At 33.4% G+C, this 115,343-nt stretch carries 128 protein-coding genes, 2 tRNA genes and 1 pseudogene (1 of these 131 cut by a window edge); 67 read left to right on the forward strand and 64 right to left on the reverse strand.

Going from position 1 to position 115,343, the window contains the following annotated elements; genetic code table 11:
- Positions 1-17: 17 nt before the first annotated feature.
- Positions 18-293: a hypothetical protein gene (locus K5790_RS04310; protein WP_297592708.1), complete on the forward strand. Its 276-nt coding sequence runs from the start codon at positions 18-20 to the stop codon at positions 291-293.
- A 141-nt stretch (positions 294-434) separates the two neighbouring features.
- Here K5790_RS04310 and K5790_RS04315 read toward each other — a convergent pair whose 3' ends face one another.
- From K5790_RS04315 to ilvB, 4 genes are read right to left on the reverse strand one after another with little or no spacing between them, the layout of a single operon-like run.
- Entirely contained in the window at positions 435-1,448 is a 1,014-nt protein-coding gene (locus K5790_RS04315) for an isocitrate/isopropylmalate dehydrogenase family protein (protein ID WP_297592710.1), read from the reverse strand.
- Between the two features lie 32 nt (positions 1,449-1,480).
- On the reverse strand, positions 1,481-2,995 hold the full coding sequence (locus tag K5790_RS04320) for a 2-isopropylmalate synthase (protein ID WP_297592712.1): 1,515 nt from the start codon (positions 2,993-2,995) through the stop codon (positions 1,481-1,483).
- The gene (ilvN, locus tag K5790_RS04325; RefSeq protein WP_297592714.1) at positions 2,992-3,477 is read right to left on the reverse strand and encodes an acetolactate synthase small subunit; all 486 of its coding nucleotides are present in this window, start codon (positions 3,475-3,477) and stop codon (positions 2,992-2,994) included. The genes K5790_RS04320 and ilvN overlap by 4 nt, the downstream gene beginning before the upstream one ends.
- A gap of 9 nt (positions 3,478-3,486) precedes the next feature.
- Complete coding sequence (gene ilvB, locus K5790_RS04330) at positions 3,487-5,184, reverse strand: biosynthetic-type acetolactate synthase large subunit (protein WP_297592716.1); 1,698 nt, start codon at positions 5,182-5,184, stop codon at positions 3,487-3,489.
- Between the two features lie 222 nt (positions 5,185-5,406).
- Between ilvB and K5790_RS04335 the strand changes: the two genes are divergently transcribed.
- Complete coding sequence (locus K5790_RS04335; RefSeq protein WP_297592718.1) at positions 5,407-5,805, forward strand: nuclear transport factor 2 family protein; 399 nt, start codon at positions 5,407-5,409, stop codon at positions 5,803-5,805.
- 5 nt (positions 5,806-5,810) lie between these two features.
- On the opposite strand, the pseudogene lsrF reads toward K5790_RS04335, so the two are convergent.
- The 3 genes and pseudogenes from lsrF to K5790_RS04350 form a co-directional block, all read right to left on the reverse strand.
- Positions 5,811-6,800, reverse strand: a pseudogene (lsrF, locus tag K5790_RS04340) (3-hydroxy-5-phosphonooxypentane-2,4-dione thiolase); the annotation flags it as partial.
- A gap of 36 nt (positions 6,801-6,836) precedes the next feature.
- The gene (locus K5790_RS04345) at positions 6,837-7,865 is read right to left on the reverse strand and encodes a zinc-dependent dehydrogenase (RefSeq protein WP_297592720.1); all 1,029 of its coding nucleotides are present in this window, start codon (positions 7,863-7,865) and stop codon (positions 6,837-6,839) included.
- A 41-nt stretch (positions 7,866-7,906) separates the two neighbouring features.
- A complete protein-coding gene (locus K5790_RS04350) occupies positions 7,907-8,200 on the reverse strand; it encodes a V-type ATP synthase subunit F (RefSeq protein WP_297592721.1) in 294 nt (97 codons plus the stop codon).
- An 88-nt stretch (positions 8,201-8,288) separates the two neighbouring features.
- Between K5790_RS04350 and K5790_RS04355 the strand changes: the two genes are divergently transcribed.
- Positions 8,289-8,585: a hypothetical protein gene (locus K5790_RS04355; RefSeq protein ID WP_297592723.1), complete on the forward strand. Its 297-nt coding sequence runs from the start codon at positions 8,289-8,291 to the stop codon at positions 8,583-8,585.
- Between the two features lie 3 nt (positions 8,586-8,588).
- On the opposite strand, the gene K5790_RS04360 is transcribed toward K5790_RS04355, so the two are convergent.
- Together K5790_RS04360 and K5790_RS04365 are read right to left on the reverse strand one after the other, a co-directional pair.
- Positions 8,589-8,840, reverse strand: coding sequence for a hypothetical protein (locus K5790_RS04360; RefSeq protein ID WP_297592725.1), 252 nt, complete (start codon positions 8,838-8,840; stop codon positions 8,589-8,591).
- 45 nt (positions 8,841-8,885) lie between these two features.
- A complete protein-coding gene (locus tag K5790_RS04365) occupies positions 8,886-9,188 on the reverse strand; it encodes a hypothetical protein (protein ID WP_297592727.1) in 303 nt (100 codons plus the stop codon).
- A 34-nt stretch (positions 9,189-9,222) separates the two neighbouring features.
- Between K5790_RS04365 and K5790_RS04370 the strand changes: the two genes are divergently transcribed.
- Positions 9,223-9,972, forward strand: coding sequence for a metallophosphoesterase (locus K5790_RS04370; RefSeq protein ID WP_297592731.1), 750 nt, complete (start codon positions 9,223-9,225; stop codon positions 9,970-9,972).
- Here K5790_RS04370 and K5790_RS04375 read toward each other — a convergent pair.
- The 6 genes from K5790_RS04375 to K5790_RS04400 form a co-directional block, all read right to left on the reverse strand.
- On the reverse strand, positions 9,969-10,421 hold the full coding sequence (locus K5790_RS04375) for a hypothetical protein (RefSeq protein WP_297592733.1): 453 nt from the start codon (positions 10,419-10,421) through the stop codon (positions 9,969-9,971). The two genes, K5790_RS04370 and K5790_RS04375, sit on opposite strands and share 4 nt — an antisense overlap.
- Positions 10,422-10,459: 38 nt before the next feature.
- Positions 10,460-13,702 carry a carbamoyl-phosphate synthase (glutamine-hydrolyzing) large subunit gene (carB, locus tag K5790_RS04380; protein WP_297592736.1) on the reverse strand — a complete coding sequence of 1,081 codons (3,243 nt, stop codon included), beginning with the start codon at positions 13,700-13,702 and terminating at the stop codon, positions 10,460-10,462.
- A gap of 4 nt (positions 13,703-13,706) precedes the next feature.
- Positions 13,707-14,804, reverse strand: coding sequence for a glutamine-hydrolyzing carbamoyl-phosphate synthase small subunit (carA, locus tag K5790_RS04385; protein WP_297592987.1), 1,098 nt, complete (start codon positions 14,802-14,804; stop codon positions 13,707-13,709).
- Between the two features lie 125 nt (positions 14,805-14,929).
- Complete coding sequence (locus K5790_RS04390; protein ID WP_297592738.1) at positions 14,930-16,123, reverse strand: AAA family ATPase; 1,194 nt, start codon at positions 16,121-16,123, stop codon at positions 14,930-14,932.
- Between the two features lie 9 nt (positions 16,124-16,132).
- Positions 16,133-16,633, reverse strand: coding sequence for a hypothetical protein (locus K5790_RS04395; RefSeq protein WP_297592739.1), 501 nt, complete (start codon positions 16,631-16,633; stop codon positions 16,133-16,135).
- Positions 16,633-17,178: a hypothetical protein gene (locus tag K5790_RS04400; protein WP_297592740.1), complete on the reverse strand. Its 546-nt coding sequence runs from the start codon at positions 17,176-17,178 to the stop codon at positions 16,633-16,635. Before K5790_RS04400 ends, K5790_RS04395 begins: the two co-directional genes overlap by 1 nt.
- Before the next feature lie 159 nt (positions 17,179-17,337).
- Between K5790_RS04400 and K5790_RS04405 the strand changes: the two genes are divergently transcribed.
- Positions 17,338-18,498: a TrmB family transcriptional regulator gene (locus K5790_RS04405; protein WP_297592742.1), complete on the forward strand. Its 1,161-nt coding sequence runs from the start codon at positions 17,338-17,340 to the stop codon at positions 18,496-18,498.
- Positions 18,499-18,517: 19 nt separating this feature from the next.
- On the opposite strand, the gene K5790_RS04410 is transcribed toward K5790_RS04405, so the two are convergent.
- Positions 18,518-18,658 carry a hypothetical protein gene (locus tag K5790_RS04410; RefSeq protein ID WP_297592743.1) on the reverse strand — a complete coding sequence of 47 codons (141 nt, stop codon included), beginning with the start codon at positions 18,656-18,658 and terminating at the stop codon, positions 18,518-18,520.
- Between the two features lie 261 nt (positions 18,659-18,919).
- Here K5790_RS04410 and K5790_RS04415 point away from each other — a divergent pair, with 261 nt between their 5' ends.
- The 4 genes from K5790_RS04415 (at position 18,920) to K5790_RS04430 (ending at position 21,463) form a co-directional block, all read left to right on the forward strand.
- On the forward strand, positions 18,920-19,525 hold the full coding sequence (locus K5790_RS04415) for a hypothetical protein (RefSeq protein WP_297592744.1): 606 nt from the start codon (positions 18,920-18,922) through the stop codon (positions 19,523-19,525).
- Between the two features lie 168 nt (positions 19,526-19,693).
- Positions 19,694-20,146 (forward strand): RidA family protein, encoded by a 453-nt coding sequence (locus K5790_RS04420; protein ID WP_297592745.1) that lies wholly within the window; start codon positions 19,694-19,696, stop codon positions 20,144-20,146.
- Between the two features lie 85 nt (positions 20,147-20,231).
- Positions 20,232-21,062 carry a PEFG-CTERM sorting domain-containing protein gene (locus K5790_RS04425; RefSeq protein ID WP_297592746.1) on the forward strand — a complete coding sequence of 277 codons (831 nt, stop codon included), beginning with the start codon at positions 20,232-20,234 and terminating at the stop codon, positions 21,060-21,062.
- 32 nt (positions 21,063-21,094) lie between these two features.
- Positions 21,095-21,463: a PPOX class F420-dependent oxidoreductase gene (locus K5790_RS04430; protein ID WP_297592747.1), complete on the forward strand. Its 369-nt coding sequence runs from the start codon at positions 21,095-21,097 to the stop codon at positions 21,461-21,463.
- A gap of 10 nt (positions 21,464-21,473) precedes the next feature.
- Here the strand turns inward: K5790_RS04430 and K5790_RS04435 are convergent, their stop codons facing one another.
- Together K5790_RS04435 and K5790_RS04440 are read right to left on the reverse strand one after the other, a co-directional pair.
- Positions 21,474-22,604: a DHHA1 domain-containing protein gene (locus K5790_RS04435; protein WP_297592989.1), complete on the reverse strand. Its 1,131-nt coding sequence runs from the start codon at positions 22,602-22,604 to the stop codon at positions 21,474-21,476.
- Between the two features lie 41 nt (positions 22,605-22,645).
- Positions 22,646-22,840 carry a hypothetical protein gene (locus K5790_RS04440; RefSeq protein ID WP_297592748.1) on the reverse strand — a complete coding sequence of 65 codons (195 nt, stop codon included), beginning with the start codon at positions 22,838-22,840 and terminating at the stop codon, positions 22,646-22,648.
- A 119-nt stretch (positions 22,841-22,959) separates the two neighbouring features.
- On the opposite strand from K5790_RS04440, the gene K5790_RS04445 reads away from it, so the two are divergent.
- Positions 22,960-24,123 carry a citrate synthase gene (locus K5790_RS04445; RefSeq protein ID WP_297592749.1) on the forward strand — a complete coding sequence of 388 codons (1,164 nt, stop codon included), beginning with the start codon at positions 22,960-22,962 and terminating at the stop codon, positions 24,121-24,123.
- Between the two features lie 3 nt (positions 24,124-24,126).
- On the opposite strand, the gene K5790_RS04450 is transcribed toward K5790_RS04445, so the two are convergent.
- The gene (locus K5790_RS04450; RefSeq protein ID WP_008299161.1) at positions 24,127-24,333 is read right to left on the reverse strand and encodes a hypothetical protein; all 207 of its coding nucleotides are present in this window, start codon (positions 24,331-24,333) and stop codon (positions 24,127-24,129) included.
- Between the two features lie 379 nt (positions 24,334-24,712).
- On the opposite strand from K5790_RS04450, the gene K5790_RS04455 reads away from it, so the two are divergent.
- The 7 genes from K5790_RS04455 to K5790_RS04485 all read left to right on the forward strand — a co-directional run bounded on the left by K5790_RS04455 (position 24,713) and on the right by K5790_RS04485 (position 31,672).
- Positions 24,713-25,951: an AAA family ATPase gene (locus K5790_RS04455; RefSeq protein ID WP_297592750.1), complete on the forward strand. Its 1,239-nt coding sequence runs from the start codon at positions 24,713-24,715 to the stop codon at positions 25,949-25,951.
- A gap of 16 nt (positions 25,952-25,967) precedes the next feature.
- On the forward strand, positions 25,968-26,492 hold the full coding sequence (locus tag K5790_RS04460) for a hypothetical protein (RefSeq protein ID WP_297592751.1): 525 nt from the start codon (positions 25,968-25,970) through the stop codon (positions 26,490-26,492).
- A gap of 41 nt (positions 26,493-26,533) precedes the next feature.
- The gene (locus K5790_RS04465) at positions 26,534-27,496 is read left to right on the forward strand and encodes a ParB/RepB/Spo0J family partition protein (protein ID WP_297592752.1); all 963 of its coding nucleotides are present in this window, start codon (positions 26,534-26,536) and stop codon (positions 27,494-27,496) included.
- A 79-nt stretch (positions 27,497-27,575) separates the two neighbouring features.
- Complete coding sequence (locus K5790_RS04470) at positions 27,576-28,748, forward strand: site-specific DNA-methyltransferase (RefSeq protein WP_297592753.1); 1,173 nt, start codon at positions 27,576-27,578, stop codon at positions 28,746-28,748.
- A 246-nt stretch (positions 28,749-28,994) separates the two neighbouring features.
- Positions 28,995-29,384, forward strand: coding sequence for a hypothetical protein (locus K5790_RS04475; RefSeq protein WP_297592754.1), 390 nt, complete (start codon positions 28,995-28,997; stop codon positions 29,382-29,384).
- A gap of 308 nt (positions 29,385-29,692) precedes the next feature.
- Positions 29,693-30,301 (forward strand): plastocyanin/azurin family copper-binding protein, encoded by a 609-nt coding sequence (locus K5790_RS04480; protein ID WP_297592755.1) that lies wholly within the window; start codon positions 29,693-29,695, stop codon positions 30,299-30,301.
- Positions 30,302-30,397: 96 nt separating this feature from the next.
- Positions 30,398-31,672, forward strand: coding sequence for a plastocyanin/azurin family copper-binding protein (locus tag K5790_RS04485; RefSeq protein WP_297592756.1), 1,275 nt, complete (start codon positions 30,398-30,400; stop codon positions 31,670-31,672).
- On the opposite strand, the gene uvrC is transcribed toward K5790_RS04485, so the two are convergent.
- From uvrC to K5790_RS04505, 4 genes are all read right to left on the reverse strand, one after another.
- Positions 31,669-33,279, reverse strand: a complete 1,611-nt coding sequence (gene uvrC, locus K5790_RS04490; RefSeq protein WP_297592757.1) for an excinuclease ABC subunit UvrC — start codon at positions 33,277-33,279, stop codon at positions 31,669-31,671. The two genes, K5790_RS04485 and uvrC, sit on opposite strands and share 4 nt — an antisense overlap.
- A complete protein-coding gene (gene uvrA, locus K5790_RS04495; protein ID WP_297592758.1) occupies positions 33,276-36,095 on the reverse strand; it encodes an excinuclease ABC subunit UvrA in 2,820 nt (939 codons plus the stop codon). Before uvrA ends, uvrC begins: the two co-directional genes overlap by 4 nt.
- Entirely contained in the window at positions 36,082-38,034 is a 1,953-nt protein-coding gene (gene uvrB, locus K5790_RS04500) for an excinuclease ABC subunit UvrB (protein WP_297592759.1), read from the reverse strand. The genes uvrA and uvrB overlap by 14 nt, the downstream gene beginning before the upstream one ends.
- Positions 38,035-38,285: 251 nt before the next feature.
- A complete protein-coding gene (locus K5790_RS04505) occupies positions 38,286-38,918 on the reverse strand; it encodes a pyridoxamine 5'-phosphate oxidase family protein (RefSeq protein WP_297592761.1) in 633 nt (210 codons plus the stop codon).
- A 110-nt stretch (positions 38,919-39,028) separates the two neighbouring features.
- Here K5790_RS04505 and K5790_RS04510 point away from each other — a divergent pair, with 110 nt between their 5' ends.
- Both K5790_RS04510 and K5790_RS04515 read left to right on the forward strand, forming a co-directional pair.
- A complete protein-coding gene (locus K5790_RS04510; protein WP_297592763.1) occupies positions 39,029-39,247 on the forward strand; it encodes a hypothetical protein in 219 nt (72 codons plus the stop codon).
- Positions 39,248-39,454: 207 nt separating this feature from the next.
- Complete coding sequence (locus tag K5790_RS04515) at positions 39,455-39,874, forward strand: hypothetical protein (RefSeq protein ID WP_297592765.1); 420 nt, start codon at positions 39,455-39,457, stop codon at positions 39,872-39,874.
- A 1-nt stretch (position 39,875) separates the two neighbouring features.
- On the opposite strand, the gene K5790_RS04520 is transcribed toward K5790_RS04515, so the two are convergent.
- The 4 genes from K5790_RS04520 to K5790_RS04535 form a co-directional block, all read right to left on the reverse strand.
- Positions 39,876-40,106, reverse strand: coding sequence for a hypothetical protein (locus K5790_RS04520; RefSeq protein WP_297592767.1), 231 nt, complete (start codon positions 40,104-40,106; stop codon positions 39,876-39,878).
- 59 nt (positions 40,107-40,165) lie between these two features.
- The gene (locus K5790_RS04525) at positions 40,166-41,272 is read right to left on the reverse strand and encodes an LLM class flavin-dependent oxidoreductase (protein WP_297592769.1); all 1,107 of its coding nucleotides are present in this window, start codon (positions 41,270-41,272) and stop codon (positions 40,166-40,168) included.
- Between the two features lie 93 nt (positions 41,273-41,365).
- Entirely contained in the window at positions 41,366-42,310 is a 945-nt protein-coding gene (locus K5790_RS04530; protein WP_297592771.1) for an iron-containing alcohol dehydrogenase, read from the reverse strand.
- A 56-nt stretch (positions 42,311-42,366) separates the two neighbouring features.
- Positions 42,367-43,992, reverse strand: a complete 1,626-nt coding sequence (locus tag K5790_RS04535) for a cation:proton antiporter (protein ID WP_367182842.1) — start codon at positions 43,990-43,992, stop codon at positions 42,367-42,369.
- 45 nt (positions 43,993-44,037) lie between these two features.
- Between K5790_RS04535 and K5790_RS04540 the strand changes: the two genes are divergently transcribed.
- From K5790_RS04540 to K5790_RS04550, 3 genes are all read left to right on the forward strand, one after another.
- Complete coding sequence (locus K5790_RS04540) at positions 44,038-45,315, forward strand: DUF4147 domain-containing protein (protein ID WP_297592775.1); 1,278 nt, start codon at positions 44,038-44,040, stop codon at positions 45,313-45,315.
- Between the two features lie 105 nt (positions 45,316-45,420).
- Positions 45,421-45,546: a hypothetical protein gene (locus K5790_RS04545; RefSeq protein ID WP_297592777.1), complete on the forward strand. Its 126-nt coding sequence runs from the start codon at positions 45,421-45,423 to the stop codon at positions 45,544-45,546.
- Entirely contained in the window at positions 45,509-45,745 is a 237-nt protein-coding gene (locus tag K5790_RS04550; protein WP_297592779.1) for a hypothetical protein, read from the forward strand. The genes K5790_RS04545 and K5790_RS04550 overlap by 38 nt, the downstream gene beginning before the upstream one ends.
- On the opposite strand, the gene K5790_RS04555 is transcribed toward K5790_RS04550, so the two are convergent.
- Entirely contained in the window at positions 45,738-46,700 is a 963-nt protein-coding gene (locus K5790_RS04555) for an exonuclease (protein WP_297592991.1), read from the reverse strand. The two genes, K5790_RS04550 and K5790_RS04555, sit on opposite strands and share 8 nt — an antisense overlap.
- Before the next feature lie 157 nt (positions 46,701-46,857).
- On the opposite strand from K5790_RS04555, the gene K5790_RS04560 reads away from it, so the two are divergent.
- Complete coding sequence (locus K5790_RS04560) at positions 46,858-47,805, forward strand: calcium/sodium antiporter (RefSeq protein WP_297592781.1); 948 nt, start codon at positions 46,858-46,860, stop codon at positions 47,803-47,805.
- Between the two features lie 55 nt (positions 47,806-47,860).
- A complete protein-coding gene (gene purN / locus K5790_RS04565) occupies positions 47,861-48,478 on the forward strand; it encodes a phosphoribosylglycinamide formyltransferase (RefSeq protein ID WP_297592782.1) in 618 nt (205 codons plus the stop codon).
- On the opposite strand, the gene K5790_RS04570 is transcribed toward purN, so the two are convergent.
- Together K5790_RS04570 and K5790_RS04575 are read right to left on the reverse strand one after the other, a co-directional pair.
- Positions 48,475-48,795, reverse strand: coding sequence for a cupin domain-containing protein (locus tag K5790_RS04570; protein WP_297592784.1), 321 nt, complete (start codon positions 48,793-48,795; stop codon positions 48,475-48,477). The genes purN and K5790_RS04570 overlap by 4 nt on opposite strands.
- A gap of 1 nt (position 48,796) precedes the next feature.
- Positions 48,797-49,069 carry an antibiotic biosynthesis monooxygenase gene (locus tag K5790_RS04575; protein ID WP_297592786.1) on the reverse strand — a complete coding sequence of 91 codons (273 nt, stop codon included), beginning with the start codon at positions 49,067-49,069 and terminating at the stop codon, positions 48,797-48,799.
- A gap of 104 nt (positions 49,070-49,173) precedes the next feature.
- Here K5790_RS04575 and K5790_RS04580 point away from each other — a divergent pair, with 104 nt between their 5' ends.
- Both K5790_RS04580 and K5790_RS04585 read left to right on the forward strand, forming a co-directional pair.
- Positions 49,174-50,037 (forward strand): bifunctional 5,10-methylenetetrahydrofolate dehydrogenase/5,10-methenyltetrahydrofolate cyclohydrolase, encoded by an 864-nt coding sequence (locus tag K5790_RS04580; protein WP_297592788.1) that lies wholly within the window; start codon positions 49,174-49,176, stop codon positions 50,035-50,037.
- A complete protein-coding gene (locus tag K5790_RS04585) occupies positions 50,027-50,590 on the forward strand; it encodes a 5-formyltetrahydrofolate cyclo-ligase (RefSeq protein WP_297592790.1) in 564 nt (187 codons plus the stop codon). The genes K5790_RS04580 and K5790_RS04585 overlap by 11 nt, the downstream gene beginning before the upstream one ends.
- On the opposite strand, the gene purD is transcribed toward K5790_RS04585, so the two are convergent.
- Entirely contained in the window at positions 50,581-51,843 is a 1,263-nt protein-coding gene (gene purD / locus K5790_RS04590; protein WP_297592791.1) for a phosphoribosylamine--glycine ligase, read from the reverse strand. The two genes, K5790_RS04585 and purD, sit on opposite strands and share 10 nt — an antisense overlap.
- 85 nt (positions 51,844-51,928) lie before the next feature.
- Between purD and ileS the strand changes: the two genes are divergently transcribed.
- From ileS to K5790_RS04620, 6 genes are all read left to right on the forward strand, one after another.
- Positions 51,929-55,126, forward strand: a complete 3,198-nt coding sequence (gene ileS, locus K5790_RS04595) for an isoleucine--tRNA ligase (protein ID WP_297592792.1) — start codon at positions 51,929-51,931, stop codon at positions 55,124-55,126.
- Between the two features lie 50 nt (positions 55,127-55,176).
- Positions 55,177-55,764, forward strand: coding sequence for a DNA protection during starvation protein (dps, locus tag K5790_RS04600; protein WP_297592793.1), 588 nt, complete (start codon positions 55,177-55,179; stop codon positions 55,762-55,764).
- A 112-nt stretch (positions 55,765-55,876) separates the two neighbouring features.
- Positions 55,877-56,206, forward strand: a complete 330-nt coding sequence (locus K5790_RS04605; RefSeq protein ID WP_297592794.1) for a hypothetical protein — start codon at positions 55,877-55,879, stop codon at positions 56,204-56,206.
- Between the two features lie 40 nt (positions 56,207-56,246).
- A complete protein-coding gene (locus tag K5790_RS04610) occupies positions 56,247-57,353 on the forward strand; it encodes a succinate--CoA ligase subunit beta (protein ID WP_297592795.1) in 1,107 nt (368 codons plus the stop codon).
- On the forward strand, positions 57,350-58,267 hold the full coding sequence (locus K5790_RS04615) for a CoA-binding protein (protein WP_297592796.1): 918 nt from the start codon (positions 57,350-57,352) through the stop codon (positions 58,265-58,267). The genes K5790_RS04610 and K5790_RS04615 overlap by 4 nt, the downstream gene beginning before the upstream one ends.
- Positions 58,268-58,298: 31 nt before the next feature.
- Entirely contained in the window at positions 58,299-58,466 is a 168-nt protein-coding gene (locus K5790_RS04620) for a 50S ribosomal protein L40e (protein WP_297592797.1), read from the forward strand.
- A 2-nt stretch (positions 58,467-58,468) separates the two neighbouring features.
- On the opposite strand, the gene K5790_RS04625 is transcribed toward K5790_RS04620, so the two are convergent.
- A complete protein-coding gene (locus K5790_RS04625; protein ID WP_297592798.1) occupies positions 58,469-58,717 on the reverse strand; it encodes a hypothetical protein in 249 nt (82 codons plus the stop codon).
- A gap of 94 nt (positions 58,718-58,811) precedes the next feature.
- Here K5790_RS04625 and K5790_RS04630 point away from each other — a divergent pair.
- Together K5790_RS04630 and K5790_RS04635 are read left to right on the forward strand one after the other, a co-directional pair.
- Positions 58,812-58,905, forward strand: a tRNA-Val gene (locus tag K5790_RS04630).
- A 49-nt stretch (positions 58,906-58,954) separates the two neighbouring features.
- Positions 58,955-59,515, forward strand: coding sequence for a matrixin family metalloprotease (locus K5790_RS04635; protein WP_297592799.1), 561 nt, complete (start codon positions 58,955-58,957; stop codon positions 59,513-59,515).
- A gap of 111 nt (positions 59,516-59,626) precedes the next feature.
- On the opposite strand, the gene K5790_RS04640 is transcribed toward K5790_RS04635, so the two are convergent.
- The gene (locus tag K5790_RS04640; protein WP_297592800.1) at positions 59,627-59,836 is read right to left on the reverse strand and encodes a YlcI/YnfO family protein; all 210 of its coding nucleotides are present in this window, start codon (positions 59,834-59,836) and stop codon (positions 59,627-59,629) included.
- A gap of 251 nt (positions 59,837-60,087) precedes the next feature.
- On the opposite strand from K5790_RS04640, the gene K5790_RS04645 reads away from it, so the two are divergent.
- The gene (locus K5790_RS04645; RefSeq protein ID WP_297592801.1) at positions 60,088-60,897 is read left to right on the forward strand and encodes a hypothetical protein; all 810 of its coding nucleotides are present in this window, start codon (positions 60,088-60,090) and stop codon (positions 60,895-60,897) included.
- Positions 60,898-61,246: 349 nt separating this feature from the next.
- Here K5790_RS04645 and K5790_RS04650 read toward each other — a convergent pair whose 3' ends face one another.
- Together K5790_RS04650 and K5790_RS04655 are read right to left on the reverse strand one after the other, a co-directional pair.
- Positions 61,247-62,965 (reverse strand): fibronectin type III domain-containing protein, encoded by a 1,719-nt coding sequence (locus K5790_RS04650; RefSeq protein WP_297592802.1) that lies wholly within the window; start codon positions 62,963-62,965, stop codon positions 61,247-61,249.
- Positions 62,966-63,084: 119 nt separating this feature from the next.
- Positions 63,085-64,194: a fibronectin type III domain-containing protein gene (locus K5790_RS04655; RefSeq protein WP_297592803.1), complete on the reverse strand. Its 1,110-nt coding sequence runs from the start codon at positions 64,192-64,194 to the stop codon at positions 63,085-63,087.
- A gap of 91 nt (positions 64,195-64,285) precedes the next feature.
- Here K5790_RS04655 and K5790_RS04660 point away from each other — a divergent pair, with 91 nt between their 5' ends.
- A complete protein-coding gene (locus K5790_RS04660; RefSeq protein WP_297592804.1) occupies positions 64,286-64,459 on the forward strand; it encodes a hypothetical protein in 174 nt (57 codons plus the stop codon).
- 4 nt (positions 64,460-64,463) lie between these two features.
- Here K5790_RS04660 and K5790_RS04665 read toward each other — a convergent pair whose 3' ends face one another.
- Both K5790_RS04665 and K5790_RS04670 read right to left on the reverse strand, forming a co-directional pair.
- Positions 64,464-65,306: a matrixin family metalloprotease gene (locus K5790_RS04665; RefSeq protein ID WP_297592805.1), complete on the reverse strand. Its 843-nt coding sequence runs from the start codon at positions 65,304-65,306 to the stop codon at positions 64,464-64,466.
- A 19-nt stretch (positions 65,307-65,325) separates the two neighbouring features.
- Positions 65,326-65,706, reverse strand: coding sequence for a hypothetical protein (locus tag K5790_RS04670; protein WP_297592806.1), 381 nt, complete (start codon positions 65,704-65,706; stop codon positions 65,326-65,328).
- A 251-nt stretch (positions 65,707-65,957) separates the two neighbouring features.
- Between K5790_RS04670 and K5790_RS04675 the strand changes: the two genes are divergently transcribed.
- A complete protein-coding gene (locus K5790_RS04675) occupies positions 65,958-66,140 on the forward strand; it encodes a hypothetical protein (RefSeq protein WP_297592807.1) in 183 nt (60 codons plus the stop codon).
- A gap of 226 nt (positions 66,141-66,366) precedes the next feature.
- On the forward strand, positions 66,367-66,897 hold the full coding sequence (locus K5790_RS04680) for an OsmC family protein (RefSeq protein ID WP_297592808.1): 531 nt from the start codon (positions 66,367-66,369) through the stop codon (positions 66,895-66,897).
- Positions 66,898-66,960: 63 nt separating this feature from the next.
- Here the strand turns inward: K5790_RS04680 and K5790_RS04685 are convergent, their stop codons facing one another.
- Positions 66,961-72,072, reverse strand: coding sequence for a hypothetical protein (locus K5790_RS04685; RefSeq protein ID WP_297592809.1), 5,112 nt, complete (start codon positions 72,070-72,072; stop codon positions 66,961-66,963).
- Positions 72,073-72,221: 149 nt separating this feature from the next.
- Positions 72,222-73,067, reverse strand: coding sequence for a TrmB family transcriptional regulator (locus tag K5790_RS04690; RefSeq protein ID WP_297592810.1), 846 nt, complete (start codon positions 73,065-73,067; stop codon positions 72,222-72,224).
- A 297-nt stretch (positions 73,068-73,364) separates the two neighbouring features.
- Between K5790_RS04690 and K5790_RS04695 the strand changes: the two genes are divergently transcribed.
- A complete protein-coding gene (locus K5790_RS04695) occupies positions 73,365-73,553 on the forward strand; it encodes a hypothetical protein (protein ID WP_297592811.1) in 189 nt (62 codons plus the stop codon).
- A 64-nt stretch (positions 73,554-73,617) separates the two neighbouring features.
- Here K5790_RS04695 and K5790_RS04700 read toward each other — a convergent pair whose 3' ends face one another.
- On the reverse strand, positions 73,618-74,475 hold the full coding sequence (locus K5790_RS04700) for a TrmB family transcriptional regulator (RefSeq protein ID WP_297592812.1): 858 nt from the start codon (positions 74,473-74,475) through the stop codon (positions 73,618-73,620).
- 235 nt (positions 74,476-74,710) lie between these two features.
- Here K5790_RS04700 and K5790_RS04705 point away from each other — a divergent pair, with 235 nt between their 5' ends.
- From K5790_RS04705 to K5790_RS04720, 4 genes are all read left to right on the forward strand, one after another.
- On the forward strand, positions 74,711-74,866 hold the full coding sequence (locus K5790_RS04705; RefSeq protein WP_297592813.1) for a hypothetical protein: 156 nt from the start codon (positions 74,711-74,713) through the stop codon (positions 74,864-74,866).
- Positions 74,867-74,926: 60 nt separating this feature from the next.
- On the forward strand, positions 74,927-75,346 hold the full coding sequence (locus K5790_RS04710; protein ID WP_297592814.1) for a hypothetical protein: 420 nt from the start codon (positions 74,927-74,929) through the stop codon (positions 75,344-75,346).
- 74 nt (positions 75,347-75,420) lie between these two features.
- Positions 75,421-75,960: an inorganic diphosphatase gene (locus K5790_RS04715; protein WP_297592815.1), complete on the forward strand. Its 540-nt coding sequence runs from the start codon at positions 75,421-75,423 to the stop codon at positions 75,958-75,960.
- A gap of 1 nt (position 75,961) precedes the next feature.
- Positions 75,962-76,216 (forward strand): UBP-type zinc finger domain-containing protein, encoded by a 255-nt coding sequence (locus K5790_RS04720; RefSeq protein WP_297592816.1) that lies wholly within the window; start codon positions 75,962-75,964, stop codon positions 76,214-76,216.
- A 206-nt stretch (positions 76,217-76,422) separates the two neighbouring features.
- Here the strand turns inward: K5790_RS04720 and K5790_RS04725 are convergent, their stop codons facing one another.
- The 6 genes from K5790_RS04725 to K5790_RS04750 form a co-directional block, all read right to left on the reverse strand.
- Complete coding sequence (locus tag K5790_RS04725; protein ID WP_297592817.1) at positions 76,423-77,193, reverse strand: N-formylglutamate amidohydrolase; 771 nt, start codon at positions 77,191-77,193, stop codon at positions 76,423-76,425.
- Positions 77,190-78,821: a gamma-glutamyltransferase gene (gene ggt, locus K5790_RS04730; RefSeq protein ID WP_297592818.1), complete on the reverse strand. Its 1,632-nt coding sequence runs from the start codon at positions 78,819-78,821 to the stop codon at positions 77,190-77,192. The genes K5790_RS04725 and ggt overlap by 4 nt, the downstream gene beginning before the upstream one ends.
- 201 nt (positions 78,822-79,022) lie before the next feature.
- Positions 79,023-80,657, reverse strand: a complete 1,635-nt coding sequence (corA, locus tag K5790_RS04735; protein ID WP_367182843.1) for a magnesium/cobalt transporter CorA — start codon at positions 80,655-80,657, stop codon at positions 79,023-79,025.
- Positions 80,658-80,715: 58 nt separating this feature from the next.
- Complete coding sequence (locus tag K5790_RS04740) at positions 80,716-82,032, reverse strand: hypothetical protein (protein ID WP_297592820.1); 1,317 nt, start codon at positions 82,030-82,032, stop codon at positions 80,716-80,718.
- Between the two features lie 147 nt (positions 82,033-82,179).
- Positions 82,180-82,332 (reverse strand): hypothetical protein, encoded by a 153-nt coding sequence (locus tag K5790_RS04745; protein ID WP_297592821.1) that lies wholly within the window; start codon positions 82,330-82,332, stop codon positions 82,180-82,182.
- Between the two features lie 179 nt (positions 82,333-82,511).
- Entirely contained in the window at positions 82,512-83,042 is a 531-nt protein-coding gene (locus K5790_RS04750; protein ID WP_297592822.1) for a hypothetical protein, read from the reverse strand.
- A gap of 474 nt (positions 83,043-83,516) precedes the next feature.
- Here K5790_RS04750 and K5790_RS04755 point away from each other — a divergent pair, with 474 nt between their 5' ends.
- The gene (locus tag K5790_RS04755; protein ID WP_297592824.1) at positions 83,517-84,380 is read left to right on the forward strand and encodes a hypothetical protein; all 864 of its coding nucleotides are present in this window, start codon (positions 83,517-83,519) and stop codon (positions 84,378-84,380) included.
- Here the strand turns inward: K5790_RS04755 and K5790_RS04760 are convergent.
- Positions 84,377-84,745 (reverse strand): response regulator, encoded by a 369-nt coding sequence (locus tag K5790_RS04760; protein WP_297592826.1) that lies wholly within the window; start codon positions 84,743-84,745, stop codon positions 84,377-84,379. The two genes, K5790_RS04755 and K5790_RS04760, sit on opposite strands and share 4 nt — an antisense overlap.
- A gap of 57 nt (positions 84,746-84,802) precedes the next feature.
- Positions 84,803-86,665: a sensor histidine kinase gene (locus K5790_RS04765; RefSeq protein ID WP_297592828.1), complete on the reverse strand. Its 1,863-nt coding sequence runs from the start codon at positions 86,663-86,665 to the stop codon at positions 84,803-84,805.
- Between the two features lie 148 nt (positions 86,666-86,813).
- On the opposite strand from K5790_RS04765, the gene K5790_RS04770 reads away from it, so the two are divergent.
- Both K5790_RS04770 and K5790_RS04775 read left to right on the forward strand, forming a co-directional pair.
- Positions 86,814-87,077, forward strand: a complete 264-nt coding sequence (locus K5790_RS04770) for a hypothetical protein (RefSeq protein ID WP_297592830.1) — start codon at positions 86,814-86,816, stop codon at positions 87,075-87,077.
- A 97-nt stretch (positions 87,078-87,174) separates the two neighbouring features.
- Positions 87,175-87,567: a DUF6659 family protein gene (locus tag K5790_RS04775; RefSeq protein WP_297592832.1), complete on the forward strand. Its 393-nt coding sequence runs from the start codon at positions 87,175-87,177 to the stop codon at positions 87,565-87,567.
- A gap of 658 nt (positions 87,568-88,225) precedes the next feature.
- Here the strand turns inward: K5790_RS04775 and K5790_RS04780 are convergent.
- Positions 88,226-90,013 carry a cation:proton antiporter gene (locus K5790_RS04780; RefSeq protein ID WP_297592834.1) on the reverse strand — a complete coding sequence of 596 codons (1,788 nt, stop codon included), beginning with the start codon at positions 90,011-90,013 and terminating at the stop codon, positions 88,226-88,228.
- Between the two features lie 129 nt (positions 90,014-90,142).
- On the opposite strand from K5790_RS04780, the gene K5790_RS04785 reads away from it, so the two are divergent.
- Positions 90,143-91,915, forward strand: a complete 1,773-nt coding sequence (locus tag K5790_RS04785) for a M3 family oligoendopeptidase (RefSeq protein WP_297592836.1) — start codon at positions 90,143-90,145, stop codon at positions 91,913-91,915.
- A gap of 114 nt (positions 91,916-92,029) precedes the next feature.
- Here the strand turns inward: K5790_RS04785 and K5790_RS04790 are convergent, their stop codons facing one another.
- Positions 92,030-92,596, reverse strand: coding sequence for a hypothetical protein (locus tag K5790_RS04790; protein ID WP_297592838.1), 567 nt, complete (start codon positions 92,594-92,596; stop codon positions 92,030-92,032).
- Positions 92,597-92,710: 114 nt separating this feature from the next.
- Between K5790_RS04790 and K5790_RS04795 the strand changes: the two genes are divergently transcribed.
- The gene (locus tag K5790_RS04795; protein WP_297592840.1) at positions 92,711-93,865 is read left to right on the forward strand and encodes a hypothetical protein; all 1,155 of its coding nucleotides are present in this window, start codon (positions 92,711-92,713) and stop codon (positions 93,863-93,865) included.
- Here K5790_RS04795 and K5790_RS04800 read toward each other — a convergent pair whose 3' ends face one another.
- From K5790_RS04800 to K5790_RS04810, 3 genes are all read right to left on the reverse strand, one after another.
- Positions 93,866-94,417, reverse strand: a complete 552-nt coding sequence (locus K5790_RS04800) for a pyruvoyl-dependent arginine decarboxylase (RefSeq protein ID WP_297592842.1) — start codon at positions 94,415-94,417, stop codon at positions 93,866-93,868.
- A gap of 54 nt (positions 94,418-94,471) precedes the next feature.
- Positions 94,472-94,927: a redoxin domain-containing protein gene (locus K5790_RS04805; RefSeq protein WP_297592844.1), complete on the reverse strand. Its 456-nt coding sequence runs from the start codon at positions 94,925-94,927 to the stop codon at positions 94,472-94,474.
- A gap of 69 nt (positions 94,928-94,996) precedes the next feature.
- Positions 94,997-95,224 (reverse strand): hypothetical protein, encoded by a 228-nt coding sequence (locus K5790_RS04810; RefSeq protein WP_297592846.1) that lies wholly within the window; start codon positions 95,222-95,224, stop codon positions 94,997-94,999.
- A gap of 121 nt (positions 95,225-95,345) precedes the next feature.
- Here K5790_RS04810 and K5790_RS04815 point away from each other — a divergent pair.
- The 7 genes from K5790_RS04815 (at position 95,346) to K5790_RS04845 (ending at position 99,836) form a co-directional block, all read left to right on the forward strand.
- Positions 95,346-95,420, forward strand: a tRNA-Thr gene (locus K5790_RS04815).
- A 76-nt stretch (positions 95,421-95,496) separates the two neighbouring features.
- Positions 95,497-96,300 (forward strand): DsbA family protein, encoded by an 804-nt coding sequence (locus tag K5790_RS04820; RefSeq protein WP_297592848.1) that lies wholly within the window; start codon positions 95,497-95,499, stop codon positions 96,298-96,300.
- Between the two features lie 103 nt (positions 96,301-96,403).
- On the forward strand, positions 96,404-97,720 hold the full coding sequence (locus tag K5790_RS04825) for a DEAD/DEAH box helicase (protein ID WP_297592850.1): 1,317 nt from the start codon (positions 96,404-96,406) through the stop codon (positions 97,718-97,720).
- Positions 97,721-97,774: 54 nt separating this feature from the next.
- Positions 97,775-98,008 carry an Lrp/AsnC ligand binding domain-containing protein gene (locus tag K5790_RS04830; RefSeq protein ID WP_367182844.1) on the forward strand — a complete coding sequence of 78 codons (234 nt, stop codon included), beginning with the start codon at positions 97,775-97,777 and terminating at the stop codon, positions 98,006-98,008.
- 33 nt (positions 98,009-98,041) lie between these two features.
- Entirely contained in the window at positions 98,042-98,332 is a 291-nt protein-coding gene (locus tag K5790_RS04835) for a hypothetical protein (RefSeq protein WP_297592854.1), read from the forward strand.
- Positions 98,329-99,018, forward strand: coding sequence for a hypothetical protein (locus K5790_RS04840; RefSeq protein WP_297592856.1), 690 nt, complete (start codon positions 98,329-98,331; stop codon positions 99,016-99,018). The genes K5790_RS04835 and K5790_RS04840 overlap by 4 nt, the downstream gene beginning before the upstream one ends.
- A gap of 59 nt (positions 99,019-99,077) precedes the next feature.
- On the forward strand, positions 99,078-99,836 hold the full coding sequence (locus K5790_RS04845) for an FxLYD domain-containing protein (RefSeq protein WP_297592858.1): 759 nt from the start codon (positions 99,078-99,080) through the stop codon (positions 99,834-99,836).
- On the opposite strand, the gene K5790_RS04850 is transcribed toward K5790_RS04845, so the two are convergent.
- Positions 99,799-100,257: a hypothetical protein gene (locus K5790_RS04850; RefSeq protein ID WP_297592859.1), complete on the reverse strand. Its 459-nt coding sequence runs from the start codon at positions 100,255-100,257 to the stop codon at positions 99,799-99,801. The genes K5790_RS04845 and K5790_RS04850 overlap by 38 nt on opposite strands.
- Positions 100,258-100,332: 75 nt before the next feature.
- Between K5790_RS04850 and K5790_RS04855 the strand changes: the two genes are divergently transcribed.
- Complete coding sequence (locus K5790_RS04855) at positions 100,333-100,674, forward strand: hypothetical protein (protein ID WP_297592860.1); 342 nt, start codon at positions 100,333-100,335, stop codon at positions 100,672-100,674.
- A 66-nt stretch (positions 100,675-100,740) separates the two neighbouring features.
- Here the strand turns inward: K5790_RS04855 and K5790_RS04860 are convergent, their stop codons facing one another.
- Positions 100,741-100,866: a hypothetical protein gene (locus K5790_RS04860; protein WP_297592861.1), complete on the reverse strand. Its 126-nt coding sequence runs from the start codon at positions 100,864-100,866 to the stop codon at positions 100,741-100,743.
- A gap of 20 nt (positions 100,867-100,886) precedes the next feature.
- Here K5790_RS04860 and K5790_RS04865 point away from each other — a divergent pair, with 20 nt between their 5' ends.
- Entirely contained in the window at positions 100,887-101,207 is a 321-nt protein-coding gene (locus K5790_RS04865; protein WP_297592862.1) for a hypothetical protein, read from the forward strand.
- Here K5790_RS04865 and K5790_RS04870 read toward each other — a convergent pair.
- Positions 101,204-103,231, reverse strand: a complete 2,028-nt coding sequence (locus K5790_RS04870) for a thioredoxin domain-containing protein (RefSeq protein ID WP_297592864.1) — start codon at positions 103,229-103,231, stop codon at positions 101,204-101,206. The two genes, K5790_RS04865 and K5790_RS04870, sit on opposite strands and share 4 nt — an antisense overlap.
- A 44-nt stretch (positions 103,232-103,275) precedes the next feature.
- Complete coding sequence (locus K5790_RS04875; RefSeq protein ID WP_297592866.1) at positions 103,276-103,509, reverse strand: hypothetical protein; 234 nt, start codon at positions 103,507-103,509, stop codon at positions 103,276-103,278.
- Positions 103,510-103,867: 358 nt separating this feature from the next.
- Here K5790_RS04875 and K5790_RS04880 point away from each other — a divergent pair, with 358 nt between their 5' ends.
- The 3 genes from K5790_RS04880 to K5790_RS04890 are packed head-to-tail and all read left to right on the forward strand — an operon-like array spanning position 103,868 to position 105,365.
- Complete coding sequence (locus tag K5790_RS04880) at positions 103,868-104,902, forward strand: alcohol dehydrogenase catalytic domain-containing protein (protein ID WP_297592868.1); 1,035 nt, start codon at positions 103,868-103,870, stop codon at positions 104,900-104,902.
- 37 nt (positions 104,903-104,939) lie between these two features.
- On the forward strand, positions 104,940-105,092 hold the full coding sequence (locus tag K5790_RS04885) for a hypothetical protein (protein ID WP_297592870.1): 153 nt from the start codon (positions 104,940-104,942) through the stop codon (positions 105,090-105,092).
- A 33-nt stretch (positions 105,093-105,125) separates the two neighbouring features.
- Complete coding sequence (locus tag K5790_RS04890; protein ID WP_297592872.1) at positions 105,126-105,365, forward strand: hypothetical protein; 240 nt, start codon at positions 105,126-105,128, stop codon at positions 105,363-105,365.
- Here K5790_RS04890 and K5790_RS04895 read toward each other — a convergent pair.
- Complete coding sequence (locus K5790_RS04895) at positions 105,349-105,831, reverse strand: hypothetical protein (RefSeq protein ID WP_297592874.1); 483 nt, start codon at positions 105,829-105,831, stop codon at positions 105,349-105,351. The genes K5790_RS04890 and K5790_RS04895 overlap by 17 nt on opposite strands.
- A 120-nt stretch (positions 105,832-105,951) precedes the next feature.
- Here K5790_RS04895 and K5790_RS04900 point away from each other — a divergent pair, with 120 nt between their 5' ends.
- A complete protein-coding gene (locus tag K5790_RS04900) occupies positions 105,952-106,200 on the forward strand; it encodes a hypothetical protein (protein ID WP_297592876.1) in 249 nt (82 codons plus the stop codon).
- Between the two features lie 3 nt (positions 106,201-106,203).
- On the opposite strand, the gene K5790_RS04905 is transcribed toward K5790_RS04900, so the two are convergent.
- Complete coding sequence (locus K5790_RS04905; RefSeq protein ID WP_367182859.1) at positions 106,204-106,890, reverse strand: hypothetical protein; 687 nt, start codon at positions 106,888-106,890, stop codon at positions 106,204-106,206.
- A gap of 105 nt (positions 106,891-106,995) precedes the next feature.
- Between K5790_RS04905 and K5790_RS04910 the strand changes: the two genes are divergently transcribed.
- On the forward strand, positions 106,996-107,208 hold the full coding sequence (locus K5790_RS04910; protein ID WP_297592879.1) for a hypothetical protein: 213 nt from the start codon (positions 106,996-106,998) through the stop codon (positions 107,206-107,208).
- Here the strand turns inward: K5790_RS04910 and K5790_RS04915 are convergent.
- The 4 genes from K5790_RS04915 to pth2 are packed head-to-tail and all read right to left on the reverse strand — an operon-like array spanning position 107,201 to position 110,679.
- Positions 107,201-107,431, reverse strand: a complete 231-nt coding sequence (locus tag K5790_RS04915; RefSeq protein ID WP_297592880.1) for an Lrp/AsnC ligand binding domain-containing protein — start codon at positions 107,429-107,431, stop codon at positions 107,201-107,203. The two genes, K5790_RS04910 and K5790_RS04915, sit on opposite strands and share 8 nt — an antisense overlap.
- A 59-nt stretch (positions 107,432-107,490) precedes the next feature.
- Positions 107,491-108,687, reverse strand: coding sequence for a tRNA pseudouridine(13) synthase TruD (truD, locus tag K5790_RS04920; protein ID WP_297592881.1), 1,197 nt, complete (start codon positions 108,685-108,687; stop codon positions 107,491-107,493).
- A complete protein-coding gene (locus K5790_RS04925; RefSeq protein ID WP_297592882.1) occupies positions 108,684-110,279 on the reverse strand; it encodes a lyase in 1,596 nt (531 codons plus the stop codon). Before K5790_RS04925 ends, truD begins: the two co-directional genes overlap by 4 nt.
- 46 nt (positions 110,280-110,325) lie before the next feature.
- The gene (pth2, locus tag K5790_RS04930; protein ID WP_297592884.1) at positions 110,326-110,679 is read right to left on the reverse strand and encodes a peptidyl-tRNA hydrolase Pth2; all 354 of its coding nucleotides are present in this window, start codon (positions 110,677-110,679) and stop codon (positions 110,326-110,328) included.
- A 183-nt stretch (positions 110,680-110,862) separates the two neighbouring features.
- Between pth2 and K5790_RS04935 the strand changes: the two genes are divergently transcribed.
- Genes K5790_RS04935 through K5790_RS04955 form a run of 5 tightly spaced genes read left to right on the forward strand, consistent with a single transcriptional unit; the run spans position 110,863 to position 114,994 of the window.
- The gene (locus K5790_RS04935) at positions 110,863-111,999 is read left to right on the forward strand and encodes an NAD(P)/FAD-dependent oxidoreductase (RefSeq protein WP_297592886.1); all 1,137 of its coding nucleotides are present in this window, start codon (positions 110,863-110,865) and stop codon (positions 111,997-111,999) included.
- A 53-nt stretch (positions 112,000-112,052) separates the two neighbouring features.
- Positions 112,053-112,232: a zinc finger domain-containing protein gene (locus K5790_RS04940; protein WP_297592887.1), complete on the forward strand. Its 180-nt coding sequence runs from the start codon at positions 112,053-112,055 to the stop codon at positions 112,230-112,232.
- A 4-nt stretch (positions 112,233-112,236) separates the two neighbouring features.
- Positions 112,237-112,518 (forward strand): elongation factor 1-beta, encoded by a 282-nt coding sequence (locus K5790_RS04945; protein ID WP_297592888.1) that lies wholly within the window; start codon positions 112,237-112,239, stop codon positions 112,516-112,518.
- 8 nt (positions 112,519-112,526) lie between these two features.
- Positions 112,527-114,695: a CDC48 family AAA ATPase gene (locus K5790_RS04950; RefSeq protein ID WP_297592889.1), complete on the forward strand. Its 2,169-nt coding sequence runs from the start codon at positions 112,527-112,529 to the stop codon at positions 114,693-114,695.
- A gap of 2 nt (positions 114,696-114,697) precedes the next feature.
- Positions 114,698-114,994 (forward strand): hypothetical protein, encoded by a 297-nt coding sequence (locus K5790_RS04955; RefSeq protein ID WP_297592890.1) that lies wholly within the window; start codon positions 114,698-114,700, stop codon positions 114,992-114,994.
- A 3-nt stretch (positions 114,995-114,997) separates the two neighbouring features.
- Here the strand turns inward: K5790_RS04955 and K5790_RS04960 are convergent, their stop codons facing one another.
- Positions 114,998-115,343 carry the 3' portion of a heme o synthase gene (locus K5790_RS04960; protein WP_297592891.1) on the reverse strand. 542 nt of this gene lie beyond the right edge of the window, so 346 of the gene's 888 nt are visible here — the last part of the coding sequence; its start codon lies beyond the right edge, outside the window; it ends in the stop codon at positions 114,998-115,000.

Here is a 115,343-nt window from a genome sequence, read left to right on the forward strand (position 1 = left end):
ATTGCTGCACATCATGTATGGTAGATGATAAAACACGTTGCAAAAGCTGCTACATTCACAAACAAAAACTAGGATGGAAAAAACTAGTTAAAAAGAACAAAGTAGTTTTGATATTTATTGCATTTTTGTGGCTGTATGCAGTTTTTCCAGGGCCATTAATTCCAGGATTGGATCCAGGATTTTACACTATTTCAATAATTGCGGCAGTGCTTATTATGATTCCAGTAGGATTGGCTTTATTTTTCTGGTCATTGAATCCTCCCACATCAGATATCAAAAAAAGGAAAGACTAAGAACCCTTCAATCAAATTTTTTACACTTTGATTAGTTTAAAAAAATAAATAATTATTTTTTATGGACGCAAATTATGAGATATTTTTGTGGATAATTCAAAATCAAAAAAAGATTCATGAAGAATACATTGAGAGAATTTCTTAGAGGTTATCTGTAATCTGCTTTGTGAATTCAGTTGTACTCATAGTACCACCAATATCCTTGGTCTTCATTCCTGATTTTACCAAATCAAAAATTGTTGCTTCTAGTTTTTCTCCAACTTCAATGCATTTGGAATGATTATTTTTAGAACCTAGCCAATCACACATCATTTTAATAGATAACAAAAATGAAGAGGGGTTTGCAATATTTTGTCCGGCAATATCAAATGCAGCACCATGAACTGGTTCAAACAATGCAAAAGAGTCACCAATATTTGCAGCAGGGGCCATTCCTAATCCGCCAACGACCTGAGACGATTCATCAGATAAAATATCACCAAACAAATTTGTTGTAACTATAACATCAAACTGTTCAGGCTGGCGAATTAAATTCATGGCACAAGCATCAACATACATCTCCTCAAAAATAATATCAGGATATTCTTTTGATACTTCATTACATGATTTAGCAAACAACCCATCAGTTACTCGCATAACATTAGATTTATGAACACATGTTACTTTTCTCATGGAATCACGACGTTTTGCAGTCTCAAATGCATATTTTGCAATACGTTTGGATGCTTTTTCAGAAATTATTCGTAGGGCAACTGCAGAATCCCCAACTGAGAATTCTTTTCCAGTGTAAAGATCTTCGGTGTTCTCTCTGACGATTACCATATCAATATCATCTCTTAAAGCAGGCATGTGAGGATAGGATTTTGCAGGACGGATATTTGCATACAAATCAAGCATTCTACGTAACACTACAATAACATCCGCAGCTGATTCTCCAACAGGGGCTTTCATGCAAGCATCAGATTGTTTTATCACATCAATTGTTTCATCAGGTAATGCTTTTCCAGTTTCTTCAAGTGCCTTATCACCAGCAGATAATTTTGTAACATCAAATTTCAAATCAAGTTTGTCATGTATTGCATCAAGAACAGAAATTGCAGATTCAGATAATTCAGGCCCTATTCCATCACCAGTAATTAATGAGATTTTATACATATTATCACACCAATCAAAGAGAATTTTAGGATTTAGCTAACCTGCTTTTCTTGTAGCATTTTTTTGAGCATTATTCTGTTAATAGCGTCAATTACAGCCTTAACTGATGTTGTAACAATGTCCTCACCAACTGATTTTGCTGATACCTTGTTTCCTAATGCATCTTCAACTTTTACAGTAACCTCACATAATGCGCTAGATCCACCTGAAATTGATGCCAATCCGTAATCTTTAATTCTAATTTCAGATATCTTTCCAGTAATTTTTTGGATAGCATTTAATGCGGCATCAACTGGGCCAACACCATAATCAGTTCCAATATGATCCTGACCATCAATGTTTAATTTTACAAATGCATAAGGCATGGTTCCAATTCCTGTTGAAACTGAAAATCCTGTCAACTGTACTATTCTTTTTAGTTCCTTTTCACCTAAGACATCACTTGCAATGGATAACAACTCCACATCTGTGATTTGTTTACCAGCATCACCTAACACTTTGACTTTCTCTAAGATTTTTTGTGATTGCTCTTCAGTTGGTTTTATACCATACTCTGCAAGCATTGCATTCATTCCATGAACTCCTGCATGTTTACCAACTTGGAGCCACCTCTTTCTTCCAACTAATTCAGGACTAATTGGCTCGTATGTGAGAGGATTACTCAACACACCATGAGTATGAATGCCTGATTCATGACCAAATGCATTGGTTCCAACTATTGCTTTGTTAGGCTGAACGATTATTCCAACAGTCTTGGAGATGAATCTAGATGTGTCATAAATTAATTCAGATTTGATGTTTGTCTCATATTTCTGCTCAAATGGAAGACACTTCAATGCCATTGAGAATTCTTCTAATGAAGCATTGCCAGCTCTCTCCCCAATCCCATTAATTGTTACATGTGCACAAGATGCACCAGCTTGAATTCCAGCTAAAGAATTTGCAACTGCTAATCCAAAATCATTATGACAGTGAACACTTACTGGAAGTTTTGTAGCTTCAACTGTATCTTTAGTAATTGCTGCCATGTATTCTGGAGTAGAGTATCCCACAGTGTCAGGAATATTGACTCTATCGGCTCCTGCTTTTGCAACATCACCAAATACTTTTTTTAAGAATTCCCTATCAGTTCTCGAAGCATCTTCAGCAGAAAACTCTACTTGAAGACCTCGTGATTTTCCATATTCAACTGCCTCAATAGCCTTTTCAAGTGCTTGATCACGTGTCATTTTGAGTTTGTACTCCAAATGAATATCAGAAGTTGCAATGAATGTGTGAATGTAATTTAGTCCAGCATCAACTGCAGCATCAATATCTTTTTTGATAGTTCTAGTTAATCCTGCAATTTCACAAGACAATCCTTCAGAAGTAATCATCTTAACGGCTTTGAATTCCCCATCGGAAATTACAGGAAATCCAGCTTCAATAGCATCAACTCCCAATTCATCAAGTTTTTTTGCAATTGCTAATTTTTGATCTGGAGATAGTGATACTCCAATAGTTTGCTCGCCATCTCTTAATGTTGTATCAAATATTCTAACTTTCATGCCGCCCCACTCCTCTGTAATGCAGCTACACCAGTTCTTGCAACATCAAGTATTCCAAATGGTCTTGCTAATTCTTCAAATGCCTGAATCTGATCAGGTGTTGCAGTTAATTCAACCATAATGGAGTCTTTCTTCACATCATGAACTTTGCCACCATATGCATTGGCCAGTTTATTAATTTCCATACTATCATTAGCATTACTTAGTTTAATCTTAAAAAGACTAAGTTCTCGATAAACAGTTTTGTGCTCATCTAAATGCTTGACTTCTACAGTATCAATCATTTTATCGAGTTGTTTTACAATCTGTTCAACTTGTTTTTCATCACCATATGTGGTGATAGTCATCCTAGAATATTCTGGATTTTCAGTAACTCCTACCGAGATACTATCAATATTGAAATTCCTTGATCTGAAAAGATGAGTTACCTTAAACAAGATACCAGGTTTGTTTTCAACTAAAATAGAAAGAATTGCCCACATTTCAAATCACTATGATGGTAATATCATATCCGAAAGCGAAGTTCCAGGAGCGACAAATGGCAAGACATCCTCTTCAGGATCAATTGGAATATCAATTACTGTAGCAACATCACTACTTAATGCAGTTTTTATTGCTTTATCAAGTTCATCCATTGATTGTGCTCTAAGTCCTTGAGCTCCGTAAGATTCAGCTAATTTAACATAATCAGGACATTTTCCTTGATCAACTCCAATCATTCTTCTATCATAGAAAGTTCTCTGCCATTGAGCTACCATTCCCAATGTAAAGTTGTTTAAGAGAAATACAATTACTGGAATGTCTTCTAAGACAGCAGTTGCAAGTGAATTTTCTGTCATGCTAAAGCTTCCATCACCGGCAATATCCACAACAGGAACATCAGGTTTAGCTACTTTGGCACCAATGGCTGCTGGAAATCCCCAACCCATTGTTCCAAGACCAGTTGAACTAAAGAAAGTTCCAGGTTGAATTACATCATAAAATAATGATGCCCACATTTGATGTTGTCCTACTTCAGTTGTAACAATTGATTCTTTAGGTAATAATTCTCTAAGTTTTCTTAAAATTTTTGCCGCACCCATTTCTCCTGGATGGAGTTTCAAGTTTTCTTTCCAGTATGCTTTAGTTTCCTTTACATGTTTAATCCAAGTGGTCTCTTCTGTTTTCTTTATTGAACGTTGTAAAAGCAATTTAACCATGATTCTAAGTGATGCTCTAACATCACCAACTACGGCAACTGATGTTGTTTGGTTTTTACCAATCTCTGCAGGGTCTACATCCATATGAATAATTTTTAATCTCTTCTCAAATGCTTCAAATGTTCCAACAGACCTATCTGAGAATCTAGTACCAATTGCTAAAACACAATCAGCTTCTGCCATCATTTTATTTGCCTCTGCATGTCCATGCATTCCAATTGGCCCCAATGACAACGGATGGTTTTCAGGAAAGGCTCCTTTACCTTTGAATGTTGTAACTACTGGAAGCATCAATGTTTCAGCAATTGCCTGTAATTCGGCAAATGCTGATGAAATTATTGCTCCACCACCAGCTAAGATAATGGGTTTTTCCGAATTAAGTAACATATCAATTGCTTTTTCAACTGCAACGATGTCTGGATCATTCCATGGATGATAACCTTGAATTTTAAATTCATCAGGAAATATCATCTGTGCTTCATTTGTTTGAACATCTTTTGGGATATCAATTAGTACTGGTCCGGGTCTTCCGGTTTCAGCAATGTAGAATCCTTTTCTTACTGCCATTGGTACTTCTTCAGCACTTCTTGGTTGAAATGCGTATTTTACAACAGGATTTGCCATTCCAATAATATCACTTTCCTGAAAGGCATCGCGTCCAATCATTGCAACTGGTACTTGGCCAGTTACTGCGATCATTGGAGCTGAATCAGCTTGGGCAGTAGCAATTCCAGTCAAAATATTTGTAGCACCAGGACCAGATGTTGCAAAACATACACCAGGTTTTCTGCTCACTCTACCAAAACCATCTGCCATATGTGCTGCAGATTGTTCATGTCTAACCAAAATATGTCTAATATCACATCTGGCAAATTCATCATACATTGGAAGATTTGCACCTCCCGGTAAACCAAATACTTGTTTGACGCCTTCTTTTTCCATGGCTGTCATCAAAGCCTTTGCACCTGTCATAGTTTCCATTTTATTCATCAAATTAATCGCCATAATTTTAATGTGTTAAAATTAAGCACACTTTACAATAGAAGATCAACTAACAATACTATGTCATGTTGTCCTGTAATTTTTGTGCTCATTGAAATCAAAAAAGAAACCATTTGATAATTAATAAAGATTATCAGAGAAATAATCGGTATTTTAGTCATCATTTTCATAAGACTTAAACTGAGAATTTTCATATTTGAAACGAGTGTTTTGACTGATAATGAAGAAATAATTAGAATTATTGAAACACTCTTTGAAGCAGGAATATCAAAGGATTTGTCTGTTCTAAAGGACATACACCTAGATGATTCAAAATTTTCAAGTTTTAGTGATTTGCCACCTTATGATCTTAAAGATTACAAAACCACAATAGAGCTAGAAGAGTTAAGATTTGTTAGTATTTCGGATTATTCTTATGAGATTAAAAATCCAAAGATTAGTGTTTTTGGAGATACAGCAGTTGTAGCATTAGAATTAATTCAGAAAGGAATGCTAGTAGATAACAAAGCATACACAGGGGAACACATGATCATTAATGGTCGGGCAACATTTGTTTTAGTAAAACAACAAACATGGAAAATTGCCCACATTCATCTATCAAAAATATAGAAACTCTAGTTTTTAGGTTTGTTTTGTGGTTTGTTTGATTTGTTTTGATTAGGTTTGTTTTGTGGTTTGTTTGATTTGTTTTGATTAGGTTTGTTTTGTGGTTTGTTTGATTTGTTTTGATTAGGTTTGTTTTGTGGTTTGTTTGATTTGTTTTGATTAGGTTTGTTTTTGAACTTGTTATTTTTGGATTTGAATTTTGATTCTTCATTAACCAATTTTTTGTATAAATTGAATGCTTGTTCCACATTCATGTTTCCATGTACAATAGAGCGCACTGCTCTAATCATAGCAACTGGATGTTCTGATTGCCAAATATTTCGTCCCATATCAACTCCAACGGCTCCGCCTTTGATTGAATTATACGTTAATTGTAATGCATCTCTTTCAGGAATCTTCTTTCCACCTGCAACAATTATTGGAACAGGACATGATTGAACAACTTTTTCAAAATTTTCACAATAGTATGTTTTGACAATATGTGCACCTTGCTCAGCTGCAATTCTACAAGCCAATGAAAGATAACGAGCATCTTTGCCTAGCTCCTTTCCTACTGCAGTAACTGCTAAAACTGGAATTCCATATTTTGTAGCCTCACTTACTAGTTTTCCAAGATTCACAATAGTTTGATACTCATATTTTGAGCCAACAAAGATAGACATTGCTAATGCACTTGCGTTTAGTCGTATTGCATCTTGAATTGATACAGTGATGTCTTCTTGAGATAAATCATCACCTATAATACTTGAACCACCAGAAACTCTCAAAACCATTGGAGTACTAGTTGTTGCAGAAACACAAGTTCTTTGAACACCTCGTGTAAGCATCAAAGAGTCACAGTGTTTCAATAATGGCCCAATTACTTTTTTTGGATTTTCTAATTTTTCAGTAGGCCCTAGAAAATATCCATGATCAACTGCAAGCATCAAAGCTCGATTATTTTGTGGTTTTATGATGCTTGCAAGTCTATTTTCTAATCCCCAATCCATATCTCTTCGATTTTGAAAGAATAGAAATACCTTTCTTAAGCCTTTTTATTTTGTGATAATTATTTTCATTGCATTATCACCGGTGCGTGCATGATCAAATGCTTTTTGTGAATCGTCAATATTGTAAGTGTGAGTGATTAGTTGTTTCACATCAATCTGAGAACTCTCAATTAGATCCAATGCGGATTTTGTGTCTTGATCAGAAGCAGCATAACTTGTTACAAGTGTAATTTCTTTAGAATAGATTTTACTCATATCAAGTTTCAATGATGCACCTTTTGAAGGAACACCAAACATCATGATTGCCCCACCTTTTCTAACAATATCTATAGCATCATCTAAAGCCTTTAGACTACTAGTAGCAATAATAGCAACATCTACTCCTTCCCCAGCTGTTTGTTCCAGTATTTTTTGTTTCCTTGAATCATCTTTTGAATTAATAGAATCAGTGATATTGAATTTTTTAGCAAAATTAAGCCTAAACTCATTTACATCCAAACAAAATATTTTTGAAAATTTCTTTGCATGAGCTAACATCACATGCATCATGCCTGTAGGACCCACACCAAAAATAGCAACAGAATCATTTTCGCGATAAGAAAACTTTGTCCAAGCACGAACACAGCATGCCAATGGTTCAATCATCGCAGCTTCTTGAAAACTTAACGAATCTGAAATTTTTAGAACACCACCATGAGACACATTCCATGCTGGAACAACATACTCTTCAGATAATCCACAAGGAGAAAGGTTTGTTTCATAATATTTTTTACACATAGTTTCGTTTCCATGTTTACAAAAATGACAATCATAACATGGAACATGATGATGAGTAAATACCCTATCACCTTTTTTGAATTCAGTAACACCAGAACCAACATCAATAACAATACCTGCGGGTTCATGTCCCAAACGCATTGATGGTTGACCATATTGTCCAAATACTTTTTCTAGATCAGAGCCACAAATACCACAAGCTTGCATTTGAACTAAAATATCACCATTCCCTAAGACAGGTTTTTCTGTTTCATCTATAGAAATTTTTGATGGCTCTTTTACAAAAGCTGTTTTCATGGAATGACAATAAATGATTGATTATAAGTAGATTAAAGCAATTAGACTCCAAGAATCTTCTTGAGCATTAATCTATAATCAACTTCAGTTTTTTCACTTCCAGTAGCAGGCAATGCAAAAACCAGAGTTGATTTTTCTGCTCTGAGCTCTGTTAATTCGTCATTTATGGATTCTGTAATATCATCACTAACTAGAACCAATCCAACATCTGAATCATCAGTTAATTTCCTGATTTCATCAAGTGCTTTTTGCGGAGTTTCAGAAATTACTCCTGGAACACCAGCTAATTGAAAACTAGTGACAAAGGATTTGCTACCAACAGTGAAGATTTTCACAGTTAAAATTTTTCTGCATTCTAATTTAACCCTTTTTGGCAGGCATTTAGCAAGAAAGATTGATTTACTCAAAAAAATCAGTGAACTCATGGCAGAAATTGACACTCAGAAAGATATCTATCTATTTCTTCATGGAAGAATGGATCTAAAAGAAAAGGCAACAAATGCACTGACTACAAAGGGATTTTCTAATGAGAGAATCATCATGGCATTACCTAACAAAGTAGGAAATGTGGGAGATTATATGGCAATGTTATGGATGCCACCAAATCCAGATCACATCAAAATTCAACAAATTACTAAAGTTGAACAAGTTGAACCAGAAGGAATGATCGGACTCTGGAAAGGTGTTTCAAAAGACGATATTGATACAGTTCAACTTTAAGAACTAACTAAATCCAGCACCAAATTCAGTTCCTTTGTTTAACAGATCACCAGAATCAGAATTTTTTAATTTTCTAAACAACAAAGTCTCATAAACTAACTTCATTGCTTCTTCATCATCGACATTACAATCTTCTTTGATTAGATTTTTGTATTTCTCTAGTTTTTCAGCATCTTGTTCATCAGGAGAAATATTATCATGTACCATAAGATTTGCAATTTTTTCTATTTCAGAATTTTGTTGGTCATCATTCATAATTTTGCATATAGGTTCTAGTTATTAACACATTCGAATAATTTACTACAAATCTGAAATTAATCCTGAAACAAAATCAGAAAATTCTTCATCTGAGAAAATAATTTCCTCGGTTTGATTTTGACTCTGTGCTAGCTTTGCAGATTCTAAATGATAGCAAGTTTTTTTCCCATTAATCACTCCAAAATAGAATCCAGGACATGAACAAAAATTATTTTCAGGATCAATCCAATACTCTTCCCCTTTACCAACGACAGTCCAAATTTTTCGTTGACTAGGCTCAAAAGTGTGAATTTTTACACGCTTTTCAGATACGATTGATTCTAGTCTATCAAAATCTTTGTTCATAAGGATTTAATCAGATATCTTTAGTATAACTTTGATGCTGCATTCAAGAATCATACCATCAAAACCTGCATTGATTTTGGAGGGTAAAAAAAAGAATCTAGTCATAACAGACATCCATATTGGATTTGAGAGTAGCATGGCATCAAATGAGATTTTCATTGGTAAAAATTCCACAATTAAAGAAACAATTAAAGAGATTTCAGAAATAATCGATAATGAAAAACCAGACTCCATAATTTTATTAGGAGATGTAAAATCAAGTGTAAAAAATATCTCAAGAAATGAATGGGATGAAGTTCCAATGTTTTTCAAAGAAATTAGCAAAAAATGTGATGTAATACTAATTCCAGGAAATCATGATGCAAATATTCAGAGATTGGTTCCAGAGAATATTTCCATGATTAGTTCTACGGGAATGGTAGAAGAGAATATTTTGTTAACGCATGGTCATACAATGCCTTCAGAGAATTTTTCCCATGTGGATAAAATTATCATGGGGCATTTACACCCTGTGTTTTTTCAAAAAGACTCAGTAATGAACGGACAAAGAGTGTGGTTAACCATAAAAACTGAAAAAGAGAAAATATTTCCAAACAAATCTGGAGAATTGGAAATTACAATTATTCCATCATTTAACAAGTACTTTTATGCGACACATAGAAAAAAATACAAAAAATCAATTTCACCAATAATAGATAGAATCAAGACAGCATCATCTGCAAAAATAATTACATTAGATGGATCAATTATTGGAAACGAATCAATGATTGAAAATGTAATTTAACTTATTTTTGTAACAAAGGTTCCTTTATGGGCACAATTAGGACATCTTTGTGATTTTGCCCATACTTTCACAGTTTCAGAATAAACAACTTGAATTTCATAAAAATAACCACAATTACTGCAAGTAACATTTGCAGAGTAAGTGTTTTGATTCCAATCATCATTTGGGGTCCTTGTGAATTTTTCAAGCAAAGAGCGCCCTTTCTCAGAAATCCTATAGAGAGTTAAATCATGAAATCCTGGTTTGTCATCAAAGGGAATTCGCTGCACGAGACCATTTTCATCAAGAAAAACCAAAATATCTTTTAATTTGAATTCGGGGATTTTTATTTTAACAAAATTCTTCTTGACATTATTTTTTAGATATACAAATCTAATTCCATCATTATCAAATTTTTCAATTCTACTTAGAACTTCATCAAGTTCATCATCAGCGAATTTTTTTGCCATATTTTTAATGAGAATACAAGTCTTTATGTTTTTTAAAATTATTCAAATTCATCATATGGCTCGATTGGATCTTTGGTAGTTTTGTTATTTTTTAACCACTCCAATGTTTTAACAAAAGAATCAGCCAATTCTAATGTTGTTAAAACAGGAATTCCAAGCTCCAAAGATTTTCTTCGAATTTGATATTCATCATCTAACATTCCAACATATTTTTCCAAAGTGGATGTACTTGGGATATTTATTATAAAATCAATTTTTCGTTCATAGAGTAGATCAGCAATATTGGGTTTTCTTCCAGGTTCTGATATCTTATGAACAATTTGGATTTGTCCAATTTTTTCTTCAAAGAATTCTGCTGTATGTTCTGTTGCTAAAATTTTAAACCCAAGGTTTTTCAATTTGGCAATTGAAGAAACAAGTTTTGCTTTATTTTCAGCACCACCTACAGTGACAAGTGCAGTTCCAGTTTCTGGAAGATTGTAACCTACAGAAGTCAATCCTTTGGATAAGGCATCATAGAAACTGTTTCCAAAACAAGCTGCCTCACCAGTAGATTGCATCTCAACACCCAATGCAATATCAGCTCCTTCAAGCTGCATAAAGGAAAACTGTGGAACCTTAATTCCATAATTATGGATTTTTTGCCATTTATTTTCAGGGATTTTAGGCAGGGGTTTATTCAAAATAGCCTTTGCAGCAAGGGAAATAAGATTCAATTTAACAAGTTTTGAAACAAATGGCATTGAACGTGACGCTCTAATATTTAGCTCAATTACATAGACATGATCATCGTGGACGAGAAATTGTAGATTAAATGGACCTATTACATTAAATGTTAATGCAATCTTTTTTGTGTATTCATTAATAGTTTCAATTGTTTTGTTGCTAAGACGCCAAGGAGGAATGCACATCATTGCATCTCCAGAATGAACACCTGCACTATCAATGTGTTCAACTATGGCACCAATTACAACTTCTTTACCATTACTTATTCCGTCAACATCAACTTCCAAAGAATTTAACATAAACTTTGAAATTACAACGGGATGATCTGGTGAAACATCAGTTGCTTCTTTAACATATGTTTTAAGTTCATCTTGAGACCAGACAACTTTCATTGCAGCACCTGACAAAACATAAGAGGGTCGAACTATCACAGGAAAACCGACATCTTGTGCAAATAGTTTTGCTTCGTTAAGATTTGAAAATGCCTGCCATTTTGGTTGTTGGATGTGAAGTTTATCAAGTTCTGCACTAAACTTTGAACGATCTTCAGCTCTATCAACATCCTTTGCACTTGTACCCATAATATTCACACCATGTTGTGCAAGTCCCAGAGTCAGATTATTTGCAGTTTGTCCTCCTACGCATGTAATAATTCCTTTAGGATTTTCAAACTCAACAATATCCAAGATTCGTTCCTGAGTTAGCTCCTCAAAGTATAACCTAGTACAAATATCATAATCAGTAGATACTGTTTCAGGATTGCAATTAACTACTGAAACATTTTTTTCACCATTTTCTTGCAGCCCCCAAACCATATTTACGGTTCCCCAATCAAATTCTACACTACTTCCAATTCTATAAGGTCCAGCTCCTAGTACAACAACCCCTTTTTCATCTGCTGGAACTTCAATATCATTGGAATATCCCCCATAAGTAAGATAGAGATAATTTGTGACTGCGGGCCATTCAGCAGCTAGGGTATCGATTTGTTTTACTGATGGAATCACACCTAATTTCTTGCGTAAATCACGTATTTCATCAGGGTTTTTGGTTGTGGCCTTTGCAATTTGCTTATCAGAAAACCCCATTTTTTTAGATTCCCAGAAAAGTGAAGTATCAAGTTCTGATTTTTGTAATTTTGATTCAACATTAACAATGTTTTTTATTTTTTCAATAAACCACGGATCAATACTAGATAGTTTGTAAATTCTTTCAACTGAAATTCCCATCTTTAATGCAATTGCAACATTATACAAAATATGATCATCCTGATGAGATAATTTATTTTCTATTTCTTCTTCATTGTATGTTTTTTCAGTAACACGATTTAAGACTAGTCCGTCATTTCCAATATCTAACATACGTATAGCTTTTTGAAGAGATTCCTCAAATGATCTACCAACGGCCATAACTTCACCAACAGATTTCATGGTTGGTCCTAATCTTCTATTTACAAGCTCGAATTTTTCAAAATCCCATCTTGGATGTTTACAAACAATATAATCTAGAGAGGGTTCAAAGCAAGCAGTTGTGCTTTTTGTTATTCTGTTAACAAGTTCTGATAAGTTGTATCCTAAGCCAATCTTTGCAGACATGTAAGCAAGAGGATAGCCAGTTGCTTTACTTGCAAGTGCAGATGAACGTGATAGTCTAGGGTTTATTTCGATTGCAACGTATCTGTCAGATTCTGGATCAAGAGCATACTGAATATTGCACTCACCAACAATACCCACATGTTTTGTAGCTCGCAGTGCAGCAGAACGCAACATATGATATTCATGATTATCAATTGTTTGCGATGGTGCAACTACAATGTTATCACCAGTATGAGCTTTCATAGAAAGAACATTTTCCATATTACATACAATTACATTATTTCCATCATAATCTTGCATTACCTCATATTCGATTTGCTTCCAATGTCCAATGTATTCCTCAATTAAGACTTGGCCTACTAAACTGGCTTTAAATCCCCTCTCAACAATCTCATGAAGTTCAATTTCATTGTAAGCTACCCCGCCTCCGCGACCTCCAAGTGTGTACGCAACACGCACAATTACAGGATAGTTTAGTTCTTCAGCAGCCTTTTTTGCATCATCAAAGTTTGTAACAGTTTTACTCTTTAGAACCGGAACATCACATTCTTTCATAGAATCCTTGAATAGCTGTCTATCTTCGGTTCGCTGAATTCCAGTAACTTGTGTACCTAGAACCTTAACGCCATATTTTTGTAAAATTCCAGCTTCATCAAGTTTTACGCCACAATTAAGAGCAGTCTGTCCACCATATGCTAGCATTATTCCATCAGGTCTTTCTTTTTCAATAATTGATTCAACATAATCTGGATTTACAGGAAGGAGATACACCTGATCTGCAAATCTAGTATCAGTTTGAATTGTAGCAATATTTGGATTGATTAAAACAGTTTTTAGTCCATCTTCACGAATTGCTTTAAGACATTGACTTCCAGAATAATCAAATTCTCCAGCTTCACCGATTTTAATTGCCCCACTTCCCAGTACAATTATTTTCTTTAACGATTCATTTAGTGGCAATTTTTCAATTCTCCATAAGTCGCTTTAATTCTTCAAAGATGAATTTGCAATCATAAGGACCAGGTGCAGCTTCGGGATGAAATTGTACTGCAACACATTTTTGTTTTTTGTGTTTGATTCCTTCAACTGTTTTATCATCTGCATTTGTAAACCATAATTTAAAATCAGATTTTTCTAATGATTCAGGTTTGATTCCGTAACCATGATTCTGACTAGTAACATATACTTGATTATTATCTAAATTAACACATGGTTTGTTTTGTCCACGATGTCCATATTTTAATTTGTAAGTTTCAGTGTTTCCTGCAATTCCAATTATTTGTGCACCTAAACAAATTCCAAGTGTTGGAACATTATTTTCAATTAATTTTTTAGCAGTGTCAATTGTATCAGGACATTTTTGTGGATCACCTGGACCACTACTAAGTACTACCCCATGAGGTTTGTAAGACATTATTTTCTCATAAGGAGTATTCCATGGAAGTAAGATTGCTTTGTAACCTAGTTCGCGAACATTTCTCAAGATTGCATTTTTTGCACCAGTATCAACTACAACAACTAGTTTATCACCATCGCCATAAACTCGTTCTTCTTTAGTAGATACTATATCCATGAATTGTTCGGAATTGTAGTGGGTTGCAGAGGACAATTCCTTTTTGACATGTTCTACATTAATTTCTGAATCAGAGACAACAAGTGCTGCCATCATAACACCACTTGATCTAAGTTTCTTGGTTATCTCCCTAGTATCAATTCCTGAGATTCCAGGTATTTTTTCATTATACATCCATTCATCAAGAGTCATTGATAGATTCCAATGACTTGCAGTCAGAGATAACTCATGAACAACCAATCCACGAATTTGTATTTTATCAGATTCAAAGAATTTAGGGATACCATCCTTATCAACTATTGAGGGATCTGGAACACCGTAATTTCCAACAAGAGGGTATGTCAGAGTAAGAATTTGACCATTATATGATGGATCAGTAAGTGCTTCAGTATAGCCCACCATTCCCGTATTAAATACAATTTCACCAAAAACAGTAGTAGAATACCCAAAACCTTCACCATCAAGAACAGTACCATCATCAAAAATCAGTTTTCCAAACTTTTTTGCGTGGCTTGATTTCTTTGTAGTAATTGTGACCCTCGTAAAGTCCGATTTAATATGAATTTAAGTTTTGTGAGGATAAAAAATGAAAAAATCTGATCGCAAATTATTTCTTATAGTGCTTGGAACTCTTCGCTCCATTTGTGATATGCACGAATCATTTCTAATGAAACACTTGGTTTTCTTCTTGCCATAATATCTTTGAAATCAGAGGTGGTCAATTCTCTTGGTTGAACTGGAGTTTCACCTTCTACTGGCTCATGATAATCAGGGGCATTAAAAATTTCATGTACTGTTTTGATTTGTGCTGCTTGACAGATATCTTTGATATCACTTGCACTGTATCCATCAAATAGTTTTGCTAATTCAGCAGGATTAACTCTCAAATCTTTTCTTAGAGGTTTAGTATATTGCTCAAACAAATTTTGTCTAGCTTCTTGTGTAGGAAGAGATACATAGATTCTCTTTTGGAATCTTCTCAAGAAAGGCCAATCAAGACTCCATGGTTTGTTTGTAGCACCAATTACATAAAGCATCAAATCTTTTCCTTTTCCATTTACACCATCCATTTCAGTTAAGAATTGATTTTTGGTTCTGACCTCTCCACCGACTTCACTGTTTCTGGAGCCAAGTAGAGAATCAACTTCATCAACAAATAAGATAACAGGTTTTCCTTCTTTTTCAGCATATTGTCTTGCCATTGAAAATAATTTTGACACATTCTTTTCTGCCTCACCTAACCATTTGCTCATCATAGATGATGCATCTACATTAATGAAATACCCATCCATTTCATTTGCGGTGGCAGCTGCAAGCATTGTTTTTCCAGTACCTGGTGGTCCATAGAGTAACATTCCTTTAGGCCAACCTAGTGGGAAAAGATCTGGTCGTTTAGTAGGATAAACAATTGATTCACGTAATGCACTCTTTGCTTCATCCAAACCAATTACTTGATCCCAAGTAACGTCTGGTTTTTCTTTCATTAGCAGTTCTTCAAAGTCATTCTCATCTTCTTGTCTCTGAACTGATGCTTTTTGTTCTTCTTCTGTAGCTTTTGGATCAACTGCAGGTTCTACACCGTGAGCCTGCTGTAAGGCATTAATTCTATTATGATAAGAGTTGCAACGTTCTTTGTATATTTGATTTAGTTTGCTTGTAGGGTAGAGTTGTAATAGTTTTACCAAGGCATCTATTGCATGTTGATAGTGTGTAATTGCCATTCCACGAGCACCTTGAGAATCAAATTTTATAGCCTCAGAAGCATATTTGCTGGCTGTATTTTCTAATTCTTGGGGGGCTAAACTCATCTCAATTACCTACGCAGTATGTCCTTGATGATTTTGTTGGTATCCTACTGTGTTAATCTCTGTCGCAAAATTGGTTAAATTAATTGCACTTGTTTCTTGTTCATCATAATCAGGTCCGTTACGATAATTCTTTTTGAAATCGGATTTATCAGATAGGGTAGTATGCATATCTTTTACTTTGTTAATAGAATCTTCAGCTGATAGAATTAGTTCAGAAATTTCATCATCAAAATCAGATATGGAGGTGGACGCCTCTGATATAATAGATACAAAATGCTTGAGAATTGAGCGCATTTCCTTTTTATCAGAATATTTGCATAAAAGAAAATCAGCAATTCCTACAATTTTATCTAAATCCTGTAACTCTTCAAAGGATAAACTATCAATGGTTTTATCATCAGGAGATTTTATTTCGGTTAATTTTTTGTCAATTTTAGCAGAGATTGTTCGTATACGCTCAATATCTTTTGTAAAATCACGTTTAGAGTTAAGTAAAGTCAAGTATTGCATTATTTTGAAAAATCAAGATTAGGGTACTGCTTTCTTAATTTAGAGTCTACAATCAATTTTACTTCATCAAGAAAAATTGATGATTCCTCATTTGAGCGACTAAAATCAAATCTTGCCTTTGTAAGAGCAGCTGAATCCAATACAATACTACCCAAATGTACAGATAATTCAGATAGTTTCTGGCTACAGTTTGGGAAAATGTCATATAATTTAGCGCTAACAGTACGAATCATCGGAATTATTGGTGGCAATACCTCAGGAATAGTATTAACACCAGATATCATGCTTACCTGTTTTTTGATTTGAAGGAGTGTCTCAAAGCAAAATAAAACAGTTTGTTCAAGATCTAATGATTTGAGGTGTGTTTTATCGTCATGTTCATAGTCTTCTAGTAAAATTTGATTTTGTTTCTTTACCTCTTGTCGTTTTTCTTTTAAAATTTCAAGATTTTGAGATAATAGATTAATAGAATAATCCAATCTTGGGACTAGAGTTACAGAGTGAGAGATATTTTCAATCTCTAATGAATTACAATTAACCAACATATCAACACTGGATGATAGATTTTGTATTTGAGGTCATTGTCTCAAGTAATTTAGTAACTACAGTTACACCCACCAACAGATACAATTTTGATTTTTTTTGAGTATTTGTATAAAGGAATTTAGCTCTCAATTTTACCTAATAACAAATCAAGTAAATTTATGGTCAATGAGCATGCTTTAACGGTAAGTTTGGAAGAATTTGGCTTGAGCAAATATGAAGCACAAGCATACGTAGCATTAATTTCAAAAGGAACGATTTCTGCAAGTGAATTGGCATATTATTCGGAGATTCCAAGAACAAAAATCTATCCAACGTTATTAAAATTAGAAAATAAGAAACTGGCAATTATTTCAAAAAGCAAACCAATAATGTGTACAGCAATTGCGCCAGAAGATGCATTTGATGGAATAATTCATGAACAAATTAACAAAGTTAATGCCATGAACTCCCTAGTATCAAATCTAAAGAAAGCGAGTGAGGAGAGTAGAAAAACTAGAGGTTCTGAAGAGAAAAGATATTTTCATGTTGGGGCAAATAATGTCTTAGCTCAGCTACAAACAATGATTGATGGTTCAAAATCTTCAATCAAAATTATGGCTGATCAATGGGGGTTTGGACTACTAGCAGAATGTAAGGAACAACTATTGTCAGTTCTTCGCAGAAATCTTGAAGTCAAAGTACTAGTATCACCATCACAGATTTGCTCAGAAGCATATAGAATAATTCCAGAGGGTGTTGAAATTCGTTCATCAGAGATTACACAGAATTGTTTTATTTTTGATGAGGCTGAATTACTAATGGTAAATAATGACAATGGCAAAGGGGCAATTTTCTCATCAACAGATATCCTAGGGGCAAACCAAGAAAAAATATTCTCAACTATTTGGAAGAATGCAGTTAAAACAAAAGCACTAGCTGACATGACAAAAACAGAAGCCCAAGAAATTTACAAAATAATCAAAACTGTAAACGAGTTAGGATTACCATACATTCTCAATTCTTCCATGATTTCAAAAAAATCAGAAAATGACTTGTTTAAGCTATTAGAGAAGAATGGAATTTCATTAAAATCAAAATCATTAGATGATATTATTGAGATGATAGATGCAATTATACAAATTACGTGTTCAGGACATGTCAACTTTGAGGCAAATACAAAAAACATCACAGTAGAATCAAAACTAAATAGTGGACATTCACTTCCATGGGTCTCTATTTTAGATGGATGTCTCCAAAAACAAGGCTATAAGACAAGAACTGTATTTCAGGATAATCCCTCAAAAGGGGAGCGAGTTCACATCAAAATTAGTAAGAGTTAGAATCTAAAACTGAAAAAGATTATTTTTCAATCTTTTTTCTTGATTCTTTATATGCAATATATGCAATTAGCTCAGCAGTATTCTGAAATGGAGTATTACCTCTCAGATTTTTTGCAATAAACTCAGATACCTTGTTGGCTATAATTTCAATATTAGTCATGGTCATACTCTAACTGTATCATTTCAATTGTTTTAGCATCAAATTTTTCAAAACATTTTTTCAATTGCTCTTCATTTAATTCTTCATCATGGTATAGCATTTTGCTCTAAATCAAATTATCAATATAGTATTCATTACATTAACAGGTAAGAAACTTGTACAAAATACTCAGCTTTCCTAATCTAAAACCAATCACAGGCGTCTAACAAGGCAAAATTTTAGGTTCACCACCAATAAATAATTCCAATTAAAATAGAGCCCATGCAAATGATCTCAATTAATTATATTCTAGAATGCATGAATGATGAGAAAAACTATTTTGGAGATTTGTGGAAAACCTGTCTAAATAATAAAAAAAGATTCAACAGAACTAAACTTAAAGAAATTTTAAAAAAAATGGAGTTACTTGGTCACATAAAGAAATACGGTTACAAAAATGATGCATACTATGAAAAATACTATCATTATTCAGTTGAAGACCATATTGGATTTATCAACAACGCAATTTTTACCTTTGAATCTAGAATAAATTCATCAATAAAAAATTTAGAGAGTAAAAAAATATTTTTAGACATATCCATTGATCTTACTTCATACAAATTTAGTAAATATACAAAATCCGAATACGAGTCATTATTAGCTAGCATGACTAGTATGTTTGAAATAGCATCATCAATTCTATGGACTAGAGAAAACAGCGATGATAGTGAATTGAAAAAAGAATTATCTAAATGTTTCAAACAAATTAATGAGTTTATGGATGAGATTAATCACAGATTACTTGAAGGTAGAAAAACACAAGAGAGAATATTATTACAAAGAGACTTTAGCAGTAGGATACCAAAAGAAGGTTATTTGAAAATCTAAAATGTTGCCACTAGCGACATTTACTAGATCCTCATCATAAAATGCCTCTAGTGACAAATAATTACAAATTTTTCCGATATACAAGATCTTCTGTTAATTTTTTATTTGACAATTCATTTTATTTGATTTGTAAATACTAAAATCAGACTAAAATAAAGCATCATAGTCTTGATTGAAGAAAAACTTGAATCACTTGGAATTACATTACCAAATCCACCCACACCTGCAGGTTCGTATATTCCTGCAATCAGAACTGGAAATTTGCTCTTTATCTCAGGACAGATTCCAATGCAAGATGGCAGAGTAATCTTCACAGGCAAAGTCTCAGAAGAAAACATAGAGACTGCACAAAAATCTGCAAAGATGTGTGCCATTAACATTTTAGCTCAAATCAAAAGAGAGTTAGGAAGTCTGAACAATGTTTCAAAAATAGTCAGGTTGTCAGGATTTGTAAATTCTACGCCTGAATTCTCACAGCATCCCAAAGTGATCAATGCAGCTTCGGATTTATTTTTTGAATTATTTGGAGATAAAGGAAAGCATTCAAGAATTGCACTGGGAGTAGCTAATTTACCTCTAAATTCCATGACAGAAATAGACGCAATAATCGAAGTAGCATAATCAAGATTTATCAATATAAAAAAGGAAGTGAATTACGACTGTTCCAAAAACATAGTTAATATACAAAAAGAAATTAAGAAAAATAGTGTCTAAGACTATCTTAATGGTATTAATTGCAATTTCATTTGTATCTACTGCAGCATTTGCAGAGCCCTCAATTGAAGTTGGGGTATCATCTCAAAATATCAAATCATTAGATTCAGTCTTTGTTATTGGAACAATTTCAGGAGTCTCTGATTACTTACCAGTTACAGTTACAGTAACGGATCCAAATGGCAAAGTTGTTTACAAAATTCCAGTCTCAATTGGCAATAATGGAGAATTTAGGGAATTAGTAAAACCAACAATTCCAAGTTTCATGGCAGGAACTTACACAGTTACTGCAAGCCATAAAGATACAGAAAAAACTGCAACTACACAATTTACAGTAACTGCAGAAAAAATTCCTAGAAATCCAAATGCCCCAGAAAGCAATGAATCAATAATTGGTGGAGAAACACCTAGCCAACCAACAACACCATCAAGTGGATTAACAATTTCAGCTGATGCAATTAACGGATCAGATGTTATCAAAATTACAGGAAACACCAGTGTTAGAGGTTCAGATATAACACTAGTTGTAAAATCACCTTCAGGAAATATCATTACAATCAACCAAGTTTCACCAGGGCCACAAGGAAATTTCAATGTAGATATTAAAACAGGGGGACCACTATGGAATGAGGATGGAATGTACACAATTACCGCTAACCAAGGAGCTGCATCAGAATACAAAAAAACAGTCAAAGTTGAAATCAAAGACGGAGTGGTAATTCCAGAGTTTGGAGTTATTGCATCACTGGTTTTAGTAGTTTCAGTATTTACAATCATCATATTTTCAGCAAAATCAAAACTTAGTATTTTACCAAAATACTAGAAATTTACGGCAGGAAATATTCTAAAAGCACAATGACATATTTGGATGAAATAAAATCTCAGAAATATATTTCACTTGAGACATATAGAAAAAACAATCAACCGATAAATACTCCAGTATGGTTTGTGATAAAAAATGACTTAATCTATGTAGTTACAAGAAGTCAAACAGGCAAAGTGAAACGTCTAAAAAACAATAATCAAGTGAAAATTGCAACTTGTACAATTAAAGGAAAAATTACAGGAGAGCAAGTTGCAGGAATTGCTACAATTCTAAATGATGAAGAAACTAAAGATGCTGTAAAATGGAGAGACCAAAAGTATGGACTTATGGCAAAAATTGCAAAATTTTTCAGTAAAAGTAAAGGAGAATTTTGTGCATTCTCTATTAAAATCAATTAATGTTTAAAAATCATTTAAGTTTCTTGTTTAGTTCAGTAATGAATTTTTTAATTTTTGGTTTTGGGATGACTGCACCACATGCTTTGTCATGACCCCCACCAGAACCACCGAGCTCAGTTGCTAAAACATTAACAATTTTTCCCAAGTGAACATTACAATCTTTCGAACCTCTAACAGATACAGCATAGATACCATGATCAACTCTTTCTTTGTATGCAACGCCAACATTTTTTCCAGATAAACCCATTACAAAATTGACTGCCCCGCTAGCACCAGCATCTAAAATTTCCATATATCCAAGATTTTTCATGGTTTTCATTCCTTTCTTGACTTTGGCAATCATTTGAGATAATTTTTCAACTTGAATTTGTGCAAATTCAAAGGTGTTTGGAATTTCATGTGGGAATTTAGAGTCTGCTAATTCTTCAACCAAATACAACAAATAGTCAGGTTCTTTTTGATGGCCAACTATATTGTAAGTAAGCACCGTTGCACTAATTAATGCAAATTGTCTGTCATAGATTTGCAATAATTTAGAACCTATAGGCCTATCTTCCATATAATCAGTAATTGCAGCACATGTTGCAACAAAAGTTGCATGATCATTTAATTTAGATTTAAATGCATTGTAAACTAAAACTGCAGAACACTCATTGATATTATGAATTACTTTAACTTTGATTTTCTGTAATGATTTTACAACATTTGGATCAATATCATGATGATCAATGTAGGTAACACTTACTTTATTTTTTCTCAAAGTAGTCATGATATCAATAAACTCATCTTGAGTTTTTTTGCTTAATCCCAAATCACAAATGTATAAGGATTTTAATTTTTCATCAGATACAACTTGATGTAATGCCTCCATTTGTCCAGGATAGTCAACAAGAATTGCATCACCACCAAAAGCTTGTCTTATCAATGCTGCAGAACTAATTCCATCAGCATCTTCTTTATGGGAAATACAAATTACCTTGGTTCGTTTAATAGTAGATTTTTTTGATGCAGATTTTTTTGAAACTTTGGCAGAGCTTGTCTTTTTTGTAGTTTTTTGTGTGTTTTTACTACCAGATTTTTTGCTAGTCTTTTTTGGAGATTTTTTTGATGCAGATTTTTTAGTTTTAGTTAATGCCAATATATTTTAAAAAAATTATATTCCCTCATTTAAATGAAGAATGATTATTGTGATTCTTTGGCAGATTTTTTGATGCTAGGATTAACTAAAGAGCTTGAATCAACATATACATCATAAAATGAAACCCCCTCTAATTGGGTTTGATGGTCTATTTCTTGAATTTTTTCTAATTGCTCAGGGGAGGAATTTAGAATTAATTCATCTAATTTTTGCAAATGTTTTCGCTCAAGTGGAGTCATTTAATTTTAAATTAAAAATTCTCTTTTATGAGCCAAAGTTAGCATATTAGACTAATTACTAAACTTCATAGACACAATTCTTGCGAATATATAATAGAAGATTTTATCCTAGGCTCAGTATGGAAACCAAAAATATTGGGCTTAGAGGAATTGAAGTTGCAGATACCAAAATTTCCCATATTGATGGTGAGAAAGGCAAGCTCATTTATCGTGGTTATGATATTTTAGATCTTACAGAAAATTCTACATTTGAAGAGACAGCATATTTGCTTCTGTATGATAACCTACCAACTCAACAACAATTAGATGAATTTAATGCAAAACTTGTAGAGGCAAGATACATTCCCAAACAAATGCAAAAAAACATGGGAAATTGGAGAAAAGATGCAGATCCTATGGATATGCTTCAAGCATTTGTTGCAGCCCTTGCAGGATATTATGATGAAGAGTTTTCAAACAAAGATGCAAGTTATGATAAAGCAATTAGTTTGATTGCAAAGGTTCCTACAATTATTGCTAGCTGGCAAAGACTCAGAGACGGTCTAGAAATTGTAGATCCTGATCCTACACTTAGTCATGCTGCAAATTTTCTTTACATGATGTTTGGTGAGAAACCAGATCCAGAAGTTGAAAAGATTTTTGATGTTTGTTTAATTCTTCATGCGGATCATACATTTAATGCATCAACATTTACCGCAAGACAAGTAGCATCAACTAGAGCACATATGTTTTCAGCATCAAGTGCAGCTATTGGTGCATTAAGTGGGGAACTTCATGGAGGGGCAAATACAGAAGTAATGAAAATGCTCTTAGAGATAGGATCTATTGATAAAGTTGAAGATTGGATTAAAGACAAAATGTCAAAAGGTGAGAGAATTATGGGAATGGGTCATGCAGTTTACAAAACATATGATCCACGTGCACAAGTTCTAAAAGAATTATCAAGAAAGCTTGCAGATAAAACTAAAGAGCCATGGTATGCCATTACAGAAAAAGTTGAAACTACTACCATTGAAGAGATGAAAAAACAGAAAGGAAAGGATATTTATCCAAATGTGGATTTGTATAGTGCTTCACTTTATTACATGTTAAAAATTCCAGTTGATCTTAACACACCAATCTTTGCAATTTCAAGAGTTGTAGGATGGGCAGCACATATCATAGAAGAAAAATTTGCAGAAGCAGCACCAAAGCCTGCACTGTATAGACCAAAAGCAGTCTATGTTGGAAAATATTGTGGACCTGAAGGTTGTGAATATAAAACCCTGGACTTGAGAAAATAATTTTTAGTTTCTTGTACTTAGCCACTCTTTTGCTTTAGAGTTAACATCGTGTTTGTAGAGCACTTCAAAGACCATATCATAAAATGTGATACCTTTTTTTTGTGCCTGATCATCTAACCATTTTATTCCATCTGCCAATTCTGGATCATATTCAGAAAATTCTACTAATTCATCCACCATTTTTGAAAAGAATGCGTGTGATTCAAGCATACGTTCACCTTTCAATCTATGATCATAAGTGGGGTATTCAAAATATATAGACAAATAAGTCATAAGTTTCGGGGCCAACGTGCCTATTTTATTTGAAATTTGATCTAATATCTATCAAAAAAATATTTTCAATATTAAATTCTAATGTATATGAAAACATAATTTTAAAAATTCAATTATTCTTACATCCAATATTTCTAGATAAATATGAAAACAAGAAGAATACGATATTATTGGGTTGAACTTTGAATATCATAATTTTGTTAAAATAAAATCAGATAAGGGTAATTTGTGAGCATAATACTCTAGTCATAAGATTTCAAGGTAGGACTCCACTAAAAAATCAAAATTTATAGCATTATTGTTAGTATGAAATGTCATGACTTCTAATTTTAGAATACAAAGGATTAAGATACATAATTTCAAAAATTTTAGAGATTTAGATCTAGAACTTGAAAAACTGAATGTAATAGTAGGACAAAATGCCTCTGGAAAGTCAAATTTCAAACAAATTTTTTCATTTTTAAAAGATATCGTTACTGATGGACTTGATGATGCTATTTCTTATCAAGGAGGAAGTGAATACCTACGAAATTTTTCATCTAAAGACATGACTTTAAAAATGGAAATTCATTTTGTTTCTGATGAACCAAACGAAGTAGAACGAATACATCCTCGTGGAGACTATGCAATTGTAGTCACTACCAAAAAAATTGTATACAAATTTGCTCTGCAATTTTTCAAAAATTCAAATTACAAAATAATCAAAGATGAGTTAATCATATCAGGTTCATTTGAAGATGAATCTCAAAATAAAATATTATCGGGAAATATCATTTTTTCAAAACATGGAAAAGATATCAAACAAAAATATGATTTTCCATCAACCGCAGGTTCTATATTACAAAGACAGTATGAAATTTTTGAATTTTCTCCTTTGACGGATAAACAACTATTGCTAGAAGCAAAACTTTTTGGATTCATGGTAAAAAACTGGTATGATTTTCTTAACACTATGGGAATTTATGATTTTGATCCAAGATCATTAAAATCACCTAGCGGTTTTAGAAGTGGAACAGATTTACACTATAATGGGTCTAATCTATCATTTATTCTTAATCAAATAAACCAAGATCCTAAAAAAAGAAAAACATTAACAAGATATGTTCATGATATGTTACCTTTCTTCAAATCCATTTCAATAGAACGTACAACTGATGGCTCTTTAAGATTTAATCTCAATGAAACATATAATTCAAAAAAAATGCCTGCGATTTATGTTTCTGATGGAACAGTAAATGTTATTGCATTAACCATTGTTTTATTCTTACAGAACAATCATCTTACATTTATTGAAGAGCCTGAAAGAAATATACATCCTGGGATTTTATCTAATTTGGTACAATTGTTTGATGATGCATCTGAAGAAAATCAAATAATTGTTACAACTCATAATACAAATATTCTTGATCATATTAAACTTGAAAATATTCTAATTGTAAGTAGAAACACCGAGGGAGATTCTAATGTAATTAAACCCATAAATGATGAAGAACTTAAAAAATTCAAAAAAGTAATGTCTATGAAATATCTTATGACGCAAAATATGCTAGGGTGATTTACAGGATTTGCAAATGCATGTTTTTGTGGAGGGTCCAGATGATGTACGATTATTGGGTGTAGTGTTAAAGAAATGTTATTCACAATACACTTCTAAATTATACAAATTTGTGAATTCTGATTCTAATTTGGTTAAAGAACACATCAAAATATTAAAAGAGAAGAAAGAGCCATGTATCTTGATTACAGATATGGATAATTATACCTCAATTACAGAAAGGAAAAAACAACGTTCCAAAGAATATGACATAGAATTTGAAAATGTGATTGTAGTAAAAAAATCAATTGAGAGCTGGTATGCTGCTGGTGCACCTACTTCATTATTTCAACCTCAAGGGAATCATTCTGAAACTATAGATAAAATCAAATTTAATCAGCTAATTGGTAGAAGTTCCCTACATACTAGGATCATGGTGGAGATATCGGAAGATTTTGATACAGGTCGTGCTGTATCAAATAATAAATCTTTCAAATATTTTTATCGTGAACTAAAAAATTTACTTAAACCATTTGAAAATAATAAAAATGTGAGTGAATAATGGCACTAAAAAATTTAATTCAAAACCAAAAAAAAATCCCAGTGAGTAAAATAGAATTAGATCTTGTAAATCCTAGATACAATGATCAATTAACCCAGACTGGAAAATCCAAATGGGATGAAGATAAAATCCAGAAAATCATACAAGATGATCTTAAAGATATTTTCATGTCCATAAAAAATCAAGGAGTAATTGATCCAATTTGGGTTGTACAATTACCTAATTCAAAATATGGTGTAATCGAGGGCAGTAGACGAGTTGTTGCATTAAGAATACTAAGTAATGATGATCGAATAAAACCTCCAAAAGGAATTTCTTATGATCAAATATTAGCAAACATAATTCCTTCAAATACTCCCAAAAACGATATTGATGCAGTTAAAGTTCTTTTACAAACTGGAAAAAAAGATTGGGGACCATTCAATGTTGCATTTATTATTGATAAGTTATTTCGTGAAGGGCTTGATTCTAAAGAGATTGCAAAAATGATGTCTAAAACAAAAGGATTTGTAGAAAGGGAGTATCGAAGTTTTGGATTATACAAAGAATATGGGGATTATCTCAAAAATAAAAAACTTAATCCAGATCCAAGAAAATATACTTATTTCCAAAGAGCCAGTGATGCAGTCAAAAAAAGATTTTTTTCAACAAGAACAGGTAAAAGAGAATTTTTTGAATTGATAACTCCTCATGGAAACCAAAAAGCACGCATTCCATCTGTCGCACTGAAGGGAGGATTATATCATTTTAATAAAATTGCAGAGGATCCACAAATTCTTAATAAATTTCTAAATGACCCCGATATGACAGTTACAGATGCTATGAATATGTATTTGGGGAAATATATCACTGCGAAATTTCCATGGTCTAAAAAATTTGTAGAGTTATCTGAAAAAATACACAATATTGATCCTGAAATTATTCGAGAATTTAAAAATGATAAAGGATTAAAAAAAGACATTTTGACTATTTTCAAATTCTGTAAACAAGTATTAAAAAATTAGATTCCATCTATTTCCTCAAAATCTTCAATCAGGATTATTTTGCGTTAAGTTTATCAATTGAAGCCTTTACAGCTAAACATTGTATAAAAAATCAAGCCCAATAGTTACTGCTATTAGAATTCCTAAAAACAGTGCCGATATTGGCTATCGGATTTTTAAAGGAGATTGTGAAAAATGGTTTGAAAAATTAGATAAGATTTGTAGAAATAAGGCAAAATTAATTTATCTTGATCCTCCATACAATACAAAACGAAATAGAGGAGCAAGGAGTTATTTTTCTGACAATAATGATTGTTGGACAGAATTCATGCAAAATGTACTTAAGAAGTCTCATTCTTATTTGAAAAAATCAGGATTTCTTGTAATTTCAATAAACCAAATGGAGATGTTCAATTTAAAAAATATCGCTGAAGAAATTTTTCCGCATGGCTTTGTGGGTGTTTTTCCTGTGAAAACTAGACATCATGAAAGACAGCTTATGATTAATGCAACATTTCATAATGTTTATGAATATCTTTTAATTTTCAGGAAAAGTAAGTCTACTCGTTTCTATTCTTCTCATGCTCCATACGATCTCAAAGAATTTTGTTATGATATCAGAATATTAAATGACTCTCCAATAAAAAAACAAATTGGAGGTAAAACTGTTGAAATATACAAAAATAATCAATATAAAATAACTAAACTACAACCATCTAAAACAAGATTTAGAAAATATATGATTTCTGGAAAAATCGCCACTGCAAACTGGTCAGGAGCAATTTATGAAAAATACATTAAAAATCTCGGAGCTAATTTACTTGTGAAAGTTCATGGTTTAGATAAAAAAGGGTTAGGTTATCGTTGGTTTATCACTCCTTTTAGTACCAATAAAAGAGGATTATATTTTCAACACACAAGCAGTGCTGGCAGACCATTACTTTTCACAAATTTTTTAGATTACACAGACATAATAACAAAAATTTATTCTGAAGGTGGTCCTGGATGTGATTTTAAAGATTCTAAAAAACCAGAAGAACTCATAGGTAAACTATTGGAAGTCACTACCAAAAAACATGATCTTGTTTTAGATTTTTTTGGAGGTAGCGGTACAACACTTGTTAGTTGCATTAAACACGGTCGCTCATGTATAACAATTGAAAAAAATAATGAGGCATTAAAAACAATGTATACCAGATTAAAGAATATGCATAAAGGAAAAGATCTTGATGGGAAAAAATACAAATTCATAGTTAAACGCCACAAACTTTGATATTTTTTTAACACATCATACTAAACGATTTCTAAAAGAAAATAATTAACATATAAAAATCGAGAAAAATTTGAATCTTTAATATTCCAATGTCACTATGAACCTCAAACATGTGTTTTATAATATACTAAAACCCCGTTTCTCATAAAATCAAACATATTTTGACAAAAACAAGCCTAAAATACAAAAAATAAAACCCCGAATCATGTGGATTATATAGACAAAAAACCCCTTTTTGGTTGACAATTGGAGCATCTTTTTTATTATTATGGCGATGCAAAAAATATCTCATGGGTAATTCAATCAAATGATTCAGTTACTGAGCAAAATAGAGAGCATGTAAATATTTACAAAAATAAAATTTCAAATTTACAATCAAAATACATTGCATTGCATATTGGATTATTTTGGGGAATCGGGGTCTTTATAATTAAAAATGAAGATACCATCAAAATAAAATGTGATGATAAAGAAATTTTTGAACACATGACATCCAAATTAAAAAGCAAAGATGAGTTTATTGAAAAAAGAACATTTTTCATTAATCAATTAATTAATCAAAGAAAATTAAAAGTAGAATTTGATTTGATTGATAAAAGTGAGAACTTGGCAAAAATTAAAAATAAATGCAAATGAGCTTAAGACCAAAAACGGAGAGTTACTTGGTGACAGCTCATCTGCGATGTATGAATTTCTTACACATTGGTTTGATAAAACAAAGAATTGTTTACTTTCATTGACAACAATCAATGTTCAAGTAAAGCGATCATATGAGATTTACAATTATTTTAGAAAATTTTTGTAATAATTTATGAATTTAATGAGATCAAGGGTTAAACGATGATTCAAGAGCAAAATAGATTTCATTAAAATAATATTTTTTTAAAATGGACGTGGAATTAACGATTAGGTTTATTTAGCATTGAAAAATCAATTGGGTAATTATGGCAGGTATAGACAGAGCAGCAATCGTTTTCTCAATTGCAATTGCACTAATTGGTGTAGGTGTTGCAGTTGTAGGAGACTCTATTGACTATTCACCATCTACTACTATAGCCCCAAAGGTAATGAAAGATACTTCAGAACCTAAAGCTCAAACTGATCCATTTGCAGATTTAGCCGAGAAAGTGAAATCTGAAACACCAAAGATGGAGGAGAAGAAAGTAGTTGTTAAAGAAGAAGTCAAAATGGAAGAGACAAAAGAAAAACCAATCATTAAGGAAGAAAAACCAATGATGGAAAAAACTGGTCCAAAAACTCACAAAGTTGAGATTCCAGTAGGTACCTCAGTTCCAGGTTGTGAAGAGACTAACACATGCTACTCACCAGCTAAAATCACAATTAAAGCTGGAGACACAGTACAATGGGTTAATGTCGACACAGCTGCACACACAGTAACTGGCGGTAGTCCAGCAGATGGTCCATCAGGCGTATTTGATAGCAGTCTGGTCATGGCAAATGCAAACTATGCATTTACTTTTGACAAGGCAGGAAGCTACAAGTATTTTTGTATGGTACATCCTTGGATGGTCGGTAGTGTCACAGTGAACTAATCCAAATTTTTTCCTTTTTTTGTTTTTATGAAATTATGCAATTCATGATTTTCAAAGATTAGCTTTATTTACCATAAAAAAATTAGGGGATTCATTATGGCAGGTATAGACAGAGCTGCAATTGCATTTACTATTGCAATTACAGCCATAGGCGCAGGATTTGCATTTGTTGGAGATTCTGTTGACTATTCCCCAATTGTCTCAACTCCAGCCGCTTCAACACAGACTTCAGAGCCAATGATGGAAAAAACTGATCCATTTGCAGATTTGGCTGACAAGGTAAAGTCTGAAACAGTTAAACCACTCAAAAGCGGATGGGAGCGATTAACATCGGATACTGATCCAGGTGTTGGACATGAAACACATCAGTTAGCAATAATTTTGGCACCAAGTGACAAAGTTTATTCAGGTACACTCAACTATGATGCATCTGAACCAATTCAACTTGTCACATTACATGGACCATTAGCTAGTGGTGAAGATAAGGGACAAGCAACATGGACTCCTGATGGAAAAACAAAGTTTGCATTAACTTTTGTTGATCCAAAGAATGCAAAAGGCAAATGGGAATTTGCCGGAAACGCTTTAGCAGTTCACACAATGAAAACAGAGCCATTCACAGTTGATTACAAAGTAGATTTTAGTGAGAAACCAAAATCAAATACTGTTATGACTGGTACAACCACGTCAGTAACAGATCCTGGACTTGGTCATGAATCACATCAACTTGCAGTGCTACTTGCACCATCAAGTAAGGTGTATTCAGGAATTCTCTCATATTCTGCTTCTGAAAATATTCAACTAGTATCACTTAGAGGACCAATTGGTTCTGATGAGAAACCAGACAAAACTTGGACACCTGATGGTGAAACAATATTTGAATTGACATTTGTTGATCCAAAGAATGCAATGGGCTCATGGAAATTCACTGGAAACGCTTTAGCAGTTCACACAATGAACACAAATCCATTTACTGTTAGCTATTCTGTAAGTGCAACTGCAACTGCAGGAGAGCAAAAGAAAGAAGAGGTCAAAATGGAAGAAAAACCAATGATGGAAAAAACTGGTCCAAAAACTCACAAAGTTGAGATTCCAGTAGGTACCTCAGTTCCAGGTTGTGAAGAGACTAACACATGCTACTCACCAGCTAAAATCACAATTAAAGCTGGAGACACAGTACAATGGGTTAATGTCGACACAGCTGCACACACAGTAACTGGCGGTAGTCCAGCAGATGGTCCATCAGGCGTATTTGATAGCAGTCTGGTCATGGCAAATGCAAACTATGCATTTACTTTTGACAAGGCAGGAAGCTACAAGTATTTTTGTATGGTACATCCTTGGATGGTCGGTAGTGTCACAGTGAACTAATCCAAATTTTTTCCTTTTTTTGTTTTTATTTTATTTTTTCTAATATTTCTATTATATGCAACTCCAAATCTATGAGACTCATCTCGTGCATGTTGTAATATTTTCAAAGAGGATTTGTTTTTTGGAATAATTATTGGATCTTTAATTTTTGGAATGTATACTTCTTCATTTTCTTTTGCAAGAGAAACACATGGAATTTTTAATCCAAGCGATTGTAATGATTTAACTGCTGCATTTAGTTGTCCTTTACCACCATCAATCAGAATAAGATCTGGAAATTCTGAATTTTCTTCAGACAATCTATAATATCGTCGTTTAATAATTTCGCCAATCATTGCAAAATCATCTCGTCCTTCAACTGTTTTGATTTTAAATTTTCTATATCCAGATTTGTTAGGTTTTCCATTAAGAAATTGAGACATAGAACCTACTGCAAATTCATCACCATGATTTGAAATATCAAAACACTCAATGGTATTTGGAACTAAAGGAAGTGATAGAATTTCTTTTAATTCATACAACCCAGGTTCACCACCTTTAGAATGAATCAATTCAATATTTCTCATTATCAAATTCAAAATTTCTTTACGTTTTCCTTTTTTGGGTTGTAAAATTTTTACATTAAATCCTGCATGTTTTGAAAGTAATGATTCCAACAATTTTTTATTATCTGGAATCTCACTTACTAGAATAAATTTTGGGATTTTATGAGTTGTATAGTATTGATAAAGAAAATTGGCAAAGGAATTATCTCCCACTAGATCAAAAAAGAATTTGTCGCTATCACGAATTACACCATTAATCATTCGAAAATTCATCACAGTAGCAGTTTGCTCCTGAATTCCTATTCCAAAATATTCTTCATCAGAATTCTCAACATATTCCATTTTTTGCTTTGTTTGAAGACTTCCTAATCGAATTAAGGTATCCCTAATGTCCTTTGCACGCTCAAACTGTTGCAAAAGTGCAGCATGTTGCATTTCTTCTTCTAATTTTTTTGTAAAAATTTTAGTTTCATTATTTCCCTTTAGAACTTCTTCTAGGTCAGATACATGTTTAGAATAATTTTCTTGTGCTTCTTTGAATTCACATGGCCCCTCACAATTTCCAAGATGGTATTCAAGACATACTTTTTTTGGAAGATTTTTACAAATTCTAATTTGAAATGCTTTTCGAAGTGTTCCAATAGTAAGTAATTTGGAGCTTCCCTGAGTAAAGGGTCCAAAAAAATTTCCTTTTCCTAAAAATTTTCCATCTCTCGTTCTTCTTGCAACTAACAATCGAGGATATTTTTCATCAGTGATTCTAAGATAGGTGTACCTTTGTTGATCTTTTAATTCAATATTAAATCGTGGACGATATTTTTTTATCATATTTGATTCAAGAAGAAAAGCCTCACTTTCATTATCAGTTAAAACAAATTCAATATCAGAAATATTTTCAACAAGTTTTTGAGTTTTATAATTTTGATTTTGTAAAAAATAAGACTTTACTCTATTTTTTAGATTCTTGGCTTTACCAATATAGATAATTTTTCCATCAGAGTCTTTCATCAAATAAATACCAGGGTTGTTGGGAATGTGTATTTGAGATATATCAAAGGTCATTTTTTCAATAATTTTTTCAAATATTTTCCAGTATAGCTTCCCGGAGATTTTGCTACATCTTGGGGAGTACCAACAGCTACAACGGTACCTCCCTCATCACCTCCTTCAGGTCCAAGATCAATTAACCAATCAGAATTTTTGATAACATCCATGTTATGCTCAATTACAACAACAGAGTTTCCTAAGTTGACAAGTCTGTTTAACACATCTAATAATTTTTGAACATCAGCAAAATGGAGACCTGTTGTGGGTTCATCAAGAATGTAGAGTGTTTTTCCAGTTCCTCTTTTGGATAATTCTGAGGCTAATTTTACACGTTGAGCTTCACCACCAGATAATGTAGTTGATGATTGGCCTAGTTTGATGTATCCTAATCCTACATCATATATCGTTTGAAGTTTTCTCTTTATTGCAGGAATATTTTCAAAGAAATTTAGTGCCTCATAAACAGTCATATCTAAAATATCTGAGATGCTTTTTCCTTTGTACAGTACTGAGAGGGTTTCAGAATTGTAGCGTTTTCCTTTGCATTCATCACATTTTACATATACATCAGATAAGAATTGCATTTCAATTTGTTTTACCCCATCACCATCGCATGCAAAGCATCTACCATCTGCAACATTAAAAGAGAATTGTCCTGGCTTGTAACCACGTTCTTTTGATAATTCAGTATTAGAGTATAGTTCTCTAATTGGAGTAAATGCTCCAATGTATGTTGCAGGATTAGAACGAGGAGTTCTGCCAATAGGAGACTGATCAATTGCAATTACTTTATCTATATTTTCAAGACCCGTAATTGCTTTGTGAGAACCTGCACGAACATTAGATTTGTAGAAATGATTTTGTAATTCTTTTAGCAATATATCATTAATCAGTGTGGACTTTCCAGAACCTGAAACACCTGTAACTGAGACAAAAAGTCCTAGTGGAATTTCAACATCAATATCTTTAAGATTATTCTCGGAGGCTTTTTTTATTATTAGAGAGCCAGAAGGATTACGAATTTTGTCTTTTAATGTAATGAGAATATTATTTTTAAGATAATCACCTGTAACGGATTTGTGTCCGTTTAGAATTTTATCCACTGTTCCTTCAAAGACAACATTTCCACCATGAACACCAGCACCAGGACCCAAATCAACAATCCAGTCTGAATTTCGTATAACTTCTTCGTCATGCTCTACTACAATAACCGTATTTCCAAGATTTCGTAGCTTTGTTAGCGTTTTAATTAGCCGTGCATTATCACGTTGATGAAGTCCTATTGTTGGCTCGTCAAGAACATACAAAACACCTGTTAAATTAGATCCTATCTGAGTTGCCAATCTAATTCGTTGAGACTCCCCACCAGATAATGTAGAGCTTAATCTATTCAGAGTCAAGTAATTTAACCCAACATTCATTAAAAATTCCAATCTTTCTTTGATTTCTTTTAGAACATCTCTTGCAATGTATTGTTCATTATCAGTTAATTTCAGTGTAGAAAAAAAGTCATAACAATGATCAATGGATAAATCACAAACATCCATTATTCCCTTATCATTAATTTTAACTGCTAGTGATTCAGGTTTTAATTTTTTGCCATTACAAGAATTACAAGGAGTATCACGCATGAATTGTTTTAACCATTCTCGTTTTGATTCTGAATCAGTCTCCATGAATACACGTTGTAAATTTACTAAAACACCTTCAAACGCATCAGTGTATTGCCAAGACGAATCACCGGATTTGGAACGATACTTAAAATCAATTAAATCATCAGTTCCATGAAGAATTATTTTGAGGTGTTTTGGTTTTATTTGATCAATTGGAGTCATCAAGTCAAAACCAAATTTCTTTCCAACTGCACGTAATGCTTGTCGTCTAAATGATGAAAATCTTCCACTCCAAGGTACAATTGCCCCATCTAAGATAGATTTTGATTTATCTGGAATTACCAAGTCAGGATCAAATTCCATCTTAACACCTAAGCCGTTACAAGTTTTGCACATTCCAAATGGAGAATTAAAGGAAAATGTTCTTGGCTCTAACTCACCAATTGTTAATCCACAATGAGGACATGCATTATTTTGTGAGAATATTTTTTCTGTTTTCTCAGTTGCAATCATCACATCGCCTTTAGATGCTTTAATTGCTGTTTGAATAGCCTCAAAAAGCCTTGAGCGCTCAGATTTGTCAGTTGTAATTCTATCCACTACAATCTCAATATTGTGCCATTTTTGTCTATCAAGTGGAGGTATCTCTGAATCTAGGCTCAAAATATCTCCATTTAGACGAATTCTAGAATAACCATCTTTTTTGATTTGCTCAAAGAGTTTTTCATAGGTTCCCTTTTTTCTCTGAATAATTGGAGATAATACTAAAAATTTTTCCCCAGTAAAATCTTTGATTACTGAATCACAGATTGTTTCTACAGATTGAGTTGAAATTTTTCTTCCACAGTTTGTACAGTGTGGAATTCCAATTCGTGCAAACAATAATCTCATGTAATCATAAATTTCAGTAGTTGTCCCAACTGTAGAGCGGGGGTTTTTACTAGTAGTTTTTTGTTGAATTGAGATTGCAGGCGATAACCCCTCAATAGAATCAACATCTGGCTTGTCCATCATCTCTAAGAATTGTCTAGCATATGCAGAAAGCGACTCAACATATCTTCTCTGTCCTTCAGCATAAATTGTATCAAATGCCAAAGTAGATTTCCCAGAGCCAGACAAACCACTAATTACAACTAGCTTATTTTTGGGAATATCCACATCCAAATTCTTTAAGTTGTGGTGTCGGGCTCCACGAATTTTTAAATTATTTTCTGCCATCTTTTAGTTCAATCTCCTTTTCTAGTCTTTTTATCCTATCTCTGCACTCTATTGCACGCTCAAAGTCTAATTCTTCAGAATATTTTTTCATTTGTGCATCAAGTTCAACTATATCAGTAGTAAGATCATGAATTGATTTTAGTTTAGATTCATCTAATGTTGTTTCTTGTTCTGGAACAGATTTTATTATTGTTTTTGGAATAATATTATTTTCTTTATTGTATTGAATTTGTTTTTCTCTACGACGTTTAGTTTCTTCTATTGTGTTTTTTATTGATACTGTCATATTATCGGCATACATTATTACTGTTCCATGTTCATTTCTTGCAGCACGACCACATGTCTGAATAAGGCTTGTAAAGTTTCTCAAAAATCCTTCCTTGTCTGCATCCAATATTGCAACCAACGAGACCTCAGGAATATCCAATCCCTCTCTAAGAAGATTGATTCCAACTAAAACATCAAACTCACCTAGCCTCAATTGTCTGATTAGTTCGGTTCTTTGTAATCCATCAATTTCAGAATGCATGTATCGTACTTTGACTTGTTTTTTTGAGAGATATTCAGCAAGATCTTCGGCCATTCTTTTGGTTAATGTAGTGACTAAAACTCGCTCAGATTTGGCGGCTCTTTTGGATATTTCTTCAATTAAATCATCCATTTGATCTTTAGTAGGTCTAATCTCAACTACAGGATCTAGTAATCCAGTAGGCCTAACAAGCTGTTCTACAATTTTTGAAGAGATTTTTCTTTCATACTCTGAAGGAGTAGCAGAGACAAAAATGGTGTTTTTGATGTATTCTTCAAATTCTTCAAATTGTAATGGTCTATTATCATATGCACTAGGCAACCTAAATCCATATGTAACAAGCTCTTTTTTTCTAGAATGATCTCCTTTGTACATTCCATGTAATTGAGGCAAAGTAACATGAGATTCATCAATAACTAAGAGATAATCATCACCAAAGAAATCCATCAAGCAAAATGCTTTTTCTCCAGGTTTTCTGCCATCAAAATGTCGAGAATAGTTTTCTATACCAGAACAATATCCAAGTTCTTCAATCATCTCCAAATCATATTTTGTTCTCATTTCAAGTCTCTGTTTTTCAAGCTCATTTAATTCAGGCAATCTATTTGACAATTCTTCTTTAATTGATTTGATAGCTTTTTCACGAACATCTTTTGCGATAAGATAGTGTTTAGCAGGAAAAATTTTCATTGTTGAAACTTTTTTCTTCTCTTTGAGTGAAACATGATCAAGTAAAGTGATTTTTTCTACTTCATCACCAAAGAGAGATATTCTAACTAGATCTTCTGAATAGGCAGGGGTGATATCAATAGTATCGCCCTTAACTCTGAAATTACCAGGTGCCACTTCAGTATCATTTCTTTCATAGCGTGCGTCAATTAATTTTCTAATAATTTCATTTCTTTTTACTTCATCTCCAGCATTAATTGTAATTGCCAAATCCTCCCAATCTTGTGGATTTCCAAGTGAGTAAATACAAGAAACAGTTGAAACAATAATTGTAGGCTCACCTGATAACAGCATGGCAGTTGCTTCTAATCTTAATTTTTCAATTTTTTCATTAATTTGAGTATCTTTTTCAATATAGGTATCAGTTTGTGGTAAATAACTCTCAGGTTGATAATAATCATAGTATGATACGAAATATCCAACATTATTTTTTGGAAAAAATTGTTTTAGTTCTGAATAAAGTTGTGCCGCAAGAGTTTTGTTATGTGAAATAACTAGAGTGTTTTTACCAGTTCTGGCAATAACATTTGCAACTGAGAAAGTTTTTCCACTTCCCGTAACACCAAGTAAAGTTTGAATTGATCCTTTTTTGACTCCATCAACTAGTGCATCAATTGCCTGTGGTTGATCTCCTGTAGGGACATAGTCAGATGCTAATTCAAATTTGTGTATTTGTTCCAACAGATAAAATCATCAAAAACTGAACTTATAGCTAACGTTTCCAATGTAGAAACTTGTAGTCAACAATAAAGAAAGCATGTTAGCACTAGTTTTGAAATTCATTTTTGCTTTATATATAAAATATCATAATTTGCACCCATAAAGAAAATCTGTAAGAATTGCAGAGTACAAATGCAGATCTAGTGATGTTTGTTAAACAGATTGTATTTTAGAAAAATAGATAATGCCATAATTAATGAAAACCAATGTAATTACCATATAGGATCATCAACCATTTTCAAGCCATCATCTGTAATTTTGAATCCCATGATTTCCAAAGTTTTTTTAGATGTTGGAGAATTGCGTTCAAGAATTTTTTGTGCAAGAATGATCCTAGACTCTGGGCGCATGTGCTGCCCAATTTTGTATTTTCCACGAATGGATTGAGGAACTATCTTGATTACAGCGACCTCATCCAATACTAAATCATCTTTTGTAAGAGGATCATAATGTCCTTCAGGTTGATATTTTTCCATTAATGCATTTAGTGCTAATGATTTTTCCGTATCATCCTTAACTATTGAGGCAATTCCTTTGATCACTACACTGATGTAAAGTGTATCAGCTTGGGATGCATCTGTGGGATGAGAAAAGTAGGAAGGTAAAAACTCTAGTTCACGATCTACTTCAAAACCAACCTTATCATTTCTATTAATATTGTCCAATTTTTCACCTATGGTGTATGAATGCATGTAGATTGCATCATTTGGAAATGCAAAATTCATCGGAATTATCTGAGGAAACCCATTCTCATCTATGCTTGCAATTCTACCAACATGTTCTTGAAATAAAAATTCCTTAATTTTCTCATAGGACTTTATTTCTAATCGTCCTGTTAATTTCAAATCAAAGTAGCATTTTCATAATTATTTAATAAACTAAATGAATCAATAGAAAAAATCAGACAAACCCTAGCCTACAAAGATTCTAAATACAACAAGTGCTCAAAAAAAATATGAAGGATCCGTATCTTGATGACTTAAAAGATGAGTTTCAAGATTACTCTTCACAGTTAAAAAAATTAAAAAAGAAACTATTAAAAACAAAATCATCAGAGTCTCAAACAAAAATTATCAAATTAATAGATACGATTGCAAAAAAAATGGAAAATAATCAACGTCAATCAGTTAAAGTAACAAAATCAAGACTAAAGCAACGAAAATCAAAAAAATAGCTCAATCAGGTTTGTCTAATTCTTTAGATATTTCTTGATTTGCAAGATTCCGCATTCTAATTCTTTGTACTTATCAAAGGGTTTTGAGTTCATAGTTACACATTAAGAAAACATCAAAACCAAAAAACATCATAAATCTCAGCTTTTTTGATTTAAAATTTTTTATCAATTTAAATTGCTAACATTTTAAACAAATCAACAAGTCACATGATAGAAATCAATGAAGAGGTAGAGGATGCAACAGAACAGGTTCTTAAAGTTCTAGAAGAATGGGGGTCAGAATCAAAATTCATTTGGTTTAGGGAATTACACAGAATAACAGACATTGACAAAGGACTATTACGAAATATTCTCAATGAATTAAAAAAATCTAAAGAAGTCAAAGACATGCACGGTACAAATAATAGGATATTTTTTTGTCTAAAAAAATACTATATCAAATGCAGAGATGTCGAGTATAGGTTCAAGGGAAAAGAAATCATGTTAAAGGATGGCAGTAGAACAAAAATTATTCAAGGAGCTACAAAATCATCAGAGCGCACCAGAAAGAGAATTGAAAAACAGAAAAACAAAAGAAAGGCAAAATCATTTACAAAAGCAAGGAGTAGAAGACCGCATAAATCATAGATTAAAAAGAATTTTCAGTTTGTCTTCTAACATAATTAAATTCTGCGCGCTTTAGTTTAGACGCTTCGGCTACATCTTCGGCCATGTCATACAAATCATGTAGTTTTAAATCAGGAGTAAACTCATCTTCTTTCTCATCATCTAAGGCAGATTCAATATTTGCCAAGATTTCGATATTTTCATCTAAAATGTCAAGACATTTTTTGACTGTATCAGGGAGTTTGTCATCCATCATATTTGATATGAACAAGTAGAGTAAATGATTTACTGTGTGTTATAGGAGAGAACGTCTTACTTTTTTGCTCTTTCACGAAGTGCAGGCATTACATGGCTTGCGAATTTGTCAATAGAGCCAAAGTAATTCTTTCCCCAGAATCTAATTACAAAGTGATTTACACCAGCATCCATGAATCTCTCAAATGTTGGAATGATATCATCAGGAGTTCCAACTGCAGTTGATGAACGTGCAACTTTTTCTGGAATTTTGGTTGCAGCTTCTCTCATTTTTACAATCCAATCTTGATTAGACATCGAATATTCTGTAAAGTATTTTCTAAAGTCAAATCCTTCAATTTCTTTCAATCCATGCACTCTTAAAATTTCAGGCTTGAACAAGCTAACCTTTACTGCCTCTTTCATTCTTGCCCATGACTCTTCTGCATCTTCAGAAAAGTACACATCAATATCTAGGGCATATTGGAAATTATCTTTTTCTTCTTGTGTTCTGTTATTCTCATCCATTGCTTTTCTAATTTGTGCAGCATGATCCTCAAATAATTCAGGAGTATATCCGATTGGCAACCAACCATCTCCAAGTTTACCTGTTAATGCAAGTGTACGTGTTCCACCAGATGCCATGTAAGTTGGAGGTCTAGGTTTTCTAATTGGGGGTGCTTGGAGACATGCACCTTCAAGTTTGTAATATTTTCCGTCATAATTTACAGTATTATCAGGTGTTGATTTGTATAAGGTATGAATAGTTTCAATTTGTTCTTCCCATTTTGAAACTGGTTTCTCAAATGGAATACAAAATTCTTTAAGATTTTGAGCCTCTCCTGCACCAATACCAAGAATTGCTCTACCCTTTGAGACTCTATCTAATGTGATTGCAGCTAATGCAATATTTGATGGATGTCTTCTAATTGCATCAGTTACACAAGTTCCCAATTCAACGTTATTTGTAACTGCAGCAATTGCAGATAACATAACCCAAGGGTCTAAAACAATTGCATTTTTCCATTGTGGGACATTAGTATGGTCCATATAGAAAATTGAATCATATCCTGTTTTGTCAGCTAACATACAGGCAGTTAAAATCTGGTCTTCAGTGTAGCCAGCCCGGGCAACATTTAATCCGTTTTGAATTCCAAATTTTAATTGTTTTTGAGTCACGTACAATTCTCTCAGAGTATTAGCATAAAAAGTTTAATCAAGCTGCCAATTTCGTAGTTTTTCAAGAAAATAGAAAAAAAGTAAAAAAAAATGAATTTTTTACAAATTGCCTGCTTTGATGTCTTCAAGACATTTTACAACATCTTCTTTAGATATTGGTATTGGGTTTGGATCTAAATGTCCTCTATCAGTCATTACAATATCTGCAGCTTCGGAAACATCAGCTTTGAGATCTAATTTGTCAAATCCAAGTTTTTCCATAGCCTCTTTGAATCTATCATAGAAGATGGACTTGTTATGTTTGTGTGCAACAGTAGTACAAGAGGATAATGAATAACCATGAGGTACTCCTTCATTTGAGAAAACATAAGACAATGCATGTCCTAGAGTTGTAGAACAATTTCCAAATCCCATTCCAGATAACATTGAACCATATGGATAGTTTTCTGGTTTGTCATTCATTATTGCATCGTAGAGAATCTCAAATGCTTGTTTGCACAGTGTTCTAGTCAAGTCGTTTCCTAATTTGCTATCATAACCTTCAGTTGCTTGAGCACAAGCATCACAAACAGAATTATTTACAATTTGTTGTGGCGTACCTTTTAAAAAGTATGAATCAACTACAGCCATGTCAGCAAGGAATCTGTCTTCACGTAACAGTTTCTTTTTGCCATCAAATTTCAAAACGCAGTATGTTGTCATTTCAGCTCCTGTTCCAAATGTAGTTGGAATCAAGATCTTTTCTACTCCAAAATCTTGAGCAGAATATTTTACAACATCCAATGAGCTTCCTCCACCTAATCCAATTAAGACAGATGGTTTTTTGTCTTTGAATTCAGCAATCAATGAATTAACATCATCAATTGATGGTTCAGGCTTTACTTTGTCATAAAGCATGTAATCTTGAATGCCCATTTTGTCAAGCCACTTTCCAGATAATTCTGGAGGAGCAGTTGTAACAACTAGAGCATTTTTTGGATACTCAGTTTCACCAAGTGCGTTTTCGCCAAATTTGATAACTTTTGGAATGCGTACTGTGTGCATAGTTCAAAGACATTATTGATTATTATTATATGTTGCAACGAGAAAGTATGAAAAAACTAACTTTCATTTTTAGGAATTGGTTTTTTTGACAACAATTCCATAATTGATTCATTAGTCACAACTCCAATCACCCTACCATTTGGGCTGGGTTCGGTAACTGGGATCAGATCATAAGAATGGGAATTCATTTTCTGAATTACAGAAAACAGATACTCCTGAGGAAGCACTGTATTGAATTTTTTATTCATAATATCCTGAGCAGTATATTTATCATAACTATTTTTGTGAACCTTTGAAAGATCTTTTTTAGAAATTATACCTATAGTATGATCAACATCATTTACCAAACATGGCATCTTGGATAAATCATGTTTTTCCAAAATATCTTTAATTTTTTCATTTTGAAAAACTATAGGATATTGTGTAATCATAGCATCTTCTGCCTTTTTATCAGATACTGCACGTCGGAAGTAAATTGGCAGCATTGCAATCTCAAGATTTCCAACCTTGACTTGAATTACTTTTTTTAATTTACGCTGTAATTCAACGCTGGATATAATCATTGTAATCAAAGTACCTAAAACAAGCAAAGAGAACAGATTCTCATCTACAATATCTACTTCAAGCAAAGACAAGAGCAGGGCAAGGTCTACTGCGCCCTTTGACATTACACCATATGCAACAGTAGTAGCAGGATACATCCGTGCGATACGAACAGCTATCCACGAAGATACAAATTTTACTCCAACAATAATTCCTATAAAGACTGCAATTACCCAGATTGGAATCTCCAAAAAGCCAGTTGTAAAATGTAATCCTATACCTGCAAAGAATATTGGAATAAAGACACCATATCCAATGACATGAATATGTTGAGAAATCTCAGTATAGTCTTCTCTATTCATTCTAGATACTGCAATTCCTAAAAGTAATGCACCAATAGCTCCATGGATTCCACTTAATTCTGCAAAGTATGCAACTAAAAGAATCATACCAACAACTAATCCAAAATAAATTAGTTTTAGTTGCAAATGTTTTCGAATAAATCTGAAAAAGGGCGGAACAATAAATTTTGATACCAACCCAGCTACTACAAAGAAGATGATCATTTTTGCAAATAACCAAAGAAATTCAGAAATTTCTGGATTATCACTCTGATTTACTTGAATTAGAACACTCGTGATAATAATTGCAATAAACTCTACAACAGCTGTTACTGTAAATATCTCCAAACCAATTGTTGAGCGAAGTTTTCCCAAATCAGTGAGAATTTTTGCAGTAACACCAAGACTAGATGCAGCAATTACACTTGCTATTGCAAAAGCATGAATGAAATTCATATCCAAAGTCAGTCCAAAGATTCCTGCAGTGACAAATGGAATTAAAAATGCAACAGCAGAACCTGCAAAAATTCTTCCTCGCATTACCTTGAATAATCCTGAGAGGTCAATTTCTTCAAGTCCAATTAAGAAAAATAGGAAAAACACTCCTATTGAGACAAATAGATCAATTGCCTCTACTGGTTGAACTATTGCAAATAATGCAGGACCTACAATTATTCCTGCCAGAACATTTCCGATAATAGTTGGCTGGTTAATCCTATGCATCAGCTCGCCAAATAATTTAGCTGAAATAATCAAGACCGCAAGATAAAGAATGGATTCAAAAACCAAGGCTAGCAAAAGCTAGTTACGTGTATTATTATATCTTAATTGTTGAGAAGGGGCATGATAATCAAAAACTTTGACGAATTGGCAAATTCGGAGAAAAAGAAAGATTGTCTTGAAATTTTAGAGGCAGGATTGCAAGCTGCAAATCCTGAAAACATTATTCCAAAATTTGTAATGCCAAATAAAATCAAAATCAATAAAGACATAGTTGATCTTGAAAAATTTTCAAACATCTATTCAGTTGCATTTGGAAAAGCAGCAGATTCAATGACTAGAGCACTTAATGCAATAATTCCAATAAAGAGTGGCATAGTTGTAATTCCAAAAGGTTCAAAATCGAAAATAAAAGGTAAGAAATTTCAAATTTTTAATTCAAGACACCCAAAACCAGATAAAACAAGTGTAAAGGCTGCAAAGGAAGTTATAAAATTTCTTGATAACAGACGAAGTGATGAATTAGTTATTTTCCTAGTCTCGGGTGGAGGATCTTCATTGCTGGCAATGCCAAATGAGATAACACTTGATGATAAAATCCACGTTACAAATTTACTCTTAAAATCAGGTGCAACAATACAAGAGTTCAATTGTGTTCGCAAACATCTATCTAAAATTAAAGGAGGAAAGTTAGTTGAAAACATGAAATGTAGTGGAGTAAGTTTAGTAATGTCTGATGTTGAAGGAGATGATCTATCATCAATTGCATCAGGAACTACATACATGGATAAGACCACTTATTCAGATGCGCTAGATATTTTAGAGAAATACAAATTAAAAAGAAAAACACCAATCGAAGTTTTACAAGTATTAGAAAAAGGTAAAACGAATCAGGTTGAAAATATTTCAAAAAAACCAAGAATAAAAAACTACATCATTGCAAATAATATGGATTGTCTTAATGAAATGAAAAAGATTGCAAAAAACAAAGGATATAGTATCAATTCAATCCAAATTTTTGGAGATATCAAAGAAGCTGTAAAGAAGATCCTTGAGAGCATATCAGATGAACAAAAATCATGTCTTATTTTTGGAGGGGAAACTACAGTCAGAGTTTTGGGGAAGGGTATGGGTGGAAGAAATCAAGAATTAGTTTTAAGACTACTAAAGAACACACAAAAATTAAAAAAAATGGTTATTGCATCACTTGGAACAGACGGCATTGATGGGAATTCCGTTTTTGCAGGAGCAATTACAGAGAATATCAAAATAGATTTGGATATTATGAAAGAGTATCTTAAAAATAGCGATTCAGGAAGATTCTTTCAAAAACAAAAAGCCAACATCATTACAGATTTTACACATACAAATCTGATGGATATTGGTGTGATTTTAAGATGAAAAATTTAAAATATATTTAAAAAATGTTCTAAAACTAAACAAATACCCAATCAATAATGAGAGTATTTGAAATATTATAATGTCTTAATAGAAACATGATAAAAAATGAAAAAGGTTTTTGCAATGATGAATCTTGTAAATGTGACTGCCATAAGGGATCAAGTTTTAGGAGAGGAAACAGGAGGAGGCAGTATTGTTAGAAAAACAATTCAAGCCAGAAATTCTCTATAACAAAGTAGTTCACTTCTATATGGATAAGAAAGGTTATTCAAAAGATAAAGCAAATTCTATTGCCCAATTAGTCGTTCAAAAAGAAGCTCAAAGAAGAATTTGTAAAAATGAAAAATGCAAACATTTCTCTCATGATCATATTAGAAATTCTGAAACATGTCTAGTATCGGATTGTGAATGCAATAAATTTACTAAATAAAATCATCAAGAGAATTTTCAACTAGGGGTTGTGCTTTAATTCCAAGCTTCTGTAAATGAAGTGCAAACTCTTCAACAAAACCATGAATAGTGTAAACTTGTTCTGCATCAGATTTTAACACCATCTCAACTAGTTCATTAAAGTCACAATGATCACTCATGGGAAAAGAATAGTCGGTTCTTCTACCAAAAGGAAATCGGGAGGATTGCGCCCAGCCACTAAATCCAATAGTTACAGCGCCATACTTTGATTTCATTTCTTGAATGAATTTGTTTTTTTCAGAAAGCATTGGAGCAACCATAATCCATGGTTTTTTATCCAGTAAACCAGTTTTTTGAGCCTCAGAATGACTGATTCCATCATTTAGCAGAACCCCAAATTTTTGATGAAGGGAATTCATCTCTTTTACTGAATCATGAAGATACAATGGACCCCAATGACCAAAGAGCTGAGTAATGGTTTGTGCTTTTCCTAACTGATAACCCATTAGAATAACAGGAATCCCCTTAGAGTAAAGTTCAGAGATTAATTCATTTACTTGTTTTAGAATTTCATCAAGTTTTGGAAAAACAAATTCTGGAAGACCAAATGTGCATTCTGTGATTAGAATTTTACATTTTGGAATTTGTGCTGCTTGTAAAAAGCCTCTTTTGCGGGTACAAATATCCCCAGTGTAGAAAATATCATCAAAGAGTAAACCTTTAGCTCCAAGTATATGTCCACTATCAATTAATGAAAAATCTTCCAGAGATTCGATATGATTTTGCATTTTAAATCCACGTAAATTGGCTATCTCATTTGTTTCAATTGAGGATAGTATAGTTCCACCATTTTTTGATGGAAGATGATCAGAGTGAGCATGGGAAACAAAGTTTATTCCATTAACATGGCTATTTTTAGGATCCAAAAAAACTCGTTTATCTACGGTTTCACATAAAATTCCATTCCTAGTCATCCTAACTTGTCTTGGCAACGAAATTGAAAATAATTGGATTTGTTATAAATTACAGGTTTAACATTTGCAAACCCCAGATCAAACTATTCTTCAATAAATCAGATTCCAAATCTATATTCCAAGATTAAATAGACAAGATCGTTTTTAGAAAATGTCAATGGAGTTAATTCTCAATGTTTTAGTTGTCGCTCTAGGGCTTGCAATGCTCTATTTTGGAGCAGAGTGGTTAGTCAAAGGCTCAATTAACATTTCAAACAGATTAAAGATTAGCCAACTAGTAATTGGCCTAACAGTCGTTGCTTTTGGCACATCAACACCAGAATTAGCAGTTAGTGTATCATCGGCTCTTCAGGGATTCTCAGATGTGGCATTAGGAAACGTTGTGGGAAGCAATATTGTCAATATAGGGATAATTCTTGGAATATCAGCAATAATTACGCCTATTGCAGTTTCAAAATCCACAATTAGAAAAGAGATTCCAATTATGATTGGATCTGCAATACTGTTAGCTGCAGTGATTTTTGATGGTAAAATTGATTTTTTAGACGGAGTGATTTTGATTGCAGGCATTGTAGGATTTCTAGTATTTAGCTACAAAAGCTCAAAAAAAGAAGCAGACATTGAGACAATAAAATCAACAACGATTCTAACTCAAAAAAGGTTTCTAACAAAATCATTGACACTAGTTGGAATAGGGCTGATATTATTAACAATAGGATCATTTCTAACAGTTGAAAATTCTGTAACCATTGCCAAAAGTTTAGGAGTATCGGAATTAGTCATAGGGTTAACTCTAGTTGCAGTTGGAACCTCTTTACCTGAACTGATCACATCAATAGTTGCTGCAAGAAAAGGTCACTCTGATCTAAGCATAGGAAATATTGTAGGAAGCAACATTTTCAATATTTTTGCAATAGTTGGAATTGCATCAATGATTGCAGGAATTCAAGTTAATGATAAAGTGATTATAGATATCATTGTAATGATTGCTTTTAGTGTTGTATTGATTCCAATCATGCGCTCAGGATTTAAAATAAGTAGAATAGAAGGCATTATGTTAGTTGGAGGGTATTTGGCATATATCACAATCTTACTTTATAGATAAAAAACATATTATAATCTCATAGACTTTAATTGCAGGTAATTTTTACAAAGAGTAGTTGCTAAATCTAGGAATTTTAATCTCAGGTCGCGGGAGCAACATGGAATCAATTTTAAAAACCATAAAACGAAAAAAGATTCCAATAAATCCTGCAATAGTAATTTCAAATAACCCAAATGCAAAGGGTCTCAGAATTGCACAAAAGTTAGGTGTAAAAACTGAGATTATTGAAAGCAAAGGATTCAAAGGAACAAGAGAAGAATATGATGAGAAAATTATTTCTGCATTATCAAAAAATGGAGTAACACCAAAAAATGGGCTTGTTTGCCTTGCAGGATTTATGAGAATTATTAGCCCAAAATTTGTAAAAAAATACAAAAATAGAATCATAAATATTCATCCAGCCTTGTTACCAGCATTCCCAGGACTTGATTCACAAAAACAAGCCTTAGAGTATGGAACAAAATATTCAGGATGCACTGTACATTTTGTGGACTCTGGAATGGACACAGGTCCTATAATAATTCAAGCAGTAGTCAAAGTCAAAGAAAATGATACAGAAGAATCATTATCAAAAAGAATTCTAAAAGAAGAACATAGGATTTATCCGGAGGCAGTTAATCTATTTGCTAGAAAAAAAATTAAAGTTTATGGAAGAAAAACAAAAATTACTTAGGAATCAGGTCCACCAAAAAAATACAAGACCTTGAGTTCTTTTTTGTTTCCATGAAAATAATGTTCAACATTTTTTCCAACAAAAAATGCTTTATCTTTTGATACTTTGTAATCTTTATTATTTATTTTGAGATAACCATCTCCAGAGATGACATAGTATATCTCATCACTGTTATGAGGAGTTTGAGTGTCTTCTTCACCTGGTCGTAAAAGTAAAACTCCTGCGGCTAAAGTGGGTTTATTGATAAATGTATGAAAATACAAGTTACTAGTTTTGATTTTTTTATAATATGAAGTTAAATCAAAATCAAGTTTCAATTTATTCAGCAGCTACTGTGAATGTTTTACGGATAGGATCTGCACTCATAAAAGAATGCCCCATTGGGTGAATTTTTTCATGTTCTGGGCTTTGATGCATTTTGATAAAAGTCTCTTTGCTTTCATGCTCTACAAAAATTCTATAACTGCCATCAGGCGATTTTAGGAATTTTCTAGATACAAATCCAGGAAAACTTGAAAGAATCTTGTTTGATTCAGAAAACCATTTTTTGAAATCTTCCTCAGCTCCTTCTTTGAGTTGAATATCTGCCATCATTACAAACATGATTAATCATGAAAAAATCCCATTAAATTTCTTTTCTAAGATTGCCACAACTGAATTCCAAGAATTAAATATCTACAGATCAAAAATAAGGTATGACAGGAGTTAGAATTGACGGCAAAGTTATTGCCCAGGCAGTCAAAGACAGAGTCAAAAAAGCTGTTGATGAGATGAAATCTCAAGGAATTACACCATGTTTAGCCACGGTTCTAATTGGAGATAATTCTGCTTCTGCAACATATGTGAAAAACAAACACAATGCATGCCAAGAGGTAGGCATTGAAACTAAGGATCACAAACTTGATGCATCAATTTCCCAAAACGAATTAAACGGTATCATTGATAATTTAAATTCAGATAGTTCAGTTCATGGAATTTTAATCCAATTACCATTACCAAAACATCTAGATGAATTTGCAACAATATCAAGAATTTCACCACTAAAAGATGTAGATGGTTTAACACCACACAACGCAGGATTACTTGCAATGAAAAAAGCAATTCTAGTTGCATGCACACCATCAGGAGTAATGGAGATGTTTGATTATCATGGAATTAATTTAGAAGGAAAAAATGTCGTCTTAATTAATAGAAGCAATCTTGTAGGAAAGCCTCTGTATCATTTGCTTTTAGATAAAAATGCAACTGTCATGACATGTCACTCTAAAACAAAGAATCTAAAAGAAATTTGTCAAGCAGCAGATATTATAATTACAGCAGTTGGAGACAGAAACAAGTTTACACTGAGTGCAGATATGATTAAAGAAGGAGCTATTGTAATTGATGTTGCAATCTCAAGACATAATGAAAAACTAGTGGGAGATTCAGATTATGACGAAATTATTCAAAAAGCATCATTTGCAACACCAGTTCCAGGAGGAGTAGGTCCAATGACAGTTGCAATGCTATTAAAAAATACCATAACTGCAGCATCTCTGAGTAGTCAAATTGGAAGATAGTCCCGAAAAGAAATCACTTAGAAATCTTCTTTTAGAAAAAAGAGACAACACATCTTTTGATCTAATGAAGATTGCAAGTGCAAAGATTCAAAAAAAATTAAAAAAAATTTATGCATACAAAAATGCAAATAAAATTGGATTGTACTATCCTATTGGAAGTGAAATGTTAACACAAGATATCATCCAAGAAATAATCAGTGAAGGAAAAGAGGTTTTCTTACCAAAAGTTGTTGGAAAAAATATAGAATTTAGAAAAATATCGGATTTCTCAAGCCTAGAAAAGGGTAGTTTTGATATCATGGAGCCCAAAGATGATTGTCCAGTAGATAACAATCTAGAGGTGATAATTATACCAACAGTTGGAATTTCACCAGACGGTGTGAGATTAGGCTATGGTCATGGATTCTATGATAGGTTTTTAGCTGAAAACAAGACAACTACAATTTCAATTACATTAGAAAAACAAATTGTAAAAAAAATTCCAAGATCAGAACACGATATTCTAATTGATTGGATTGTTACTGAGGATAGAATGATTCAAACTCAAAGATAGGCTATGCCTTTTTGACCAATATCTTTTCGAAAATATTTGTGAGGCCATGATATTTTCCCAACTGAGTCATATGCGTTTTTGATTGCATATTCCAAAGTATCACCTAACGCAGTCACACCCAAAACACGACCTCCATTGGAGAGAATTTTTCCATCAGATTTTTTTGTACCTGCATGAAAAACATAAGAATCATTTGAATTAGAATCAAGACCCATTATTTCTTCACCTTTAGAATATGCTTCAGGATATCCCTCTGATGCTAAAACTACACAAACAGCATATTGATTCTTCCAAGAGATGGGGGGCATTGAGGATAACTTTCCTTCAGAGCTTGCAATAAAATAATCATACAGATCAAAGTCCATTCTCATTGTAATTGGTTGGCATTCCGGATCACCCATACGGACATTATACTCTAAAACAAATGGCTCATTGTCTCGAATCATAATACCTGCATACAAAAATCCTTTAAAGTCAATTCCTTCATTTGTCATTGCTTGAATTGTTTTATCAATAATTCTTTCTTGAATTTTTTTTGATAGTGCATCATCAATTATTGGAGTTGGAGAATATGCACCCATGCCCCCAGTATTAGGCCCTTTGTCATCATCAAAAATTCTTTTATGATCCTGACTTGATGCCATAGGGATTGCAATCTTTCCATCAGAGAGTGCAATGTAAGAGGCTTCAATTCCATCAATCCTCTCCTCAATGATTATTTTATTTCCAGCCTCACCAAATGTCTTTTTTACAAGAATGGTTTGAATTGCAGAAATTGCCTCATCATTGCTATTGCAAACAATGACTCCTTTTCCTGCTGCAAGTCCATCTGCCTTTACTACAACATTGTAATCAAGTGACTCGACATACTCTTGAGCTTTCTTAGGATCATCAAATATTTCAAATCTTGCAGTTGGGATATTGTTTCTTTTCATAAAGTTCTTAGCCCAAATCTTGCTAGACTCTAATTGAGCGGCATTCTTTGTTGGACCAAAAATTTTGAGACCAAGTTGAATGAATTTATCTACAATTCCAGCTGCCAGAGGATCTTCAGGACCTACTACTGTAAAGCAATTGTTTTTTTTAGCAAAGTCAGCCAAACCATCTAAATCATTAACACTGATTGGAACATTATTTTCAGTTCCCCCATTTCCAGGAGCTGTAAAGACAGTTTCAACTTTACTGCTCTGAGATAGTTTCCAAGATAAAGCATGTTCTCGTCCCCCAGAGCCAACAACTAGAACATTTACCATGAAAATTATCTTTATTTCAACAATATAATCCAAATCTTGTAAAACCAATTTAGCTTTATAATGCCACACACATTAGAAAATCCAGATGGAACTTTCTAGTAAATTTGATGCAAAAGCAATAGAATCTCAAGTAAAAGAGTACATCAATTCATTTGATTTGAAAAAACAAATATTTTCATCAGACAAGCCAGAAAAAATTCGATTTATAGAGGGCCCTCCAACTATGAATGGGATTCCTCATGCAGGCCATCTAAGAGGAAGAGTCATCAAAGATTTGTGGTATAGATTCAATACGCTTCAAGGAAAAAAAATTGAGTTCAATGGGGGATGGGACACTCAGGGGCTTCCAGTGGAACTGCAGGTTGAAAAGGAGTTAGGAGTAACAGGGGGCAAGACAGAGGCAATAAAGCAATTCGGTATTGAGAGAATTGTTTCAGAGTGCAAAAAAGTCGTAGAGAAATACAACAAGGTATGGGTTAAAGTTGATGATATGCTTGGCATGTCGTTTAATCACGAAAAAGCTTACTGGACTTTTAGAGATGAGTTTATTGAAAGAGAATGGCAAGTTCTAAAAAAAGCATATGAGAATGGAATTTTAGAAGAAGACTTTACTGTAATTGCTTATTGTCCAAGTTGCCAAACATCACTTAGTCATGCTGAAGTCAATCAAGGATATGAAGAAGTCAAAGACCCATCACTATACTATAAAGTAAAACTAGTTGATGAAGATGCATTTTTGATCGTATGGACGACAATGCCTTTTACACTAGTTACGGATGCAATGGTTGGTTTTCAACCAGAAGAAGATTATGTTTATGTCAGAGTTGAAAATGAAACTTGGGTGATAGGAAAAACAAGACTAGAAGAATTCATGAAAGAAGTAAAGATTGAAGATTATAAAATTGCAAAAACAGTAAAGGGTTCAGTATTTGAAGGAAAAAAATACATTCATCCATTATTGGATTTGATTCCAGAATTAAAAGAATACTCAAAAGCAGAGAACTTCCATGTTGGAGTATCTGAATTATTTGTGGATGCAAGTACAGGAAGTGGATTGGTTCATCTGTCTCCTGCAAACGGTGAAGAAGATATCAAAATTGCAAATAAAAGAAATGTAAAAATTTTTAGCCCAATTGATGATGAGGTAAAATTTACAACTCTTGCAGGCAAGTATCAAGGAATGTTTGTCAGAGATGCAGATAGAGTAATAGTTGAAGATCTAAAAGAGTGCAACGCATTAGTAAAAATTGGAAAAATAAAGCACAAGTATCCTCTATGCTGGAGGTCACACCATCCAATCGTATGGCTTGCAAGAAGAGGATGGTTTTACAAATTAGATAGACTAGAAAACAAAGCAATTGATGCTGCTGAGAGTGTAGAATACTTTTTTGAGCAACCAAAAAACAGATTCCTTGGAATCATTAAAGAGAAGCACCCTTGGTGCATATCTCGAGAGAGAATCTGGGGATGCCCGTTACCTGTTTGGAATTGTCAAGACTGTGGTGAGAAAAATTGGTTCTTTACAAGAAAAGAGATCACAGAATGTGCAGTAAATCTTCCAGATGGTCCAGACTTTGAGTTGCACAGACCATGGATTGACAACATTTCTGTAAAATGCAAAAAATGTGGTAGCTCAAAAACAAACAGAGAAGAATATGTTTTAGATACATGGCACAACAGTGGTTCTGCACCATATTCATCACTTAGCGATGAAGAATATGCAAAAGAGATTCCAGCACCATTCTTTACTGAAGGAATTGATCAAACTAGAGGATGGGCATACACACTGCTAATTGAGAATGTAATTCTTAACAATGCTCCAACTCCTCCTTTCAAGGCATTCTTGTTTCAGGGACATGTACTTGATGAGAAAGGAGGCAAGATGAGTAAAAGCAAAGGAAACGTAATGGAAGGAGAAGAATTACTGCAAAAATATCCAGCAGATTTAGTAAGATTCTACTTTATGTGGAAGGCAAGCCCAATTGAGCCTCTAAGCTTTAGCACTGATGAGCTAATGTCAAGGCCCTATCAGGTGATCAACACCTTGTTTAACTTGCATCTGTATTTTAAGCAAAATAGCCAATATGATAATTTTGATCATACAAAGACTATCCAGTTGGCAAAACAAAACAATTTGCTTACATCTCCAGATATCTGGCTCTTATCAAAGCTACAAAAACTCATTTTAAAAATTACAGAAAAAAATGAGACTTGTAAATTCCATGAAGGTGCAAAAGCTATTGATGATTTTATAATTAACAATCTCAGTCAAATCTACATTCCAATTACTAGAGGAGAGTTGTGGGATGAAGATGATGAAAAGAAGAATAGGAGATTAGCAATCTATGCAGTATTAAGTGAAGTTCTCAAAAAACTAGATATCTTAATTCATCCACTGTGTCCTTTTACAAGTGAGTATCTTTACCAGACAGTCTTTGAAGGAGAACAAAGTATTCTGCTTGATAAATGGCCTCAATACCAAGAATCACTAGTAAATGAAGAGATTGAAGAGGCATTTGACATTATGAAAGACGTGGTTTCAGTATCATCTGCAGCTAGAATGAAAGGAAAGCTAAAGAGAAGGTGGCCACTTAATGAGGCAGTAATTTGTGTAAAAAAAGATCAAAAAAACAAACTCGAATCATTATCTGATTTATTGCAATCACAACTCAATGTAGAAAAATTTAGCATAGTTGAAATACAAAATGATTCAGGGTTAGAACAAATTTTGGAATTAAAAAAATTAAGATTGCCAGTAATTCCTGCAATTCAATTAGAGAGAAAAAAAATTGGGCCAAAAGCAAAACAACACATGGGGAAATTAGTTTCAATATTTTCAGAAACTAACCAAGAAGAAATCATATCATCACTAAAAGAAAAAGGTAGATTTGATTTTGAAATTGACGGTGACGTTATAACACTAGATAATGAAGATTTTATAATTGACTTTGATGCTGCTGAAAACTTTGCAATGTCAAGTAGAGACAACTACATTGTATTTATCTCAACATCTCGAAACAAAGAGATGATGGCAAAAGGATTGATAAAAGATGTCGCAAGAAGATTACAAACTTTAAGAAAAGAGAGAGGATACAACCCTACTGATGTTTTAAGAGTGGCATCAATTTTGGACTTGGATGAAGAATCACTAGATATGATCAAAGAAAAATCAGAAGAGTTAGCATTTCTTGTTAGAGTAAAAGATGTTAACTTTGAGCAATCATGCAAGAAATACAAAGATGACGATATTGATGGTCAAAAAATCAGAATATCTGTAGAATGAATTGAAAATTAATGTAATATTTTTATTAGAATCAAAATTGATAGGATCAAATGTCCGAATCAAAAACTCCAAATGTTGTTGGAATAAACGTTCTAAAACAAAACGGCCTGGATGTTGATGAGCTGGTAAAAGAGTTAATCAAAAATGCTGCAGTTGAATTTACTGCATACTATTACTTTACCAACCTCAGAGCACATTGCACAGGCATGGAAGGAGAAGGACTCAAAGGAATTATCGAAGATGCAAGGCTAGAAGATCTTAGCCATTTTGAATCATGTCTTGAGAGAATCTACCAACTAGGAGGTTCTCTTCCAAATGATGCAACAGAATTTATCAAAATTTCTGGTTGTGAATTCCTACAGCTTCCAGCAAATCCAACAGATCATAAAGCAATTCTAGAGAAATGTCTTAAAGCAGAACAGGGTGCAATAGTCAACTGGAATAAAATATGCCAGATGACCCACGGTAAGGATCCTGCCACGTATGATATTGCTAAAGACATCTTAGCTGAAGAGATCGAACATGAGTCATGGTTCCTAGAGTTAATCTATGGAAGACCATCAGGACACATGAGACGAAAATATTCAGGTGAGAGACCACATACCAGAAAACACTCTAGAGCACTCGATATGGCATAAGTGCCAAATCATTTTCTTTCTTTTAGTAATGATTAGGGTGATTTGAATAACGACACGTTGTGAATATGAGCTGTTTTATCACGGTTATATAGAAAAATGACATTATAATATTGTGGTAAAGCAAATCAGCCTTGATGCTTGGCAGATTCAGCAATTATCAGATCTGTTAGAAAAAGGCTCAAACATTGTTGCAAAGACAAACAAACCAATTGTATTGTACAGACAAACCTTAGAGGAGGAAGATGAATCATATGAAGAAATTGTTTGTACTCTAACAAAGGGATATGTCATTGAGCAAATGGTCACATCAGGAGGAATACTGGTTCCAAGTTTTCATCAACAATTTGTTTTTACAATTCAAGAATATCCTCAAGAGTTATTGAGGAAAAGCAAAGATCGCTTTTTAGAGATGATTGATTTTCTCGAAGAGCAGCTAAAATAACATCATAGTTAATAAAGACCGTAAAATTCACAAATTTTGCATGCGTCTGCTAGAGTTTCAAGCAAAGGAATTATTCAGAGAGTATGGAATCAATCTGCTTGATAGTAAGGCATCAACAGATATTGAGCAGGGTCGCAAGCACGCAAAAGAGTTAGGATATCCATTTGTAATTAAAATCCAAGTTCCAGTTGGAGGAAGAGGAAAGGCAGGAGGAATTCAGGTTTGCAAAAATGATGATGAATTTGAATTAAAGTATCCCCAAATCATGGACTTGACAATCAAAGGAGAAAAGGCAAGAGCCATACTTCTTGAAAAGATGGCAGATATCAAAAAAGAATTGTACCTATCATTATTTTTGAATCGCTCAAAGAGATGCTACACAATAATTGCATCAGCTGAAGGAGGAGTTGAAATTGAATCAGTCAAAAACCAAATCATCAAAGAAGTAGGATTGGGAAATGTCTCTGATGAAATGGCAAAGGAAGTTGCAAAAGAGATGGGCCTTGTAGGAAAAACTGCAGACCAATTTGTAGACACATTAAAAAAATTATCAAAATTAACAATTGAAAAAGAAGCAGAGCTTGCAGAGATCAATCCACTAGCTATAATGCAAGATGATTCAATCATGGCCCTTGATGGTAAATTTGTAACAGATGATAACAGTAATTTCAGACATGATGAGCTGCAAAAGTACCAAGAAAAGACAGAGATAGAAGAGAGAGCAGAGAAGAGTGGCTTTTCACTTGTTGAGCTTGATGGAGATATTGCAGTAGTAGGTAATGGTGCAGGACTTGTAATGTCTACGCTTGACATGTTATCAGATAATGGTGGAAAAGCAGCATGCTTTCTTGATGTTGGTGGTGGTGCAACAACAGAGTCAGTCTATGAAGCATTAACATTGATTAGTAAAATCAAAAGAGTCAAAGGAATTCTTGTAAATCTCTATGGAGGAATTGTAAAGACCACAGTAGTAGCTGAAGCATTTCTTAAAGCATATGAAGATAATTTAATTGACTTGCCAGTATTCTCAAGACTAAAGGGAACAGAATCAGAAAAAGCAAAAGAGATGCTTCAAGGTTCTAGAACAAAAATTTATGATTCAGTTGAAGAGGCAATTAATGCTGCAGTAATGGGAGTAAAAAAATGACTGATATTTTTGAATTGCTCAAAGGAAAACCTGAAGATTCAGATTATAAAAAGAAAGGAGTCATTGTACAAGGAATCACAGGATCGTATGGATCATTACATGCACAAAACATGATAGCATATGGAACAAATGTAGTTGCAGGTGTTACTCCTGGAAAAGGCGGACAGACATGGAATGACAGTGTACCAATTTACAATACAATGAAAGAAGCAGTAGAGGCAACTGGTGCAAAAATATCCATAGTCTTTGTTCCAGCAAAATTCTTCTTATCTGCAGGAAAAGAAGCATTAGAGGCAGGAATAAAACTACTAGTTGCAATTCCAGAACATGTTCCAATTAGAGACACTATGGAGTTATTAGACATTGCAAACAAAAAGGGTGCTGTGATAATTGGGCCAAATACTCCTGGAATTATGATTCCAGAATTGATAAAAATTGGTATCATGCCAGCAATGCCATTTAAAGCAGGAAACATTGCAGTACTATCAAAGAGTGGTACTTTACTATATGAAATTTCAGATGCACTAACTAATTCAGGATTTGGTCAATGCATAACCATAGGAATTGGAGGTGATCCGATTAATGGAACTAGACTAATTGATGCATTTGACATGGTAAAAGATGTTCCAGATTTAGAAGGATTGGTGATTGTGGGAGAGATTGGTGGAGACTCTGAAGAGATGTTAGCTCAGAAAATTATTGATTCAGGATTTAAGAAACCAACTGTGGCATACATTGCAGGACGTGCAGCACCTAAAGAGAAGAGGATGGGACATGCAGGTGCAATCGTAATGGGAACATATGGTTCTGCAGAATCCAAGGTTTCAATGTTTAACAAAGCAAACATTCCAGTGGCAAAAAGACCCGCTCAAGTTCCTGTATTATTAGCAGGAAAGATGGAAAAATCCGCTTAGAATAAAAGGGAGAGAAATGGGTGAAAATTAAATGCCAATCACAGATCCAGAAAAGAAACGAATTGCACAACAAGCACGTCTAGTAATGAGAATTTGCTTTAACTGTGGTTGTAGAAATGATATTGGGGCTAAAAGATGCAGAAAATGCAGAAATCCATACTTGAGATTAAAGAACAGAAATCTCGGCGTTAAGAAATAGAACTAGTAATTTAACAATCTTTGCCTATAAGATACAATAGCAGTTCTTAGTTCAGTTTTGTATCGAGATACAAATGACTTTGCAGCATCAGAATTATCCAACTCTTCTAAAGATATCTGAATATCATCAGGAAGTTGATCATTCATCTGGTATAGCACTTTGGCAGCTTCAACATACTGTCCTAAATTCTCTGCATACTCTAAAGCTAATTGCATTCTATCAATTAAGGCATCAAATTCTTGTAAGGACATATCAATTATTTCTAAAATCAGTAGAAAAGCTCAGGGTAATATCAGTATCACAGAATAGCAAAGACAAAAAAACTCGTCATTTTGTAGAAACGTTGGACCGGTCGTCTAGTTTGGTTTGGATGACGCACTCACACTGCGTAAGGGAATAATCCCCGCAAAGGTCGTGGGTTCAAATCCCATCCGGTCCATCCCTCTAGTGTCTCTTTTTTAAGTTCCAAAACAATACAGAGTAAGAAATTGAAGATAACAAAAGAAGAGTTCCAGAGGATTGGCAAGGAAAGACTAGATGCAATTAACAATGCAATATATTCCACTGAAACATTAGAAATTCCAAATAACCTTTTGCATACCTTTCCAATAGATGGGTCATCAACATATTACAAGGGTTGGGCAGGTGCATTGGGAACCATACAGGGCACAAAATTTCCTATTCCAATCCATTACCATTCAGCAGTATCTGATTCTGGAACTGGACATATCACAATACAACTTACAAAATTGAAAAACGCAGATGGATATAGTGGACATACAAGATCACAGGTGGATGAATCAAATAACCAGATATTGAAATCACAAATCACAATATTTGATGTAGACAATCTAAGTTTAAACGAATTAGAGACAATTGTACGACATGAATTAGGTCATGCATTTGGTCTTGCATATTCGGATAACCCTGATGACTTGATGTATCCTACCATAAAGACCAATTTTCCTTATGTTAACCCATGCAACATCAAAGCAATTTCTGAATTGTATGATGGTAATGAGAAAAGAACTGTGACTTGTGAAAACTAAAGTACGGTACTGCCTAAAACCCTACCCGACGAATTTTGACATCTATAATATCTGACGATAAGTTGACAGAACCCAAATTAGCAATACATAAAAAAAGGTGGTACCGTAATGCTACTTTTCATGATTTTCCCTAAACTCTTCTCTTTGTCTGTCCAGTTCGTCTGCAACCTCGTCCCCAAAGTCAAACTCCACAGTATTGAACAATGCAAATTCGATTGATGCCTTGACAAAGTCATTGATTGACTCGCCTATCAGGTTGCATCTTTGCCTAAGCTCCTCATGCAAGTCATTTGGTATACGGGCAGAAACGGTTCGAGACATCTGTTTACGGTTGTTTACTGTTGGTTTTTTTAAAGACCGTCAGAGTTGCGGAACGTAGAGGGTTTGAATCCGACCGGACAAGGCCTTTAACTTGTCTCTAAAAAAGTCCCAGTTTATGCCTGAAAATTGACCAAGTCAAAATTTTGTGAATGATAATGGGAGATCGGGAAACGATGAGTTGTGATAACTAGTAATTTCTGGAATATTAGCATAGGATCAGATTTAATTAATATCATATATTCATCAATTCGATGACTAAAACAATACTACTTTTGACAATCTCATTGACATTCATTGCAGGAATGCAAGTTTCTAATGCATTTGCAGATCAAGTTGATCAGAGTTTTAGAGGTCCATTTAGTAACGAATTGTTGGCTAGTAATTATGATCTTTCCCAATCATTTCGTACATCTGTTGACAATCTAAGTGCAGTGGATTTGTATCTTAATGACAGATATGGTAATGACAGAATTGAATTTGTTACAATTACCGCTACAATTACTGATGAACCTGGAAGAATTGTAATTGGTCAAGCCTCCACTACTGTTGATGTTCCAACTGTAATTGGTACCAATGACCCAATTATTCCGACTCATGTAGAATTTAATCCTCCACTGGAGATATTAAGCGGATCCTCTTATTCAATACACGTTTCTGTAACAGGTGAGTTAAACGGACCAACAATCTCATGGAGAGGTTCTAGTGATGATCTATATCCTGACGGTTCTGCAAATAGAGGTACATTCAGAACAATTCAAGATTTTGGATTTGCAACATATTATGCTCAACCAGAAACTCCTGAAGAGCAAACAGAAGCTATAGTAGATGAAGTACTAGAATTGCTTGAATCAGGTGATATCAGTACAGGGAATGCAAATTCATTGACCAGTACATTGGAGAATGCAATTGACAAGATTTCAGAAGACAGTACAACTGCCGCAGAAGGAATGCTTGGTTCTTTCATTAACAAAATCGAAGCAATGATCAGTACTGGAAAAATCAGTTCTGAAGATGGTCAAGCATTAATTGATGCAGCACAAGCAGTAATAGACAATCTCTAACCCTTTTTTCTTATTTTTTAATCCTGTTGGAAGATTTTATCAACTACAACAGCATTGAAAATCAATTATGATATCGAATCCCTACAGTCCAAGATACTAACTTGTCTTGAAAGAAGTCCTCAATTAGTGAGCCAAACTGGCTCAAAATAATTCTCGTCACTCGACCGAACCAGTAGAGCAAGTTGGGTCAAAAAGTCCCAGATTATGCCTGAAATTCAGAAAACTAAAATCAAACAAATTCCTAGTCACGATGGAACTCAAAAAAGAACCATCACAGTATCACTACCCATCCGGTCCACCACAATATCTTATCAAATCGTAAAAGATTTGAATTTTATTTCAAATAAAATTATTTTTTCAGCCCAAAATTCAATAATTTCTCATGAATAAATTCAATATCATTTTTATCATATCCATTTTCCTTCATCCAGTTATCAAGATCTGTTAGTAATAAAGACGAATCAACATATTCTGAAATTATTTTTTCAAGTTCTGCTCTTTTATCAAACAATTTTCCTCCAAAGCCCACTGGCTTCTTATCAGTAACAAAGAATGTTATTGAAGCTATTTTGTCATTTTTGTAGAATGTTGTTACTGTATAATCTCCCTCTTGCCAATTTCGGTTTAGTTTGGCAGGAATGAAATAGTATCCTTTGTCCATAGTAGTTGTTCTGAGTTTTTCAGTCGTGGCATCAGGCCTCATTATAACTACAATTATTGGTTGTCCTTTCTTTTTGTCCTTAATATGTCCTGAAATTTTAAAAGTAAGATCTTTGTTTGGAATAATCACAGTATCAGTGTTTTCAATCATTATCGAACCTGAAGATGTTTCTGATGCAACATGCAAAACAGGTTTGTGTAAATCAGTAGAAACAGGGATAGATTCTTGTTTTTCAGAAAGTACTGTAACCATCCCAGTTGCCCATGGATGCAATCTACAAAAATAAGAAAACACCCCAGTTTTTTCAAATTTTTTCTGTAAAGTTTCTCCAGGCATTATGTGCAAATCAAATTCATTTGTAGGATTTCCAGGAGTACCACTCTCAACATCATGCATAAATGAATCATTATTTATCCATGATATGACACCACCCTTGAGAATTTTTGCATTATATGGTGTAAAACAAGCGTCGCGTGCATGACATGTGGGATTCGAGGTGTCATGAGATAAATCCACATCCACACTAAGAGAAATTCTTTGTTTTGGTACATAATCAGATTTAGACACCTTAAAGGAATCATGAAGAGTCTTGATACTTGGGTCTCTCATCTCATTCCAAGATTCTAAAAAGATGTCAGATGTTTCCATTTCCTTTTCAAACACAAGATCAAAGACTACCCATAGGAATCCATCTTCTAGTGAAAAATAAGCACTAGCAGTGTCTAACAATCCATTTTGATCAATAACAGACAAAGGTTTCCCCTTGTTCCAATTCAATTCAATTTTTGCAGAAGATTTGTCGCGACTTTGATTGTCAGTATATAGAGACAGATGCTCTATCTTTGTGCTTGCAAATTGATCTTCTAAACGAATTTGTATCTGAATAGGTTTACCTACTTTTCCAAAAAATGTGGGAAATGTACTAGACTTCTCAAGATAAACATATTGGCCTCTTTTTTCATAATTACTAAAACCTCCAAAAGTTTCTTGATCTATTTTATCACTTTTCATACTATAAGGAACAAATTGTTTGAATAGACCATTACTGTCAATATCCACATCAAGAAGAATCTTGGAGTATTCATCTGAAATGTTATTCGTGTCTATCTGATAAAACCCAGCACCCATTATTTTTGGCGGAGGTCGTTCATAATTACCAGTAGAAGAAAAACCAGTGGGCATTGCATCGATTTGAGCAAAAGGACCATCACCTACCATATTAACGGCAAAAACGCGAAACAAGTAGCGATGATTGTTTTCTAGTCCTGAAATCATAGTTTCAGTCACCACAGAAATACCATCATCGTATGTATTCCATGTTTGCCCATTATCTGAGCTTAGTTCAACAACATAATCAAAAATGGGTTCACCACCATCACTCTGGGGAGCATCCCAGTTCAATACCACAATAGAATCCCCCGCAGTGGAAATCAGATTTAATGGAATTGTGGGAACAGTAGGTGAAGGCAGGGTTGTTGCACTGACAGCATCTGATGGACTACCTGTTCCAATGGCATTGATTGCACTTACCCTGTACTGATATGTGGTACGGCATTTAGTCCAGTAACGGAATATACAGTTGTTGCATCTCCTGTGTTTGCAACAATTGTTGACCACGGACCGTCTTTTTGTTCTATTTTGTATCCTGTAATTGCAGAGCCACCATCATTTGGTGCAGTCCATGACAAGTTGATCTGAGATGGACTAACTGCAACAGCAGAAAGTCCAGTAACTTGAGCAGGGATTGTAGATGTCATACTCTGAGTAGTTGCACTGACAGCATCTGATGGACTACCTGTTCCAATGGCATTGATTGCACTTACCCTGTACTGATATGTGGTATCGGCATTTAGTCCAGTAACGGAATATACAGTTGTTGCATCTCCTGTGTTTGCAACAATTGTTGACCACGGACCGTCTTTTTGTTCTATTTTGTATCCTGTAATTGCAGAGCCACCATCATTTGGTGCAGTCCATGACAAGTTGATCTGAGATGGACTAACTGCAACAGCAGAAAGTCCAGTAACTTGAGCAGGGATTGTAGATGTCATACTCTGAGTAGTTGCACTGACAGCATCTGATGGACTACCTGTTCCAATGGCATTGATTGCACTTACCCTGTACTGATATGTGGTAGAATGATTTAATCCAGAATCAGAATAATTTGTATTTGTATTTCCAGTGTTAGAAACTAAAATAGACCAACCACTACCTATAGGAGATTCTCTTTCAATTTTGTATCCTGTAATTGCAGAGCCACCATCATTTGGTGCAGTCCATGACAAGTTGATCTGAGATGGACTAACTGCAACAGCAGAAAGTCCAGTAACTTGAGCAGGTACAGATATTGGAGCATCGCCCACTGAAAACTCAGTCCATGATACAGAAATCGAGTTTTTAGCAGAAGGAGAATTTCCGCATAAAGCATCACATTGAGCATTAAAACTAATTCGCAGATCAGAGTAATTTGTAATAGAATCAGATTGTATTGAGGAAAGTGTTTGTGTTGTTAAAACAAAAGATGTAGGTATTGAAGAATGAGTCCAAGAAGCTATGGACATGGGACCTTGTTTCAATGTGACAGTAAGTGACGGAGTGTTGCTACCTACAGCATCATTTTTGTAAACATATCTCAATATGTGATTTGAGCTTGCTTGTGGATCACTTAGAGGACTAAGTAAAAATTCAACGGAATCATTTTTGTTTTTCCCCAGAGTGTCTGAAGTGATGAAATCACTATCATTTTGTATAGATTCATCAATTGCAGTAAAAGTTCCACTTGCCCATCCTCCGGAAAAAACACTTGTAGGTCTGGCATATTGTAAGGCATATGCACTTTCATTGAAAATAATGCACGTGAATAGAATTAATATTATAAAGAAAACAGCAAATGTTCGATAAAGTACTATTTCTCACACACCACACTGCTTTTCTTTGAACCATCATAAAGTGCTACCAGTGCAGAGATATCACATTCGGAGATATATGGATAGTTTGTCTCAATTACAGGATACATTAGGTCTTCAATGGCTGTGGAGTGAGCAAGACCAAATCCATGACCCAATTCATGCCTGATAACAGTCTTCAATTCCTCAATGGATAATTTGTTTACATCATATATCATGATTTTGGATTTTAAAATTTCATGGCTTGTTTCATCAACAATTGATGTAGTATATCCACTGTATCCATCAGGACTTGAAAGATTAGTGAGTTGAATTAAAACGTCGCCTTCACCCTTGTCAGTTACATGGAAATGTAATTTTTTTGGAATTGGGGTTTCAGTATCAGAATTAATGCTGTTGAGTGCACCCATCCATCCTTCATAATACGTAGAGGTGATTCCAGAAGGACCCTTGTGCATCAGGGAATCATCAATTTCTATTTTTTCAGTAGACATTATCACATTCAGTATCGCGTCAAGTCTTTCTTCTGTGGCATACTCTGATTTGACAACATGAATATGAAACAAATTACCTTCTGGAATTTTCCAAGAAACCCAAGTATCAATTGTGTCTCCACGAAGATTTTGAATTACATAGTTAGAGGTAAAAGAATCATCGTAAACTTTGTCAAAAGTAAAGTCAAATGACAATCCAATTATCACAGATCCAATAATTACTGACAAAGAAACTATTGTAATTAAAATTGTCTTATTGTTTTGGTTATCTTTTTTGGAAGTTCCTGCCAAGTAAAAAATTGCTTGGTGTAACAGTTCTTTTTGATCAATATTTTTAGATGCATACAAGGAGAAAAATACTCCAGAATTAGATCGATAAAGTTAGATGGTGTTTTTGTCCAAATTGGGAAAGTGTTTTTAGTATCAACAGAGGATCTATAGGTTTTAGAAAAATGCTTGATATACCTTGATTTTCAAGCGTTTCAAGATCCTTAATGCCATACTCCACAGATGTAAGAATAATTGTCTTGGTGGATATTTTCTGAGAACCTAATTTTTTAAATAATTCCACATAGTTTTCATCATTTGAAAAATATTCTGAGATCAAAACATTAGGTTGAAATGTGTTAATCAAAGACAACGCCACTACAGGTTTATCAGTTGTAATACACTCATGACCGGCAATAGTTAGAAATTTTTGAAATACATCTAATAATTCAAGATCATTATCAAGAAGAATTATTTTCATATAGTATTAATTCCAAAAGTGGTACTTAAGCAGATTGGTGTCATAAATGATTAATACCATATTTGGAAACAACGGTGGAAACAGGCACAAATTTTTCAAATTATGAGAATACATTTTCATAATATTTGCAATAATTAGAGTAAGAAAGAATTAGATTTAGAAGATCATAGAATATTAGCCTTGCCAGAAAGGAATCAAAACTAATGATAATTTTCCAGCATTTTTTAATCGTAGAATAAATAATCAAGCCTATGGAAAACTTTGAAAAAACAGCATTATACCACTCAAAATCAATTCAAAACAACATTATGGTTCTTCAACTTGCAATATCTTCATTTGAATTACAATACGATAAATTCATGGACAAGAATACAAAAAATGAATTCGAATCAATAAAAAATGCAGTTACCACATTAATTGACAAATTAAGATAATAGATGTATTAGAATAGCATTCAACACCCAACATGATTTACAGTTACTAGAAAAGCAAATTTCAAAAAGATAATCTACTAGAGACACGTAATAAACTAAAATGAAACTAAATTTCAGTAATCATGAAACCAAAAAAAGAATCACCACAATATCACTACCCATTAGGTCCATTTTCAGTTTTGCAAATATAGGTAATGTCTTTAAGTAAAAAAATACAAGGAGTATCATGACAGAAATAATTAACAATGTGGATTTAACCAAAGTTTCCCAAACAGCACAAAAAGGAAGAGAAGACAAAGAGTCTCTAAGAAAACCAGTAAAGCTTGAAGGAGAATGGATTTTAGATCAAAGCCAAGGATTTCAATTCAAAACAGAACTTGGCTATGAAAAAGGAAAGCAAGTAATTGAAATTGACTCCCCATCATTTCTAGGAGGTCAGGGAAACAGATTAGGCCCAATGGCATATTGTGTTGCAGGAATCACATCATGTTTTATTGGAACATTTGTTGGAATTGCGGCACAACAGAAAATCAAACTAACCAAACTAAAAGTAAAAACACAATGTCAGATAAATTTTGCAAAAACATTTGATATTTCAGAGGAAGCAATTACAGAAGGGATTAATTTTCAGGTAGAGGCAGAAAGCGATAATGCTAACAAGAAAAAGCTTCAAGAAGTATTAGCAATGGCAGAAGAGCGATGTCCTGCAATGTATAGCATGTCACACAAAATCAATGTAGATGCCAAGATAGTTTAGAATTTTGTATCAAGAATAGAATTCAAATTATTTCAAAATATTGAGAAGATATTGAACTCAAAATCATTCAGTTACTATAACTTTCATTTCTAAAGAAGGACTAATTGCCATTGGATTAGTAATACTGCTCCAGACAAAAATACTCACGTCATACTCTCCAGGTTCCTCTGGTAACCACGATGCAGAAGGAGAAAACGCTTGACCTTGGATAATGTTTCCTGAAATCCATGATAATGATTGAACTACACCATCAGTATCCTGAATCTGTACAAAATAGACAAATGGCTGGTTAGCAACTTTACTGTTGAAAATATCTGCAGTAACCTGAATTTGCTTTCCAACATTGACTTGAGTTACAGAGTTACCTAGAGGATCAACTAGTCTAAGATTTCCTGCAGGGGCTCTCTCCAGTGGAGGATGTATGAGACCGATCATTGTACTTGCAGAGACTTTTAACTCATCAGCTCTTGTGTATGGTGCTGGAAGAGTATTGTCCTCATATCTTGCTGTGACAAAATCACCTTCAGTTACTCTTAGTTTGGAGCCAGATGATTGACTCTTTGAGGTAAATGTCACATATCCTTCAAAAACACCAGTGGCTTTGCCAGTTTCTACAACAGTAAGATCAATTCCTCCTAGATCAGAATCAGACCAAACATCTATTGTGAAAGTATCTACTGTTTCAGGATTAAGATTCATGTCAGGATCAATTACACGAATAATACCAATACCATTCTCTGAATTTTGAGGTTCACTCCATTGAATATCGCCAATGTTCCATTTTATCAGGGAAGAAGACGTAATTGTATCTCGTTCAGTATATCTAAATGAAACAGTAATCCCATCGTCATTTTTGGTTTCAATAAATCCATTTGTTGGTCCACCCTTTTTGGCAGGAGTGGTTCTAGGAGAAGTATCGTATCCATCAACATCCCCACTTGAAGGATTTCCATCAGCATCATGTTTGAAGCCAGTAAGAATTACAGAACCAGTAAAGATTCCAGTATCAAATCCAGTCTCAACTAGTTTATACTGTGAGAGTTTTTGTCCACGTGTGGATATTTTTATCTCATTTGCATCAGTGGTTCCAATTTCATCAATTTTGAATTTATCAAAGTTATGATCAGGGGCCACAATTGTAATGTAGACTTTGTCAGTCCAGGAATAGATCTTTTTATCCAAGTTAATCTGAGAAAGTAAGTTCGATGTTTGGAATTGTAGTTTTACATCTTGATCCTCTGAGCCAACAAAGTCTGCTCCAGGTGGACCCCAGTCAGTATATTCAAGAGTAATTTTTTCACCTCTAGACATTGCTTTTCCATTAATCTCAGATGGGATTTCAATTACAGTTTGGAAGATTCCTGTGTTAAGACCAGTCTCTCTTAATCCAAAAGGTTGGGCATCAAAGATTTTACCATTGTTAGTAACTGTTCCACCTAACGTACCCATAGTAGTCTTGGCATCACTTGATGACCACTTTAAAACATCAAGAGAGTATGTCTCAGCCTTTGAAGAATCAAGATCAAGATCAGGATCAATTAATGTTACAATGACATCTCTTCCTATAATGTAGGATTGTTGATCTGATTGTAAAGTACCCATTCTAAGATCAAACTTTGCAGAAGCAGTTACTGTTCTTTGTGAGCCAGAACCATCAGCCAAATCAGTATACTCTATTGTAATAATATCACCTTGCAAAATACAGTAACTTCCAGTTGCAGGTGCTGCACCAAATCGTGCTAGCACGCCTGTCTTTGTTTTATCTAAAGGAGTGTATTTTGAATCAGGAGTCAAAGGGCATTTTGCAGAGGAAGGACCATCGGTGTATCTGACAGGCAAATCAAACTGGAAAACACCAGAGCTTGGAGAAACTTCCTGAATAGGGCCAAGTTCTCTTGTTATGCCGGATTGGACGTTCTTGCCAATTGTGATGACTCCGGTTTTTGCTTGTTCGCCACCTGCAGTAGCTAAAACAATTGTTGAGGTTCCACGTGTCACCATAACTTTAACAAGGCCATTTGAAGTTCCTGGAAGATTTTGTGAAATTGTATCCTCCCCATTTGGAGATAAATCATAATCAGCATCATGAATTCTTACATGAAGCAGAGTGTTCTTTGGTCCAATTTCCTCTCCTTTATCAATTGCATTTTTGTCACCATTTTTTGTAATGGCAGTCAAATGAAATGGGAATATAGAAAGATTATTTGGACTGGTAGAAGTTGTTTTCCCAGAATCAAAAAAGTCAGAGACTGAACCAAATGGAACAGGATATACAGTTCTATCTAGTTTAACAAATCCACTTGTGGCGCCAACTGCAGATGCAGACTTTGTGATGGAGGCTTGACTTGATTGACCTCTAAAATCATAGTATCTTGCACCGATATCAACACCACTTACTGATTTTACAGTCCCCCCAGTGTTTCTAGAACAATATTCAGATGGAATTTTGAAATGTCCTTGGAATTCTCCAGTATCAGTTCCAGTCTCAACAAGTGTGAATCCAGTAGAGTACAATCCATCAGACCCAGAAATCGGAGAGCATTTTTTGCCATCTGATACGATTGAAGACTTTAACCATCTTTCACCATCAAATGTAATCTCCATTAATCTGCCAAATGGTTGATTTTCCTTAGTTAGTCCAAGATTTGCCAATCCAACAGTATCAGCTGCAGGATCATTAGGATATTTGGTAGGATCCACAACTGTAAAAATATCAATCAGATCTGAATCAGTGTTAAGATCCTTATCAAAAACGGTTACAGTTACAACATCTCCAGGTTTGTATGATTTTGCAGAAAGGGCTATAGTTCCAGGATAAGAAAGAACATCCTGTTGATCAGATACTCCAGTAAGTACACCATCAGGTCCTAAATCATTGTAACTCAAACGTGGGGCATCATTTCCCTTGAGCTCATCAATGATTATGAATGTAGGTTCATCATCAATCGGGATTATTTTTTCATATGTTTTTTCATCAAATATGTTTAGTTGGTTTAATGCAATGAATTCTAGACTTCCTCTAAATTTTCCAGAATCTTTTTTGACTTCCTCCATTTCAAGTCGAATTATTTGGTTTGCAATCCTGTCTGCTTTTTCTAGACCATCATCAATCAAACCATAAGAGAAAAAATCAGCAACTATAGGTCTAGTTTGTGTTCCTATATTTTGAATATTTGAAAAAGCAAACATCAATCCAATGGGTTCATTGCCACTAAAACTTTGGGAGAATAAATTAGAATGCAGAGTTTGTGGGTTTGCAATCTGTTTGGTTGAATTGAGATTTATCAGATTTTGCAGTCTAGTATCGGATGCTATTTTAATTGCAGTCAAATCATTTGTAGGATTTCCCAAAGAGTCAAGTATCGTAGAGGAAGATGCTCCAACTAACAAGTAAATATCTACGCTGTTAATGGTATCATTAAGAGAGCGAATATCATAGTTGAACATGTTAATTCCTTTGAAATTTTTAGAAGCATCAAATGGATTATTTATGGAATTGTGTAATTCCTTGAGAGGGGTTTTCAAATCAATTACAAGTGCATTTGCACTAGTTGATACTATAGGATCTATTCTTGCCCTGTCACTGAATTTTTCTACACTGGTATTAGTGAATGTTCCAAGTATAGTTGAAGATAAAGTGAATTTATCGGCATTAGGTGTAAGTGTGAATCCTGAAAGAAATGATGATTGAATCTTTGTTGCGCCTTCTACGCCACTCTCACCTAGAGTGTATGGGTCACCAGTGCTCAAAGCAGGGATTGCCTTGTAGGCAGGACTAAACAAGTCAAGAACTTCTTTTTCCAAATTGTTTTTGTTGGCATCTGAATCAGTCAAAATGACAGGCATCTCCTCACCAGAGTTCCACTCAGCTCCCTTTACTTTTTCATCGAGGGACAATGTTGCTTTTCCAAATCCGATTACTAGAGATACTGATTTTTTGTTATACTCTATAGTTGCAGATGTTCCCCTCAGTGCATTCTGAGTTGTAATTAGAACAGAATCGTTGTTAAAATCATATGTCGTAAAGACACTGCTATTAGGAGATGTTTCAGTAATTGTTATTGGTTGCTTACCAGCTGCAATTGTACCAGCAGATGTTGCAATCAAAGATATGTCAGTCTCACCATCGCCATTTGTTGCAGAGTTTTCATTGTCCTTGATGGTTAGAACATTTGTTTGTCCTTGTGTACTAGGATTTATCTTAAGAATTCCATTATCTTTGAACATCAACGAGTTCAAACTAGGTACTAAATTGACAGCACCAGTAGTACCATCAGAATCTAGCATTCCAGATTCTTCATACAGTAAATAATAGACAGAGGGGTTTGAAGTTGTTGTACCAAATGACCAAGAATCCTCATCAGTTGGATCTATGTTAAGTGAGAGATCGGTAATTTTGAGATTGACATCAGATGATCTTGGATATGAAGTCCTATCAAGTTCATGTTTGATTAATTGTTCAGCATTATCAAATGTCAGGGTTGTTTGTTGTGGACCTCCCCCTCTGTTGTATTGAATTACAACATTTCCACCTTTTGCAAAATCATATAGTTGAATAAATGGCCATAGATCTGCAGAGGCCAAACCAATTTGACCAAGACCTACACTCCCACTTCCAGGATTGATAGTTTTTGCTTGCCTTACAACGTTAATGTTGTTTTTCGTATATGGAGTTGAAAAAGAGCAATCACTTGAAATTTCATTTGGTGGATTTACTCCATTTTGACCGCCAATTCCTGTACCACTAAGAGGTATTGCTATTCCCTGAGTTTGACTAACGGATACACCAAGAACAGAAGTAGAACTAGTACAGAGAGTTCCAAAGTCAAGTCCTTTTCCAGTCAAACCAACGGTGCTATCTGCAATTTGAGCTTGTTTTCTATCTGCAAAATAAGCATACCAATTTCCATCAGTTGCCTGAACCATTCTCAAAGATTTTCCATTAATAGTAACATTGGGTTCTCCCTTTCCCTGTCCAGTATCAGAAAGATTTTGATCACGAATTACAACTTCTATTACTTGAGGACCGGAGAATCTATTATTTGTAGAAGGATTGTTTGCAGAAACATAAAGATTGGTAGTCTGGGCATCCACATTTGAAAAATTACTTAGAGATACACTTCCAGTAAAAATTAAAACAGATAATATCGCAACAGTAAAGATTTGATTTTTCATTTCGTGTTAATTAATGGACGGCATGATACGTAAGTGTTCCTCACAAATTATGACGGTCATAGTTTTCATAATATTTAAGTAAAAAAAGATATTTCTATATGGCTAACTTTTTGTGGTATGCCTTTATTATTAGGATTATTCGAAAGAGTTTATTTTAATAAGGTTGATTTTTCCCAAGATAACTCAAAGAGAGAATCCATTATTCCAATTAGACTCTCAGAATCAGACCACCATGCAAATACTTGTTTTGTTGGGTGAGTGGCATTTCTCATGAAAATTAAAACCTGTTTTGAGTCATTAATTAGAAAACATATTTTATTTGATTCATTTGCAACTGTACGAATATTATCAGAATTTATCTCGGAGATAAATTCAGGAGGTTTTTCAACAGATGTTATCAATAGTTTTAGTAGGGATTTAGATTTATCTGTCCATTCAAATACATCAGAGTGATAGAATCGCATAACATCTTGTAAGCTGCCAAATATCTTAAAATCATCTACGCTGGAATTTATCATTTCTTGAATTTTATTCATTATAGGGCCAGTACCATGAATCATCTGCATCTTTTCAGTCTTTGATTCATCAGTCTCTACGGCAAAGAATGGAAGTTCTTCCCACATTGTAGACAACATCTCTTCTTTGTCAGCTAGAGCGTTAACTTTGGTTTGTTCTTTATGGATTAAAATCTCAACAGCTTTTTTCAGATCTATTGCAGTGTATTTGGTAGGGTGTGCAAGCTCTGCTACAATTAACCCCAAATTCTGCAAAGAATTGATGATTTGATAAGTTTCAGTTCTAGGAAGACTGAGAGATTTTGCAACATCAGATGCAGTATTGGATCCATATTTTCCAAGATAAACAAAAACTTTGACTTGGCTTTTTGTCAATCCAAATCCAATTAGTTCTTGATTAATCTTCTCAAGTGTAACATTAAATTTCTGCAGTTGAGTTTCAGAATTGTTTCGAAATATTGTGATATCCTTTGAGGTCAACAGGGTTCCTCCTGAACATCAGATTGTATAAGATTGTTTTTTATTTTCTTTACAAGTGTGATAGTATTCTCTAAAATGTGTTCATAGTCTTTAAATTCATAATTCTGTTCAATTCTAGCTATACTCATAATGATGTGTAATTTTTTTAATTTATAACTGGATCAGGTATTTCCCACATTTGGAACATTATTGCAGGCTAAGGATTGATGGATATCAAATTAAATGTCTAATTTGCACAAACAAGAGACTTTGAGCAATCAATAGTAATTATTAAAATCAAGAATACAAATTTTATGCATGGATGTATACCAATTAGAGTTAGAGGCAGAATCGGCAAAAGAGAACCTATTACAAACAATTCAAAATAATCATGAGAACCCAGATTCACATTTTATTATAAAGGCAATCAAAGACTATGTGAGAAATTATGAAAAATATAATTTTGAGAAAAAAAGAATGCTGGAATTTATCTCAAATGAGTTTTAGAAAACAACCATATCAAATATCCATAAAGTAGATTTAACAACTAATTATAGATAAACACAATTACTCAATATAGCATCTCTCCTTTTTCCCAAGAGAGTTCAAATAATGAATTCATCATATCGACTAGCGTATCAGAGTCAGACCACCATGCAAATACTTGACGTGTTGGATGATTTGCATTTCTCATAAATATTAAAATCTCTTTTTTGTCATTTACAATAAAGCATTTGTTTTCAACATTTGAGGCAATTATACGAATACTGTCAGAATCAAACTTAGCAAGGAATTCAGGTATTTTATTTAATGGAGATATTACAATTTTGAGATTTGTTGATGCGTTTGCAATCCAATCAAACACGTTAGAATTATACAGTCTAATCAAATCAGAAACACTTCCATAAATTTTAAAATCACTTTTACTGGAACTAATCATTTCACGTATTTTGTTAGTGATTGGACCTATTCCATTTAGTAATTGCATCTTTTCAGATTTGGATTCATCAGTTTCCACCATAAAAAAAGGAATTTCTTTCCACATCTTAGACAAGGATTCTTCTTTGTTTGCCAGAATGTCAATTCTCTCTTGCTCTTGCTTTACTAAGGTAGAAATGGCTTCTTTCATTTCTTTTGCAGTATATTTTGTAGGATGGGATAATTCTGCAACTACCAATCCATAATTCTGTAATGAGTTTACCAGATGATATGTTTCAGTTCTTGGTAACTGTAAAGCTTTTGCTATCTCTGAAGCTGTTTTGGATCCATACTTACCAAGATAGATGAATACCTTGGCCTGACTTTTGGTTAGGCCAAAATTAATCAACTCATTTCTTATCTTCTCAAGAGTGAGTTTGTGTTTGTATATTTCAGTGTCTGATTCAAAATCAAGCAATTTATTGAATGTAGGCGGGATTGAGTCTGGCAATGTGAATATAGTAAATGATTGTTTTATAAGACTTTTCTAGTAAAGAAAACACAAGACAATAGGTAAAATATTAAAAAAGATTTTCCCATTTAGTAAATTCTAATCAGTGAAAAATAGGATCAACAGTGTTTTTTCAATAAACACAAAACGAGTAGACGGGTTATTTTGGTAAAAATTTATGATATTGTATTATAATTTCAAATTACTTACCTCAAATATCAAGAGACTAGTTAAAATGGGATTAAAACAGTACAATACCATGAAAGCAAAATTTAATGGAAAATGTGTTGAATGTGGAGGAGATATTAAAGTTGGAAAAGAGATCCTAAAAAATTCTAGCGAAAAATGGGTCCATAAAGCATGCTCGGATCTAGAAGATGAATTGCCGTAAATAAAATTGGAATGAATTAGTCATAAATTTTTTAAATTACCTCAAATAATTAGATTCACCATGAGTAAATCAGGCCTAGTTTTAATGGCAACAGCTATCGCAGTAATTGGAATCATGATGATTCCTGAAAACATTTCAGCTGAGCAAAACAGCGTTACAGTAACTCCAATTAACGAAGAAATTAGTCTGAAACAGACCATAACTACAATGAATGTTCCTGAAGATAACACACTCCCATGGGGGACTGTTAGAGGAGCACCATCAGACTATGTAGAAAGGTATCCAATAATCATTCAATTTTACAAAGGAGAAGATCCTGTGCATTTTGCACAAGTTGATGTCAAAGGAGATGGCTCTTATGAATACAAATTCAGAGTTAGAAACGTAGATTTAGAAACTGGAGAGGCAGTAAACATATTCCAAGGGGAATACACCGTAAAAATATTTAGAGTAATTCCAAATTCCAGTGAAACGATTTAGCATAACCATTTGTTAGATTATGTCCTCCCAGTAAGAGAATTCATATACTGAAGAAATTTTTGAAGAGCTAGAAAATGAGTAAGAATTTTTGGCATGATATTGAACCTGGAAATGATATTCCTGAAATTATCAATGTCGTAGTAGAGATTCCAAAAGGTTCAATGAACAAATACGAATATGACAAAAAGCACAACATGGTAAAACTTGATAGGGTTTTGTTCTCACCATTTCATTATCCTGGAGATTATGGTCTGGTTCCTCAGACTTTGTCGGATGATGGAGATCCACTTGATGCATTAGTATTAGTCACAAATCCAACATACCCAGGAATTTTAATTGAGGCAAGACCAATAGGATTGCTTCAAATGAAAGACGATGGCAAATTGGATGACAAGATAATTTGCGTTGCAACAAATGATCCCAGATACCTTCATACTACAGATATTTCAAATGTAGAAGATCATTATAGATCTGAGATTGCGCATTTTTTCCAAGTATACAAAGATCTCGAAGGCAAAAAAGTAGAGATCATAGGTTGGAAGTCAGCTAAAGAGGCCAAGGTTGTAATTATTGATTCAATAAAGAGATACAAAGACACTTTGAAAAAATATTAGCATGACAAAAGTATGTGAACATTTCTCAATTAAAGACAATATTTCACCAAAGACTAAAAGCTGTGAAGAGTGTGAAAAAGAACATCTTCCAGTAGTAGCAATTAGAATGTGTTTAATCTGTGGTCATGTTGGATGTTGTGATTCATCAATTGGAAAACATGCAACAAAACACTTTGAGGAGACAGGACATCCTGTAATAAAGGCAATTCCAGAAAACACTTGGAAATGGTGTTACATACACAAAGAATATTATTAAAAAACTAAAAAAAGTCCATTGCCCAAATAGCAGTTAAAAAATAACAACATATCAATAAACAATCCCAAAAATGGGAATTTCATACCTAGTTTTTATACAAATTTTATAACCAAATTACATGACATCCCAACTAATCGAAATTCCTAATTTGATTAGTTTGGAAATGTACACATTATTTCATCAAACAGAAACAGTTTTGTCAAAAATTAAATCTTTGAAAAAAATAGCATGATAGATTTTTCAAATGAGTGATTTAATTTCTCAAGATGAGAATTATCAGTTTTTAGTGTTCTATCATCAAACCAAGGCTCCGATAAATACAAACTTCTGTTCATCTCAACTTGGATCCATGGGATCGGATTATTTCCATATGTTTTGGTAATATGCCCACCATGAAATGGATCATTAAGAGATATATCATCTCTTTTAATTGAGAATGATTTTGAAATACAATCAGCTAAGAGTTCTAGCATTTCAGCAGAGGATGTTTCACCATCTTGATTAGAAATACAAAACAGAGGTCTTTTTTTGTTGTTGCCATCAGGGGAGACATTTGGAGCAATGGCAGCCATAGAATGACAATCAAGACACAGTTGTAAATCTAGTTCATGAGTACTCTTTTGAATTTCTCGATGATATGGCAGATAGTACTTTTCAATCAATGTTTTTCTAAGAGAGTCATCTGGTTCCTTACCTGAAATATAGATTGGTTTTTGATAACATGTTGCACTTTTTATCAGACCGTCAGGATTTTTTGGTGGAAGATCTTGTAATGAACGATTAAGATCTACAAATGCTCTTGCAATATCAGATTTGATTACTTTTTGAACTTTGTCCTCAAGATCATAAATCTCAATTACAAAAGGATCAGAGTCATCAAACTGATCTTTTTCTGTAATGCACAAATGCCCATCAAGTTCTGGAGGTTTTTGTGTTCCACCATGAGGAATTGATAACAATATTGGAAATTTACTCAATCTAATCCTTCAGCAGTTCCATCACGTCTGACTTCTGCCACTCCATGAAATCCAGATTTCGATTGCAATTTCATTACTGCATGAATTGCTCCGTGATAAAATGAATAACGTTCTTTGACAGATATTTCATATCCCATTTCTTTTAGATAATTAATAATTTCAGGCTTAAAACCTCCATCTTCAATACTGACCATTCCACCAATAGAGCAATGAAATCGAGGTCTCCTAATTGCCTCATTCATTGGAAGATTTCCGTCAATTATTCTGGAAAGAAATTGAGTAATGGTTGAGAATATTCTCTGACTACCAGGACTGCCCACGACCATCCAAATCTTGGAATCATTAATAATCAATGTAGGAGATACAGATGTCCAAGGAATTGCATTTGGTCTAACAAAATAAGGATGATTGGGGTTGGTGAATTCAAATGCAGACATGTAGTTATTGTATAAAAACCCCAGTCCATCTGCTGCTACCTTTGAGCCATATGCAAGCTCAATTGATTGTGTTATCCCTACTGCATTTCCCTCATCATCCATTGTTGATAGATGTGTAGTGTCTTCCCCTCCAAAATCAGGATCAGTCATTGGCAAGGTTGCATCCATAGAGTTGTGAATAGATTCGGCCATCTGTTTTGCAAAAGATCTTTGCAGATGAAGTTTATCTTGGATTTGATCATACGTGTGTGGATTAAATGGTCTCTGAATTCTATGCAAGAATGATTTTCTAAATGTCTCTGCAACAAAGTGGTATGAGCTTGGTTTTCCACTACGCAAAAACTTTGAAGGTAAATGGTTGAGCATCATCAGTGTCAACAACAAGGTTCGTCCAGCAGCTGGTGGCGGTAAAGTAACTACAGTGAGATGCCTATATTTTCTGCCTATAGGTTTTCTCTCTATGGGTTCTGGGATGTATGCCAAATCTTCTTCTCGGATTAATCCTCTATTTGACTTCATATCATTGGCAATTTTTTTTGCAATCTGACCATGATAGAAACTCTGGAATCCATGTTCAGAGATAGTAGTTAGTGTTTGTGCTAAATCATCTTGAATAAATCTATCACCAACATCATATGGAACTAACCCATCTTTTAGGAAGTATTTTGCTCCAGATTTAGATTTTATTGAAAGAAAACTTGCAAGTTCTCGTTGTTGCAAACCATTTTGTAGTGCAGTAATTTTGTATCCTTTTTTTGCAATTCTAATTGAGGGGGCAACAATCTTTTGCCATTCTAATCTACCATATCTTCCATGTAAAAATCCAATTACAGCTAAAGTGCTTGGAACTGTAGTTGCCTTGTAACCTATTTTCCTTCGTCTTTTTCTTCGAAAAACTGACGAATGTGCCAGCGAGGGAGAGCGACTAGAACCGTCAAGAGCTATTGTTTTTCCATCAATATGAAAAATGGCCATGGATTGGCCTCCAATTCCAGATGCCTGTGGTTCACAAACACCTAATGCCAATGCAGTTGCACATGCAGCATCAATTGCATTTCCACCCTTTTTTAGCATCTCAACTCCTGCCTTTGTTGCATCAGGAAATGCAGATGCTACCATTCCCTTTTTTGCAGTTGAGGATTTTTTATCAGTGGAGGTTCTGAAGGCGTTTTCTATTTCTTTAACAATCAATTTCTCATCTTTCCAGACGATAGTAATAGAATTTTTGGAAACAGTACTCCAAGTAGAATAGTTTGTTTAACAAAATATTTTTTTTATAAATAAACTCCAACAGTTAGTTTGTTTCAAACATGCTAAAAAAGTGATCATTTGTCGTTTTAGAAAAAACAGAAAATGTTCAAATACAAGATTAATCTGCGAAAGAGTTTTGCATTAAAGCCATTTTCGTTTCTTAAACCAACCAATCATCATACCAGAAATAGTTGCCATTGCAATTAACATCACAAAGTAGCTTCCTTCCCACTCCAACTCTGGAACATACGAAAAGTTTGTTCCATATATTCCAGCAATAAAGGTAATTGGGATAAAGATACTTGCAATAATTGTTAGTGTTTTCATTACTTCATTCATTCGATTACTAACACTGGACAGATATGTGTCAAGCATTCCGCCAATAACATCACGTAACCCTTCAATAGAATCAGTTACTTGGATTACGTGGTTGTAAACATCTCTTAGATAAGTTCTAGTATTATCTGAAATTAACGGAGTAGAATCACGTCCAAGAAAATCCAATATTTCCCGAGCTGGCCAAATAGATTTTCTCAAAGATATCATTCTTCGTTTTAAAGTTTGAATTGTTTGCATTGTTTTTCCAGTTGGATTTTGCATTAGCTCTTCTTCCAAGTCCTCTGTAACATCACCCACTTTTTCAATTACCAGAAAATAACTATCAACAATTGCATCAATGATTGCATAAGTAAGATAATCACTTTGCAATTTTCTAATAGAACCGGCTTTATTTCTAAGACGCTCTCTTATATGATCAAAGAAATCAGCTTCTATTTCCTGAAACGTCAATACATGATGTTCAGCCAAAACTATTGAGATTTGTTCTAATTCGAGCTTGCCTGTCTCTGCTATATAATGAGGCATCTTGAGCATAATTACAATATAATTATCTGAAACCTCAATTGAAGGTCTCAGTTCTGTATTCATTATGTTTGCTTGATGTAATGGATGCAACCCAAAACTATTTCCAAAACTTTCAATAATTTTTGGGTCATGTATTCCTATAATGTTAATCCAAGAAACATTAGGTTTGTCTTTTGATTCTAGGCATTCTTCTATTGTCACATCAGAGTTTTCAGACATATTTTCAGCATCATACTCAATGATATCCATTCGAATATGTTCTACCTTTTGTTCACCAACATGAATTAAGGCACCAGGACTTGATCCAATAGTATCAGATAAGGTGGTTCTTTGTGTTTTTGTTTTATTTAGTAATAGTTTAATTCCTGTGATTTCTTGCAAACCCAAATCCTTGGTAATTTCTTTTACTTTAGCAGTCTTACTTGTAACACCAATTATTATGAAGCCAGTCATAATTGAGAATATCAAACTAAGATAAAGAGGAATAAAGTTCCCACTTGTTGCTGCTTCATAAATTGCTTGCACATCAGCAGATGTATTTGCTCCAACAAAAAATCCAATTACAGTGTCCATTAAAAAGAACATAAATGAAATGATTGAACCAATTACAATTGCAGTAACAATTGTAATCCTTGGTGGAATTTCAATATTTTTTTCTCCTCGGTATGGTGAGAAATACCATTTGTATTTTACAATAAAGATGGCAATAACAGTAATCAAAATTGTAGAAACAATCCACCATATGATTAGCAAAAATCCTTCTTCAGATTCTATTTTTCCTATTCCTGAGAAAAGATCAGAAATGTTACCTGTTAGAGGAATTGAAAGTACTGAAGTTGCAACTCCAACTACAATCTGATAAATTAGTGCAAAAAGAAATCCAATTGCAAGTCGATTGATTAGTTTTCCCACATTATCTATCAAATACTATCAATATTCTGTAAAAATATCAGGTATTTATGAACACGTTTTATTTTACTTGTAAAAGTAAACCATAAAGTTTTGCGCGTGACTCCAAAAGGTCAGCACGTAATTTGCTAATCTTTTGTGTAATTTCAGATGCTAATTCTTCTTCAGCAGGACCCAATTGTTTTGATACGAGTTTATTTAGTGCTGTTCTTTCAGAACCCAATTGAGTTTCTAAATCAGAAATTAGTTTTTCCAAATCAGCAATTTGTGTTGAAACACCAGAGTTTTCACTAATTGTGGTCACAATAGAATCAGAATCTATTGCATTGATTCTTGTAATTCCTACTTGACATGAATTTGGAATAATTTTATCAATGAATTTAACATCTACTGATTCAGAATCAGAGCTCACAGTAATCAGAGGCAATCTTATTGTATCTTTTCCAGAACATGCTTCAAAAACTACATTGTATCGTTTTAGATCAGGAGAACCTGTTTCAGGTTTTAATACACTTTCAGTAACAGAAATGAGTTCAGTTGTTAATCCTTCAAGAGGTTTTCCAGTCAGAGTTTTTGGGATATTTAGTTGTGACACATTTAGATTTGAAGGAACATAAAGAACCATCAAATATCTCCTTAATTCGTCTTGAAAGGATTGGAGTTCTTTCTTCATTGAAATAATACTAGTCAAATTTTCACCATCAGGTTTTTGCTCAGAGGATACTGGAATTTTTTGCTTAGCAGTGTTTATTTTATTTTTGAGTTCTGCAATTTTATTTTCCAATGTAATGATCTTGTCAGACACTCCTCCCATATTCACCATTGTACCAGTAATAGAATCAGGGTTTGCTGCTTTGATTAAAACAGATGTAGTATAGCATGAATTAGGTTTTAGCATACTACCCAATTTTACACTATGAGTTTCACTATCAGAGGTTACAATTATTTCAGGCGTTCGAATTTCAGTTGATTTTGCACATGCATCAAAAACAAACGCATATCCTGTTATGCTAGTAGAGGTTCCTGCCTTGGTATTTTTAGAGAGTTGTTTTAAAACAGCAATCTTATTTATTTTCCCAACAGGTTCTCCTTTGGATAATTTCATAATTCTTATTTCTTCAAGGTCTTCTGCAGATAGTTTTTTTGCCCAACCATACTCAGATAATTTTTCTGCAGTTGATGGTGTTACACAAGATGGAGCACTAGAAGATATTTTGAATACTTTAACTAAACCTTCACCACAGATTACTTGGTCAGCTGAAAAATTTAGTTTTATTTGTTGTTTAGGAGAAATTACATCAGCAAAAGTTTGTGAATGTAAAGTTCCAGATATTAAAACAACACCTAAGAACATCGCAATCCAAATAGAGGATTTCACATTAGATATTTTATACATGACACTAAAAAGCATTACCCATGATTATTGTTTTAGAACAACTCAGATTGTAGAACATTTTTCTATTTTTTGATATAGGGAATTCATATCTATTAATTACTTTTGAAATATGGCATGCCAAAAATCGTATCAATGCAATATGCCCATCAGAGGTTTTTTAGTATTGGATTCATCCACTCTAAAACATAATTGATCATGTGATCTCGGAATAGTTGGATATGCACAAATTCTACAAATAAACTGTGTAGCTGCTTTACATTTTGCGCAAATTAAAAGTTCCATGAGCAACCCACCACAACGTCTACATGACTCATCAGGCAAGTCCCACATCACCGTTTTTTGATAGTTTCATACAGCAGGTTTTCCCAGAGTTATAATTGGATGACCAACATGTTGTGGCATGCCATAGAAAATGAGCCTAGAAGAAAAGCAGATTTGCAAAAATCAGTATCTGTTTGAGATTATAGTAATTTTCTTACCATTTTTGAGGGTGGAAGAGAATCATAGATCCAAAAAAACTCTGTAGTGTCAGGATTTTTAGCTGAGATTTGAGCCCAAAATGAGCCACATTTACCTTCAAATGGCCTTGGAATATTTCCATAAAATTGTTCTTTATCAGAGATAATTAGAACATATTTTGATTTTTGATTATTTTCAGAGCATAAACTAAATTTTACCAAATACTGCTCATGTCCAATTTTCATTTTAGAGATAATATTAGGATTCGATTGAGATTTAGATGTAATACTAGTTAAAAAAGAAAGATATTTTTCATCAACAAGATCTTTCCCAACAAAAGTCCAGTTATGAGAATTGAATAATTTCAAACATGCATCTAATGTCGGATGTGCAGGATAACGTTTTCGTAATCCATCTTCTCCCAAATTTTTAAATTTTTCATAGAAATTTTTACATCTTTTTTCCGTACTTTGTTTCAAAGTTTCTGCATGAGATTCTAAAATCACATAATTTGAAAACAATAATACAGACATAAGCAACACGATAAATTTTCTCATATCAAATTTTTAAAAAGTAAAACTAAAAACAGAATAATAACAAACCGGAATTATATTTCAATTGGGGTTTTTGAATAAATTGAAACATGATAGATTTACATCTTATGTTTCATTAATACCAAGTTGAGTTTTTGTCTGTTTACCAATGTAAGAACCTCCAAGTCAACATTTGGCAGTTATTATTTAACCATAGATTGATACCTGTGGCATGCTACATTGTTATTAATCAGTTTTTTTGGAATGAAATCTTTGGCCAAGAACCATATTTTGTTTTTACTCTATTGATTTTCATATTCTCACCACCTATAGGATTTTTCTGTAACAGATATTGTTTTCAGAGTAGAAGATTCAGATACTTTTTTTGAAATGATGTTAGTATTATTCATGCATGTTGTTAACATGATTATAATTAGTGAAGTTATTATTTGGGAATGCCCAACATAATGTGGCATGCCATCAGAACCACTTGAAACATTTTATGGGAATTTACATGCCTATAAGATGTATACAAGGCCAACGGCTCAAAGGCTGTTTGGAAGTTATTCCTTTAGAAAAAGATCAGGCACCAAACATCACGAAAATGTTCAAAAGATGTTGGAGATTTTAGCCCTTAATGGAACACTAACAACATGGGGAATGGCAAAAACTCACCTAGACAAAACGGAGGGAATCAGGACTAAAGAGAAAGAATACAGAAGATTACTTGTTGGAAGAATGGCAAGAGGCAAACATACAATGGGTCTCTTAGAAGTAGGTCTTGTTGTAAAAGATGGGAAAAGTTTTGCAAAAGCTCCTGCTGATCAATACAGATTATCATTGCATGGAATTTTGTATTGTTTGGATGTTTTAGATCTATCAGATAAACAAATTGATACAATGGCTGAAAAATATGCAAATGTGCTGCCTATGGTTTTTGAAAAATGGAAAGATCTGAAAGCAAATATCGGAAATGAAGTTTATCGATTAAAAAATTTAGCTTCAGGTTTGTTTATGGACAATATTCAAATTGCAAAGATTTCAAATTTTCCCGTTTATGAATTAATGACATATTTGAATGTAAAATATCAAAACAATTTTGAGCAAATATCAGAAGAAGATTTGGCAAATCAAATTTCCATATGGTTTTATACAAATCTGCTTGTCCCTACAAAATTTAGAACAACTGGTAAACATTCATCATTAGAGATAAAACAATGGAAAAAAATTATTCAGAAAGATCCAAAAATCAAAAAATGGTATTACGATTTTGTAAATGAAGCCATCAAATTCTACAATAACAGATTCAATAAGTTAAAGAAATTAGAAAAAAATTAATCAGTAAATTTTGTGACTATATCTTCAAGTTGTTCAAAAGAATAGGGTTTGTTTATAGTAGCTAGTAATGACATACTTTTTGCTTTAAGATGTTTTTTTTCATCTACTGCAAATGCGGTAATTAGAACAATTTTGGCTTCAGAATCAAATTGTTTAATTTTAAAAAATGCATCAAATCCATCCATTTTAGGCATTTTAACATCCATGAGTGTCAAATCAGGACTAATTTCTTTATATTTTTCAACAGCATCTTGTCCATTCTCAGCAGTCACAACATCACAGCCTAGACTCTTAATCATATAGGCTGTATTTTCTAAAAGATCAATATCATCATCCACCAAAAGGACAGTTTTCTTTAATGACATAGTAAATTCCAGTATCAATGCTTGTGATAAAACTTTCGAAAGAATTGTCTTTTTTTATCATAGAAGAGGCAAAGTCACAATAAATCGAGTTGGGTTGTTTTGGGCAACAATAGTTCCATTATGTAGTTCTATGACATTTTTACATGTAGATAATCCAAGTCCTGTTCCTTTTTGTTTAGATGAGATCAAGGGATCAAATATCTTAGGGAATACATCTTCAGGAATTCCAGGACCTGAATCTTGTATCATAATAATAGCAGAGGTATTTTTTTCTTCAATTGTGCAGTTAATAATTCCAGCCTCTTTTCCTATGGCTTGAATAGCATTTAAAAACAAATTAATAAAAACAATTTCTAATTTTCTTAGATCACCTCTTATTTCTAGATTAGATTTTGGAATAACAATGGATACATTATCTGGAATTTCTAAAGAAGTTTTTGCAGATTCTAATAAATCCTGAATTTTTATTGGTTGCAATTCTAAAGGAGTGATTCTTACAAAATTAAGTACATCATTAATTTGATGTGACATTCTATCAATTGCGCGATTCATTCTATTTACAACCTCATTTAGTTCGTCTGTTTGTTTTGCATTATTTTTTAAAATTTCAGTTGAGCTTTTTATTGTTGCAAGAGGGTTTTTCATGTCATGTGCCATACTTGCAGCTAGTTCACCAATAGCAGTTAATCTTTCATTTTTAATTTTGACTTTGGCTTCAGCTAATTGTTTTTCTGTTTCAATAAGCTTTTTTAGATGACTTGTCATATCTTCAAAAGAATTACTTATTGTTTGAATTTCATTAATTTTGCTAGGTTTAATTTTGATATTAAAATTTCCCCTTGAAATAGAATTAGCAATTTTTGTAAGACGCTTCAATGGAGATGAAACTGTGCTTGAAATTAAGAATCCACCAATTATCGAGGCTGCCATTCCTGCAATAGATACTGCAAAAATTGAATTTCGAAGTTCAATGAATTCGCTCACTATTGAGGAACTATCCTGCTCAATTACTACTGTCCAATCAAATCCCTCAAATGTTCTATATCCGGTAGATTTTGCATAGGAAATTAATTTAAAATCATCAATAGCATCATCCAATTCAAAAAACTCTACATCTTCACCTTGAATTAAAATATCAAAATAAGGAACTGTTAAAGCAGAAAGTAGAATAGTTTGTTCCGAATAAATTGGACGTCCAAGCTCATCTAAAAGTACAACACTACGTCCAGGAATTGTAATTACATCAGATTCCTCGCTGAAGTCACTTAGAAGATCATTTAATGTAATTGACGCTCTTAAAACTCCTATAAAATTATCATTCTCATCATTAATGGCATAGGCAAAATCCATTGAGTAAGAATTTGTAGATTCATTAAATTTTATTTTATCAATATGTAATCCAGTATTTTTAGTAATTTGCCACCATTCTTCTTCACTTTGAGAATATACTGAAGTTCCCGAGGTAAGTGCAACATTTGCACCATATGCATTTGTTACAAATAATTCCTCAATTACATCGTAATTATATTCATCATGATAAAATTCAATTGTGTCCAATAATTCATCTGTGAGAACACGATCCTCAAGTTCGCCAAGAAAAGGAGTCGTTTCAGTAAATTTAGCATCAGTGGATTCTAAATTCAAATGAGACTTCATTTCCTGGAATCGCTCATATTTTTTATTTGAGTCAAGTAGTACATCCTGAATTATTTTTAAATTAGTCAATTCCTTAAAAGCCAAAATTCTGTTTTCAATGTGCTTGTCAAGGCCTTGGATCATGTTAAATGCAAATCCCTCATTTCTTGAGCCCAATAATTCCTTTATTTCATCAACTGTAATTTCAAAAGTCACATATCCTACTATAGTAAAGGATAGAGAGATTGCAAACATCACTGCAATTATCATAAAAGAGATTTTCAAGAGATATACTAGCCAAGATCTAAGACATTTGAATTTAAAGATCACTAATTGGTATTAAAAAAATAGCATACCACAAAATACAAGTTAATTCCAAATAGCATACATAACAAGAATTTGCATGTTAGGCTTATCGTCTTTCAAAAACTTGATGGAAAAAGAATCAAAGAAGAGTCACAGCAATTCAAATCTTAAGGATAGTTTAGATAAAGAAGACATATCCAGAGAGATTTTTTATGCCTGTGGTATTTGTGAAGGACCATTAGTTCCAGTGTCTAGCTGCACATTTTGTAAGAGAACATCATTGAGGAGATGTAATAGGTGTAATAGAATTAAAGATATGAAAGTTCATGAATCGTGTAAGATTTTAGTGAATTTTGGATGGGCTATTGCAAAAAAGCATCTTCAGGAGTAATTTGGATTTATCTAAGATAATTTTCAATAATGTTGTTTTATACACACCATAAAATCAATTAGTTAATACTAAAATTACCATAAAAATGTCAATAATCATGCCAATACTCTCAGCAGAAGATCTCAAAAAACTTGATGAACAATGTCAAAAACTCTCAGAAGAAGAGAAAGTAAGACATGTAGGAGTAATTAATGAACTAGGACATTTAATTGCAGGAGGATTTAGAAAAGGAGTCACCCCAATATTATCAAAAGACAGAATTAAAATGGTATACATGCAAATGCAATTAGATTTTAACATGAGACAAGAATTAGATGACGTTCTTGGAACTATTGATTATATTGCATCACGAAGAACAAAGCAACTTATTATCAGTGTACCTGTTGGAGAAAACTTGGTTTTAATAACTGCAGAGCCAGATGCAGATGATAAAAAAATCATCAAAAAAGCTGAAGAATTATTTGACGGTATAACAATATCAACAATTTAGAAAATAAAACAAGTAGAAAATGAATTTTCAAATAATTACTATCAATAATAAGAGAATAAGGTAAATAGGTTTTCAAATTATCTAGCCTGAAAAATAATTAGAAAATTTTGAAAAAGTTATGAATGAACCTGTTGTGTTTTTTTAGTACTCCAGATTTGCTCATTTATTCCATGACATTTGCAATCAGAGGATTTTTCTTTACAATTTTTTTGGTGCAGTGGTTTATCACATTTGTTACAATCAGGATCACGCCAGCTACATTGATTTCCACAGTTAGAACATCGCATTTTTATAATCACTTGTGTTTTGTTACTTTTTTGAGATATTCTCTACGTCTCAAAGATTTCTCTTGAAATGGTGCAGAATCATCTCCAAAAAGTCTGGCTAATGAATCTTCAACATTGTCATTCGTCATTTGAGTGACACCTCTTGAAAAATCCAACTAAGGCCAAGGGCAGTGTAGGAGGGTTGAGTCTTAAAAGAAAAAACATGTTCTTCTTTTACTGGTAATTTTTCAACCAAAATTTTTGTGGCCTTAGTATATCCAGTGAGAATGCTTTGATTTTCTTGCATTTGAAATATGTATCAATTATCTGATATTTGAAAATAGATTAAGATTTGTGGTATGCCATATTCAAATAAAATTTAACATGAAATTTTATTCATGAGGAGATTCTTCATCTTCTTTCATTAGACTATCCATTATATGACCATGAGATAATTTTTGAAAAACAAATACTGAATCTGCGATCAATATGATTGCAAATGCAAGCCCAATTCCAGATATGATAAATGGTAAAAATGGGATAAATTCAATATCGCCAATATAGGGCTGAATGATTGCAATAAGTATCAAAATAAACCCAACAAAGAAAATATTTCGAAGTAATCGGTGTAATGGTTTCTCCTCTATTATTTTGGTATCAGCAGGGATAAGTTTGGTGGATAAAACATCAGAAATGTTTGTTACAAGTTTTTCAATTTTACCAAGCATTGCAACAACAGGATAAATGATCAACAGCATGCTAATTATTGTTAACAGTATTTCGGGATCTATTGCTAAAGGAATACCAATTTCATTTATCATCATAATCATATCATCATTAAAGTAATCAATTACTGCTAATATTGCAATAACAATAGTCAAATTTACAAAAAATTTTGGCCCATGAGCCTTGAGCATTTTTGTAAATTGGTTGTTATCATCAGGAGTATTCATTAAATTATAAAAAAATCTTCCAACAACATGAATTGGATTCAAAATTCTCATAGGTATTGCACTTGATTTATCTGCTAATGTTGGAAAAATTCGAAGTAGTAGTGGCATACAAAACATTGTTACCAGTGTTACAAGCATAGTTACTGGATATAGTGAATCTCTAACAGCACCACTATCTACAGCCTGTTTTGCCATGATAAATGAGAATTCTCCCCTTGGAACCATCACAGATCCAATTGTAGAGGCACCTGTTACATCATGTCCTCCAATTGATGCTCCAAAGAAATTACCTACAAATTTTCCAACTACTGCCAAAATAGCGATTGGTATTGAAATCAGCACAACTGCAGGAATTGAATTAATATTTACCAACATCCCAATTGATACAAAAAAGATAACACCAAAGAAATCTCTCAGAGGAAGAACTTTCTTTGTGATACTCTCAGAATGCTTTGATGATGCAATAATCATCCCCATGATAAATGCGCCAATTGCAGAACTCTGCCCCAAAAAATGAGCTAATACTGCCAAACCAAATCCTAAAGCAAGTGCAGTGATAAAGGGTCCTTCTGGAATGTTCAATCCATGAATTTTTTCTAATAGTTTAGGAATTAGTTTAATTCCCAATCCTAATGCGATGACAAAAAATGTAAGGCTTTGTAAAATCAAAATCCCGACTCCAGTAAAATCAAGCTCTGCACCAGCTGATGCATTTCCTAAAATTACTAAAAGTAAAACAGCAGCTAGATCCTCAACAATTAAAATTGTAATTACAGTATTGAATTCCTTGGTTTTAACTAATTTCAGATCTCTCATGATTCTCAGAGAAATAGCTGTGCTACTAATTGACAAAATTCCAGCCAGGTAAAGAGACTCTAAATGAGTCCATCCAAAGGAATAAGCCCCAACATATGCTAAGAAGAACATTATTGACAGTTCGGACATTCCCACAATGATTGCCTTTATTCCAGCTTTTCGTAACTTTTGAAGACTAAATTCCAAACCAACCACAAAAAGTAAAATGATAATTCCAAGCTCTGCTAAAAGATTAATCAGCTCAACGTCATCAACTATTCCTAATCCATACGGACCAGCAATCATTCCAATTAAAATAAATCCAATAATTGTTGGAAACTTTATCTTTTTCATAATACCTGCTCCTATCATGCCTCCGCCTAACAACAAGGCAAGCAAAGCAAGAAATTCAGTTACTTCTACACCAGACAATAATTCACTCCGTTATTTTTGAGAAATACTAGCATAAAATGATTCCAGAATCAAAAATGTCATGGTTCAAATTTAATTCAATAAAGTTGAAGGATTGATTTTTTAATAGTTAGAGAATCATGAAATTCGATGTCCGAATACAAATTAGGAATGTGGGATTTGTCTGAATTAGCAAAGAATCCAAAAAGTCCTGCTTTTCAAAAACAAATTCAAGAATTAGAAAAAAAAGCAAAAGAATTTGAAAAAATAAAATCAAAATTGAACCCAAAAATGTCTTCTAAGAAGTTTTTGAATATTTTACATCATGTTGAAGAGATTTCAGAGAAGATGAGTAAAATTGGAGGTTATGCATCATTGTCATATTCTTCAGACACTCAATCAGATGAAGCAACATCCCTGATGACAAGGATGTCAAAATTAGGATCAGATATTTCAAACAAAATTTTGTTCTTTGATTTATGGTGGAAGATTCAAGTAGACGAAAAAAATGCCAAACGACTCATGAATGACGCAGGTGAGCTAAAAGAGTATCTAGCTCATAAGAGATTATTTGCAAAATATGCATTAAGTGAGCCAGAAGAGCGAATTATCAATACTTTAGATGTCACAGGAATTTCTGCACTTGTAAAACTGTATGATAAAATTACAAACGCCTATGAGTACAAAATGAAATTAGGCAACAAAACTAAAAAAATGACAAGAGAAGAACTCACAAATTATGTAAGAAGTACCAATCCAAAGATTCGGGAGACAGCTTACAAAACTATTCTTTCAAAATATGCTGAAAACAAAGGAGTGATAGGAGAGATTTATCAAAATATAGTTCTTAATTGGAAAGATGAAGGTATTGAAATTAGAGGATACAAGACACCCATATCAATGAGAAATATTGGAAATGATGTTGATGATAAAACAATAGAATCACTTCTTTTGGTATGTAAAAGTAATTCATCGGTTTTTCAAAAGTTTTTTGTCCAAAAAGCAAAGATGTTAAAAATGAAAAAGCTAAGAAGATATGATCTTTATGCACCAGCTACTGCAAAAATTAAGGAGAAAAATTACTCATATAATAAATCTGTAAATCTCGTGTTTGAATCGTTAGGTAAATTCAGCAACACACTAGAAGAATTTGCAAGGAAAGTTTTTAATGAAAATCATATTGATTCGTCAATTCGACCAGGAAAAAGAGATGGAGCATTTTGCAGTACACTTACTCCAAAAATTACCCCATATGTTTTAGTAAATTTTACCGGAAAATCAAGAGATGTTTTTACTTTGGCTCATGAGATTGGACATGCAGTACATAGTCAAGCAGCACAAGATAGATCAATACTTGTTCAAGATGCACCATTACCTTTGGCTGAGACAGCCTCTACATTTTCAGAATTACTATTATACGATAATATTTCTGACAAAATTTCTGATGATGAAAAAAAGATCATGTTATCTGAGAAGATAGATGATTTGTATGCAACAATTCTAAGACAATCATTTTTTACAATTTTTGAAATTGATGCACATAAACAGATTGGCAAAGGAACAACAGTAGATGAGATTTCAAAAACATATCTTCAAAACTTGAAAGAACAATTTGGAAATTCAATTAATTTATCAGATGATTTTTCAATTGAATGGAGTTGTATTCCACATTTCTATCATACGCCATTTTATTGCTATGCATACTCTTTTGGGAATTTGCTTGCATTATCACTTTTTCAAAGATATAAAAAAGAAGGCAAAGACTTTGTCCCATCATACATCAACATTCTTGCTGCTGGCGGCTCAAAAAAGCCTGAAAAATTACTCTCAGAGTATGGATTTGATATTAGATCCCCCAAATTCTGGAAAGAGGGTTTTGATTATATAGATACACAGGTTAAAGCACTATCCAAATTGAATTGAATTTTGAATAAATGGGGCTGACAGTCCAACGCAAGGACTGCCAGCTTGTTCCCCGAACGGTTTGAATTCGATGTCATTTTAAAACCAACGATATTCAGATTTAAACCTTTGAAATTATTCTAATTTTTTAGGTTTTATCTTTCTAATAGTGCCTGCCAATATTCCAATTGTGATACCTAACTGATATAGAAAATACAAGAGAACCTCAAATGTACTAGGAGTAAGATCAGTAAATCTACTCAAAGCAGTAAGTATGAGTAAAAGAATACTAAAGAAGAAGATGAATCCTTTTGATACTCCATGAAGATGTGTAAATTTTAGAAGTACAAATGTCATAACAGTAATAGAAATAGCAAGTACAGTCAGAAATCCAGTATTCATTCCAAAAATTAGAAATAAGACAGATGCAATCTCAGACGGATTTGCAGCAGATAAATTGGATAGTTCAATTTTTTCAGGAGATGCAAAACGTGGAACACTAAGAATTGCATTGATTAAAAATAAAACAAACAAAGTAATAGAAACCGTTTTTAGATGATTTTGAAGACGTGGAAATCGTAAAAGAATTGCCCGACCTAAAATAATTCCTTGAAATAAACCAATTCCAAAAGTTCCCAAGACAGATATTATCGAAAAAATAGGATCTTGAAAGATATCAACAAGAAAAGGGATTAAGGCCATTTCAATTATTTAATTATAAAAATGAGAATATTAGTTAGTCGATGCATTGATTAAAAAATCACAAAAGGATGAAATAAGAGTAAATTTAATAATTTCATCTAAATGGGTCTAGCTATGCAAAAAAGTCTATTTGTTATCGGGATGATTGTTTTTGCAAGTATTTCAATTAATTTCGCTTTCTCTCAAGAAATTGGACTATCCACATTTCAAGAAACAGCACAATTTTTTGTAGACAAGAGCATCTCTAAAAACGTAACAGCATCAATTACATTGCAAACAACAAGTATTCAGGAGATGAAAATCCCATCAGAGTTAGAACAAAAAATTAGGGAAAGCGGGAATATTTCAGCAGTGACACTAACCAATCAAAATCAGTGTATTTTAGGCGTGGATAATCAATCATGTATTTTGATAAATGTTAAAAGAAATCCAGAAGATAAAAATTTCTTACAAATACAAAATACAACACTGAGAGTAGCAAATCAGTTTATTGATGATATTAACCAAGTATTTGATACAAATGCCAAATTACATTCTACATTTATTCATAGTAATGATGAGACAAGCATGGCATTAGAAACATCAGGCATTATTTCTGGAAAGGGTACAGTTTCAGCAGTATACACTATGCCTATGGAAGATACATCTTCAATGTATGAAAAAATATCAGCACTTCTGATTCCAAAAGAGATCAGAGAAGACGGTGGGTTTTATGATGTTGCAAGAAATCTCTCAATTAATGAAAATGCAAAAATGACATTTTCCATTATCCCTTCAGAGACCAAATCATTAATGCAATTAAGATTAACTGCAATATACCCAAACACAGCCCCATCCATAACTGAGATTAACCCATTGAAATTTCTAAAAACAGACGAATTAAAGAGATCAAAATATTTTTCATCTGGAAATTATCCCCTAAATTCAATAATTCAAGTGGTGATTTTATCACCTGAAGATACAAAGGTTTCAGATGTTAAAGGGAATATTTTACCAACGCAGATGATTGGAAATGAAATGATTCCTACAGATATTACAAAAGCAGGTTGGGTTTTTGATCCAATGGAAGGACAAAGAATTCAAGGAAAATATATTTTCGGAGATAAATCATCAGTGAGGAGTGAAGAGTTAGTTTTTTCATTGGGTGGAGAACATCTTAAAGTTGATAATACAAAAATAGAATTTGATGAATCAATCGCAGTTGTTACAATAATTACAATAGTTGCAATTGCTGCTGCCTTGTTTTATCTTAAAGGGTATAGAAAATAATCAAAGCAAAAGGACTGCAGCTGCAAAAACAGTTGTCCATTTCCCATCCTTATCTCCTTTAGCTGATTGTGTGATGTTATGTGTGTTATAGATTTGTCCAGAGATTGACCACTGTTGTCTTTTCTCATCCCAGTTTTTATCAACATCAAATGGAATACCTAAAGAAGAGGCCAACATCTGTGCAGCAATATCTTCAGCATATTCACCAGCTTGAGTTTCATTTTGACCAAAGGACTCGTATTCTGAGAGGTATCCATATCGAGCCTTATCTTTTGGTCGTGCAAGTCCAACAGATGCAGCACATACACGATAAGGTTCATTTGTTTGATTCTTAGAGTAGATTGTAAACAGAATTTGCCCAGGTTTTATTTTGGTTAATCCCTCTTTTCTTGAAATCAGTTTTGCATTAGGAGGAAAAATACTAGAAATCAAAACAAGATTAGTACCTGCAATTCCTGCATCTCTTAGAGCATATTCAAAACTTGTTAATCTATCTTCATGAACACCCTTGCCCTTTGTAAGAAAGAGATTTTTTGCAACTAAATCGAGCATTTCTGAATTGATGAATTATAGTTATTATTTATAGTTTAATTTACAAACAGATTCTCACATTTGTTTTAAAAAATCGGCAATTTGTTTACCATGTTTTTCAACATCAATATCACGAAAAATTTTTCTAACAATTCCTTTTTTATCAATAATGAATGTAGAACGTTTGGGCAATCCAACAATATTCAAGCCCGCATACTGTTTACATGTATCTTTGGATGTATCACTTAGATGAAGATATGGAATGTTATAGTCAGTTACAAATTTTGCTTGATCTTCAATGGTATCAATAGATATTGCAAAGAGTTCAGTTTCAGTTGAGACAATATCGCCATATGAAGAAATTACACTTTCTGCCATTTTGAAAACTTTTTTTGAAGGACATCCAAAGAGATGATTTTTAGGATAAAAACAAAGAACCACGTTTTTTTTATCTCTAAAAGAATCCAAAGTTATAGAATCACCATTATTTGCAACTAATGTGAAATTTGGTGCCAATTGGCCTTCTTGCATAACCGTAATTATTTACAGAGTATATAACAACTAACTATCAATTTTTCCAAGTATTTTTAAACAAACATACTAGTCGGTTTTTCTTTTTTTCTTTCTTTTATCAGGGGACTTTTGAGTCTGAGTCAACAGGATAAATGAAAAGAATGCACCTAATCCAAAATTAATCACACCCATAAAAGTAATTATCATAGTCATTGATGGAGGAGCAATTACCAAACCAATAATCATCCCCATTATCCCGGTTGCAAAAAACATCATCATTAGAACCTTAACTCTTGTTGGTTCAATGTATCTCATAACAGGTATCAAAATACGGCATTATTATAAATTGACGGAAATTCGATCAAATTTTTAAAAAAATTGTTTCAGATAAACTCTGGTAACACTTTAAAGCTTGAAAAATTTCATTTTACATCGTGCCAATGTAGCTCAGCCTGGTTAGAGCAGCTGATTTGTAATCAGCAGGTCGTGGGTTCGGATCCCGTCATTGGCTTTTAATTTATTTAAAAACCAAAATTCTCAAAGATATGGCAATACGAATAAGTATACAGAAACTGGGAATATCTTAAATGAGTTCAGATGATGTAGATTTTTCTTCCCCTAGCAAAAATACAGTATCAGTAAAAAAATCAACTTTTAATGGATTGATTATTGCAGTAATTATAGCAGTTGCAATAGCCGCATTTTTTGCAGGATCCTACTCAAGTATTAATTCTAACCAAATTTCTGAAGAAAAATTAGATGAAGCCTTGGCAAAGCTTGAACTCAAAATGTTACAAAAACAATTACCATCAGAACAACCAAAACTACCAGTAAAAATTTCAATGGATAATGATCCCATTATTGGAGATCCTGATGCCCCAATTACAATAATAGAATTTTCTGATTTTCAGTGTCCATTTTGTGCTAGATTCCACATTCAGACACTTCCCTTAATTTTACAAGAGTACATCGATCAAGGCAAAGTCAAACTAGTCTTCAGAGATTTTCCAATTCAAAGCATTCATCCTAATGCTTTGCCTGCAGCAGTTGCAGCAGAATGTGCAAATGAGCAAGGACAATTCAGAGCAATGCATGACATGTTATTTGATAATCAAAATGAGTGGAATGATCAAGAAACAGTAATTGCAGTTTCTATTTTTAGCCAATATGCTACTGCAATTCAGTTAGATCAAGAAAAATTTGATTCCTGTCTATCAAGTGGAAAATACATTGACGAGATAATAAAGGATCTTGATGATGGGAGAGATTATGGAGTTACAGGCACACCAGGATTCTTTGTAGGAAATGACAAGTTAGGATATGTAGAGTTGAAAGGAGCTCAGCCATTTGATAGTTTCAAAAAAATTATTGATGTGCAACTAGATGCATAAAAAATAACAAGCGTTTATTAGACCTAAGCCGGGTCTCAAAATATCGGAATAATGACGAGTAGGCAATGAGCTTTTTCGTCATTGCTAAAGAGAAGTAAATAAAATGACAAAATTTCAAGAATTAGGATTAAACGAAAATATACTGAAAGGGATTGCTGATCAAGGATTTGAGGAAGCATTTCCAATCCAAGAGGCTGTAATTCCAGTATTACTTTCAGGAAGAGATGTTGTAGGACAAGCACATACAGGTTCAGGAAAAACTGCCGCATTTGCATTATCAATGTTACAAGAGATCAAACCAAAAAATGGAATTCAAGGATTGATCATGGCACCAACTAGAGAGCTTGCAATGCAGATTTCCGAAGAGATTAAGAAATTTGGAAAATATACCGGAATCAAGGTTGCAACTGTCTATGGAGGTCAAGGAATGGGTCTGCAGTTAGATATGCTAGACAGAGGAGTAGAGATTGTAGTTGCAACTCCAGGTAGATTAATAGATCATCTCAAGCGTGGTTCAATTGAATTACGAGACATTACTCATATTGTTCTTGATGAAGCAGACACCATGTTAGATATGGGATTTATTGACGATATTCAGTTCATTTTAGATCTTGCACCAGAAGACAGAACAATGTCACTGTTTTCAGCTACAATGCCAACAGAGATTCTAAGACTATCAGAAGAATATCTAAACAATCCAAAGCAATTCCTACTTGATGCTGATGATTTAAGTGGAGAGGGAATTGATCAATCATACTTAGTCATTAAAGACAGAGACAAATTCAAGTATCTAATTGATTTTATCAAGCCAGTCAAAGGTCAATGCATTGTCTTTTGTTCAACCAAATACAGAACCAGAGATGTTGCAAAATTCCTACATCAAGAGAAATTTGATGCAGTAGCAATTGAAGGAGATATGTCGCAACACAGAAGAGAACAATCAATGGGAAAATTCCGCAGTGGTAAAGCAGACATTTTAGTTGCAACAGATGTGGCATCAAGAGGAATTGATGTTCCAAGAGTAGAATTGGTGATTAATTATGATGTTCCAAACGTGGAAATGGCTTATTTTCACAGAATTGGCAGAACTGCTCGTGCAGGTGCCAAGGGAAAAGCAATTACATTTGTATCATATTCATCAGTTGGAGACTGGAATCTAATCAAGCGACAAATCAAAGTTCCACTTAGAGATTTGAATGAGGAAATGGGAATTCAAATTTCAATACCAGATCCTCTAAAGAGACAAACGCCTTCAAGAAGATATGGAGGTCAATCAAGATCCAACTATTCAAGAGGGGGACGTTCTGGAGGATATGGAAGATCTGATAGAGGTAGCAATCCAAGAGATAACAGAGGTCCACGAAAAAGATACAATGACAAAGACAATAGAAATAGCTACGGTGGACGTAGTAGATGGTAAAACAACTGCAAAACTTAAAGGCCTGAACTTCTAAATTATAATCAGGATTAGCAAATGCATAGAGGATTTATTTTATTGAATTGTGATCTGGGGGCTGAAGAATACATTGTTGACGAATTAAAACAAATGCAAGACATTAGCAATGCATACCTTACCTTTGGAGCATATGATGTAATTGCAGAAATTCAAACAGAAAACCAAGAAGCCTTTGAGAAAGCAATTGGGATGATTAGGAAACTATCCAGAGTAGTAAGTACAATGACTCTAAATGTAATAAATCCCGAATAATTGTTATAGGAGTAAATTAGGAAATTTTTCAAATTGCAAAAAATAGATTATGAAGGGACAGTTTGGGTACTAAATAATAACAACCCTCAACCTCTTCTTGATCATGCTCTTCATATGATTGAGAGACACGGGGTAAATCCAGATGATATTGTAATTACAGATGTTCCAAAAGTAAAAGTTGGCTCCATAGTTGTAGAAATTTGGCCATATGAATTAGTTATTGCCAGGGTAAGATCTGTACGTAATGAGTCATTTATCAGCGGTTCAGAATTCACCATAGAATTAAAGTTAGATGAAAATGGAAATTATGTAGATTATCTTTGAAAAAAAAGACTATTCAAAATATAACAATAGCAGCAATAGCAATTTTGATTGTAAGCTTGATTATAGGATATAATTATTCTGTAGATCAAACTAAACAAAAAGGACTTCAATTTGGAATAGAGTTAGAACAAATCCAAAATGACATAAAAGATCTTCAAACAAAATTCTATTCAGAAAAAACAAGATGGGAAGAAGGAGACATTTCTAAGGAAGAATTATTAGAATTTTATGATGAACATCTAGATAAATTCAAAGATATCATTTTGCGATATGACCATCTTAACCCACCTGAACTCTTCAAGAGTTCAGTAGAACTATTGAAATTATCATCACAAACTCAGCTTGAAAGTGATTCACAGTACATAGAGTGGATTAAAACCGGTGATGAGTTGGCAAAGGTAAGATCAGATACACAGTTTCAGGAAGCATTAGAATATGAAATGCTAGGACTAGTTGAATTTTATTCAGCCAAAACAGGAATAAAGAGTTTTGATGAACCAGAAAAGTTTGAAGCACCACAAACAGGATTGATACAAAAGGTAATTCAAATTTCAGAAAATATGAAAAAAGAATGTGATAGTCAATACAAAAACGAGTTGGGTGAATTTGATTCTGATAATATAGAAGTAGAGTGGTTTAATTGTGTCAATGAGGCTCAAAAATGGAAGATTGAGCATATGCCTTAAATTCTAAAAATATAAAATCACAACATAAACTTCTTTAAAGAATAGAACACTAAAGAGGTATGAAATGGATTTCCATTTTTTCCTTACTTTTTGTTTCAACAATTCCAGTTGCTTTTGGTGATGCATATATTGAAAATGATCAACAATACATAGGCGATGATGGGACATTTCATATTGTGGGTGAAATTATAAACAACCTACAAGCCCCGCTAAACCAAATTAGTATACATGCAACATTATTTGATAAAGATGGTCAGATTATAGAGAGTAAAAAAACAAGTTCACTTGTAAACACCATAATGCCGGGAATGAAAGGGCCATTTGATCTAATATTGACCAATCATAATGCAAAAAAAGTAAAATCATATTCTTTGGATTTGGACTATAATGTCAGTCCACCTAAAAATCAAGTAATTGGAATTTCAGAATCAAAATTATCAATGGATAATTTCAATAATTTGATGATAACTGGAACTGTTTCTAATAAAGGAGAAACAACTGCAAATATGATATCAGTTATTGCAACAATGTATGACAAAGATGGCAAAGTTGTTTCTGTAAACAGAGTAAATCCTGAGCCCGATTATCTACGTTCTCAGGATAACGCATTTTTTCTAGTATCAATTCCAGACAAGATTCAAACCAATAAGATCACAGAATACTCTTTGGTTGCAGAATCTGAAGAATATGCTGCAGTACCTGAATTTCCCATTGGAACTGCTGTGGTACTTATCCTAACACTATCAGCATATATTGGAATTACAAAATTCTCTGGAAGAATTATGATAAATCTGATTTCTGCAACAAATCTAAAATAGGAAAAATTTCTTCTAGTAATTGATTTTTTTCTAGCGGAGTAGGTTTTGAAAATTTAACTGGAAATGTAATGGTTAGCATATCTTGATCAGTGTGAGAAATTCTAATTGAATGAAATGCAGGGTTAAATGTAGACAAAAACTGCTTCCATTTTTGCAAATGAGTATTAACTCTAATCACATTTCTTTCAATTTCTGAGAGTTCAGTTTCTAAATCAGTATCAAATAAACCAAATTTAACTAATGGTACCATTATAACCCCACCTAGAACTTTATCATGGTTTTTCACCATAGATTCAATAATATCTTCAGTTTTTTCTTTTGGAAAAATATCACCATAATCAGGATCAAAATACCCTGCAACTAATTTTTTTTCATCCAATATTCTAAAATAACCATCATCAAATTCTAATTTCCACAACATCTTGAAAATAATTGATGAATAATTAAACGGTTAAGCAAAAGACAATTAAATAAACTAGGGATTCATCAAAAAATCATGGGAATATCAAAAGAGAATAAAGACTTCATTGACAGTTTAATTGATTATTACATTAGCGAATCAGAGTCTTATAGACAAATTGCCGAAAATTTTGTGCCAGAAGTCGAATCAGTACCAGATACAGCATTTGGAATAATTACAGGATGTGTCTATTCTGGATTTTTACAGGCATATCAAAATCAACATTTGACGCCCGGATTGGATGATATGAAGGAATTCAATCAAATAATTAAAGAACGAGCACCCCTAATCAAAAAGGCAATTTTGAATCCAGAAGTATCAATAACCTCAAAGAAAGATGCTCAAGAAACGCCTGATGAGAATTCAACCAATGATTAATCATAACTTTTTGTTTAAAATAAGCAATTTTTCTAATAAAAAAAGAATCATAGTTACAGTTTAATTCTATTTTTGCATATTGATTTCTATGAATGTGGATGGTAGTAAAATTATTTTTGGGTTAGGAGTCTCTGCAGCAGTAGCTACCGCAGTAATTGCTTTGTATTTTGCAATACGGTAAAGATAAATCATCAAAATTATACATCAAAGCATTGTCAGATACAAATGAATTTAGAATAACACAAATTGTCGATAATGGTCAAATGGTACAGCTTACACTAATTGAAAATGTTTCAACAGAGCCTATATCTCAAAAACAAATGATTATTGAAAATGTTTCAAAAAAACTTGATGATGAAACCAAAGAGCAGGTCATGCCATTACTTGAGGCAATATTGCAAGCACAACCTACAGTGAATATAAAATCATATCAACAAACACAGATCACTATCGCAATGCCAAAATCCAGATATGACAACATGGGAAGACCCCAAGTTGGCAATACCATTGAAGTCAATTTGAAAAAAGTCTAAAGATGAGAATCAATCTCTTCAATATTAGATAGGGGTAAAGAACAGGAAAAGTTTTTGCAAATATACACTGATGTTTTGTTAGGAAAAGATTTTCCTGCAAAGAATGAAAATTCAGATAACTTTTCAAGTTGATTTGAATTTTGAATTGTGACCATAAATGAATTAGGCAGATATCTTGTAAGTAGATGTTTGCAAAGATTTGAATTTTCAAGATTTAGAATTGTGATTTCTAGAGGTTTTTCCAGATAAATTGACAATGTGTTTAACAAATAACCAAATCCAAAGGGATTTTCAGCTGCAATTTGAGCCTGAGATTCTAAAATTTTTGTAGTAATATCAAGAAAGTCTTGTTTTTGGGAAAAATGATACAACCTAAGCATTACAGATGCAGAAACTGAATTTCCAGATGGAAGAGATAAGTCATAATTGCTTTTAGGTCTAATTATTAGCTGCTCATGATCATCAGATGTCATAAAGAAATTACTATTTTTGGAATCCCAGAAATGATCAACTAGATGATCACCCAATTTCAAAGCAAGTTTAAGATACTTTGATTCAGGTTCAATTTCAAATACATCAAGTAATGCATTTGCAAAATAAGAGTAATCCTCTAGATAACCATCTATTTTTGCAGTTCCATTTTTGTATGTTCGAAGTAACTTACCGTTTTCAAATAGATTTTCTTCAATAAATGAAATACATTTTTTTGCAGCATCAAGATATTTTGCATTTTCAGTTACACGATACCCTTTTGCAAATGCAGTTATCATCAAAGAATTCCAGGATACAAGTATTTTATCATCTAAACCAGGATGAATTCTTTTTGAGCGAACTTTTAACAATTTTTCAGAACATGAAAGAAGAATTTCTCTTACTTTATCTTCAGTAATTCCAAAATTAAATGCGACTGTTGAAATATTGAGATTATTGCACAAGATATTATTTCCTTCCCAATTTCCACCATCAGTCACATCATAATATAGACAGAAAATATCAGCATCACTTCCAAGAATTTCTTTAATTTCACTTTTCGTCCATACATAGAATTTGCCCTCTACTCCTTCAGAATCTGCATCATACGCAGAATAGAATCCACCTTGAGGGGAAGTCATTTCACGTAAAACAAAGTCCAATGTTTTTTGTAAAACTTCAAGATAGAATGGATCCTTGGTAATCTGATAAGCCTCAGCATAATTTACTGGAATTAAGGCATTATCATAAAGCATTTTTTCAAAATGAGGTACTAGCCATCTTGAATCAGTAGAGTATCTATGAAAACCACCTCCTATCTGATCAAATATTCCACCTTTGGCCATTTTGTTAAGTGTCTTTAGTGCAAATTCATTGAATTTTGAGAGTCCGAATAGTTTTGCATAACGAAGTAAAAATGAAATGTTTGCAGCATTTGGAAATTTAGGAGCAGAACCAAACCCACCAAAAGTAGGGTCACCTAGCTGAAACAAATTCATTGCAGCCTCATCAAGTAGAATCCTGTCTAATGAAGAGGGAACTTTGATAGTTTCAGTTTTATTTAATGCATCAAGAAAATTTTCTGCTGCTTTTTCAATGTCTTTAGGTTTTTCTTTCCAAGCTTGAGATAGTTGTCTGCAAATACTTCCAAACCCAGGTCTACCATACGAATCTAAAACAGGAAAATAAGTTCCAACATAGAAGGGTTTTTGATCTGGAGTAAGAAAAATACTCAATGGCCATCCTCCTTGACCAGTAGCTATCTGACAAACTTTTTGGTAGATATCATCAATGTCTGGCCTTTCTTCTCGGTCTACTTTGATATTAACAAAATTTTCATTCATAAATTTTGCAACTTCTTCATTCTCAAATGATTCATGAGCCATCACATGACACCAATGGCATGAACTATATCCAATACTCAAAAAGATGGGTTTATTTTCATTTTTAGCTTTTTGTAATGCTTCATCATTCCACCCATACCAGTCAACAGGATTGTGGGCATGTTGAAGTAGGTAGGGACTGGTTTCATTGATGAGTTTGTTTTGTGCCACAAGTATTCAGATTCATTAGAATATTTGTACCTAATTAAAAGAAATTATCCCCAAATCCCTCTTCCTTCTTCTAATTCATAGATTCTAACATTAATCTTTGCCAACAGTTTAACTTTGGATTTATGGGCCTTTTTGTCATGACTGTAATCTTTTTTTTCAACTAGTTCTTGTAATCGTCGTAATTGAGCAACTGAGAGTTTTTTAAATTCATGTTTTGATGATGTGACAAGTTGCAATAGTCTTACTCTTTCTTTGTCTTCCTCAGAAATTTTACTCACAATTTACAGCAAATCTGGTCCTTTATTTTTCTAATGGCAAATTATGAAATCATGTTATTTTCAATACGCTTAAGTTAGAAATTATTTGGGAAAAATGTGTGGATATTACTCAGAGAAGGCTACCAATAATTTTGATAATAATTCTTGTGGGGGTTTTAATTTTTCAATATACTACAAATATTGAAAATGCCAGTAAATTGATAGATTCAGAGACATGTGAGTTATACATCAAAGATAAACAAATCAACATAAAGAAATATCTCAATGAATTTGATTCAAAGTGTTTAGAGATAAAAAATCTAAACTCACCTTAATTCGTTTGCGAATCTTAAAATCCTGTAATAAATTTTAGTTAATCATGGAGAAAATGCGTGCAATGGTACTTGAAAAATGTGATAAAATTGAGAATAATCCATTAAAATTAACCAATATTGATAGACATGAAATTAAAAGACCTGATGAAATTTTGATAAAAATTGAGGCATGTGGAGTATGTCATTCACAACTTCATGGAATTGAGGGAGATTGGCAGGATATAGGAATCCCACCAACTCTTCCAACAGTTCCAGGTCATGAGTTAGTTGGCAAAGTCATACAAGTTGGTGACAAAGTTACAAAATTCAAAGTTGGAGATAGAGCTGGAATTACTCCACTTTTAGAGGCATGTAGAATTTGTCAATATTGCAAAGAAGGGAAAGAGTATCTCTGCGAATCATCAATAATTACTGGGGAATCCTACAAAGGAGGATATACAGAATACATTACAGTGGCAGAAGATTTTGCAACAAAAGTTCCATCAGATATGAAACCAGAATATGCGGCTCCATTATTTTGTGCAGGAATTACGGCATACAAGGCAGTAAAAGCCTCAGAGCCACAGTCTCACAAAAAAATAGGAATTTTTGGAATTGGAGGAGTAGGACATATGGCAGTTCAATTTGCCAAAGTAGAAAATTGTGATGTAATTGCATTTTCAAGATCACAGAATCATCTTGATGTTGCAAAAAGATTAGGCGCAATAGACACTATGAAATTTTCTGAAAACCAAGAGGAATTTCTCGCTAATCTTAAAGAGAAACACGGTCTGCTTGATGCTGCAATTGTTTTTGCACCAGCAGATATTGTTACTGATACTGCAATAAAGGCAGTAAAGAAGGGGGGCCTTGTAGTAATTGCAACAATTGGTGAAAAACCGGCATTTATGGCATTTGAAGAAAAAACAATTAGAGGTACTTTGATTGGCTCTACAAAAGACATGGAACAAGTAATCAAAATTTGTGATGAGAAAAATTTAGAGGTAATATCAGAAGTATTTCCACTAGAGAAAGCAAATCAAGTTTTAAAAAAATTAAAAGATTCAGAAATTAAGGCAAGAGCAGTTCTAATTCCATAACTTTTGGGCATAAATAACAGAGTGGTAGTTTTTAATTATGAATTGTAAAAGATGTCATCATACAAATGAAGCCCACATTCCAAATGAAGACAGTAATTCCTTAATCAAGATGGGCAAATGTCAGATTCCAACATGCACTTGTCAACAATACTTGGATCCTATTCAAGAAATTGATGAGGAGCTCTTGTAACAATTCATATAGTAAAATCATCTACAAAGACTCATGGATAAACACAAGCCATCTGATGAAATGATAAAGGATTTAGATAATATTTTATCAAAAATCAATGCGATGGAAATAGTAGCATCAGATGATTTTCAAAAAAATACTGTTAAAATTATGAGAGTATTAGTAGAAGGGCAAATTCATTCAATTAATGAATTTCAGCATTTGAAAAAAGCAATAGACTTGTTAACACTTCAACTATTTGATGTTCAAAATAAAATCAAGAGTCAAGTCTAGTATCACTTATTCCACAATTAGTGCATCGGTATAAAGTAGATTTTTCAAGAATTTTCTCTGATTTCATTTCAGCCCCACAGCAAGCGCAAGTAATCTTTTCAGATTTTGATGACCTAACAATATAATCAGGTTTTGATTCTACTGTATCAGTATTGCATGGGGGTTTGTATCGTTGATTAATTCGAGTAAGAACATTTTGTCGTTGAATATTACTGGATTCAAACATTGGCAATATAGCAAGATAAAGAGATTTTTCTGAACCAGACTGCTTTATCCAGCATTGAAATTGTGAATGCTGAATAAAATATGACTTTTCTTCGGTTTTTTCACATTCTCCTGCATAGATTATGTTAAATCGATCTTTGTCTCGAGATAATATCAAATATACCAATTTCTCCATAGGAGGGCCCCATTCATCAAGTGGGATTGGCCCTAGAAACTCATATTGAAGAATTTGTATGCTCAATGAAGGTAGTTTTTAGTACTGTCTTTTCTTTTTTTCCCAAAAAAACCACTAGTCATACGATTAAGATCGCAAAATAACAACTTGAAAAGATTAAATTCAAGAGCTATGGATTTTTTGTAAATGAAAGAGCCACACAATTATGCAAAGGTAGGATATTCTATGATTGTTGTGGCTGCAAGTTTAGCTGCTGTAGGATTAATAGCACTGGCAATAGGAGGAGATGTTCTTTATTCAGATAATATTCAAAGACACAACACATTGCATTTTAATGAATGTAAAGAAAATAACTTTGAAGATAAAAGTTGTGAGAAATATTTGGATAGGATTAATAACAAAATTTCTGGCGTCTATGTGGATTTAGATAAATAGAAACTAGTAACCATTTGCAAAATCTTCTAGCATGTTTTTATTTTTGGTTAGTCTATTCATTGCAAAGAATGCCCCTCCAACAATTCCTGCTTGATAAAATGTATACAAAAATACACCAGAAGATGTAGGATCTGATTTTGTAAAGCTTAGTGCCAACATAGTAAAAAAGACAAAGGTTCCAACAAATGTCACCAATCGATTTAAGAATCCAGTATTCATCCCAACTATTCTTTTTGTTGCACCTGCCATCAATGTAATACTAGTAATAATTAGAAATGTAGCCCCTCCGTTTGCAGTAACAAATTCATTAAGCCATGGCAATAAACCATCCTCTAAAATAGAAATATCAGGCATAATACTTCCGCCATTAATTGCAAAATTTACAGAGCTGAACATCCCACCAATTACAAAAAAGAACAAGAAAATTTTTGTAATGGAACGCTTAAAGGAGCTTCTAATTTCACCAGGATTAACTGCTCTTTCAGTAATTCTTACCCCATAAAGAAATCCAATCGCCATTGCAGGGACAAACATCAAATTAATTAAAATTGGGGATTCTTTGTTTAAGGCCTCAATTTGAGGATGAAAAATTAGAAAGATCATTATTGCGATTAAGGCTGCTGATGAGAACAGTATCAAGCCTAAATACGAATGACCATGAGATTCATCAGTATAATTCCAATTATACAATATTGTACATCTTAAGATAGTCATTAAAGATCAAATCGAAAAATCATTTGGTCAAATTATCAATTCTGTTTACCCTTTTTAATCAGAGAGGGAGGATTATTTTTGATGAAGGTAGGCAATCTACCAATAATAGTAGGCACAATCATAGGAATAATGGGAATTATTTTTCATCTTCAAGGGTATGGAGTAGTGGGTCCTGAAACATCATTCATGTATCACAATCCAGACTGGATTAGTTATGGAATGCAGATTGCAATTGTTGGAGTAATCATAATTGGTACAGGTATTGGAATTAGTTATTATAAAAAATCTAGTTAATTACTCGTAATGTGATGGTACTTCTAATTTTAGATAATTTTCGTACTTTGGATGTAATTACTTGATTCATTTCTGATGAATTCTCTGTAACAAATTCTGCAACTAGATCATAACTACCATATGTGATTATACAATTTTTAACTTCAGGTATTTCATTTAATTCTTCAAATAGTTCTTGTTCTCCTCCAACTTCACAACTTATCAACATGTATGCTTTTTCCATGATGGGTTATTAGAAAACATCAACTTAAAGACATCTAAGGAATTATTTCTAAACAGATCTCAGAAACCTGCAAGAATTGGATCTTGCGGTTTCATTATTTCTCTTAGCAAGATAGTTGCAAAAGATCCTCTTGAAAGAGAGAATTCCACAATATCATCATGAGAAGAATAATCAGTTACATGAATTGAAGCTTGTCTGAATCCCCCTTCACTACTTACCTCTTGCATCTCTTTAATGTAGAAATCTTTAGGAGTAATTTCTTCTTGGGTCAAGATCTGAGATATCTGATAGTCAAATCTTGTTTTTTTGTAATAGGAGTATCCAACAAAAGGCAATGCCAAATTTTGATCCATTCCTTTGACATATTTTCCAATTATTCCATGATCATCAAAGCAAACATCACCTATTTGTGTCTCAAAAAGATCCTCACCATCAGAAAATGCCAAACTTAGAGACTTGTTGAATATAAAAGATTGATAAGCCTGAATGTAAAATCTTCTCAATGACAGAGGAATTACTCGAATTGCCTTTGAACAATCATCTGAATCAATCATTTCTTTTAGAACAATTCTTTCAGTATCCATCTGTTTTGGAACCTGTTCATAAAACTTTGAATAATTTTCTTTATCCTTGAGTTTTTCTCTTATCTCAGTATTCTCTTTAGAGTCATATGAGGATGTAAAGCTAAGAATCAAATCAACTGCTTTTTGGAAGTTTCTTTGCAATATTGCCTTGCCAATTAGGTGAGTTACAGCTCTTTTAGAGCCAAATCTCTGATATCCATAAAAATTTAGAATTTTTTCATATTCAGTAAAATTAGTCAATCCATCAGAACAATCAGATATTTTTATTTTGAAATGATTTGATATCATATCTTTTTTTGACAATGGTTTGTTGACATAGCCTATTTTTGTAAGAGAATATTTTTCAGTTGAATAATCCTCAACGGAATGTCCTTTATTACCAGAACACACATACTGTTCTGTAATTGCGTACGAATCTTTTAGACCAAGTGACTTTAGACGAATACCTTTTTTTCTAAAAATATCAGATAGGGCATGATTAGTGTCAATCTTTTTTTTCCGTAACTTGTAAACAGCATACCCATCGTTATCTCCAATTTCCTTTTGGGATTTTTCTGAAATTATTTCAAATACTTGAAAATCTTCAGGAGAATCTCTTATCTTTCCACCAATCCCAACAAAATCAGTACTATAAACATCAATACCAATTTGTGAATCTATATCAGGAATCACTCTATTGTCACTGTAATGAATTTACTAATTGCAACATCAGATAATTGAGCTCCAACTAAAATTTTGTAGGTTCCTGGAATTGCATCTTCAGTTGCATATATTGTTGTATGAATTGGTCTTGGGGCATCAGAGTCTAATTGAAATGACTCGGGAGTATTATGATCAGGCATTATTTGCAAGAATTCATGAGTTGAAGACAAAATTAGAGAAACACCAATGTCATTTTGTGATTTTGGCGAGACAATGAAGTTAAAGTGTTTTGAATCACCAGGCAATAAATTAACAGAGTTTGATTCTATTTGAATCTCAAGTGGTAATGGAACACTAGTATCAACTACTCCAATGTTATTTTCAACCCATTCTGTAAACCAAATTTTTTGTCCATTCACTGTAAAGTCAAAAACTTGAGCTAATCCACAATCAGCCAACATCATTCCAGTCCCAGGATCACAATCTGCCCAATTAGGATTCTTGGAAGGAACATGGTATTCAACAAGGGATTGTAATTTTGGATCCATTACGGAAATATTGTTTGCAGTTTGGGCATTGAATATTATTCGTCCTTGTTCATCGGACTCTATCCAGTATGGTCTTGATATTAGAGATTTGACTACACCTGTTTGGTTACCATAAGTACTCAATAGAGGATCTGCTGTAATGTATTGAGTGAATGTCTCAGTATTTGGATCAAAATTAAAGAACGATGATGAGGTTGTATCAGCTAACCAAACTGTTCCATCATCAGACACTACTGCACCATTTGGGGTTAAGAGTTCTGGAGGTAACTGATAAATTTCAATATAATCCATCAAGGGTAAAAATTTGTCAACGGATTTTGCAGCTGTATCCATGTAGGCATTTTGGTTAAATTTGACTAGAACCCCTCCTTGTTGGAATAGCCAATTAGTAAACCAAACATTATTGTCTTTATCAATTGCAAAGTCTGCAGTAACTGAATTATCAACAGGAGATGGAATGCTCAGATAATTTACATTCTCAGATAAGGTAGGATCTAAAAATGTTAGTTTGTTGCCAGTAAAGTCATTAATGATAATTTGAGAGCCATGCACTTTGAGTTTTTGTGGTAGAGAATCACCTTCTGAGGGATATGCCAATCTATCATATTTCTCAGTAAGAGTTGAGAACTTCCAAACTGAATCATATGTCTCATCAGTAAACCATACTGAACCGTCTGGAGAATAATCAATCCCCCACATCATAGAGCGACCACCTTTTGGCCATGTAGGATTATCATATTCAGTAAATGTCAAAGTGTTAGGATCAAACTTTCCTAGTTTTCCAGTATTAGTTTCGGCAAACCAAACATTTCCATCATAATCAGTTACAATTGCAAGTGGGTTAGTACAAGCTGTTGGAATGGCATACTCTTGGACATACGCAGTTGACTTTGGAATTCCAGAGCCACAAAATTGTGCTCGTTGTTCATCAGGGAAATTATCAGCAGGAGTTCCAGTAAGAGTCATCTCCGGATCATCGTCACTAGGAAGTATTCCAGGTAATGTGATCATTACAGTAGATGAGAGTAAAATAAATCCAAAAAATACAGTTACAAAAATTGCTTTTTTCTTCATATTTGAAAAAATATCAAGCCTTGTTATATCTTATTCCAAGAAATAATTACAGTAATTTCAGATCACCTGTAATTTTATCAACTAAATTTTCAGGAGCTGGACCAATGGAGATGCATGTCGTGGTACCTGGAGCAATCTGAGTATGACCTGCATCAGTCACCTCAGACCATGGAAGATTCAGATCAATTGCGTGTCTTTTGACTTCATCTAATTCCTTAATCCCAGAAACCTTTACTACCACTTTTTCTTGACCTGCCCACCATTGCTCATACCATTCTGGATGAGACTTTCTGACATGTTCTGCACCCAATACGCAAGCATGACCTACCTGAGCTGCAATCTTACCCTTTCCCATATCAAGATCAGTTCTTACTACAATTACTTGCTTGATATCACCCATCAAGATTTCTTAAAAATGCTGAAATGAAAGTCTTTTGATTATTTGAAAAAATATAGGATTTTTCTTATCGTCTTTATCTTCATCTTGTCTTTTTTCTCATGACATAAACACAAAACAGCGTTTTGAGAAATTCAGTTTTGAGAAATTAATGAAGTTAATTAACATCTATGGGACAAAAATATTGTGTATTATGATGTAGTAATAGCAGGTGGAAGTATTGCAGGACTAGTTTGTGCAAGAGAGATTGCTGCAAACAAAAACAGTGTTCTAGTAATAGAGGAAGACTATGAAATCGGAACGCCTGAGCACTGCGGTGGACTAGTTAGTATTTCAGGATTAGAAGAATTAGGAGTAATTCCATTTAGAAAAACTTTTGATCATATGATTGAATCAGCAGAAATTACAGCACCAAACGGCAAAAGTTTTACAATAAATTCAGAAAGGCAAAAAGTAGTAGAAATTAGCAGACGTGAGCTTGACAAACAACTAGCACATCAAGCTCAAAAAAATGGAGCAACAATCAAAGTAAGAACATCATTTCAAGAAATTACGGATTCAGGAATTAGAACAAATGGAGAAAATATTGATTGTAAGATTTTTGTTGATGCAAGAGGGGTATCATCATTAATCCATAAAGACAGAACAGGAATTTTATCATCAGCACAATATGAGATTTATGCAGACTGGATAAAAAAGGGCAAAGTTCAAGTAATCTTTGATCAAAAAAAATTTCCAGGATTCTTTGCATGGATTATTCCATCAGGGGAAGGAAAAGGCAAAGTAGGTGTGGCAGGAAAAGCAATCAACGTATCTGAAACTTTAGAAAAGATGTTAGAAGAAAAAGGAAATTATTCCACAATTAGAAAGATTTTTGCACCAATCTGGATAAAGGGACCAATAGAGAATTTTATTGATGAAAAAACAATAATCATAGGAGATGCTGCAGGTCAAGCAAAGCCAACTACGGCAGGAGGGATATATTCAAGTGGCATGGGGGGATTGTTAGCAGGAAGAGCAATTTCAAAATATCTAAAATCAAACAACCCTAAAGACTTGGAATTATACCAAAAGCAATGGATGGGTAAATTTGGAAAAGAGTTTGAAAAACAATTGCTTGCAAGAAAAATTCTAGAAAGACTAGACAATGATACAATAAACAAACTATTTGATTCAATCACACCTGAAATAATTCATGACATTTCACAAAAAGATGATTTTGATTTTCATACAGGATCAATTATTAAATTACTTGGGATCAAAAATTCTATCAAAACAGCTCAAGTCCTAATTGGAGGAGAGTTAAAAAAATTACTTGGTTAAAACGTGCGCAATTTCTAAGGAAGGTATAAATGATGTTTTTGAAAATTTGTGGTATGTCATCTACTATATCATTACCATCTTGTAGTTGTTGCCACAGACATATTATGCCCAATGATAAATGTGTAAAATTCAACTGCCCTAATTGCGGTGAAGATTTAATCTGGAGATGTCAGAGTTGCAGAGAGGCAGCAAGAAATTATACTTGCTCATCATGTAATGTTTTGGGGCCATAGAAAAATGACACAGTTACTATTAGTTACAAAAATTTTACCTGAAGGAACAGAAGTTGATCTTGATAAATTAGCTGAAACAATAAAGTCATCACTAAAAGAAGGCATCTCAATGAAGAGACATGCTAAAGAGCCATTAGCATTTGGATTAGAATTTCTAAAGGCCGAATTTATTTTAGAAGACCAAGAAGGTCAAATGGATTCTCTAGAAGATGCTATTAGATCAGTTGAGGGTGTAAGCGAATTTGAAGTCCTCAATATGAGCCGCATGTCAGTTGACATGAAATAGGTGATCTTTTGGTACGCAAAGAAGAACCTTTGCAGATGCGAATTGGGGAAGCAAAGCAAAGAGATGTTGGCAAAAAAAGAGCAAGGATAGGTCCAGAAGCAATGGATTTTCTCAAAGTAAGTCCTGGCGATGTCATTGAAGTTATGGGATCACGTTCGAGTTGTGCTGTAGTTTGGCCAGTTGATGAAGATGAAAAATTTCCAGACATAATTAGAGTTGATGGGCAAACAAGAAAAAATGTGGGTGCATCACTAAACGATATTGTAAAGATTAGAAAAGTATCAACAAAGTTTGCAAAAGCAGTTTCGTTAACTCCAGTAAATGATTCAGTTACAGTAGATAAAGAGTTCACAGACTTTGTAAAGAATCGATTAAAGGGATTACCAATTACTCATGGAGATGAAATCTCTGTAATGATACTAGGTAACTCTATGGATTTTAAAATAACAAAAACCACACCAAAAGGGGTTGTAAAGATTGACCGCACAACAAATCTGAACATCTCAACTGATAGTGCAGTCGATAGAAAAGTTAGGGTGACATACGAGGAAGTTGGAGGACTAAGACGTGAAGTCAAAGCAATGAGGGAGATTGTAGAGTTGCCACTTAAGCATCCAGAGTTATTTGCAAGATTGGGAGTTGAACCACATAGTGGAATTTTACTTTATGGACCACCAGGATGTGGAAAAACATTGCTAGCTAAAGTTATGGCAAGCGAATCAGAAGCGAACATGTTTCCAATAAACGGTCCAGAGATAATGAACAAGTATTATGGAGAAACAGAGGCCAAACTCAGAGAGATTTTCAAAGAAGCAAAAGATAATTCTCCAAGCATAATCTTCATTGATGAGATTGATGCAATTGCTCCAAAGAGGGAAGAAGCATACGGAGATGTAGAGAAGAGAGTGGTAGCACAACTACTAGCACTAATGGACGGATTAAATGACAGAGGAAATGTGATTGTACTAGGTGCAACAAATAGACCAGACAGTGTAGATCCTGCACTTAGAAGACCAGGAAGATTTGACAGAGAGTTTGAGATTTCAGTTCCAAACGAAGATGGAAGACTAGAGATTCTATTTATTCATACAAGAGGAATGCCAATTAGTGATGATGTAGATCTTAAAGATTTAGCAGCAGAACTTCACGGATATACGGGTGCTGATATCAAATCACTTTGCAGAGAGGCGGCAATGAAATCAATTAGAAGATATCTACCAGAGATAGATTTGGAGACAGAAAAGATTCCATCAGAAGTCTTACAGTCAATGCAGATAAAACTAATCGACTTCTATGATGCAATGCAAGAAGTCGTCCCTACTGCAATGAGGGAGTTTTATGTTGAGAGACCAAAAGTTTGGTGGGATGATGTTGGAGGATTAAATGAGATCAAAAAAGCATTAACAGATAATCTAATTGTTGCAATGAAAGAGCCAACAAAGTTTACAAAGATGGGAATAAGGCCACCAAAAGGTGCATTAATTTACGGACCGCCAGGGTGTGGAAAGACATTGTTAGCAAGAGCAGTAGCTACTGAAACGGGAGCAAATATGATACTAGTTAGAGGACCCGAAATACTCTCAAAGTGGGTTGGAGAATCAGAAAAAGCAGTAAGAGAGATTTTCAGAAAGGCAAAAGCATCATCGCCATGTGTTGTAATCTTTGATGAATTAGACTCACTTGCAAAATACAAATCAGGTGATGGAGGAGTTGGAGAAACAATACTTAGTCAGTTGTTAACCGAGATCGAAGAAGGAATTTCATCACGAGTGGTAGTTATTGGAATCACAAACAGGCCAGATGTTGTAGACAACTCACTGTTAAGAACCGGAAGATTAGATTTGGTATTATATGTTGCACCACCTGACGAGAAAGGAAGACTGGATATTATCAAAATACTAACCAAAAAGATGCCATTATCAAATGATGTAAAATTACAAGAGATTGCAGTTGCTACACAAAATTATACTGGTGCAGATTTGGCAGCTCTTTGCAGAGAAGCTGCAGTTCAAGCAATGAGAAACAACAGTATAAAAATTACTAGTCAAGACTTTGCAAACAGCTTAAAGCAAGTAAAACCATCAATTACATCTGAAGTTGATCAGTGGTATAACACTGTAAGAGAAAGTATATCTAACGTGGTACCAAAGAATGGGGATAAAGCATTTTACGGTTAATCATGACAATCCCTATAAGAAATACAGTATTTGACAAGATAAAAGAAGCAGGTTCATTGACAGACGTTGAACTATACAAGATACTAACCAAAGAGGGGTTTTTAATTCCAGAAGATAAATTCAACAAGATACTCTTAGATTTGGAGATTCTAGGATTAATCAAAGTATCTTGGATTACAAAAGATGAGCGTAGAATTGAAGTTTATGTTGTTGAGAAAGAAGTAGATGATGTAGACGAGCAAAATAAAGAAATGATGGAAAAAGATTATGAAGCAAGTTTCCCAGGCTTTGAAAAATAAATTCTAAATTAACGGAATATGAAAAGCAGCATCTAATGCAACTGCTACAAAAATTATAGTCAAGTAGGGTGCTGTAACCTTGTATGCTTTCCATGCAAACTCAGATGTCGGAGTTTTTGTTAATTTGTAATGATACACTAGCATTAATCCTCCAGAAATAGCAGCAATTACAGTATACACAACTCCCATCCCATCTGGAATAAATGACAACAACAAAGAGTATGGAATTAAAATTATAGTATTTCCTAAAATGTATTTTGATGTTTTTTGCATTCCAATTACAACTGGCAACATTGGAACCTGTGCTTGTGCATACTCATCTTTTATCTTCATTGCAAGACACCAAAAG

Source organism: Nitrosopumilus sp. (genome assembly GCF_025698945.1).
In the GTDB taxonomy this organism is placed as follows: Archaea; Thermoproteota; Nitrososphaeria; order Nitrososphaerales; family Nitrosopumilaceae; genus Nitrosopumilus.

Bases quoted from the DNA above. Each gene is read 5' to 3' on its own strand.
- K5790_RS04805 (WP_297592844.1), bottom strand. From the start codon at position 94,927: ATGCAAGAAGGCCAATTGGCACCAAATTTCACATTAGTTGCAAATAAT.
- K5790_RS04760 (WP_297592826.1), bottom strand. From the start codon at position 84,745: ATGTCATTAAAGAAAACTGTCCTTTTGGTGGATGATGATATTGATCTT.
- uvrC (WP_297592757.1), bottom strand. From the start codon at position 33,279: ATGACCTTTGATATATCTCAAATACACATTCCCAACAACCCTGGTATT.
- K5790_RS04890 (WP_297592872.1), top strand. From the start codon at position 105,126: ATGGATAAACACAAGCCATCTGATGAAATGATAAAGGATTTAGATAAT.
- K5790_RS04615 (WP_297592796.1), top strand. From the start codon at position 57,350: ATGACTGATATTTTTGAATTGCTCAAAGGAAAACCTGAAGATTCAGAT.
- K5790_RS04460 (WP_297592751.1), top strand. From the start codon at position 25,968: ATGCATGTTTTTGTGGAGGGTCCAGATGATGTACGATTATTGGGTGTA.
- pth2 (WP_297592884.1), bottom strand. From the start codon at position 110,679: ATGGGTGATATCAAGCAAGTAATTGTAGTAAGAACTGATCTTGATATG.
- K5790_RS04315 (WP_297592710.1), bottom strand. From the start codon at position 1,448: ATGTATAAAATCTCATTAATTACTGGTGATGGAATAGGGCCTGAATTA.
- K5790_RS04845 (WP_297592858.1), top strand. From the start codon at position 99,078: ATGAAATGGATTTCCATTTTTTCCTTACTTTTTGTTTCAACAATTCCA.
- K5790_RS04450 (WP_008299161.1), bottom strand. From the start codon at position 24,333: ATGCTTGAATCACACGCATTCTTTTCAAAAATGGTGGATGAATTAGTA.
- K5790_RS04910 (WP_297592879.1), top strand. From the start codon at position 106,996: ATGAAGGTAGGCAATCTACCAATAATAGTAGGCACAATCATAGGAATA.
- K5790_RS04685 (WP_297592809.1), bottom strand. From the start codon at position 72,072: ATGAAAAATCAAATCTTTACTGTTGCGATATTATCTGTTTTAATTTTT.
- K5790_RS04940 (WP_297592887.1), top strand. From the start codon at position 112,053: ATGTCATCTACTATATCATTACCATCTTGTAGTTGTTGCCACAGACAT.
- K5790_RS04640 (WP_297592800.1), bottom strand. From the start codon at position 59,836: ATGTCTCGAACCGTTTCTGCCCGTATACCAAATGACTTGCATGAGGAG.
- K5790_RS04390 (WP_297592738.1), bottom strand. From the start codon at position 16,123: ATGAGTTTAGCCCCCCAAGAATTAGAAAATACAGCCAGCAAATATGCT.
- K5790_RS04900 (WP_297592876.1), top strand. From the start codon at position 105,952: ATGAAAGAGCCACACAATTATGCAAAGGTAGGATATTCTATGATTGTT.
- K5790_RS04705 (WP_297592813.1), top strand. From the start codon at position 74,711: ATGGGATTAAAACAGTACAATACCATGAAAGCAAAATTTAATGGAAAA.
- K5790_RS04485 (WP_297592756.1), top strand. From the start codon at position 30,398: ATGGCAGGTATAGACAGAGCTGCAATTGCATTTACTATTGCAATTACA.
- K5790_RS04825 (WP_297592850.1), top strand. From the start codon at position 96,404: ATGACAAAATTTCAAGAATTAGGATTAAACGAAAATATACTGAAAGGG.
- K5790_RS04670 (WP_297592806.1), bottom strand. From the start codon at position 65,706: ATGAAAATAATTCTTCTTGATAATGATCTTGAATTATTAGATGTATTT.
- K5790_RS04365 (WP_297592727.1), bottom strand. From the start codon at position 9,188: ATGAACAAAGATTTTGATAGACTAGAATCAATCGTATCTGAAAAGCGT.
- K5790_RS04445 (WP_297592749.1), top strand. From the start codon at position 22,960: ATGGAAACCAAAAATATTGGGCTTAGAGGAATTGAAGTTGCAGATACC.
- K5790_RS04545 (WP_297592777.1), top strand. From the start codon at position 45,421: ATGAAAAAGGTTTTTGCAATGATGAATCTTGTAAATGTGACTGCCATA.
- K5790_RS04540 (WP_297592775.1), top strand. From the start codon at position 44,038: ATGATAATCAAAAACTTTGACGAATTGGCAAATTCGGAGAAAAAGAAA.
- K5790_RS04675 (WP_297592807.1), top strand. From the start codon at position 65,958: ATGGAAAACTTTGAAAAAACAGCATTATACCACTCAAAATCAATTCAA.
- K5790_RS04775 (WP_297592832.1), top strand. From the start codon at position 87,175: ATGCCAATACTCTCAGCAGAAGATCTCAAAAAACTTGATGAACAATGT.
- K5790_RS04320 (WP_297592712.1), bottom strand. From the start codon at position 2,995: ATGAAAGTTAGAATATTTGATACAACATTAAGAGATGGCGAGCAAACT.
- K5790_RS04850 (WP_297592859.1), bottom strand. From the start codon at position 100,257: ATGTTGTGGAAATTAGAATTTGATGATGGTTATTTTAGAATATTGGAT.
- K5790_RS04945 (WP_297592888.1), top strand. From the start codon at position 112,237: ATGACACAGTTACTATTAGTTACAAAAATTTTACCTGAAGGAACAGAA.
- K5790_RS04345 (WP_297592720.1), bottom strand. From the start codon at position 7,865: ATGAAAACAGCTTTTGTAAAAGAGCCATCAAAAATTTCTATAGATGAA.
- K5790_RS04555 (WP_297592991.1), bottom strand. From the start codon at position 46,700: ATGACTAGGAATGGAATTTTATGTGAAACCGTAGATAAACGAGTTTTT.
- K5790_RS04625 (WP_297592798.1), bottom strand. From the start codon at position 58,717: ATGTCCTTACAAGAATTTGATGCCTTAATTGATAGAATGCAATTAGCT.
- K5790_RS04370 (WP_297592731.1), top strand. From the start codon at position 9,223: ATGCTGCATTCAAGAATCATACCATCAAAACCTGCATTGATTTTGGAG.
- K5790_RS04915 (WP_297592880.1), bottom strand. From the start codon at position 107,431: ATGGAAAAAGCATACATGTTGATAAGTTGTGAAGTTGGAGGAGAACAA.
- K5790_RS04530 (WP_297592771.1), bottom strand. From the start codon at position 42,310: ATGCACACAGTACGCATTCCAAAAGTTATCAAATTTGGCGAAAACGCA.
- K5790_RS04810 (WP_297592846.1), bottom strand. From the start codon at position 95,224: ATGAGATACATTGAACCAACAAGAGTTAAGGTTCTAATGATGATGTTT.
- ilvN (WP_297592714.1), bottom strand. From the start codon at position 3,477: ATGTGGGCAATTCTTTCTATTTTAGTTGAAAACAAACCTGGTATCTTG.
- K5790_RS04480 (WP_297592755.1), top strand. From the start codon at position 29,693: ATGGCAGGTATAGACAGAGCAGCAATCGTTTTCTCAATTGCAATTGCA.
- K5790_RS04755 (WP_297592824.1), top strand. From the start codon at position 83,517: ATGCCATCAGAACCACTTGAAACATTTTATGGGAATTTACATGCCTAT.
- K5790_RS04860 (WP_297592861.1), bottom strand. From the start codon at position 100,866: ATGATTTATCTTTACCGTATTGCAAAATACAAAGCAATTACTGCGGTA.
- K5790_RS04645 (WP_297592801.1), top strand. From the start codon at position 60,088: ATGACTAAAACAATACTACTTTTGACAATCTCATTGACATTCATTGCA.
- K5790_RS04395 (WP_297592739.1), bottom strand. From the start codon at position 16,633: ATGCAATACTTGACTTTACTTAACTCTAAACGTGATTTTACAAAAGAT.
- K5790_RS04880 (WP_297592868.1), top strand. From the start codon at position 103,868: ATGGAGAAAATGCGTGCAATGGTACTTGAAAAATGTGATAAAATTGAG.
- K5790_RS04580 (WP_297592788.1), top strand. From the start codon at position 49,174: ATGACAGGAGTTAGAATTGACGGCAAAGTTATTGCCCAGGCAGTCAAA.
- K5790_RS04715 (WP_297592815.1), top strand. From the start codon at position 75,421: ATGAGTAAGAATTTTTGGCATGATATTGAACCTGGAAATGATATTCCT.
- K5790_RS04680 (WP_297592808.1), top strand. From the start codon at position 66,367: ATGACAGAAATAATTAACAATGTGGATTTAACCAAAGTTTCCCAAACA.
- K5790_RS04430 (WP_297592747.1), top strand. From the start codon at position 21,095: ATGACATATTTGGATGAAATAAAATCTCAGAAATATATTTCACTTGAG.
- K5790_RS04560 (WP_297592781.1), top strand. From the start codon at position 46,858: ATGGAGTTAATTCTCAATGTTTTAGTTGTCGCTCTAGGGCTTGCAATG.
- K5790_RS04770 (WP_297592830.1), top strand. From the start codon at position 86,814: ATGGAAAAAGAATCAAAGAAGAGTCACAGCAATTCAAATCTTAAGGAT.
- K5790_RS04660 (WP_297592804.1), top strand. From the start codon at position 64,286: ATGAAATCACTATCATTTTGTATAGATTCATCAATTGCAGTAAAAGTT.
- K5790_RS04610 (WP_297592795.1), top strand. From the start codon at position 56,247: ATGCGTCTGCTAGAGTTTCAAGCAAAGGAATTATTCAGAGAGTATGGA.
- K5790_RS04310 (WP_297592708.1), top strand. From the start codon at position 18: ATGGTAGATGATAAAACACGTTGCAAAAGCTGCTACATTCACAAACAA.
- K5790_RS04620 (WP_297592797.1), top strand. From the start codon at position 58,299: ATGCCAATCACAGATCCAGAAAAGAAACGAATTGCACAACAAGCACGT.
- K5790_RS04510 (WP_297592763.1), top strand. From the start codon at position 39,029: ATGAAGGATCCGTATCTTGATGACTTAAAAGATGAGTTTCAAGATTAC.
- purD (WP_297592791.1), bottom strand. From the start codon at position 51,843: ATGGTAAATGTTCTAGTTGTTGGCTCTGGGGGACGAGAACATGCTTTA.
- K5790_RS04575 (WP_297592786.1), bottom strand. From the start codon at position 49,069: ATGGCAGATATTCAACTCAAAGAAGGAGCTGAGGAAGATTTCAAAAAA.
- uvrA (WP_297592758.1), bottom strand. From the start codon at position 36,095: ATGGCAGAAAATAATTTAAAAATTCGTGGAGCCCGACACCACAACTTA.
- ileS (WP_297592792.1), top strand. From the start codon at position 51,929: ATGGAACTTTCTAGTAAATTTGATGCAAAAGCAATAGAATCTCAAGTA.
- K5790_RS04410 (WP_297592743.1), bottom strand. From the start codon at position 18,658: ATGACTAATATTGAAATTATAGCCAACAAGGTATCTGAGTTTATTGCA.
- K5790_RS04455 (WP_297592750.1), top strand. From the start codon at position 24,713: ATGACTTCTAATTTTAGAATACAAAGGATTAAGATACATAATTTCAAA.
- K5790_RS04515 (WP_297592765.1), top strand. From the start codon at position 39,455: ATGATAGAAATCAATGAAGAGGTAGAGGATGCAACAGAACAGGTTCTT.
- K5790_RS04375 (WP_297592733.1), bottom strand. From the start codon at position 10,421: ATGGCAAAAAAATTCGCTGATGATGAACTTGATGAAGTTCTAAGTAGA.
- K5790_RS04710 (WP_297592814.1), top strand. From the start codon at position 74,927: ATGAGTAAATCAGGCCTAGTTTTAATGGCAACAGCTATCGCAGTAATT.
- K5790_RS04855 (WP_297592860.1), top strand. From the start codon at position 100,333: ATGGGAATATCAAAAGAGAATAAAGACTTCATTGACAGTTTAATTGAT.
- K5790_RS04355 (WP_297592723.1), top strand. From the start codon at position 8,289: ATGGCAGAAATTGACACTCAGAAAGATATCTATCTATTTCTTCATGGA.
- K5790_RS04785 (WP_297592836.1), top strand. From the start codon at position 90,143: ATGTCCGAATACAAATTAGGAATGTGGGATTTGTCTGAATTAGCAAAG.
- dps (WP_297592793.1), top strand. From the start codon at position 55,177: ATGTCCGAATCAAAAACTCCAAATGTTGTTGGAATAAACGTTCTAAAA.
- K5790_RS04750 (WP_297592822.1), bottom strand. From the start codon at position 83,042: ATGTCTGTATTATTGTTTTCAAATTATGTGATTTTAGAATCTCATGCA.
- K5790_RS04520 (WP_297592767.1), bottom strand. From the start codon at position 40,106: ATGGATGACAAACTCCCTGATACAGTCAAAAAATGTCTTGACATTTTA.
- K5790_RS04790 (WP_297592838.1), bottom strand. From the start codon at position 92,596: ATGGCCTTAATCCCTTTTCTTGTTGATATCTTTCAAGATCCTATTTTT.
- K5790_RS04720 (WP_297592816.1), top strand. From the start codon at position 75,962: ATGACAAAAGTATGTGAACATTTCTCAATTAAAGACAATATTTCACCA.
- ilvB (WP_297592716.1), bottom strand. From the start codon at position 5,184: ATGAATAAAATGGAAACTATGACAGGTGCAAAGGCTTTGATGACAGCC.
- K5790_RS04800 (WP_297592842.1), bottom strand. From the start codon at position 94,417: ATGCTCGATTTAGTTGCAAAAAATCTCTTTCTTACAAAGGGCAAGGGT.
- K5790_RS04400 (WP_297592740.1), bottom strand. From the start codon at position 17,178: ATGTTGGTTAATTGTAATTCATTAGAGATTGAAAATATCTCTCACTCT.
- K5790_RS04925 (WP_297592882.1), bottom strand. From the start codon at position 110,279: ATGAAGAAAAAAGCAATTTTTGTAACTGTATTTTTTGGATTTATTTTA.
- K5790_RS04885 (WP_297592870.1), top strand. From the start codon at position 104,940: ATGAATTGTAAAAGATGTCATCATACAAATGAAGCCCACATTCCAAAT.
- K5790_RS04415 (WP_297592744.1), top strand. From the start codon at position 18,920: ATGCAAATGATCTCAATTAATTATATTCTAGAATGCATGAATGATGAG.
- K5790_RS04360 (WP_297592725.1), bottom strand. From the start codon at position 8,840: ATGAATGATGACCAACAAAATTCTGAAATAGAAAAAATTGCAAATCTT.
- K5790_RS04795 (WP_297592840.1), top strand. From the start codon at position 92,711: ATGCAAAAAAGTCTATTTGTTATCGGGATGATTGTTTTTGCAAGTATT.
- K5790_RS04830 (WP_367182844.1), top strand. From the start codon at position 97,775: ATGCATAGAGGATTTATTTTATTGAATTGTGATCTGGGGGCTGAAGAA.
- K5790_RS04820 (WP_297592848.1), top strand. From the start codon at position 95,497: ATGAGTTCAGATGATGTAGATTTTTCTTCCCCTAGCAAAAATACAGTA.
- K5790_RS04955 (WP_297592890.1), top strand. From the start codon at position 114,698: ATGACAATCCCTATAAGAAATACAGTATTTGACAAGATAAAAGAAGCA.
- K5790_RS04440 (WP_297592748.1), bottom strand. From the start codon at position 22,840: ATGACTCCACTTGAGCGAAAACATTTGCAAAAATTAGATGAATTAATT.
- K5790_RS04405 (WP_297592742.1), top strand. From the start codon at position 17,338: ATGGTCAATGAGCATGCTTTAACGGTAAGTTTGGAAGAATTTGGCTTG.
- K5790_RS04695 (WP_297592811.1), top strand. From the start codon at position 73,365: ATGGATGTATACCAATTAGAGTTAGAGGCAGAATCGGCAAAAGAGAAC.
- K5790_RS04745 (WP_297592821.1), bottom strand. From the start codon at position 82,332: ATGGAACTTTTAATTTGCGCAAAATGTAAAGCAGCTACACAGTTTATT.